This window comes from Streptomyces enissocaesilis, from assembly GCF_039533765.1.
Lineage (GTDB): Bacteria > Actinomycetota > Actinomycetes > Streptomycetales > Streptomycetaceae > Streptomyces > Streptomyces enissocaesilis.
Window position 1 is genome coordinate 1 of sequence record NZ_BAAAUD010000034.1, and the last position, 115,343, is coordinate 115,343.

Annotated in this window: 91 protein-coding genes and 8 pseudogenes (1 of these 99 running past the window's edge); 49 read left to right on the forward strand and 50 right to left on the reverse strand. The window is 72.2% G+C overall.

Annotated features, from left to right (window positions below):
• Window positions 1-118 precede the first annotated feature (118 nt).
• The 4 genes from ABD374_RS15230 to ABD374_RS15245 all read left to right on the forward strand — a co-directional run bounded on the left by ABD374_RS15230 (window position 119) and on the right by ABD374_RS15245 (window position 4,449).
• Window positions 119-1,372, forward strand: a complete 1,254-nt coding sequence (locus ABD374_RS15230; RefSeq protein WP_425577246.1) for an IS701 family transposase — start codon at window positions 119-121, stop codon at window positions 1,370-1,372.
• Between the two features lie 696 nt (window positions 1,373-2,068).
• Window positions 2,069-2,791, forward strand: coding sequence for an alanyl-tRNA editing protein (locus tag ABD374_RS15235; protein ID WP_344495419.1), 723 nt, complete (start codon window positions 2,069-2,071; stop codon window positions 2,789-2,791).
• Window positions 2,791-3,369, forward strand: coding sequence for a helix-turn-helix domain-containing protein (locus tag ABD374_RS15240; RefSeq protein WP_344495421.1), 579 nt, complete (start codon window positions 2,791-2,793; stop codon window positions 3,367-3,369). Before ABD374_RS15235 ends, ABD374_RS15240 begins: the two co-directional genes overlap by 1 nt.
• 18 nt (window positions 3,370-3,387) lie before the next feature.
• Window positions 3,388-4,449: a threonine aldolase family protein gene (locus ABD374_RS15245; protein WP_344495423.1), complete on the forward strand. Its 1,062-nt coding sequence runs from the start codon at window positions 3,388-3,390 to the stop codon at window positions 4,447-4,449.
• Between the two features lie 70 nt (window positions 4,450-4,519).
• Here ABD374_RS15245 and ABD374_RS34630 read toward each other — a convergent pair.
• The 16 genes and pseudogenes from ABD374_RS34630 to ABD374_RS15320 all read right to left on the reverse strand — a co-directional run.
• A pseudogene (locus tag ABD374_RS34630) lies at window positions 4,520-5,677 on the reverse strand (transposase); the annotation flags it as partial.
• Complete coding sequence (locus ABD374_RS34635; protein WP_425577247.1) at window positions 5,659-6,561, reverse strand: DUF4158 domain-containing protein; 903 nt, start codon at window positions 6,559-6,561, stop codon at window positions 5,659-5,661. The pseudogene ABD374_RS34630 and the gene ABD374_RS34635, both read right to left, overlap by 19 nt.
• A 662-nt stretch (window positions 6,562-7,223) precedes the next feature.
• Window positions 7,224-8,489 (reverse strand): MFS transporter, encoded by a 1,266-nt coding sequence (locus tag ABD374_RS15255; RefSeq protein WP_344495425.1) that lies wholly within the window; start codon window positions 8,487-8,489, stop codon window positions 7,224-7,226.
• Between the two features lie 87 nt (window positions 8,490-8,576).
• Window positions 8,577-8,774, reverse strand: coding sequence for an MbtH family protein (locus tag ABD374_RS15260; protein ID WP_344495427.1), 198 nt, complete (start codon window positions 8,772-8,774; stop codon window positions 8,577-8,579).
• 3 nt (window positions 8,775-8,777) lie between these two features.
• A complete protein-coding gene (locus ABD374_RS15265) occupies window positions 8,778-9,506 on the reverse strand; it encodes a DUF6875 domain-containing protein (RefSeq protein WP_344495429.1) in 729 nt (242 codons plus the stop codon).
• On the reverse strand, window positions 9,503-9,781 hold the full coding sequence (locus tag ABD374_RS15270; protein ID WP_344495431.1) for an acyl carrier protein: 279 nt from the start codon (window positions 9,779-9,781) through the stop codon (window positions 9,503-9,505). The genes ABD374_RS15265 and ABD374_RS15270 overlap by 4 nt, the downstream gene beginning before the upstream one ends.
• The gene (locus ABD374_RS15275; protein ID WP_344495858.1) at window positions 9,778-11,115 is read right to left on the reverse strand and encodes a cytochrome P450; all 1,338 of its coding nucleotides are present in this window, start codon (window positions 11,113-11,115) and stop codon (window positions 9,778-9,780) included. The genes ABD374_RS15270 and ABD374_RS15275 overlap by 4 nt, the downstream gene beginning before the upstream one ends.
• Before the next feature lies 1 nt (window position 11,116).
• Complete coding sequence (locus ABD374_RS15280) at window positions 11,117-12,007, reverse strand: phytanoyl-CoA dioxygenase family protein (protein WP_344495433.1); 891 nt, start codon at window positions 12,005-12,007, stop codon at window positions 11,117-11,119.
• A gap of 8 nt (window positions 12,008-12,015) precedes the next feature.
• Window positions 12,016-16,476, reverse strand: coding sequence for a non-ribosomal peptide synthetase (locus ABD374_RS15285; protein ID WP_344495435.1), 4,461 nt, complete (start codon window positions 16,474-16,476; stop codon window positions 12,016-12,018).
• Window positions 16,473-19,472 carry a type I polyketide synthase gene (locus ABD374_RS15290; RefSeq protein WP_344495437.1) on the reverse strand — a complete coding sequence of 1,000 codons (3,000 nt, stop codon included), beginning with the start codon at window positions 19,470-19,472 and terminating at the stop codon, window positions 16,473-16,475. The genes ABD374_RS15285 and ABD374_RS15290 overlap by 4 nt, the downstream gene beginning before the upstream one ends.
• A complete protein-coding gene (locus ABD374_RS15295; RefSeq protein WP_344495439.1) occupies window positions 19,469-25,795 on the reverse strand; it encodes an amino acid adenylation domain-containing protein in 6,327 nt (2,108 codons plus the stop codon). The genes ABD374_RS15290 and ABD374_RS15295 overlap by 4 nt, the downstream gene beginning before the upstream one ends.
• A gap of 11 nt (window positions 25,796-25,806) precedes the next feature.
• A complete protein-coding gene (locus ABD374_RS15300; RefSeq protein ID WP_344495441.1) occupies window positions 25,807-26,619 on the reverse strand; it encodes a thioesterase II family protein in 813 nt (270 codons plus the stop codon).
• A 79-nt stretch (window positions 26,620-26,698) separates the two neighbouring features.
• Window positions 26,699-28,267 (reverse strand): amino acid adenylation domain-containing protein, encoded by a 1,569-nt coding sequence (locus ABD374_RS15305; RefSeq protein WP_344495443.1) that lies wholly within the window; start codon window positions 28,265-28,267, stop codon window positions 26,699-26,701.
• Between the two features lie 23 nt (window positions 28,268-28,290).
• Complete coding sequence (locus tag ABD374_RS15310; protein WP_344495445.1) at window positions 28,291-29,631, reverse strand: ATP-grasp domain-containing protein; 1,341 nt, start codon at window positions 29,629-29,631, stop codon at window positions 28,291-28,293.
• Window positions 29,628-29,897 carry a phosphopantetheine-binding protein gene (locus ABD374_RS15315; RefSeq protein ID WP_344495446.1) on the reverse strand — a complete coding sequence of 90 codons (270 nt, stop codon included), beginning with the start codon at window positions 29,895-29,897 and terminating at the stop codon, window positions 29,628-29,630. The genes ABD374_RS15310 and ABD374_RS15315 overlap by 4 nt, the downstream gene beginning before the upstream one ends.
• Before the next feature lie 9 nt (window positions 29,898-29,906).
• Window positions 29,907-30,644 carry a thioesterase II family protein gene (locus ABD374_RS15320; RefSeq protein ID WP_344495448.1) on the reverse strand — a complete coding sequence of 246 codons (738 nt, stop codon included), beginning with the start codon at window positions 30,642-30,644 and terminating at the stop codon, window positions 29,907-29,909.
• Window positions 30,645-31,035: 391 nt separating this feature from the next.
• On the opposite strand from ABD374_RS15320, the gene ABD374_RS15325 reads away from it, so the two are divergent.
• From ABD374_RS15325 to ABD374_RS15350, 6 genes and pseudogenes are all read left to right on the forward strand, one after another.
• A complete protein-coding gene (locus ABD374_RS15325; RefSeq protein ID WP_344495450.1) occupies window positions 31,036-31,248 on the forward strand; it encodes an acyl carrier protein in 213 nt (70 codons plus the stop codon).
• 2 nt (window positions 31,249-31,250) lie between these two features.
• Window positions 31,251-32,822, forward strand: a complete 1,572-nt coding sequence (locus tag ABD374_RS15330) for an amino acid adenylation domain-containing protein (RefSeq protein WP_344495452.1) — start codon at window positions 31,251-31,253, stop codon at window positions 32,820-32,822.
• The gene (locus ABD374_RS15335; RefSeq protein WP_344495454.1) at window positions 32,819-37,159 is read left to right on the forward strand and encodes a non-ribosomal peptide synthetase; all 4,341 of its coding nucleotides are present in this window, start codon (window positions 32,819-32,821) and stop codon (window positions 37,157-37,159) included. Before ABD374_RS15330 ends, ABD374_RS15335 begins: the two co-directional genes overlap by 4 nt.
• A gap of 650 nt (window positions 37,160-37,809) precedes the next feature.
• Window positions 37,810-38,013: a cold-shock protein gene (locus ABD374_RS15340; RefSeq protein ID WP_023586116.1), complete on the forward strand. Its 204-nt coding sequence runs from the start codon at window positions 37,810-37,812 to the stop codon at window positions 38,011-38,013.
• A gap of 337 nt (window positions 38,014-38,350) precedes the next feature.
• A pseudogene (locus ABD374_RS15345) lies at window positions 38,351-39,502 on the forward strand (DEAD/DEAH box helicase); the annotation flags it as partial.
• Between the two features lie 86 nt (window positions 39,503-39,588).
• Window positions 39,589-39,897 (forward strand): SCO5918 family protein, encoded by a 309-nt coding sequence (locus ABD374_RS15350; RefSeq protein ID WP_344495456.1) that lies wholly within the window; start codon window positions 39,589-39,591, stop codon window positions 39,895-39,897.
• A 102-nt stretch (window positions 39,898-39,999) separates the two neighbouring features.
• Here ABD374_RS15350 and ABD374_RS15355 read toward each other — a convergent pair whose 3' ends face one another.
• Entirely contained in the window at window positions 40,000-40,359 is a 360-nt protein-coding gene (locus ABD374_RS15355; protein WP_344495458.1) for a hypothetical protein, read from the reverse strand.
• A 949-nt stretch (window positions 40,360-41,308) separates the two neighbouring features.
• On the opposite strand from ABD374_RS15355, the gene ABD374_RS15360 reads away from it, so the two are divergent.
• Entirely contained in the window at window positions 41,309-41,647 is a 339-nt protein-coding gene (locus ABD374_RS15360; protein WP_344495460.1) for a helix-turn-helix domain-containing protein, read from the forward strand.
• A 1-nt stretch (window position 41,648) separates the two neighbouring features.
• Entirely contained in the window at window positions 41,649-41,813 is a 165-nt protein-coding gene (locus ABD374_RS15365; RefSeq protein WP_344495462.1) for a hypothetical protein, read from the forward strand.
• 288 nt (window positions 41,814-42,101) lie between these two features.
• Here ABD374_RS15365 and ABD374_RS15370 read toward each other — a convergent pair whose 3' ends face one another.
• Together ABD374_RS15370 and ABD374_RS15375 are read right to left on the reverse strand one after the other, a co-directional pair.
• Entirely contained in the window at window positions 42,102-42,662 is a 561-nt protein-coding gene (locus ABD374_RS15370; RefSeq protein WP_344495464.1) for a hypothetical protein, read from the reverse strand.
• Window positions 42,663-43,474: 812 nt separating this feature from the next.
• Window positions 43,475-44,713: a PP2C family protein-serine/threonine phosphatase gene (locus ABD374_RS15375; RefSeq protein WP_344495466.1), complete on the reverse strand. Its 1,239-nt coding sequence runs from the start codon at window positions 44,711-44,713 to the stop codon at window positions 43,475-43,477.
• 476 nt (window positions 44,714-45,189) lie between these two features.
• Here ABD374_RS15375 and ABD374_RS15380 point away from each other — a divergent pair, with 476 nt between their 5' ends.
• Window positions 45,190-45,519 carry an NIPSNAP family protein gene (locus ABD374_RS15380; RefSeq protein WP_344495468.1) on the forward strand — a complete coding sequence of 110 codons (330 nt, stop codon included), beginning with the start codon at window positions 45,190-45,192 and terminating at the stop codon, window positions 45,517-45,519.
• Window positions 45,520-45,717: 198 nt separating this feature from the next.
• Window positions 45,718-45,930, forward strand: a complete 213-nt coding sequence (locus ABD374_RS15385) for a DUF4287 domain-containing protein (protein ID WP_344495470.1) — start codon at window positions 45,718-45,720, stop codon at window positions 45,928-45,930.
• A 484-nt stretch (window positions 45,931-46,414) separates the two neighbouring features.
• Here the strand turns inward: ABD374_RS15385 and ABD374_RS15390 are convergent, their stop codons facing one another.
• Together ABD374_RS15390 and ABD374_RS15395 are read right to left on the reverse strand one after the other, a co-directional pair.
• Window positions 46,415-47,260: an isocitrate lyase/PEP mutase family protein gene (locus tag ABD374_RS15390; protein ID WP_344495472.1), complete on the reverse strand. Its 846-nt coding sequence runs from the start codon at window positions 47,258-47,260 to the stop codon at window positions 46,415-46,417.
• Between the two features lie 172 nt (window positions 47,261-47,432).
• Window positions 47,433-47,654, reverse strand: coding sequence for a hypothetical protein (locus ABD374_RS15395; protein WP_344495474.1), 222 nt, complete (start codon window positions 47,652-47,654; stop codon window positions 47,433-47,435).
• A gap of 129 nt (window positions 47,655-47,783) precedes the next feature.
• Between ABD374_RS15395 and ABD374_RS15400 the strand changes: the two genes are divergently transcribed.
• Complete coding sequence (locus ABD374_RS15400) at window positions 47,784-48,653, forward strand: YhjD/YihY/BrkB family envelope integrity protein (RefSeq protein WP_344495476.1); 870 nt, start codon at window positions 47,784-47,786, stop codon at window positions 48,651-48,653.
• Window positions 48,654-48,808: 155 nt separating this feature from the next.
• Here ABD374_RS15400 and ABD374_RS15405 read toward each other — a convergent pair whose 3' ends face one another.
• From ABD374_RS15405 to ABD374_RS15435, 7 genes are all read right to left on the reverse strand, one after another.
• The gene (locus tag ABD374_RS15405; RefSeq protein ID WP_344495478.1) at window positions 48,809-49,852 is read right to left on the reverse strand and encodes a phosphatidylinositol-specific phospholipase C domain-containing protein; all 1,044 of its coding nucleotides are present in this window, start codon (window positions 49,850-49,852) and stop codon (window positions 48,809-48,811) included.
• Between the two features lie 924 nt (window positions 49,853-50,776).
• Window positions 50,777-51,136: a hypothetical protein gene (locus ABD374_RS15410; protein WP_344495479.1), complete on the reverse strand. Its 360-nt coding sequence runs from the start codon at window positions 51,134-51,136 to the stop codon at window positions 50,777-50,779.
• An 87-nt stretch (window positions 51,137-51,223) separates the two neighbouring features.
• Window positions 51,224-51,466 (reverse strand): DUF3072 domain-containing protein, encoded by a 243-nt coding sequence (locus ABD374_RS15415; protein ID WP_344495481.1) that lies wholly within the window; start codon window positions 51,464-51,466, stop codon window positions 51,224-51,226.
• Window positions 51,467-51,734: 268 nt separating this feature from the next.
• Complete coding sequence (locus tag ABD374_RS15420) at window positions 51,735-53,387, reverse strand: bifunctional aspartate transaminase/aspartate 4-decarboxylase (RefSeq protein ID WP_344495483.1); 1,653 nt, start codon at window positions 53,385-53,387, stop codon at window positions 51,735-51,737.
• Window positions 53,388-53,447: 60 nt separating this feature from the next.
• Entirely contained in the window at window positions 53,448-55,151 is a 1,704-nt protein-coding gene (gene aspT / locus ABD374_RS15425) for an aspartate-alanine antiporter (protein ID WP_344495485.1), read from the reverse strand.
• 13 nt (window positions 55,152-55,164) lie between these two features.
• A complete protein-coding gene (gene aspT, locus ABD374_RS15430; protein ID WP_344495487.1) occupies window positions 55,165-56,844 on the reverse strand; it encodes an aspartate-alanine antiporter in 1,680 nt (559 codons plus the stop codon).
• Between the two features lie 190 nt (window positions 56,845-57,034).
• Window positions 57,035-58,009: a helix-turn-helix domain-containing protein gene (locus ABD374_RS15435; protein ID WP_344495489.1), complete on the reverse strand. Its 975-nt coding sequence runs from the start codon at window positions 58,007-58,009 to the stop codon at window positions 57,035-57,037.
• A 90-nt stretch (window positions 58,010-58,099) separates the two neighbouring features.
• On the opposite strand from ABD374_RS15435, the gene ABD374_RS15440 reads away from it, so the two are divergent.
• Complete coding sequence (locus ABD374_RS15440; RefSeq protein ID WP_344495491.1) at window positions 58,100-59,620, forward strand: alpha/beta fold hydrolase; 1,521 nt, start codon at window positions 58,100-58,102, stop codon at window positions 59,618-59,620.
• Window positions 59,621-59,904: 284 nt separating this feature from the next.
• Here ABD374_RS15440 and ABD374_RS15445 read toward each other — a convergent pair whose 3' ends face one another.
• The 3 genes from ABD374_RS15445 to ABD374_RS15455 all read right to left on the reverse strand — a co-directional run bounded on the left by ABD374_RS15445 (window position 59,905) and on the right by ABD374_RS15455 (window position 62,153).
• Complete coding sequence (locus tag ABD374_RS15445; RefSeq protein ID WP_344495493.1) at window positions 59,905-60,675, reverse strand: alpha/beta hydrolase; 771 nt, start codon at window positions 60,673-60,675, stop codon at window positions 59,905-59,907.
• Window positions 60,676-60,871: 196 nt separating this feature from the next.
• Complete coding sequence (locus tag ABD374_RS15450) at window positions 60,872-61,345, reverse strand: ATP-binding protein (protein ID WP_344495495.1); 474 nt, start codon at window positions 61,343-61,345, stop codon at window positions 60,872-60,874.
• A 151-nt stretch (window positions 61,346-61,496) separates the two neighbouring features.
• Window positions 61,497-62,153: a fasciclin domain-containing protein gene (locus ABD374_RS15455; protein WP_344495497.1), complete on the reverse strand. Its 657-nt coding sequence runs from the start codon at window positions 62,151-62,153 to the stop codon at window positions 61,497-61,499.
• A 373-nt stretch (window positions 62,154-62,526) separates the two neighbouring features.
• Between ABD374_RS15455 and ABD374_RS15460 the strand changes: the two genes are divergently transcribed.
• The gene (locus ABD374_RS15460) at window positions 62,527-63,051 is read left to right on the forward strand and encodes a sigma-70 family RNA polymerase sigma factor (protein WP_344495499.1); all 525 of its coding nucleotides are present in this window, start codon (window positions 62,527-62,529) and stop codon (window positions 63,049-63,051) included.
• Window positions 63,048-63,788, forward strand: coding sequence for an anti-sigma factor (locus tag ABD374_RS15465; protein ID WP_344495501.1), 741 nt, complete (start codon window positions 63,048-63,050; stop codon window positions 63,786-63,788). Before ABD374_RS15460 ends, ABD374_RS15465 begins: the two co-directional genes overlap by 4 nt.
• 336 nt (window positions 63,789-64,124) lie before the next feature.
• Here ABD374_RS15465 and ABD374_RS15470 read toward each other — a convergent pair whose 3' ends face one another.
• Entirely contained in the window at window positions 64,125-64,292 is a 168-nt protein-coding gene (locus ABD374_RS15470) for a hypothetical protein (RefSeq protein WP_344495503.1), read from the reverse strand.
• A 266-nt stretch (window positions 64,293-64,558) separates the two neighbouring features.
• On the opposite strand from ABD374_RS15470, the gene ABD374_RS15475 reads away from it, so the two are divergent.
• From ABD374_RS15475 to ABD374_RS15485, 3 genes are all read left to right on the forward strand, one after another.
• The gene (locus tag ABD374_RS15475) at window positions 64,559-66,082 is read left to right on the forward strand and encodes a CocE/NonD family hydrolase (RefSeq protein WP_344495505.1); all 1,524 of its coding nucleotides are present in this window, start codon (window positions 64,559-64,561) and stop codon (window positions 66,080-66,082) included.
• 136 nt (window positions 66,083-66,218) lie between these two features.
• A complete protein-coding gene (locus ABD374_RS15480) occupies window positions 66,219-67,415 on the forward strand; it encodes a macrolide family glycosyltransferase (RefSeq protein ID WP_344495507.1) in 1,197 nt (398 codons plus the stop codon).
• 160 nt (window positions 67,416-67,575) lie between these two features.
• Entirely contained in the window at window positions 67,576-67,980 is a 405-nt protein-coding gene (locus ABD374_RS15485) for a thioesterase family protein (RefSeq protein WP_344495509.1), read from the forward strand.
• 377 nt (window positions 67,981-68,357) lie between these two features.
• Here the strand turns inward: ABD374_RS15485 and ABD374_RS15490 are convergent, their stop codons facing one another.
• Window positions 68,358-69,812: a glyceraldehyde-3-phosphate dehydrogenase gene (locus tag ABD374_RS15490; protein WP_344495511.1), complete on the reverse strand. Its 1,455-nt coding sequence runs from the start codon at window positions 69,810-69,812 to the stop codon at window positions 68,358-68,360.
• Window positions 69,813-69,998: 186 nt separating this feature from the next.
• Here ABD374_RS15490 and ABD374_RS15495 point away from each other — a divergent pair, with 186 nt between their 5' ends.
• Together ABD374_RS15495 and ABD374_RS15500 are read left to right on the forward strand one after the other, a co-directional pair.
• Window positions 69,999-70,430 (forward strand): DUF6153 family protein, encoded by a 432-nt coding sequence (locus ABD374_RS15495; protein ID WP_344495513.1) that lies wholly within the window; start codon window positions 69,999-70,001, stop codon window positions 70,428-70,430.
• 84 nt (window positions 70,431-70,514) lie between these two features.
• Window positions 70,515-71,147: a DUF305 domain-containing protein gene (locus ABD374_RS15500; protein ID WP_344495515.1), complete on the forward strand. Its 633-nt coding sequence runs from the start codon at window positions 70,515-70,517 to the stop codon at window positions 71,145-71,147.
• A gap of 99 nt (window positions 71,148-71,246) precedes the next feature.
• Here ABD374_RS15500 and ABD374_RS15505 read toward each other — a convergent pair whose 3' ends face one another.
• The 5 genes and pseudogenes from ABD374_RS15505 to ABD374_RS15525 all read right to left on the reverse strand — a co-directional run bounded on the left by ABD374_RS15505 (window position 71,247) and on the right by ABD374_RS15525 (window position 75,137).
• Window positions 71,247-71,750 carry a hypothetical protein gene (locus ABD374_RS15505; RefSeq protein WP_344495517.1) on the reverse strand — a complete coding sequence of 168 codons (504 nt, stop codon included), beginning with the start codon at window positions 71,748-71,750 and terminating at the stop codon, window positions 71,247-71,249.
• Between the two features lie 192 nt (window positions 71,751-71,942).
• Window positions 71,943-72,122 (reverse strand): hypothetical protein, encoded by a 180-nt coding sequence (locus ABD374_RS15510; protein WP_344495519.1) that lies wholly within the window; start codon window positions 72,120-72,122, stop codon window positions 71,943-71,945.
• A gap of 259 nt (window positions 72,123-72,381) precedes the next feature.
• The gene (locus ABD374_RS15515; RefSeq protein ID WP_344495521.1) at window positions 72,382-72,825 is read right to left on the reverse strand and encodes an ATP-binding protein; all 444 of its coding nucleotides are present in this window, start codon (window positions 72,823-72,825) and stop codon (window positions 72,382-72,384) included.
• A gap of 152 nt (window positions 72,826-72,977) precedes the next feature.
• Window positions 72,978-73,423, reverse strand: a pseudogene (locus ABD374_RS15520) (flavin reductase family protein).
• A gap of 154 nt (window positions 73,424-73,577) precedes the next feature.
• The gene (locus ABD374_RS15525) at window positions 73,578-75,137 is read right to left on the reverse strand and encodes an MFS transporter (protein WP_344495523.1); all 1,560 of its coding nucleotides are present in this window, start codon (window positions 75,135-75,137) and stop codon (window positions 73,578-73,580) included.
• A gap of 220 nt (window positions 75,138-75,357) precedes the next feature.
• On the opposite strand from ABD374_RS15525, the gene ABD374_RS15530 reads away from it, so the two are divergent.
• Window positions 75,358-76,077, forward strand: coding sequence for a leucine-rich repeat domain-containing protein (locus ABD374_RS15530; RefSeq protein WP_344495525.1), 720 nt, complete (start codon window positions 75,358-75,360; stop codon window positions 76,075-76,077).
• Between the two features lie 232 nt (window positions 76,078-76,309).
• Here the strand turns inward: ABD374_RS15530 and ABD374_RS15535 are convergent, their stop codons facing one another.
• Complete coding sequence (locus ABD374_RS15535) at window positions 76,310-77,290, reverse strand: EamA family transporter (RefSeq protein WP_425577248.1); 981 nt, start codon at window positions 77,288-77,290, stop codon at window positions 76,310-76,312.
• 97 nt (window positions 77,291-77,387) lie between these two features.
• On the opposite strand from ABD374_RS15535, the gene ABD374_RS15540 reads away from it, so the two are divergent.
• Window positions 77,388-78,263 carry a LysR family transcriptional regulator gene (locus tag ABD374_RS15540; protein ID WP_344495527.1) on the forward strand — a complete coding sequence of 292 codons (876 nt, stop codon included), beginning with the start codon at window positions 77,388-77,390 and terminating at the stop codon, window positions 78,261-78,263.
• Window positions 78,264-78,425: 162 nt separating this feature from the next.
• On the forward strand, window positions 78,426-81,293 hold the full coding sequence (locus tag ABD374_RS15545; RefSeq protein ID WP_344495529.1) for a beta-L-arabinofuranosidase domain-containing protein: 2,868 nt from the start codon (window positions 78,426-78,428) through the stop codon (window positions 81,291-81,293).
• Here the strand turns inward: ABD374_RS15545 and ABD374_RS15550 are convergent.
• The 3 genes from ABD374_RS15550 to ABD374_RS15560 form a co-directional block, all read right to left on the reverse strand.
• Window positions 81,272-81,928, reverse strand: a complete 657-nt coding sequence (locus tag ABD374_RS15550; protein WP_344495531.1) for a class III lanthionine synthetase LanKC N-terminal domain-containing protein — start codon at window positions 81,926-81,928, stop codon at window positions 81,272-81,274. The two genes, ABD374_RS15545 and ABD374_RS15550, sit on opposite strands and share 22 nt — an antisense overlap.
• A gap of 263 nt (window positions 81,929-82,191) precedes the next feature.
• The gene (locus tag ABD374_RS15555; protein WP_344495533.1) at window positions 82,192-83,574 is read right to left on the reverse strand and encodes a glycoside hydrolase family 10 protein; all 1,383 of its coding nucleotides are present in this window, start codon (window positions 83,572-83,574) and stop codon (window positions 82,192-82,194) included.
• 485 nt (window positions 83,575-84,059) lie between these two features.
• Window positions 84,060-85,085, reverse strand: coding sequence for a LacI family DNA-binding transcriptional regulator (locus ABD374_RS15560; protein ID WP_344495535.1), 1,026 nt, complete (start codon window positions 85,083-85,085; stop codon window positions 84,060-84,062).
• 140 nt (window positions 85,086-85,225) lie between these two features.
• Here ABD374_RS15560 and ABD374_RS15565 point away from each other — a divergent pair, with 140 nt between their 5' ends.
• The 5 genes from ABD374_RS15565 (at window position 85,226) to ABD374_RS15585 (ending at window position 92,218) form a co-directional block, all read left to right on the forward strand.
• A complete protein-coding gene (locus tag ABD374_RS15565) occupies window positions 85,226-86,530 on the forward strand; it encodes an ABC transporter substrate-binding protein (RefSeq protein WP_344495537.1) in 1,305 nt (434 codons plus the stop codon).
• Between the two features lie 7 nt (window positions 86,531-86,537).
• Window positions 86,538-87,500, forward strand: coding sequence for a carbohydrate ABC transporter permease (locus tag ABD374_RS15570; protein WP_344495539.1), 963 nt, complete (start codon window positions 86,538-86,540; stop codon window positions 87,498-87,500).
• The gene (locus ABD374_RS15575) at window positions 87,500-88,318 is read left to right on the forward strand and encodes a carbohydrate ABC transporter permease (protein WP_344495541.1); all 819 of its coding nucleotides are present in this window, start codon (window positions 87,500-87,502) and stop codon (window positions 88,316-88,318) included. The genes ABD374_RS15570 and ABD374_RS15575 overlap by 1 nt, the downstream gene beginning before the upstream one ends.
• Window positions 88,315-90,696, forward strand: a complete 2,382-nt coding sequence (locus ABD374_RS15580; protein ID WP_344495543.1) for a beta-xylosidase/alpha-l-arabinosidase — start codon at window positions 88,315-88,317, stop codon at window positions 90,694-90,696. Before ABD374_RS15575 ends, ABD374_RS15580 begins: the two co-directional genes overlap by 4 nt.
• 724 nt (window positions 90,697-91,420) lie before the next feature.
• Window positions 91,421-92,218: an SDR family NAD(P)-dependent oxidoreductase gene (locus tag ABD374_RS15585; RefSeq protein WP_344495545.1), complete on the forward strand. Its 798-nt coding sequence runs from the start codon at window positions 91,421-91,423 to the stop codon at window positions 92,216-92,218.
• A 53-nt stretch (window positions 92,219-92,271) separates the two neighbouring features.
• Here ABD374_RS15585 and ABD374_RS15590 read toward each other — a convergent pair whose 3' ends face one another.
• Window positions 92,272-93,162 carry an SDR family oxidoreductase gene (locus ABD374_RS15590; RefSeq protein ID WP_344495547.1) on the reverse strand — a complete coding sequence of 297 codons (891 nt, stop codon included), beginning with the start codon at window positions 93,160-93,162 and terminating at the stop codon, window positions 92,272-92,274.
• 599 nt (window positions 93,163-93,761) lie between these two features.
• On the opposite strand from ABD374_RS15590, the pseudogene ABD374_RS34640 reads away from it, so the two are divergent.
• A pseudogene (locus ABD374_RS34640) lies at window positions 93,762-93,857 on the forward strand (hypothetical protein); the annotation flags it as partial.
• Between the two features lie 237 nt (window positions 93,858-94,094).
• Here the strand turns inward: ABD374_RS34640 and ABD374_RS15600 are convergent.
• Window positions 94,095-95,240, reverse strand: a complete 1,146-nt coding sequence (locus ABD374_RS15600) for a glycoside hydrolase family 12 protein (protein ID WP_344495551.1) — start codon at window positions 95,238-95,240, stop codon at window positions 94,095-94,097.
• Between the two features lie 593 nt (window positions 95,241-95,833).
• The gene (locus ABD374_RS15605; protein ID WP_425577249.1) at window positions 95,834-96,859 is read right to left on the reverse strand and encodes a LacI family DNA-binding transcriptional regulator; all 1,026 of its coding nucleotides are present in this window, start codon (window positions 96,857-96,859) and stop codon (window positions 95,834-95,836) included.
• Between the two features lie 236 nt (window positions 96,860-97,095).
• On the opposite strand from ABD374_RS15605, the gene ABD374_RS15610 reads away from it, so the two are divergent.
• Window positions 97,096-99,318: an NADP-dependent isocitrate dehydrogenase gene (locus ABD374_RS15610; protein ID WP_344495553.1), complete on the forward strand. Its 2,223-nt coding sequence runs from the start codon at window positions 97,096-97,098 to the stop codon at window positions 99,316-99,318.
• 109 nt (window positions 99,319-99,427) lie between these two features.
• On the opposite strand, the gene ABD374_RS15615 is transcribed toward ABD374_RS15610, so the two are convergent.
• Window positions 99,428-100,408: a TIGR03557 family F420-dependent LLM class oxidoreductase gene (locus ABD374_RS15615; RefSeq protein ID WP_344495555.1), complete on the reverse strand. Its 981-nt coding sequence runs from the start codon at window positions 100,406-100,408 to the stop codon at window positions 99,428-99,430.
• Between the two features lie 432 nt (window positions 100,409-100,840).
• Between ABD374_RS15615 and ABD374_RS15620 the strand changes: the two genes are divergently transcribed.
• Together ABD374_RS15620 and ABD374_RS15625 are read left to right on the forward strand one after the other, a co-directional pair.
• Window positions 100,841-101,257: a CBS domain-containing protein gene (locus ABD374_RS15620; protein ID WP_344495557.1), complete on the forward strand. Its 417-nt coding sequence runs from the start codon at window positions 100,841-100,843 to the stop codon at window positions 101,255-101,257.
• Between the two features lie 79 nt (window positions 101,258-101,336).
• Window positions 101,337-102,163 (forward strand): annotated as a pseudogene (locus ABD374_RS15625) (PhzF family phenazine biosynthesis protein); the annotation flags it as partial.
• A 78-nt stretch (window positions 102,164-102,241) separates the two neighbouring features.
• Here ABD374_RS15625 and ABD374_RS15630 read toward each other — a convergent pair.
• A complete protein-coding gene (locus ABD374_RS15630; protein WP_344495559.1) occupies window positions 102,242-102,805 on the reverse strand; it encodes a hemerythrin domain-containing protein in 564 nt (187 codons plus the stop codon).
• A gap of 171 nt (window positions 102,806-102,976) precedes the next feature.
• On the opposite strand from ABD374_RS15630, the gene ABD374_RS15635 reads away from it, so the two are divergent.
• Window positions 102,977-103,504: a hypothetical protein gene (locus ABD374_RS15635; RefSeq protein ID WP_344495561.1), complete on the forward strand. Its 528-nt coding sequence runs from the start codon at window positions 102,977-102,979 to the stop codon at window positions 103,502-103,504.
• 73 nt (window positions 103,505-103,577) lie between these two features.
• Here ABD374_RS15635 and ABD374_RS15640 read toward each other — a convergent pair whose 3' ends face one another.
• Complete coding sequence (locus tag ABD374_RS15640) at window positions 103,578-103,769, reverse strand: DUF2795 domain-containing protein (protein WP_344495563.1); 192 nt, start codon at window positions 103,767-103,769, stop codon at window positions 103,578-103,580.
• Between the two features lie 82 nt (window positions 103,770-103,851).
• Complete coding sequence (locus tag ABD374_RS15645; protein ID WP_344495565.1) at window positions 103,852-104,298, reverse strand: DUF6098 family protein; 447 nt, start codon at window positions 104,296-104,298, stop codon at window positions 103,852-103,854.
• 86 nt (window positions 104,299-104,384) lie between these two features.
• Between ABD374_RS15645 and ABD374_RS15650 the strand changes: the two genes are divergently transcribed.
• The 10 genes and pseudogenes from ABD374_RS15650 (at window position 104,385) to ABD374_RS15690 (ending at window position 111,266) form a co-directional block, all read left to right on the forward strand.
• Window positions 104,385-104,690 (forward strand): hypothetical protein, encoded by a 306-nt coding sequence (locus ABD374_RS15650; RefSeq protein ID WP_344495567.1) that lies wholly within the window; start codon window positions 104,385-104,387, stop codon window positions 104,688-104,690.
• A 215-nt stretch (window positions 104,691-104,905) separates the two neighbouring features.
• Window positions 104,906-105,628: pseudogene (locus tag ABD374_RS15655) on the forward strand (carbamoyltransferase C-terminal domain-containing protein); the annotation flags it as partial.
• Window positions 105,625-106,716, forward strand: coding sequence for a glycosyltransferase family 2 protein (locus tag ABD374_RS15660; RefSeq protein ID WP_344495569.1), 1,092 nt, complete (start codon window positions 105,625-105,627; stop codon window positions 106,714-106,716). The pseudogene ABD374_RS15655 and the gene ABD374_RS15660, both read left to right, overlap by 4 nt.
• A gap of 176 nt (window positions 106,717-106,892) precedes the next feature.
• Window positions 106,893-107,195, forward strand: a pseudogene (locus tag ABD374_RS34645) (HAD-IIIA family hydrolase); the annotation flags it as partial.
• Window positions 107,196-107,289: 94 nt separating this feature from the next.
• Window positions 107,290-107,424 carry a hypothetical protein gene (locus tag ABD374_RS34650; protein WP_425577250.1) on the forward strand — a complete coding sequence of 45 codons (135 nt, stop codon included), beginning with the start codon at window positions 107,290-107,292 and terminating at the stop codon, window positions 107,422-107,424.
• Between the two features lie 435 nt (window positions 107,425-107,859).
• Window positions 107,860-108,825 (forward strand): glycosyltransferase, encoded by a 966-nt coding sequence (locus ABD374_RS15670; RefSeq protein ID WP_344495571.1) that lies wholly within the window; start codon window positions 107,860-107,862, stop codon window positions 108,823-108,825.
• Window positions 108,826-108,863: 38 nt separating this feature from the next.
• A pseudogene (locus tag ABD374_RS15675) lies at window positions 108,864-109,223 on the forward strand (glycosyltransferase); the annotation flags it as partial.
• 233 nt (window positions 109,224-109,456) lie between these two features.
• Window positions 109,457-110,119 (forward strand): D-sedoheptulose-7-phosphate isomerase, encoded by a 663-nt coding sequence (locus tag ABD374_RS15680; RefSeq protein ID WP_344495573.1) that lies wholly within the window; start codon window positions 109,457-109,459, stop codon window positions 110,117-110,119.
• Window positions 110,116-110,367 carry an SDR family oxidoreductase gene (locus ABD374_RS15685; RefSeq protein ID WP_344495575.1) on the forward strand — a complete coding sequence of 84 codons (252 nt, stop codon included), beginning with the start codon at window positions 110,116-110,118 and terminating at the stop codon, window positions 110,365-110,367. Before ABD374_RS15680 ends, ABD374_RS15685 begins: the two co-directional genes overlap by 4 nt.
• Window positions 110,368-110,456: 89 nt before the next feature.
• Window positions 110,457-111,266, forward strand: coding sequence for an SDR family oxidoreductase (locus ABD374_RS15690; protein WP_344495577.1), 810 nt, complete (start codon window positions 110,457-110,459; stop codon window positions 111,264-111,266).
• A gap of 54 nt (window positions 111,267-111,320) precedes the next feature.
• On the opposite strand, the gene ABD374_RS15695 is transcribed toward ABD374_RS15690, so the two are convergent.
• Window positions 111,321-111,548, reverse strand: a complete 228-nt coding sequence (locus ABD374_RS15695) for a DUF6480 family protein (RefSeq protein ID WP_344495579.1) — start codon at window positions 111,546-111,548, stop codon at window positions 111,321-111,323.
• A 774-nt stretch (window positions 111,549-112,322) separates the two neighbouring features.
• Between ABD374_RS15695 and ABD374_RS15700 the strand changes: the two genes are divergently transcribed.
• The 3 genes from ABD374_RS15700 to ABD374_RS15710 all read left to right on the forward strand — a co-directional run.
• Window positions 112,323-112,742, forward strand: coding sequence for a CBS domain-containing protein (locus tag ABD374_RS15700; protein WP_344495581.1), 420 nt, complete (start codon window positions 112,323-112,325; stop codon window positions 112,740-112,742).
• A gap of 79 nt (window positions 112,743-112,821) precedes the next feature.
• Window positions 112,822-113,670, forward strand: a complete 849-nt coding sequence (locus ABD374_RS15705) for an FMN-binding negative transcriptional regulator (protein ID WP_425577251.1) — start codon at window positions 112,822-112,824, stop codon at window positions 113,668-113,670.
• Window positions 113,619-115,343: the 5' portion of a glycoside hydrolase family 3 C-terminal domain-containing protein gene (locus ABD374_RS15710; RefSeq protein WP_344495864.1), read on the forward strand. It continues 837 nt past the right edge of the window; only the first 1,725 of its 2,562 coding nucleotides appear in the window; it begins with the start codon at window positions 113,619-113,621; its stop codon lies beyond the right edge, outside the window. The genes ABD374_RS15705 and ABD374_RS15710 overlap by 52 nt, the downstream gene beginning before the upstream one ends.

The following is a 115,343-nucleotide window of genomic DNA, read 5'->3' on the forward strand; positions in this document are numbered from 1 at the left end:
ATGCCGGGCGGCTGGAGTGTAGCGGGACGGTGGCTGGTCAGGGGCGGTCTCTTCGAGACCGCCCCTCGATCGTGCGACAGCGTCGCTGGTAGTGGCAGCGGCGGGGCAGCCTCCCTACGTGATCACTGAGCATGCTGCCGAGCAATGGGACCTGGAACTGAACGACCTCTTCGTGACCATCGGCCATCGCTTCGGCCGAGTCGAACTCCGTCGCCGCATGCGCGACTACGTACGCGGCCTGCTCGTTCCAGTAGCCCGGAAGAACAGCTGGCAGCTGGCCGAACAGGCAGGCCACCCCACTCCCGACGGCCTGCAGCATCTGCTCGCCGGTGCGAAGTGGGAGCCCGACGACATCCGCGACGACCTGCAGGAATACGTTGCCGACAAGCTCGGCGAGCACGACGGGGTCCTCATCATCGACGACACTGGGTTCATCAAGAAGGGCACCACCTCCGCCGGGGTCCAGCGCCAGTACTCCGGGACCGCAGGCCGCACCGAGAACTGCCAGATCGGCGTCTTCGCCGCCTACGCCACCACCCGCGGCCGGGCCCTGGTCGACCGCGAGCTCTACCTGCCCAAGTCCTGGACCGATGACCGGACACGCTGCCGCGCGGCCAGAGTCCCCGACGACCGGGAGTTCGCCACCAAGGGCGAACTGGCCCGGCGCATGGTGCTGCGGTCCCTTGCCTCGCCACTGCCCATCGCCTGGGTGACCGCGGATTCCGCCTACGGACAGGAGAGCCGCTTCCGCCGGCTGCTGGAACAGTCGGGCGTCGGCTACGTGCTGGCCGTGCCCAAGTCTCAGTTCACCGTGGGCTGTCCTCGCATTGAGGGCCTGTTCGCGCAGGCCCCCGACGAAGCATGGGAGAAGATCTCATGCGGTGACGGCGCGAAGGGCCCTCGTGTCTATCACTGGGCGGCGGTGCGGCTTCCGGCCGTCGCCGAGTTCGACTACCAGGACGAGGTCCCTCACCGGATGCGGTGGGCGCTGGCCCGGCGCAGCATCCGCAAGCCCGACGAGATCGCCTACTACCTCGCTTACGCCCCCTTGGAGACCGCCGTTCAGGAACTGGTGCGGATCGCAGGGACGCGCTGGGCGATTGAGGAGTGTTTCCAGGCCGCAAAGAACGAATGCGGTCTGGACCAGTACGAAGTCCGTCGCTACGTGGGCTGGTACCGGCACATCACTCTGGCCATGCTCGCGCACGCCTTCCTGGCGGCCACGGCACACCAGCCCCAGGAAAAGGGGGCGGGACCGGTGAGACAGCCGGGACCATCGAGCTCTCAGTGGCGGAGGTTCGGCGACTCCTGGCAGCTTGTCTTCCCCGGCCCCCGCACCTGCGCGGACACCGAGGCCGGCGCCACGCGGTGAGTTGGTCGAACTGGCGCCGACGACGCCAAGCAGTCGCCCGCCGCTGCCACTACCAGCGACGCTGTCGCACGATCGAGGGGCGGTCTCGAAGAGACCGCCCCTGACCAGCCACCGTCCCGCTACACTCCAGCCGCCCGGCATCGTCCCAGCTCAGACACCAAAGTCCTGCTGGAGTACTAGAGGTGCCCGCCTCCTCCTCGAACGGGATCGGGTCCTCGATCCCGGCCTCGTCCAGGACGAGGTTCTGCCGGGCGGTCGACTGCTGGTCGGTCGAGACGCGCTTGTGGACCAGGTTCGCCACCGAGGGCCCCTTCCGGACGGAGGATCGGACCCTATCTGTCGTCAAACCCTGTCAGCAATCACCATCGGATCTGATTGGATTCGAGCCGCCGTGAACCCCCGGATTGCACGGGTTCATTGGGCGCGTCGGCGACCTGTCGTCAAACGATCGTTTGACGACAGCAATGAAGTAGCAGCGCCCGCCCTGCTTTGCAGCGAGTGGGCGGGGCGGCTGTCTTCCCGAAGCTGCGGCGAGGTGACGAGTAGCTCTCTGTAGCGGATTCCGGCTGGATCGTTGACCGTGGGTGAGTGTCGGGCCGGGGAGAGTCCAGTCAAGGGTGAGGAGCGGTGCCGGGGCGGTCGTTCGTTTTACTGAACGCGATGTTCACCCACTCGTTCGTTCGTTATGGTGAACATATGGTTCATTTGAGCGAGACGCTTCGGGAAGCTGTCCAGGTCGCCACGTACCTGGATGACACGTATCTGGATCAGGCCGACACGCGGGTGATCGCCGTGGGTGAGCGGGACGGTGTGCCGTGGGCTGCCGTCGAGCACTGCCTGTTCCACCCGCAGGGCGGCGGTCAGCCTGCCGACCGGGGGTGGCTGGACGATGTGGAGGTCGTCCCGGTCCGGGACCGGGAGTCGGGGCTGGTCGCGGCGGTGGCGCCCGAGGGCGGCAAGCTGCCGTCCCTCGCGGTGGGGCAGGAGGTGCGGGCGCGGATCGATGTGCAGGCCCGGATGACGCACGCCGCGCTGCACACGGCCGGGCACCTGGTCGAGGCGGTCGGACGCCTTCAGGGGTGGGAGATGCTCAGCAACAACCACTTCCCCGGTCAGGCCCGCATCGAGTTCCAGGCGCCGCAGCCGGACGCCCGGCTGGCCGATGCGGAGGGGCGGGAGGAGGCCACCGCCGCGCTGCGGGACGCGGTGGCCGCCGCGGTCGCCGACGATCTGCCGGTCTTCGCGCGGTACGAGGGTGAGGGCCGGCGGGTGGTGCACCTGGACGCCCTGCACTGCGCGCCGTGCGGGGGCACCCATGTGCGCAGCCTCGGCGATCTGGGCGAGGTGGTCCTGCCGACGCTGAAGGTGAAGAAGGGCCGTATCAAGGTGTCCTACTCCACCACCCACCGGAGCCTCTGATGGCCGCGCCGTCTGGGTCCGGCCGGCAGCCGGTGAGCAGTACCGCGGCCGCGGTCGGCGCGAAGGTCCGTCTGCGCCGCCAGCAGCGCGGCATGAGCGCCGCGGAGATGGCCCGGCGCGCCGGGCTGAGCAAGGCCACGCTGTCGCAGCTGGAGGCCGGCAACGGTAATCCGACGATCGACACCCTGGACGCGATCGCCGTCGCGCTGCGCATCCCGATCGCGGACCTGCTGGCGCGCGACGCCGCCACCGGGCCGGTCTACCGGCCGGGCACGCCCGCCGAACCGGGCGAGGTCGCCCGGGAGCTGCTGCGCCGCATCAGCAGCGGCAACAGCCTGGAGATCTGGCGGCTGCGCATCCCGCCCGAGACGGAGCTGGCCGGCGTCCCCCACGCCACCGGCACGATCGAGCACCTGCTCATCGCCTCCGGGCACGTGACCGCCGGGCCGGTCGATGCCCCGCAGGACCTGGGCCCCGGCGACATGCTCGCCTTCGCCGGCGACGCCCCGCACTTCTACCGCACCGCTGCCGAGGCGGTGGACATCACCGTCGTCTTCGCCTCCCCCATCAGCACCTGAGCCAAGGAAGACCCACCCATGAGCACCACCACCGACGTCATCGGCTCCAACCGGGCCTTCATCAGCGACAACATGGCGGGCGCTTCGCCCGAGATAGCGCGGGCCGTCGCCGCGGCGGCGGCCGGGCACGCCCTGCCGTACGGCAACGACCCCTTCACCGGCAGCGCCCGCCACCGGCTGAGCGAAATCTTCGAACGTGACGTCGAGGTCTTCCCGGTCTCCACCGGAACCGCCGCGAACTGCCTGGGCCTGGCCGCCCTGGCCCCGCCCTGGGGCAGCGTGCTGTGCCACCCCGACAGCCACATCAACAACGACGAGTGCGGCGCGCCGGAGTTCTTCACGAACGGCGCCAAACTCGTCACGGTTCCCGGCGACGACAGCAAGATCGACCCCGACGCGCTCCGCGAGGCGGTGCGCCGCAAGGCCGGTGACGTGCACAGCGTGCAGCCATCGGTGGTCAGCATCAGCCAGGCCACGGAGAGCGGCAGCGTCTACACCCTCGACGAGATACGCCGCCTGGCCACCATCGCCAAGGACGCGGGGCTGCGCGTCCACATGGACGGCGCCCGCTTCGCCAACGCCCTGGAACACCTCGGCGCCACCCCGGCCGAGATGACCTGGAAGACCGGCATCGACGTCCTGTCCTTCGGCGCCACCAAGAACGGCGCGATGACCGCCGACGCCATCGTCTCCTTCGACCCCGCACTGGCCACCGAACTCGCCTTCCGTACCAAGCGCGCCGGCCAGCTCGCCTCCAAGATGCGCTTCCACACCGCCCAGCTCGACGCCTACCTCACCGACGGCCTGTGGCTGCGCAACGCCCGCCAGGCCAACACGATGGCCACCCGGCTCGGCGACGGTCTCAAGGCCCTCCCCGGCACCGAACTCCTGGGCAGCCCGCAGGCCAACATCCTCTTCTGCCGCCTGCCCCAGCAGACAACCGAAGGGCTCCTCGCCGAGGGCTACACCTTCTACCACGACCGCTGGACACCGGGCATCGTCCGGCTCGTCACCTCCTTCTCCCACACCCCCGAAGACATCGACCAGCTCCTGGACGCGGTCCGCCGCCATACCCGCTGACCACCGGGCCCGACCCGGCCAGGCGGCTTGGGAGAACAAGGCCTCAGCAGCAAGATCTGCCGGACGGGGCTTACTCCCGTCCGTCACCGTCGTCGTCCTCGTCCAGTTCCGGTGCGTCCGGGTCGCGCAGCGGACGCAGGGCGCCGGCGGCCGGGACGCTGGCGGTGAAGCTGTAGCGGCCGAGCAGGTTCAGATTGCGGTGCTTGAGCGGGGAGAGCCGGGCGATGTCCTCGTCCCGGATCTTGTGGCCCTCCGCCTGGAGCTGGGCGACGGCGGCGTCGATGTACTTCGTCGTCCAGAGCACGATGGCGTTGAGGACCAGGCCGAGCGCGCCGAGCTGGTCCTCCATCCCATCGCGGTACGCCTGGTGGATGGTGCCGCGCTTGTCGTGGCACACGTCCCGGGCCAGCTTGTGGCGGGACTCCTGCACGGTGAGCTGCCGGTTCATCTGCCGCCGGTAGGTGTCGTCGACCGGGTCGACCACGCGCAGCAGGTGTTCGGTCTTGGCGATCCGCCCATACTCCGCGAACGCCGACCCGAGCGGGGTCGGGCGCCCGTCGCGTCCGAACATGCGCAGCAGGTCGTAGGCGCGGACCTGGTTGGTGACCAGGGAACCGGCGACCTTCAGCATGTCCGGCCAGTGCGTGATCACCTTGCTCAGGTTCACGCGGTTGCGGGCCAGGTCTTCCAGGGCGCCGTAGCTGCCGGTCTCGACGCCGGGCATCGTGGCCCGCCAGAACCGCTGGTCGTCCAGGTCGCGAAAGCGCGGGCTGAAGTTGTAACCGAGGATCTTGAACAGGCCGAACACCATGTCGGAGTACGAGGCGTTGTCGGTGGCCACCATCTCCGGCTTCACGCCGCCGTCCAGGTTCAGCAGCGCGTCCAGGATGTGCAGGGAGTCGCGCGGGGTGCCGGGCACGACCATCTGCCCGGTGCCCGCGACCTGATCGTTGACGGCGTCGAGCCAGGTGATGCCGCGCTTAAACCCGAAGTACTTCGGCGACGGCGCCGCGCTGACCGTGCGGACGGGGACGACGAACCGCAGCCCGTCCACCGAGGCGAGCAGCCCCTCGCCCCAGAACTTCACGATGGGCACGGCGGCCTGGGCGGCGATCAGCCGCGCGTTCGCCGCGGCGATGGTGTCGGCGCGCAGGTAGTACTGGTCGACGTGCACGAGTCGGGCCCGGGTCAGCGCCTCGTAGCCCGGGTTCACCACCGGACGATCGCCTTCGCCTCCAGGTGCCGCATCACCGCGGTGAGCATCGCCGTGCGCTTGGGCTCCGCCGCCCGCTCCAGCAGCGGCGCCTTCGACCCCAGCGCGTACCGGGCCAAAGCAGCCATCCGGTTCGACGGGATCTGCGACAGCTTCAGCCGACCGAGCTGGTACGCGCCGATCTCGTCCACCCGCTCCAGCGCACGGGCGAACGCCGTCCCGGTCGTCCGCGTCGGCGGCCGGCGCAGCCGCTCCAGCTCCGAAAACCGCGAACCCTCCGGCGTCTTCAGCGTCGCCACCAGGTCACTGGGCAGCGCCGGGTCCACGCGGCGTGCGGCGCCCGCGACGGTGGCGTGCAGCCGCTTCTCCGCGACCTTCCGCGCCTCCGACACCTGCCGGGCCAGTACCGAAACCCCGGGCAGCAGTACCCGGTGGCGGCGCAGCCAGCCCACCGCGTGGTCGAACAGCGCCTTCGGGCCCTCGGCATGCGTCCACGCCCGCCCGTGCAGGAACGTACGGAACCGCCTGCCCCACTCGGCATCCTCGTAGGGGTGGTAGCCGTAGGCGTCCCGGATCTCCCACGCGTGGTCGTACAGCGTCTGACGCCGTTCGGTGTACTGCTTGACCACCGACGGGTCCTCGATGCCGAGCTGCGCGGCCAGGTGCTCGACCACCGGCCACGGCACCGCGAGCGGGTCCTCCAGGAACAGGCCGACGTACCGCACCGTGCACATCTGGAGCGCGAAGCCGAGCTGGTGGTGCTTCGTCCGCCGCAGGGCGATCAGGTCCCGGTCCACGTCGTCTAGGAAGAAGAACCGCTCCAGCTCGGGCCTCGTCGGCTCCTCGGCGAACGTCCCGTACGCCTCAGCTTGTTCATCGCTCAGAAATTCCACCGGCACGAGCCGGACCGTAGCCAGCTCCGGAGCAGGCCCGAAGGCGTTTCACCGAATCCCAGTGGCGAAGTGGATCACTGTGCTAGACGACCATGATCATTCTCACCGATAACCGCTGTACCGATGTTCCCCGAGGCCGTCCCCGCACTCCTGGCGGCCCTTTGCTGACCTGGCCGGCGGGTAACCAGATCACTGTCCTCACGCAGATGTGTCCTGGGAGTTCGGCCCAACGGGGCGCTCCAGTCTGCTCGTAGTCCTGAGGCGGGTTCCGAAGCGCTTCGGAACCACGCAGGAGAGCGGGAAGACCGCGGTGGGGGAGGGCCGAGGGCCCGCGAGCGGCAGCGGGTACGTGCCCGGCCGCGCCAGGTCGTGGACGAGAACCCGCAGACGCTGGAAGCGGCCGACCCGCTGGACTCACCGACGAGACCGGCTGCCGCCACCTGCCGGGGCATCGCCGGCCTCGTCTCCGAGCGCACCGCAAACGGCTGAACCGCAGCTCCCGGCGGGGCGGCGCACCCTCGCTCACTGTCACGCACCACCTGGCAAGCCGGCTCCTCGCCCGCGTCGCCGCCGGTCTCGTGGTCCGCGATCCGCGGAGGGGGAGGACGCCGAGGGCACGGGCGGTGCGGCACCGCACCGTGGACGGGAGCCGCACCGGCCGGAGGCGCTCAGACGGCCCCCGGGCCGGCCGCGGGGGCCGCCTGGGGCTCCTCGGTGGCGGTGGTGAGGCCGCGGGCGCCGCTGTCGAAGGCCAGGCGGATCCCGACCGCCAGGACCGGGACGGCGGCCACCGCGAAGGCCACGCGCAGGTCGCCCGTGACCAGGAGCCCCATGACCGCCAGGGAGATCGGTTCGAGGACGACCCGGGGCAGGTACATGACGCTGTTGATGCGGCCCAGGACCTCCTCGGGGGTCCGGGTCTGGATGAAGGTGGGCAGGGCCACGTCGCTGGAGTACGCCACGCCCACCCCGAGCAGGGCCAGGGTGGCGGCGGCCAGCCAGACGTTCGGGAGGACGCCGAGGAGCATGAAGGCCACGCCCTCCGTGAGCGTCATGCCGATGATCAGGATGCCCCAGCGCCGCGGCAGGCCGGTGAACACCGCCGCGATCGTCCCGGTCAGCTGGCCGAGTCCCCAGGCGGACAGGAGCAGGCCCAGGGCCATGGAGTCCTGGGAGAAGGACTTCGCCAGCGCCGGGAGGGCCACCGCGAAGAGGCCGCTGTAGCTCAGCGCCGCCGCACCGATGATCATGAGGACGGTACGGGCCTCACGGTTTTTCCGGGTGTAGCGGAGGCCCTCGACGATCTCGCTGCCGATGACCGAGAGCGGCTTGGACTCCTCGGCGTCGGACCGGCGCCTCGGCGCGGCGAGGACGGTCCAGGCGGCCACGAAGAAGGTGCCGCTGTTGAGCAGGATCGCGGCCGGGGTCCCCACCATGGCCACCAGGGAGGCGCCGAGCAGCGGTCCGAGGAACCGGGCGCCCTGCTCGCCGAATCCGACCAGCGCGTTCCCGCGCGGGATCTGCTCGGTGGGCAGCAGGGACGGCAGGATGCTGTCCTGGGCCGGCATGAAGAAGGCCTCCGCCACACCCGCGACGGCCCCCAGGGCGTACAGGTGCCACACCTGTACGTCGTCCATCACGGCCAGCAGGCCGAGCATCCCCACCGCGGTGCCTCTGACCAGGTGGGAGCAGAGCATGACCGTACGGGGCGACACCCGGTCGGTCACCGCGCCCCCGACCAGCAGCAGCACCCCGCGCGGCACCGTCTGCACCAGCAGCACCGCCGCCAGTGCCCCGGCCGATCCGGTCTCCTGGAACACCAGCCAGACGAATGCCACTTCGAAGCTGTAGTCGCCCAGCATCGACAGCGTCTCACCGCACCACACCGTCCGGAACGCGCGGTGGCGTAGCGGCAGTCGAACTTGTTCCAGCATCATTCCCTCTGCGATTTCCTGGTATGTGCAACCGTTGCATCACGGCGCGGCGACGGTGGACGGCTCCGGCGGCCCGGCCTCAGCCGGTCAGCCGGCCGGGGCCGCTTCGCGCAGCGACTTCGGCGTCATGTCCGTCCACAGCTCCTCGATCCTCCGCAGGCAGTCCTCCCGCGGCGAGGGCTCCCCGACGGTCCGCCAGCCCTGGGGAACGTCGTGATAGGTGGGCCAGACCGAGTACTGGTCCTCGTGGTTGACGACCACGTGGAAGAGATCCTGGTGCATCATTCCTCATTCCTCCTTCTCGTGTTCCTGGACAACGACGGGGGGCAGCCCGTGGCGGCCCACCCCCGCGCGGTGGAGCCGGCGCAGCAGCGGGTCCCTGATCCGCCCACGCTGGTAGTAGGACCGGAACAACCGGTCGTAGATGCCGAACCAGTTCCGGCGATCGTGCAGGAAGAGCACGTCGTGCGGTGCCATCCGGCGTATCGCGAGTACTCCCAGCGGAGCCACGGAGACCCTGAACGCCGGGTTGCGCACGGCCCGTTCGTCGCAGTGGGGGTGGAACTGACCGATCATCAGGCCGCTGTCCACCGCCTTGTTCTTCAGGGCCTCGTACTCCTGGTCCAGGGTGCGCCACCCCTCGGGCCCGGTGTCGGGGAGGGCCACCACCCGGCTCTCCAGCGAGGTGCCGGAGTGCGGGACCGGCCTCGCCACCCGGACGAAGTCCCGTATCTCGGCCTCCAGAGTCCGGTGCAGCAGTGCGCCGTCGAGGCCGTCGATCTCGTACCGGAGGCTGAACTGCACCGCGTGGTCGCTGAGGGCGGGAGGGACGAACGGGCAGACCGGACCGCGGCGCCCGAGCTCCGGATGGACGCTGCCCACGTAGCTGCGCAGCCAGTCGTCGATCCGGGCGAGGTCCCGGTCCACCCGCTTCCGGGGCTGGGGCGGTGACACCCGCACCCACGGGCCGTCCGTACCCGCCGGTGCCCGGCCCCCGGACGGCAGGGAGGCCGTCATGCCGAGCCCCGGAGCGAGGTCCGGCCGGGGCTGTCGGTCGCGGCGCGCTGGGCGCCGATCAGCCCGCACAGCTCCGCGTAGGTCTCCACGGCGTAGACGTCTGCGAACTCCAGGGCCACGCCCAGGCCGTCCCCGATGTCCTGGACCAGCCGGATCATGCCGACGGAGGTGCCGCCGTCGGCGAAGAAGTTGGAGTCCGCCGCGGGCGGCATCCCGGTGTGACGCTCCCAGGATCCGGCGACGATCTCCTCCGCCGCGGCGCGGGTGTCGCTCACCTGGCCCCTCCCCGGGCGGTGTCGGCGGTGTGCGGGAGGAACCGGGCCCGGGGGTGGGGGTGGGGGGCCAGTGCGATGGTCGGGCGGAGTCCGGTGCCCTCCGGGGGGACGTCCACGTCAAGGGTGCCGTGGCTGAGAATGGTCGCACTGGCCACCTGGGCTTCCAGCAGCGAGAACTGGCGGCCCAGGCACTGGTGCGGGCCCGCCCCGAAGGGGAAGTACTGCTGGGCGGGCGGGCGTTCGCCCAGGAACCGCTCGGGACGGAACTCCTGTGGTGCGTCCCAGAGTTCGGGGGAACGATGGATGGCCCATGTGCTGGACATGACGACGTCGTCGACTTCCAGCCGGATGCCCGCCGCTTCGAGCGGCGCGTCGATCCGGCGGAAGAGCGCCCAGGCCGGCGGGTGGAGCCGCAGCGACTCCTCGACCACGGCCCGGGTGTACGGAAGGGTCCCGGACGGCAGGGAGGGCAGGTCGGACAGCTGCCGCAGGTCCTCGGCGAGGACTTCCCGGAGCGCGCGGTCCCGGGTCTCGGGATGCGCCGCCATGTTGTGGAAGATCCAGGTCAGCAGGGTGCCCATGGTTTCCACCCCGGCGACGAACACGGAGAGCAGCTCCTCCCGCAGCGCCTGCCCGGTGTCCGCCTCCTGTCCGTCCTCGCGCAGTGCGGCGACGAGGTCGGCGAGCAGCCCGCGGCCGGTGACCGGGCAGGTGTGGCGCGCGGCGCGCTCGTCGATGAAGTCCTCCAGGACCGCGCGGTCGGCGGCGAACCTGTCGTGGTCGGTCTCCTCGACCTTCTCCGGGGCGAACAGCCGGGTGTCGAGATAGCCGACCGCGGCGTGCAGGGCGGAGGTCAGCTCGGCCAGTTCGGGTCCCGTGAGTTCCGGTTCGACGAGCCGGAGGATGATCTCGATGCTCAGCTGCTGGAATGTTTCGGCAAGATCGATGGACTGCGCCGCGGAAGGCAGCAGCTGCCGCTGTACGAAGTCCTCGGTGGCCTCGATCACCAGGCCGTGCAGCTCGGCCACCGCGCGGGCGGCGAACATCGGGCGCAGCAGGCCCCGGCGGCGGCGCCACTGTTCGCCCGAGGTGACCACGAACAGGCCGGAGCCGACCAGCTGCCGGAGCAGCTCGCGGTGGTTGCGGGAGCCGTGGGCCAGGGCCGCCGCGGCGAGTTCCGGTTCGGAGGTGACGATGAGGCGGTGCTTCTCCCCGGACCGGATGACGCAGACGGTTCCCTCCTCGTGCAGCCGCGTCATCATGTCGAGGGGGCTGGTCCTGATCTGGTGGTTGAAGCCCTCGGTGTCCAGGGAGCTGAGCGTGATGGCCGCCATCTCAGTCACGCTCCGATCCGGTGTCCTCGTTCACGGCGAAGATCTGGCCGGAGTGGTCGTCCATGACCCAGCCCTCTTCGGTGCGCACCGAGGTGCGGGACTTCTCGGCGTAGCCGACCTCGTCGTGCTGGAAGTGCCAGGCGTAAGGCGGGCGGAGCAGCCGCTGCTCCACGGGCGTCCACTCCTCGCCCGGCAGGTCGGACGGTACCGGGGCCGGTGAGCTGTGCTGCACCATGCCCGCGGTGTAGCGGCAGAAGACGACCCGCCGTTCGAAGTCGGCCACCCAGGGCCAGCTGCCATGGGTCGTGGTGTCGGCGAAGAGCACGACCGTGCCGGCCTCGACGGGCACGCGGCTCACCCAGTCCCCGGTCTTCGCCCAGGTCTGGAAGTCCTCCGGCGGCGGGAAGCTGGACTTGTGGCTGCCGGGGACCACCGCGAAGCCGCCCTGGTCGGCCAGGGCGTCGGTGAGACAGAAGGCCGCGATCATGTGGCCCCCGTAGATGCGCCCGTCCCGTACCTGGTAGGTCAGCGGCGGGTACTCCCACGGGGTGTTGCCGTTGTGCAGGATCAAGGCGCCCGCGCCCTTGCGCGCGTAGAGGACCTGCCCCTCGTCGTACCGGAGGTCGGGGCCGAGGAGCTCCTCCAGGCAGGGCAGCACCGCCGGGTGGCTGATCAGGTTCCGTACCGGCCGCGGGGTGGTGTGCAGCGGGCCGGCGTTGGCGATGAACGGGTTGTACCGCTTGAGCAGCTGGTAGCCGAGCTTGTTCTCGCCCTCCCACAGACCGTGGTTGTCGAGGGCCGCGTTGATGTCCGCGACCTCGTCCTGGCCGAGCGCGTCCGGCAGGACCAGATAGCCGCGGAGGTCGAAGAGGTACTTCTCTTCCTCGTTCATGTCATTCCTCAATCTTCGGTGAAAGGTTGAGCCGGAACGGTCCAGTCCTCGATCTCCGCGGCGAGCGCGGACAGTTCGGTACGGAGATCAGCCAGGTCGAACATCCGCACGCAGCCGGACAGCACCAGACGGAAGCCCCCGGAGGGCCGCGGATGCACATGGAGCACGAGGTCGAGATCCGACCAGTGCTCGGGAACGGACTCGCCGGGCGGGGTGTCGTCGACCACCGGGGCGTCCCCGGGGCCCTCGTGGACGATCAGGCCGGCGGAGCAGACCGGGGGCCGCACCGCGGCATCGACGGGATCCGCGAGTTCGGCGATCCGGAGCAGCGGCAGGTCGGCGTGGTCCAGCGCGGTCAGGAGCGCGCGGTGCGCCCCGGCCGGGTCGCCGACCGGTACGACCACGGGGAGCAGGTCCACGGCGCGCCCGACCAGGCGGGCTTCGCTGAGCACCGACCGGTGGGAGACCGGCAGGCCGATCACGGCGGTGCGCCGCTCGGCCGCGGCGCGGGCCACGGGCCGGGCCAGGGCGGCCAGGTACACGGCGGTGGGGGTCGTCCCCGCCTCCCGGCAGAATTCCGCCAGCCTCGTCCGGGAGGCCGCCGGGACCTCCAGCTGGGCGCCGTGGTTGCGGAACTCGCGCCCTGCGGGGCGGCGGCGGGCGAACGGATCGGCCGTCGCACCGGCCAGGACATCCGCCCAGTAGTGTTCCAGTTCGGCGTTCCGGGCCCGTCGGCGCTCCCGCCGGGATCCGACGTAGCCGCTGTACCGGGGGGCGGGTTCCGGCAGGGGCTCGCCGGCCAGCAGGCCGAGGAACTCCTCGCCGAGGATGCCGACGGAGGCACCGTCCCCCCGGTTGCGGGCCAGGCGCAGCAGCAGGTGGCGGACCGTGCCGTCCGCGCCCGTCAGCAGGGTTGCCTGCAGGGCCGGGACGCCGTTCGGCACGCTCCGGTCGGACACCCCGGGCTGCCAGTGCACGAGCTCCGGCGGGTCCGGGAGGGGCTCCGTGACACAGGGCTGCCAGTCCTCCTCCACCGGCGCCCCGGGGAGCGGGGCCAACGCCTCGTGCCGGTCCACCAGCAGCCGTACGGCCTTCTCGGCCTCCTCCGGGCCGACCGGACGGGGCAGCGCCAGCAGGGAGGAGACCGGCGGGGTGAGGCGGCCGAGCACCCGCTCCTGCCGGAGCACGTGGAGCTGCTCGGTGCCGAGCCCGTCCTCGGGCCGGGGGCCCGGGTCCCCGGGGGCGGCGGCCGGTGCGGGCGGGTGCAGCAGCCGGGTCACGGCCGCGGCGAGGTCCGAGGCCCTGGGGTTGCCGAGCACGGTGCGCACCGGGACCTCGACCCGGAGCCGCCGGGTCAGTTCGGCCGCGATGCGGGCCCCTCCCAGGGACGCTCCGCCCAGTTCGTACAGGTGGTCCTCGGGCGCGGCGGCGGGCAGGTCCAGCGCGGCGGCGAAGGCCTCCAGCACGGCGGTGACCACCGGGTCCGCCGGCGCCGGGCCGGGCCGCGGACCCGCCCGCCGTTCCAGCGCGAGTTCCGCCAGGGCCCGGCGGTCCGCCTTGCCGTTCGGCGTGAGCGGCAGGGCCGGCAGGACCCGTACCTCGGCGGGGACCATGTGCGCCGGCAGGTGCTCCGCGAGGTGGTTCCGGACCGCTTCCGGCTCGGGCCCGGGACCGGCCCCGCTCGTGACGAAGCCGACCAGCCGGTTGACGCGTACGCCGACCACGACGGCGGCGGCCTCCCGCACCCGGTCGGCGGAGCGCAGCCACCGGTCGACCTCTTCGAGCTCCACCCGGTGACCGCGCACCTTCACCTGGTGGTCCACCCGGCCGAGGAAGGTCAGGCTGCCACCGGTGTTCCAGCGCACCCGGTCACCGGTCCGGTACATCCGCGCCCCGGGCGGGCCGTCCGGCTCGGGCAGGAACCGGTCCGCGGTCTCCGCCGGGCGTCCGGCGTACCCGCGGGCGACTCCGGCGCCGCCGACGTACAGCTCGCCCGGCGACCCGGTGGGCACCGGGCGCAGGGCGTCGTCGAGAACGTGCAGCCGGACGCCGGAGAGGGGACGGCCCAGCGGAACGGTGCCGCGCCCGGCACCCGCGGCGCGGCAGGCGTGGGAGGCCGCGTCGATGCAGGCCTCCGACGGGCCGTACTGGTTGTGCAGTTCGCCCTGCCCGAGCCGCAGGTAGCGCTCCGCCTGCGCCGTGGGCAGCGCCTCCCCGCCGCAGAAGACCACGCGCGCCGGAAGCCGGCGGAGGTCGTCGTCGGTCAGGGCGGCCAGCAGCGAGGGCACCAGGTCCACCACGGTCGCGGAGTGGGCCAGGGCCGCGTCCACGAGGTCGCCCGGACGGGCCCCCGGGTCGATGTCCGGGAAGACCACGGCGGCTCCCGCCGCGAGCGGGCCGAAGCACTGCCAGAAGGAGGGGTCGAAGGCGAGCGGAATGGTCTGGAGCACCCGGTCGGGCGCCCCGAGTCCGAAGGTGTCCCGCCGCCAGGCGAGCTCGTTCGCCAGGGCCCCGTGGGACACCTGCACGCACTTCGGCGCGCCCGTCGTACCGGAGGTGAACACCGCGTACGCGAGATCCCCCCCGCGGACCGCCGGGGCAGGGGGCACCGGCGCGGCGGCGGCCCCGGTGACCTCCCGCAGCGGTAGCGCCGTCAGGCCGGGCAGGTCCGGCACGCTGCCCGCGCCCTCGTACACCAGGAACCGGACGTCCGCGCCGAGCAGCGCCTCCAGCAGCCGCGCCGGAGGGTCCTCGGCGCGCACCGGCAGGGTCCAGCCGCCGAGCCGCCACACAGCCAGGGTCAGGGCCAGGTAGTCGGCGCCCGGCCGCGTCCGGAGGGCCACGGAGGTCCCGGGGCGCACCCCCGACGCGTACAGGGCGGCGGCGTGCCGCTCCGCGCGGTCCGCCAGCTCCCGGTAGCCGGTCTCCCGCCCCGCCGCGTCCACGACGGCGACGGCGCCCGGACTCCTTCCGGCCCACCGGGCGAAGGCTGCGTACGGCAGCGGGGCGGCGGGGGCCGGGGCGGTGGCCCGGACGACCGAGGCCGCGAACGCGCGGTCCGCGTCCTCCCTCAGATCGACGGCGGCCAGCGGGCCGTCGGGGGCGGCGAGCACGGCCCGCAGGCACCGCCGGTAGGCCCGGGCGAGGCGGGCGAGGCCCTCGCCGGTGTACCGTTCCGACGATCCGGTGAGCCGGCCCGTCATCCGGCCGCCCCGTACTTCGAGCTGGACCGTCAGGTCGCCCTGGCTGCCCTGGACCCGGACCGGCACCTGTGCCACAGCGAGCGGCCCGCACGCACCCGGGGGGTCGATCTCGCCGGTGAAGACGAACGTGACGGCGGGCATGTCCGCGCCCGACCCGGGGGCCAGGGCGGGGACGGGGTGGGCGGACCCCTCCAGCAGGGCCTCCGTGGTCCGCTCCGCCAACTCGCCGAAGGTCTGCCCCGGGCCGACGTGCAGCACCAGCGGCATCGTCGAGACGAAGGCTCCGAACGCGCGGTCGAAACGCTCGATCGTCCGGTTGGCGGTGGGCACGCCCACCGGAACGGCGCGGACCCCGGTGAGCAGGTGCCAGCTCGCGGCGAACGCGGCGAGCCACACGGCGTGCGGAGTGCTCCCCGTGCGCCGGGCCAGGGCATGGACGGCCCGCGGGAGCCCCTCCGGCAGGTCCAGCTCCGCGCAGGGCGCGGCTTCCCCGGCCGCCGGGGCGGTGTACCGGGCGAAGGGCAGCTCGGGCCGGTCGGTCAGGTGGGCGTGCCGACGTTCCCAGTAGGCGGCGTACCGGGCGAGTTCGGCCGCGCCTTCGGCGCTCTGCTCCCAGTGGACGTAGTCCAGGTGCCGCACCTGGGCCGCCGGCCCGGGGAGCGCCGGTGCGCCCTCGGCCCGGTAGGCGTCCAGGAGTTCACCGATCAGGATGTTGAGCGACCACCCGTCGCACACCACGTGGTGCAGCGTGAGGACGAGGACGTGTTCCCCGGGTGCGACGACGAGGAGCAGGGCCCGGACGTAAGGCGGGTGTTCGAAGGGGAAGGGCCGCCCGGCCTCCCGGGCGAGGGCCTCGTCGAGCCCGGCGGCTCCACCGGCCAACGGCCGGATCTCCAGCGGGATGCGGGCGGGACCGTCGAAGCGCTGCCGCGGCGCTCCGCCCTCCTGGACGATCCGGGCGCGCAGCGCCAGGTGCCGTTCGGCGAGCAGCCGCAGACAGGCCCGCAGCCGTTCGGTGTCCAGCGGTCCGGTGAACCTCAGGGCGAGGGGCACGGTGTACGCCGGCGAACCGGCCGGTGCGGACTGTTCCGCCAGCCACATGCGGTACTGGGTCAGCGACAGCGCATGGCTGCCGGAGGGGGCGGCCCGCGGCGGTTCCGGGGCCGCGGGCGGTTCCGGGGCCCGGCCGGCCCGCCGCCCGGCGAGGCGGGCCGCGAGCGCGGCGCGTTGGGCCGGGGTGAGCCGGTCCAGAGGGGAGGCGGTCATCGGTTCTCCTGGGACTCGCCGAGGATCTGCTCGACCAGCAGGCGTTCGGCCAGGGCGATGTGGGAGTCGAGGGTCCGTGCCGTCAGCAGATCGCGTACGGACACCTCGATGTCGAAGGCGCGGCCCATGGCTCGGGCGAGCCGGGCCGTGGAGAGGGAGTCCCCTCCGAGGTCGAAGAAGTCGGCATCGCCGGACAGCGGCACCTCGCCGAGCTGTCCGTACCAGAGTTCCCGGACCACATCGGCGGGCTCGGCCGGCTCCTCCGGTGCCCGGTCGCCGGGTTCGGGTGTGACATACGGGGCCACTGCCTGCGGGGCCGCGGCCTGCGGGGCCGCGGGGTGCGTGCCGGCCGGGCGCGGCCACCGCGGGCCGCGGAACGGGTAGCCGGGCAGCCGGACATGGCGGCCGCGCGGCAGGACCCGGGCGAGGTCCACGGGCAGGCCCGCACCCCAGAGCTCCCCGAGGGCGGCGAGCACCGGGCCTCCGCCGGGATCGGCGGAGCCGGCCGGGCAGAGCGGCACGGAGGGAATGCCGGCCGCTTCGGCGAACGCGCTGAGCACCCGGCCGGGTCCCACTTCCACCGCCCGGGCGCCGGGGAATCCGGCCCGTACGGCCGCCAGGGCCTGGGCGAAACGCACGGGGCCACGGGCGGAGTCCGCGAAATACCCCGCGTCCACCGAGGAACCCGCGGGCACCGGCGCCCCGTCCGCGCCCCGGACCCACACGAGGTCCGCCGGGCCGGTCGCCACCTGTGCGAGCGCGGTGCGCAGACCGGTGACGGCCGGTTCCACGAGTGCGCTGTGGAACGCCCGGTCGGTGCGCAGCACGCGGGCCGGCACCTGGCCGGCGATCCGCTCGTGGAAGGCGTGCACGGCCTCGGCCCGGCCCGCGAGGACGGTGTCGTTCCAGGTGTTGACCGCCGCCACGCTCAACTCGGCGGAGTGCGCGGAGACCAGCCGCGCGGCTTCCGCCTCCGAGCACGCCAGCGAGATCATGGCTCCCGCTCCGCACTCCTGCATCAGGGCGCCCCGGCGCTCCACGATCCGGGCCGCCGCGTCGAGAGCCAGCGTGCCCGCCAGACAGGCGGCGCCGAGCTCGCCGAGGCTGTGGCCCAGGAGGACGGACGGGGCGAGTCCGGTCTGCCGGAGCGCGGCCGCGGCGGCGTACTCGACGGCGAACAGCGCCGGCTGGGCCAGCCGGGTCTCCGCCAGCCGCTCACGGGGGAACCCCGGATCGCGCAGCGCCCGTTCCACCTCCTTCGCCGTGTCCTCGGAGAACCTGTCCAGACAGGTCTCCAGGGCCTGGCCGAATCCGGGCAGCGCCGCCTCGAAGGGCAGGGCCATCCCGGGGACCTGGGTGCCCTGGCCGGGGAGGAGGAAGACCAGCGGGGTGGCCTTCGGGGCCGCTGTGGTGTGCGGTGCGGCGGGGTCCCGCAGCCGGGCGGCGATCTCGGCCCGGGTCGCGCCCACCGCCGTGAAGCGGTGCGCGAGGGCCGCCCGGCCGGCCAGCGTGCCGCTGATGTCGGCGAGCGCGGCCGGCTCCGCGCCCGGGGTGCCGTGGGAGACGGCCGTCAGATGGTCCGCGAGCCGTGCCCGCATCCGTACGAGAGCGTCCTCGTCGGCGGCCGACAGCGCCACCAGATGCCGGCCCGGCCGGTTGCCGTCGGGTGCCCGGTCCGCCCGTTCGGCCGCTGCGGGCCGCGGCGCCTGCTCGACGACGACATGGGCGTTGGTGCCGCCGACGCCGAAGGAGCTCACGGCGGCCCGCCTGGGCTCCGGCCTCCGCCACGGCTCGGCGGACGGCGGCAGCCGAAGCGGGGAACTCTCCTGCTCCAGCAGGGGGTTGGGCTCGACGAGGCCCGGAACGGCGGGCACCCGGCCGTGCTGGAGCACGAGCAGCGCCTTGACCAGGCCCGCCAGGCCCGCGGCGGTGTCGAGGTGGCCGGTCGCGCCCTTGAGCGCGCCGACCGCGATCGACCCCGGGGCGGCGCCGAGGGAGCGGTAGGCGGCCGAGGCGGCCGACCATTCGATGGGGTCGCCGATCAGGGTCCCGGTGCCGTGGGCCTCCAGGTAGCCGATGGACGACGCGTCGACGCCGGCCGAGGCCACGGCCGAGCGGATCACCTGCTCCTGGCCCCGGGCCGAGGGGGCGAGGAACCCCGCCTTGGCGTTCCCGTCGTTGTTCACCGCGGAGCCGAGGATCACTCCGTGCATGGGGAGGTGTCCGTCCGCCGCTTCCTCGTAGCGCCGCAGCACGACCGCGACGGCCCCCGAACCGCTCAGCGTGCCGTCGGCGGCCGAGTCGAAGGGGCGGCACCGGCCCGCGGCGGACATCACGCCCCCCGGCAGGTGCAGATGGCCGGTCTGCGGCCCGTTCGCGGACGCGGCCAGGACCAGGGCCTGGTCGCACTCGCCGTTGTTGAGCGCCTGGGCGGCGAGGTGGACCGCCACCAGGGAGGAGGAGCACGCGGTCAGCACGCTCAGCGCGGGTCCGGTGAGGCCCAGCCGGTAGGAGACGCGGGTGGCCAGGAAGTCGCGCTCGTTGGCGAGGACGGCCTCCTCCAGCTCCGGGGGCTCCAGGTGCTCCGTCGCGAGCAGGTCGCGCAGGTGGTCGCTGCGGCCGGCCGAGGCGTACACGCCGGTGCGCAGCGGGTCGCCCTTGCCGAAGGGGTGGCCGGCGTCCTCCAGGGCCGTCCACGCGCACTCCAGCAGCAGGCGCTGCTGCGGGTCGAGCAGTCGCGCCTCGCGGGGGCTGATTCCGAAGAAGGCGTGGTCGAAGCGGTCGGAGTCGTGCAGCCGCCCGTACACGGGCACGTAGTGGGGGTCGTCGGCCCGGTGCGCGGGGACACCCGCGTCCAGGAGTTCCTCCCGCCGGAACCGGCGGGTGAGGACGCGGTCGGCGGTGAGGGCCTCCCAGAGCTCCGCGATGTCCGCGGCTCCCGGGAACCGGCCCGACATGCCGGTGACGGCGATGTCCAGCGAGCGGTCACGGCTCATCGGCCTGCCTCCTCGGTACGGCGCTCACGGAGCCGGCGGGCGGCCGCGGCCCTGTGCGCGCGGCGGTCGGCGGCGTCCAGGGTCGGTGCGGACCCGGCCACCGCCGCGGGTTCGGCCCGGGCTTCTGCCCCGGCCCCGGCCGTACGGTCTGCCAGCCGGGCGGCGGTGTCCGCGACGGTGCCGTGGCGGAACAGGTCGAGGAGGGGGATCCGGACGCCGGTCCGCCGGTGGAGTGCCTCCTGGAGGGCGGGGACCAGCAGCGAATGGCCGCCGAGGTCGAAGAAGTTCACGTCCTCCGGCACGTCGGTGACGTCGAGCACCTCGCTCCAGGCGGCGGCGACCTCCGCGTGCCGGGACCGCCCGGGACGGCTCCCGGCGGCCGCCGGAGCGGCCCGGTCCGGAGCGGCCCGGTCCGGAGCGGACACCGGTGCGGCCGCCCGCTCTTCCAGGGCGCGGCGGTCGATCTTCCCGTTGGCGGTGCGGGGCAGCCGGTCCACGAGGTGGACGACACCCGGGACCATGAAGGTCGGCAGGGTCGCGGCGACCGTCCGGCGGACCTGGCCGGGCGACGCCGGACGGCCGGTCAGGAAGGCCACCAGCGTGGCCGCGTCACGCGCCACGACGGCCGCGTCCTCGACCCCGTCGACCGCGCGGAGCGCCTCCTCGACCTCCCCGGGCTGGATCCGGTGGCCGCGCACCTTGATCTGGTCGTCCGTCCGGCCGAGGAAGACCAGCGTGCCGTCCTCGCCCCGCCGGACGCGGTCGCCGGTGCGGTACATCCTCGCCCCCGGCTCCCCTGCGAAGGGGTCGGGCAGGAAGACCGCGGCCGTGGCCGCGGGCCGGCCGAGATAGCCCCGGCCCACGCCCGGCCCCCCGACGTGGAGTTCGCCCTGGGCGCCCGGCGGGGCCGGTCGCAGCGCGTGGTCGAGGACGTAGAGGCGGTAGCCGGGGACGGGACCGCCGATGCCGATCGGCCCCGGCTCGTGGTAGCGGCGGAAACTGGACCACACCGAGGCCTCGGTGGGCCCGTACTCGTTGACCAGCGGCACCTGGGGGAGCAGGCCGAAATGCCGGTGCGGGAGCTGCTCCGGCAGCGGCTCGCCCGCCACGACCACCTCGCGGAGGGTGCGGAGCGCCCCGGCGCCGACGCGTTCGGCCGTACGCAGCAGCACGCTGTGCAGGGAGGGGACGCACAGCAGGTGGGTCACCCGGTGCCGCTCGACGAGTCCGATCAGCCGCTCGGGGTCGCGTACCTCGTCCTCGTCGGCCACGACCAGCCGGCCCCCGGCGGTGAGGGTTCCCCACAGGCCCGCCGCCGACGAGTCGAAGGCGAGCGGCGACACCAGCAGGAACACGGGGCGGCCCGGATAGACCTCGCGGCGGGCTGCGGTCGAGGCGGCGAGGGAACCGTGTTCGATCACCACGCCCTTGGGTTCGCCGGTCGAACCGGAGGTGTAGATGACATAGGCCTGGTCCTGTTCGCGCAGGGCCGCGGGGGCGTGCCGGCCACCGTGGCCGGCCCGTTCCGGGTCGACCACCGCGGCCCCCAGTCGGCGGGCCCGGGCCGCGCAGTCACCGGTGGCGAGGACGGCGGTGGCCCCGCTGTCCCGCAGCGCCTTCGCGAGCCGCGCGTCCGGGTGTCCGGGGTCGAGCGGTACGTAGGCGGCTCCGGCGAAGACCGCGCCGAGCACGGCCACCGCCATGGACGTGGAACGCCGGGCCAGCACCGCCACCCGGTCGCCGCGTCGCACTCCCTCCTCGGCGAGGCGCGCCGCCGCGGCGAGGGCGGCGGACCGCAGCGCGCCGTAGGTGAGCGCGTCCTCGCCGGACACGACGGCGATCCGCTCCGGTTCCCGGAGCGCGACCTCGGCCACCAGGTCACCGACGAGCCTGCTCCGTCCGGACGGCCGTGTTCCGTGCCCCTCCCGCGGGCCCCGGGGACCGGTGACAGCCGCGAGGGGCGGTGCGGCGGGCAGGGCCGAGTCCGAGGCGAGCCGCAGCAGTGCCTCGTACACCTGGTCGGCGACCTGGGCCGCCTGTCCCCGCTGCCAGCGGTCGGTCCGGTAGTTGATGCCGAGGTGGGCGCCGTCGGCGGTCCGGCGCAGCATGACCTCCAGGTCGTACTTGGCCACCGCTGCGGGGATGTCCACCGGCGTCCAGCCGCGGCCGGGGGTGGCGGTGCCGCCGGCCGGGGGCAGCGGCTCGTAGTCGACGAGGACCTGGAAGAGGGGGGCGCCGCCGGGTTCGGAGCGCAGCTTCAGGTGCCGGACCAGTTCGTTGAACGGCAGCCGGCGGTGTTCGTGGGCCCGCAGCAGCGCCTCGTGGGTGGCGGCGATCAACGCGTCGCCGGTGAGGGAGGGGCCGAAGCGCAGCCGTACCGGCACCGGGTTGACGAACAGCCCCACGACGTCGTCGAAGCCGGGCGGCCGGACGTCCATGGTGGTCCCGACGAGCACGTCCCCCGCGGCCCCGTAACGGTCGGCGGTCAGCGCGAAGGCGGCCATGGCCAGCACCAGCGGAGTGGTCCGCCGGGCGCGGGCCGTCTCCTGGAGGAGCTTCCAGGCGGCCCCGTCCAGGGCGCGGCCCGCACTGGCGCCCCGCCGGTCGCGCAGCGTCGGTTCCGGGGTGCCGAAGTCGATCGGCGGTGCCGTCGACACCTGCGCGAGTTCGGCGGCCCAGAACTCCCGCGACCGGTCCGCCTCGGCGGCGGCCGGCTCGCGGACCTCGGTGTACCGGTGACCGGGCACGGGGAGCGCGCGTCCGGCGAGGTGGGAGGCGAGCCGCTCGTTGATCAGCTGGATGGAGTGCCGGTCGAGGACGAGGTGGTGCGCGGTGAACAGCAGTACGTGTTCGCCCTCGGGCAGGCTCAGTGCCTCCAGCCGGATCAGCGGTTCCCCGAAGGGGTCGAAGGCGCGGTGGGCCGCCTCGCCGAGCACGCCGGCCAGCTCCTCCGGCCCGAGGGCCCGCCGGTGTACGGGGAACCGCGCCGCGGGCCACTCGGCGCGTACCGGGTTCCCACCGGTTTCCGTGACGCGGAGGCGCAGTTCGTCGTGTGCCGTCACGACCTCCAGCCAGGCCCGGTCCAGGGCCTCCGCGGCCGGCTCGGCCGCCGGGCGGAGCGCCCAGAAGACGGTGAACTCGTTGCTCGACGGAGCGGCCCGGTGCAGCAGCAGCAGGCGTCGCTGCGCGTCGGAGAGCCGGGGCGGGCCGGCCTCGCCGGCGGGGGCCGGGGCGGCGGCTTCCGCGCCTGATTCCGGTCCGGCTTCCCGCGCCGCCGTGTTGCGCAGCTGGTGCCGCAGGCCGAACGGGGTGGGGTCGCGGAGGAAGGAGGCGAGGTCGATCTCCGCCGCGCAGAGGCGGTTGAGGGCGGCGACCGCACGCGCCGCGTCCAGGGAACTCCCGCCGCATTCGAAGAAGTTGTCGTCCTCGGACTCCGGAGGGAGGCCGGTCGTCTCCTGCCACAGCCGGGTGACCGGATCGGCCCCGGGCCCGGCCGGCCGCTCCGCGGCGGGCTGCGGCAGGGCCTGTTCGTCCAGTTTGCCGTTGGGGGTCATCGGGAACGCCGCGACCACGGTGATGTGCGTGGGTACGGCCGCCGGCGGCAGGTGCTCGGCCGCGAGGGCACGGATCCGCCGGGGGGCGGGCGGGGTCCGGGGGTCCGCGGGGACGACGTACGCCCGCAGGCCGGAGGCGTGCGTGGCCGCACCGCGCGCGACGTAGGCGTCGCGTACCCCGGAGGCCCGCCTCAGGACCTCCTCCACCTCGTAGGGGTCCACCCGCTGGCCGCGCACCTTCAGCTGGTGGTCCACGCGCTGAAGGTAGTCCAGCCGGCCCTCGGCGGTGAGCCGCACCCGGTCACCGGTGCGGTACATGCGGCCGCCGGGCTCGGAGGTGAAGGGATCGGGCAGGAACCGGTCCGCGGTCAGGCCGGGCTTGCCGATGTAGCCGCGGCTGACCTGCGGCCCGCCGATGTAGAGCTCGCCGGCGACCCCGGGCGGGACCGGACGCAGGGTGGGCCCCAGCACATAGGCCGAGGTCCCCTCGACGGGACGGCCGATGCTCGGGCTGTCCTGCTCCTCGAAGTCGCAGGCGGTGACGACGATGGTCTCGGTCGGCCCGTAGGAGTTGGTGGTCCGCACGCCGAGTTCGCGCAGCAGTCCCCAGGTGGCCTGGTCGACCGCCTCGCCGGCCAGTTCGATCTCGACCCCGCCCCGGCCGAGGGTCTGCTCGAAGCCGAACTGCCGCATCGCGCCGAGCATCGACGGGGTGATGCTGAGGAACTCCACGCCGTGGCGCTCGGTCCAGGACACGAGGGCCTGCGGGTCGCGGTAGACCGCGTCCTCCGCCACCACCAGGCAGCTCCCGCGGAACAGGTACAGCAGTTGGTGGAAGAAGACGTCGAAGGAGACCGCGCAGGTCAGGCCGGCCCGGGAGATCCGCAGACCGGCCGGCTGGGCCTCGAACATGGTGGCGAGCACACCCTGGTCGACCATGACCCCCTTGGGCCGCCCGGTGGTTCCGGAGGTGTGGATGACGTAGGCCAGGGCGCGGGGATGGTGGACCGCGGCACCGGTGGGCAGCTCCTCGCCGGGAGCCGGCGGCCGGGTGTCCGCATCGGGGGCCAGGTCCACCACTTCGGGATGGCCGGGCAGCCGGTGCCGCAGAGCGGGGCTGCGCAGCAGCAGGCGCGTCCGGGTGTCGGCGACCACGTGGGCCAGGCGGGAGTCGGGGTGCAGGGGGTCCAGCAGGACGACGTGGCCGCCGAGTTGCCAGACGGCCAGTACCGAGGCGACCAGGGGGATGCCCCGCTCGGCCAGGACGGCGACGGGGGTTCCGGGGGCTGCCCCGTGGTCGCGCAGGGTGGCGGCCAGCCGGGCCACGGCGTTGCCGAGTTCGCCGAAGCCGGCCGTCGTGGACCGGTGGGCGACGGCCGGACGGTCGGGTGAGGTCCGGACCAGGTCCGCGAACCGTTCCATGAGAGGCCGGGCCGGGCCGTTCCGCGGGGGCGCGAGCAGCAGGGAGACCTCCGGCTCGCCGTCCTTCGCCGTGCCCGTGTCCGCGTCGGCCGGGGCGAGAGTGAGCTCGGGGTCGCGGGCGATCCGCAGGAGGATCCGCCGGTACGTGTCCAGGAGCCGGGCGGCGCCCTCGCCCGTGGTGCTGCCGGAGGTGCGGCGGGTGAGGACGACGGCACCCGCGTCCGGCCGCAGATGCAGATCGAATTCCAGGTCGAACCGGGCGAGCCGGCTGTCGTCGTCGTCCAGGGCGAGGACGTCGACGCCGGGCAGTTCGGGGTCCGGCAGGCGGCCGTGGGCCTGGAAGCAGACGGTGGTTCCGGAGGTCGCGGGGTCGAAGAGCCCGGAAACCTCCCGGATCGGCTCCGCCGAGTGGGCCAGCGCCTCCGACACCGTCCGGCGGACGGCCTCGACCAGTTCGCCGCCCGAGGACCCGGGGGCCCAGCGCTGGCGCAGTGGCACCATCCGGGCCAGGCAGGCGACCAGGTCCATGTTCGCGGGGGTTCTGGCGGCGAACGGGGTGGCGACCATGGCATCGCAGGGGCTGCCGTGGACGGCGAGCGTCGCGTAGAGCGCGGCCAGACCGATCAGGTGCGGGGTGGCCCGCAGCCTGCGCGCCGCGCCGCGGATCAGTGCGGTCTCGTCCGGGCCGAGCGGCAGGCGGAGGGTGTGGGCCCGGCAGGTTCGCGGTCCGGCTCCGGGCGGCAGGGCGTCGGGCCAGCGCGCGTCGGCCAGTTGTTCCGGCCAGTAACCGGTCGAAGGGGCGGCCTCCGCCGCGACCGGCAGCGGTTCCGGGACCGCCGGGCCGGGGGCCGCGGACGGCATGGCGCCGCCTTCCGCCACGTGGGCGTAACGGGCGCTGATTTCGCGGATCAGGGTTTCCAGGGCCACGCCGTCGCACGCCACATGGTGCACGAGCAGGGAGAGCAGGTGGTGCCGGGGGCCGCGGCGCAGCAGGCTCACGCGGACCGGACAGTCGCGGGACAGATCGAACCGGTGGGCGCCGGCCCGCCGCTGCCACCCGGCCGTGCCGGCGTCCTCCGCGTCCCCGGTCTCCTCGTCGAAGCTCCAGGCGGGGACGGCCTCGCCGACGTTCCATGACGGTATGTCACCTTCCGTCAGGCGGCGGGCGAAGACCGGATGGCGGCGTACCACGTCCTCCACGGCACGGCGCAGAGAGCGCACGTCGAGCTCCCCGTGCAGCTCCCACAGCCGGTGGAGGTTGAAGGCCTCGGACTCCTTCTTGCTGATGAGCCAGATGCCGAACTCGGGCAGGGTGAGCGGGATGCGGGCCGCGTCGGCCTCGGGCATGGATCGTCCTTTCATACGGGCCGGGCGCGGTCAGGGCGGTGTCCGGTGGCCTGCGCCTCGCGACGCCATTCGGCAAGGAGTTCCGGATAGTGCGGATCGAGGAAGAAATGGCCGCCTGGGAGCACCCGGACCGAGGTTCCGCTGGTGCCGAGTTCCGTCCAGCCGGCCGCGGCCGGAGCGCCGACGAGCGGGTCCTCCCGCCCCAGCAGCACGGTGAGGGGGACGTCGATCTTCGCGCCGGCGAACCGGTAGCGCCGGATCATCCGCAGATCGGCCTGCAGTGTGGTGGCCGCGATGCGCAGCAACTCCGGGTGGTCGAAGACCTCTTGGTCTGCCCCTCGCAGCTCGCGCAGTACGCCGACGGGGTCCGCGGTGTCCAGGCGGTGGCCGGCGGCGCCGGACGGGGCCTCGCTCCCGGCCACCACGAGCCGCATCGGGCGCGGTTCCCCAGCCGCGACGAGGCGGGCCGTCACCTCGTAGGCGAACAGCCCTCCCATGCTGTGGCCGAGCATGACGTAGGGGGCCCGGGTTTCCCGCAGGCGGACCGGGAGGGCCTCGGCGATGTGGTCGGCGATCCGGTCCGGGTCCCACGGCTCCTGTTCGGCGATACGGGACTCCCGGCCGGGCAGCAGGACGCAGGTGCAGAGGGTCGCCGGGCCGACGGCCCGGCGCAGGGCGGAGAAGGAGCCGGAGGCACCGCCGGCCGGGGGGAAGCACACCACGTGGAGCTCGGGCACCGGGTGGGCCGAAACGGTGGTCCGCAGCCAGGTGCCGGCGGTGGAGGCCGGGGACGCGGCCGGGTAGCCGTGGGGTGACGCGGGCATGCGGTGACCGCCTTCCTGGTGTGAGCGGGTGTTCCGGCACGACGCGCGGACCGCGCGGCCGGTGCGGTCGGACGGGAGGTCAGCGGGCCGGCGCCGCGGCCCGCCCCGCGACGACGGCTGCCGCGGCCGCCCTCCGGATTCCGGCGTGGTCGAGCTTTCCGTTGCCCCCGAGGGGCAGCGCGGCGAGCCAGAGGCAGGCTGTCGGCACCATGTACTCCGGCAGGAGGGTCCTGAGGTGCTCCACGATCACCGGCTCCGGCTGCTCGGTACCGGTCACTACGGCGGCCAGACAGGGTGAGCCGTCGCGGTCCACCACCACGGCCACGGCTTCGAGCACGGCCGGGTGCCGGCGCAGGGCCGCCTCGATCTCGCCCAGTTCGATCCGGTAGCCGCTCAGCTTGATCTGCCGGTCGAGCCGGCCGAGGTGGACCAGGCGGCCGTGCTCCAGCCGTACCCGGTCGCCCGTCCGGTACCAGTGCTCGGCGGCGGGCACTCTCCCCGTGAAGGGGGTGGCGGCCCCTGTGGTGAAGTCCAGGAAGCGGCCGCTGTTGTCCGCGGGGTCCAGATAACCGCCGAAGCGCTGTACGCCGCGGAGGCAGAGCTCGCCGTCCTCGGCCGGGTGTCCGTCCTCGTCGAGGACGAGGTGCTCCAGCGCGGGGTAGACCTCTCCGATGGGCACGGTGCCGTTGCTCGGCTCCGGCCACTCCCGCTCGTCCTCGGGGAGCCGGTACTCGGCGCAGGCGACGGTGACCTCCGTCGGGCCGTACACGTTGTCGATGACGCTGTACGGCGCCGCCTCCCGCCAGGCGCGTGCCTGTTCGAGGGTGAACTGTTCCCCGATGAACTGGCTGTGCCGCAGGCCGGGCATCGAACCCGCCGGCATCGCCCCGATGCGCTGGGCGAGGGAGACCACGGAGGGCACCGAGAACCAGTGGGTGATGCGGTGCCGGTCGACGTAGCGGGCCGGCAGGAGCAGTTCGCGCCCTTCGGGCACCACCAGCGCGGCGCCCGCGCCCCAGGCGCAGAAGAGGTCGAAGACCGACGGGTCGAAGGTGAGCTCGAAGGTGTGGGAGAGCCGGCTGTCCGCTGTCACCCGGTGGCGCGCGACGGCGTGGCGTACATAGGCGAGGGCACTGCGGTGCGTGATCGGGACACCCTTGGGCTGTCCGGTCGAGCCCGAGGTGAAGAGCAGGTAGGCATCCCTGTCCGGGCCCGCCGCGCCCGGCAGGGGCCGCACCGGTTCCACCGGCTCGGGCAGGTCCAGCAGGTCGGCGCAGGGGGTGCCGTGCCCGGCCCACTCCGGCGGCGGTGAGACGGCGAGTGCCAGGGGGACCGAGGCCGAGGCCATGATGGCGGCCGCGCGGAACGCCGGGGTCGCCGGGCCGATGGGGACGACGACGCAGCCGGCCCGCAGGATGCCGAGGTAGGCGGCGTAGGTCTGAAGGTGCCGGACCGCGTACAGGGCCACGCGCTGCCCCGGCCGGACACCGCGCCGGAGAAGTTCGGAGGCGACCGCATCGGCCCGTGCCGCGAGTTCCCGGTACGTCAGCGACATCCGGCCCTGCTCGATGGCCACCCGGTCCGGGTACTGCCCGGCGGACTCGGTGAAGAGCCCCGCGAGGTCGTCTGTCCCGTCGGCTGCTGTCATGTTTCCCTGCCCCCCGACGGCTTTCATTGGCACCGCCGGCTCGGCGCGAAGCGCTGGAGCCAGGGATCGCTCTCCAGGCCGTCGGCGGCGAACAGCCCGGCAATGCCCCGCACGACCTGCGCGACCGTCGCGTCCATCTCCTCCGCCGTCCCGGAGCGCACGGTGACGTTGGCCGCGCGGAATCCCGTGTCGCCGCGGGCCGCGCCGAATTCGGCCACCTCGTCCACGCCGACGACTCCCGGCAGCGCGCGCAGGTCGGCGCGGGTCACGCGAGAGGCGACGGTGCCCCCCTGGTGCGGGAACGGGACGAACAGCCCCATCATGAACCCGTCCCGGCCGAGCTCCGTGTGCTGTTCCACCAGCCGGTCGGCGGGCCCCTCCCCGAGGGCCAGGGCCAGGGCGGCACGCACCAGGTCCGGACCGCCCAAGGGGCGGAGCAGGCGGGTCAGATGCCCTCCCACCCGGCCGTTGACCTCGATCACCTCGACGTCCGCGGGCGTGACCCGGAGTTCGGTGTGGGTGACGCGGTACCGGGTGCCGAGGGCGTCGAGCGCCTCACCGGTCCGCTTGAGGACCAGGCCGCGGACCTCCGCGGGCAGTCTGCTGGGCACGATGTCGCCGGTGACCCGCACGGTGTCCGACCCCTCGGCCCCGGCCCGGCTCCGGATGTTCACCGGTGCCTTGTCGAAGACCGCGCAGTGCAGCCTGCGGGTCGACGTGCTGATGGTCTCGACGGAGACGAAGTCGGCCAGCCAGGGGACACCGGAGGGATGCACGGACGGTGGGATCAGGCCCTCCAGCAGCAGTCCCTCCCAGGAGGTCCGGTGCGCGAGCACGTGGTGCACATCGCCCGGGTCGCGGACGAAGGTCACGCCCTGTCCGCCGACCGCCCGCCGGGGTTTGAGCACGGCGGGCAGGCGGACCTCCCGCAGCGCCCGGCGGAATCCGTCCCTGGAGTCGACCGGCGCGAACCGCAGCGAGGAGAGCCCGGCCCGCTCGAAGGCGTGCCGTTGGCCGAGTTTGTCCCAGGGCCGGTCGGTGGCCGGCGCACCCGGCAGGTCCAGCGCGGTGAGCAGGTGGTCCGTGAAATCGAGCTCGTCGTCGTGGAAGGTGGTCAGTCCGCCCAGCCCGAGGCCCGTGACCGGCGCGACCGGACCACCCTCGGGGAGGATGTGCACCGGGAACATCACCCCGGCCAGGCGCACGAGTTCCGGGTGCTCCTCGGCGACCGGGCGGCGAAACAGCAGGACCGGGCGGCAGACGCCCTGGGCCGCCCGGTAGATCTCCCGGAGACCCGCGGCTCCGTACGGCCGGTGCACCACCCCCACCAGCGGCAGAGAGGCGTCGCCCGCCGGCGCGGTCACCGCGCCGCCCCGGACTCCGGACGGGCGGCCGGGGCCGATGTGCCGCAGGCGGTGACCACGGCCTGCAGGGTCCCTTCGATGAACAGGGCCTCAAGCGGGAATTCAATGCCCAGCCGATTTTCCAGACGTTTGACCAGCCGGGCCGCCTGCATGGAATTCCCCCCGAGCTCGAAGAAATCGTCTTCCGGTTCGGACCGGTGAATGTCGAGCACTGTGCACCATTCCTGGCGGACGGCTCTTTCGAGATCATCGCGATCGGAGCTCATGTCATCCCTTCAATGCACTCCGGAATCGGATCTGTCCGAATGGGCCGCTTCGAACACGGAATGTGCGAACGGCCCCCAGGCAGGGCCGGGAAGCAATTGCGACCCCTCGACGGAATGGACGCGCACCGGCCCTGTCGTGACGGCGGACCATGCCTCGGCCGCTGCCCGGTCGAGTACCGGATCCGCGGTGGCGAAGAACGCGTCGACCCGCAGGGGCAGGGGCTCGCGCCGCGGAAGGCGGGCAGCGGTGTCCGCCAGCCGCAGATCGGCCGCGATGGCCGGTTCGAGCATGGGGAAGACGACCGGATCGTCCAGTACGTCGTCCGGCATGACACCGGTCCGCCGCATCTCGGCGCGCACATCGGTGACGGCCGGGCCCTGGTCGCCGTAGCCGGGCGGCTCGCCGGCCACCAGCAGCCCGACGGGGCCTTCCCGGCCGTCCCGCCGGAGCCGGTGGGCCACTTCGAGAGCGAGCAGCGCCCCGAAGCAATGGCCGAAGAAGACATGGGGCCGACCGGTGTCCAGCTCGGCGGCGATGTCCTCGACCAGTGGGTCCAGCTCTTCCGGCGGAGGTTCCCGCATCCGGTCCTCACGGCCCGCGAGCCGCACCGCTTCGAGCGCCAGGCCGCCCGGCGCCGTTCGGGACCAGGCGCGGAACGGAACCGCGCCGGCGCCGGCCCATGGGAAACAGACCAAAGTGAGAAGAGGATCTCCTGCCGCCTTGAGGCGTACCACGTTACGTCCCACGAGCAGACTTTCCTCTCAACCTTGAGTCGGCGTTTACGGGTTCTCCGGGACGACGACGAACGGTTCTGAACTTGAATCCAAGCGGCGGTCTGCGGCGCAAGCCGTGTCAGATTTTCACAGCACCCGGATATTGCGCAACCCCTTGACGGACCGGCTCGCAGCTTCGTCAAATCCGCCAACCCCGGTCCCTCGGGCCCTCTTTGTGGTGGACGTTCGGATTCCGCTCGGGGCCGATCACCGCCCCTGGTCGAATACACACCGTCAAATCGGCCATCAACAAGCAAGATTCAGTCATTCGAACGCGCTCGGCGGCCGGATTCGGCCCCTCACGCCCAGCCGGTGCGACAGTGGCACGGCATCGCGCGAGGCTTTCGGACCAGGAGCGCAGACCGTGAACGAGCAACACCTCCTCCGTATCGTCGCCGACGTGTTGAAGGCGCCGCACGTCACGATGGCGGACAGCTTCCACGACCTCGGCGGCACCTCGCTGCAGGCCATGCGGATCTGCGCCCGGATCGGGACGGAACTGGGTGTCCGGATCGCCCCGGAGCGCCTGTTCGAGAGCGACACCCTGGCCGAGGCCCTGTCCGCGGGCGGGGCCTGACCGTGCGCCGCCCCGTCACCGCCGATCCGCGGCTCATTCACGAAGCGGTCGCCGGACGGGCGCGGTTGCACCCGTCCGCCGTCGCGGTCGTCCACCGGGGCGAGCGCCTCGACTACGCCGCGCTCGACGCCACCGCGGAGCTCTACGCCCGTTCCCTGCGTGCGGCGGGTGTGGGACCCGGCGCCACTGTGCCCGTCCTGCTCCCTCGCTCCGCCCGGCTGGTGGCCGTCCTGCTCGCCGTGCTCAAGTGCGGTGCCGCGTACGCCGCCCTGGACCACCGGTGGCCGCCGGAACGCATCAACCGCATCACCGCCGTGCTGCGGTCCCCGGTCATGGCGGCCGAGACGGGAGCACCGGGGAACCTGCCCGGCTGGACCGTTCCCGAGGAGTCGCCCGCGCCGACCGGGCGGCGCCGCGGGACCACGCCATCGGCCGGCCCGCCCCTGCCGGCCGGATCCTCCCGGGCCGCCACCGTCTTCTTCACGTCCGGCAGTTCCGGCGACCCCAAGAAGGTCCTCTCCCCGCACCGTGCGACCACTCGCCTCTTCCGGGGAGCCGGATGGGCGGACTTCGGGCCCGGCCGGGTGGTGCTCCAGGCCGCGCCCGTCTCCTGGGACGCCTTCAGCCTGGAGCTCTGGGGCCCGCTGACCACAGGCGGCACCACGGTCATCGCCGACACGGACTACCTCCTCCCCGACACCCTCGCCGAACTCGTCGCCGCCGCCGGGGTGGACACGGTCTGGCTGACCTCCTCGCTGTTCAACCTCCTCGTCGACGAGGAGGATCCGCGCAGACCCTGCTTCACCGGTCTGCGCCAGGTCCTGACCGGCGGTGAACGGCTCTCGCCCGACCACGTGGCCCGTTTCCTGGCCCGGTATCCGGAGATCACCCTGATCAACGGGTACGGGCCGGTGGAGAACTGCGTGTTCGCCACCACGCACCGGGTCACCCCGGCGGACTGCGCCGCCCCGGGAGGCATCCCCATAGGCCTCCCGGTCCCCGGCACCTCGGTGCACGTCCTGGCCGGCGACCAGGCCCTCCCCCCGGGCACCGTGGGCGAGATATGCCTGGCCGGTGAGGGGCTGGCAGCCGGCTACCTCGGTGACGCCGACGCCACGGCGGCCGCCTTCCCCACCATCGTCCTCGACGGGGCACCGGTGCGCGTGTACCGGACGGGAGACCTGGGCCTGCTGGACCCCGGTGGCGTCCTGCACTTCCGCGGCCGCACCGACCTCCAGGTCAAGATCTCCGGACACCGCGTCGAACCGGGCGAGATCGAGAGCGCCGCCCGCCGTCTCCCCGGTGTCCGGGAAGCCGCCGTGGTGGCCGTTCCCGCTCCGGGCGGCGGACACGACCGGCTCGCCATGTTCTACACCGCGGACGCCCCCACCGCCCCCGCTCCTCCGTCGGTACGCCGCGCCCTTGCCGACCGGCTGCCCCGCTACCTCGTGCCGCACAGCGTCCACCGGCGTGCGGTCCTGCCGATCACGGCCACCGGCAAGCTCGACCGCGGCAGCCTGCTCGCCTCCCTGGGCCCCGTCCCGCCGCCTATCCGGAAGGCCCCCTCCCGTTGACACCCGCCCCGGATCCGGCCGGCGTGCCGGCCCCCGACTACCCGATGTCGTTCGAGCAGGAGTCGATCTGGCTCAACGACCAGTTCCAGGACGGTCCGTCCCGATACGTCGAATCCTGGGCCTACCGGTTGCGCGGTGCCCGCGTCGACCCCGCTGCCGTCCAGCGGGCCCTCACCGGGATCGTGACCCGGCACGAGGCCCTGCGCAGCCGCCTGGCCCTCGTCGGCGGCGAGCCGCGCCAGACGGTGCTGCCGCCGCCGGCCCGGGTGGACCTGGACATCCGCTGGGTGGACCCGCCGGAGCTGGACGCCGCCGCGGTGGCGGCGGCCCGGCCGGCGCCCCCGGACCACGGCCCGCTGCCGCGGGCCACCCTGCTGCGACTCGCCGAGGACGACGCCGTCCTCGTGGTGGCGCTCCACCACGCGGTGATCGACGGCTGGTGCTTCAGCCTGCTGGACACCGAGTTCAGCGCCCACTACCGTGCCGCGCTGGACGGGACGGATCCCGGCCTGCCGGACCTTCCGCTGCAGTTCGGCCCGTACGCCCTGGAGCAGCGCCGGACGTACGGCGAGACCCGCGCGGACTGCCTGGCGTACTGGCGGGAGGCCCTGCGCGGCGCCCCGCCGGAGTCCTCCCTCCCCGCGGACCGGCCCCGGCCCCCGGTGCTCGGCACGGCCGGTGACCGGATCGAGTTCACGCTGGACGCCGCGATCGGGGCCGGGGTCCGCGACCTCGCCCGCAGGACGCGGAGCACTTCGTTCACGGTCCTGGCCGCGGCACTGACCGCGCTGGTCTCCCGGCTCTCCGGGCAGGACGACGTGGTGCTCGGCACCCCCGTCTCCCGCCGGGACGAGAAGGCGCTCGAACCGATGATCGCCTGTCTGACCGACGTCCTGCCGCTGCGTCTGCGGGTACCGGCCGGCCTCTCCTTCGCCGGGCTGGTCACCCGGGCCATGGACCAGGTGTGGGGCGCGGTGCGGCACCGCGGCACCCCCTACTCCCATCTGGTCCGCGAGCTGGGTACGGAGCGCACGCCGAGCCGCTTTCCGCTCTTCCAGGTGGTCTTCGGGCTCGACGACGCCCCGGAGCCCGCGCTGGACCTCCCCGGGATCACCGCCGAGCGGCTGTACCTCCACCCGGGCACCGCCAAGTACGACGTCTTCCTGCACCTGGTGTCCGAGCGGGGCGGGTTCCGCGGATTCCTGGAGTTCTCCACCGACCTGTTCGACCGCGCCACCGCCCGGCGCCTGGCGGAGCGGCTGCGGACCCTGCTGTCCGATGCCCTGGCCCGCCCCGACCAGCCGGTCCAGGAGCTGGACGTACTGCCCGCCGACGAGCGCCGGCTGCTCCTCGGCACCTGGTCGCGGGGGCCGTCCCCGACCGGGCCGCGGCCGTTCGCGCACGAGTCCTTCGCCGCGCAGGCCGCCCGCACGCCCGGCGCGCGGGCGGTGGTGCACGGGGACCGGGTCCTCACCTACGCCGAGTTGGACCGGGCGGCGGAGACGGTGGCGGGGCACCTGGTGGCGCGGGGCACGCCCGGGGCTCCGGTGGGCGTCTGCCTCCCGCGCTGCCCGGAGCTGGCGGTCGCGATGCTGGGCGTGCTCAAGGCGGGCAGCGCTTGTCTGCCCCTCGACCCCGCCCTCCCCGCCGACCGGATCGCCGGCATGGCGGCCGACAGCGGCATCCGGGTCGCGCTGGTCCAGCCGGACCTGGCCCGGCTCCTGCCGCCGGGAGTGGAGACGGTGCCGGTGTCCCCGGACGCGCCCCCGGCGGCGCCGACGGCCCCTCTGCCCGTCGTGGCGCCCGAGGACCCGGCCTACCTGATCTACACCTCCGGCTCGACCGGCCGCCCCAAGGGGGTGGTCATGCCGCACCGGTCCCTGGCCAACCTGCTGGCCTGGCAACGAGAACGCTCCCCGGCGGGTCCGGGCACCCGGACGCTCCAGTTCGCGTCGCCCGGCTTCGACGTCGCCTTCCAGGAGCTGTTCAGCACCTGGGCCTCCGGCGGCACCCTCGTCATGACCGACGACGAGGCCCGTCGCGACCCGGCCCGTCTCCTCGACCTGCTGGCGGCCGAGCGGATCGAGCGGGTGTTCCTGCCGTTCGTGGCGCTCCAGCAGCTCGCCGACTACGCCTGCGCCACCGGGCGTTCGGCCGCGACCCTCCGGGAGGTCATCACCGCGGGCGAGCAGCTGCACGCCACACCCGCCCTCCGGGAGTTCTTCCGTTCGCCGGCTCCCCACGCAGTGCTGGAGAACCAGTACGGGCCGTCCGAGACCCACGTGGTCACCGCGGAACGCCTGGGCCCCGACCCGGCCGCCTGGCCCGGACTGCCTCCCATCGGCCGTCCCGTGCCCGGGACCCGGGTCCTGCTGCTGGACGACCGGCAGCGGCTCTGTCCCGTGGGCACGGCCGGGGAGATCTGCGTCGGGGGCCGGGCCGTGGCCGCCGGGTACGTGGGGGACCCGGAACTGACCGCGCGGAAGTTCGTGCCGGACCCCTTCCACCCGTCCGCGGTCCTCTACCGCACCGGCGACCTGGCCCGGTATCTGCCGGACGGGCGGATCCAGTTCCTGGGCCGGCGCGACGAACAGGTCAAGATCCGCGGACACCGGGTGGAGACCGGGGAGGTGGCCGCTGCGGTCCGGGCCGTACCCGGAGTGGCCGACGCCGTGGTGGTGGCCCGGACCGCCGGCCCTCCGGGCGGGACCCGCCTGGTCGCCTACTACCTGCCGGGCGACGGGGCCGCCCCGGAACCGGAGCTGCTGCGCCGCGCGGTGGCGCGGCGGCTCCCGGACCCCATGGTGCCCGCCGTGTGCGTGCCGCTGGAGCGGTTTCCGCTCACGGCAAGCGGCAAGCTGGACCGGGCCGCGCTGCCGCCGCCCGATGCCCCGGGGGCGGAGCCGGACGGCAGGTTCCGGGCACCGAGGACCCCCTCGGAGCGGCGGATCGCGGAAGTGTGGCAGGAACTGCTCGGGGGCGTCCGGGTGGGGGTGCACGACGACTTCTTCGCCCTGGGCGGGCACTCCTTGCTCGCCACCCGCCTGGTGCTGAGGCTCCGTCAGGAGATGGGCGTGGAGATCCCGCTCGGAGCGCTGGCCCTGACCCCGACCGTGGCGGGGCTCGCGGAGTTCGCCGGCTCCACCGAGCGCGACATCCGGGGCGCGGCCTTCGATCCGGGCGCCGACACCGAGCTGCCCGCCGACATCGTTCCGGCCGCCGAAACGATCCGGGTGGCGGCGGATCCCCAGGAGGTGCTGGTGACCGGAGCCACCGGCTTCCTCGGCGCGTTCACCGTCCGCGCCCTGCTCGACCGCACCCGGGCCCGGGTGCACTGCCTGGTGCGCGGCGCGGACCGGGAACGGGCGGTCGCCCGGCTGCGTTCCGCCATGGCGGGCTACGGCATCTGGGACGAGTCCTGCGAACGGAGGATTTCCGTCATCCCCGGTGATCTGGCGGAGACCCGCCTGGGCCTGTCCGGCGCCGCCTTCGACGAACTGGCCCGCAGGGTGGACTCCGTGTACCACGTCGGGGCGGCGGTGAACCTCGTATCCCCGTACGAGCGGCTCAAGGCGGCCACGGTGGACGGCACGGCGTGGATCCTGCGGCTGGCGGCCCGGCACCGCAGTGTGCCGGTGCACCACGTGTCCACCGTGGGGGTGTTCACGGGCCGGGCCGGCCTGCCGGTCGGCCCCGGGCACCCGACCGGTCCGCCCGGCGCCCTGGAGCACGGCTACACCCGGAGCAAGTGGGTCGCCGAACAGCTCGTCGCGGCCGCCCGGGCCCGGTCCCTGCCGGTCACCCTCCACCGGCCGACCCGGATCGCCGGCCACAGCCGCACGGGCGCCTGCCAGACCGGTGACTACCTGTGGCTGATCCTCAAGGGCTGCGTCCAGGCCCAGGCCGCCCCCGCCCGCGTGGACACCGCCTTCGACCTGGTGCCCGTGGACTACGTCGCCGAAGCCGTCGTCGAGCTGTCCCTGCGGTCCGAGGCCGCGGGCCGGACCTTCCACCTGGCCGCCGGACGGCTGTCGAGGCTGGACACCGCGCTGGACCGGCTGCGCGCCCTGGGCCACCGGCTGCCGGGCGTCGACCCGGACGAGTGGTTGCGCCGGATCGGCGAGGACCCGGACAACGCGGCGTTCCCGCTCCTCGGCACGCTGACCGCGGAGCTCACCGGCGGCGGTTCCGAAGGCCGCCTCTCCTTCGACGGCTCCGCCACCGACGCCGCCCTGGCCGGCTCCGGCGTGGTCCGCCCGGAGGACGACGAGAAGCTGTTCGCCCTCTGCGTCGACCACTTCACCCGTATCCGGTGGCTGCCGGAGCCCGGCGGGTAGGGCGGGACCTGCGGCAGGACGATGCCGGACCTCCGCCCCCGCCCGTGGTCCGGGGTGAAGGGAGGACAAGGAGCGGCAGCGGACGTACGGGAAGCCGGTCGGCCCCGCACCTCCAGGGCTGGTCCCCATGCCCATGCGAAGGCCCTTTCCGTTCATCCCCGCAGCCAGCCAGTGACGGGCTGTCTCCGCGGCTCTTTGACGCCCGGCAGACGCTCGTTGACCACTGCCCCAAGACATCGCCGCCGGCCACGCACGATCCCGGTGAGCGGGTCCTCGAAGAGCGTGCGGCCGCGTACGTCGTCGCGCCCTGGCAGCCCTGGTCGCAGGTGGCGACACCACCCTTCCCGAGAGGTTGCACCCCGGGTGAATCAATATGTGTGCCCGCGAGGTGAGAGTTTGACGGGCCAAGTAGTGAGAGTTTTTGCCGCGACGGGCAAAAGGGAATTATGTGGTGTGCGCAGGACGTTCCAGCGTGCTACTGTCGATCTCAGTTGCAGTTGTGGTTCCCAAAACTTCAAGTGCCCCCATGCGGTTCCGGCCGGTGGGAGCGCTTTTGTATTTCCGGTCTTTTTCCGGGCGGGGTAATCATCGCGGCGACACGGTGTTCGCGCAGTGCGGATTCCGATGTACTGCCCCAAAGGAGATATGACATGGCTGCTGGTACCGTGAAGTGGTTCAACGCGGAAAAGGGCTTCGGCTTCATCGAGCAGGACGGTGGCGGCGCCGACGTGTTCGCCCACTACTCGAACATCGCCGCCCAGGGCTTCCGTGAGCTGCTCGAAGGCCAGAAGGTGACCTTCGACATCGCGCAGGGCCAGAAGGGCCCGACGGCCGAGAACATCGTTCCGGCCTGACGCTGACTCCGTAGCTGGGGCCCGCATCCTTCGGGGTGCGGGCCCCAGCTGCGTGCATTTCCCGCTGCGTTTCAGCCCGCGGGACGACGCGGAGGAATCCGCAGCCCCACCACACGCGGTTCCCCATTCGGGGAGGCAGCCGATCCTGAAGAGCTGCACCGCAGTCGACGCCCGGATTCCACGCCCCCACCGCGTCTTTGTCTCAGCACCTGCGCCCGAGTGGATTTCCGCCGGCCGGATGTGCTTTCTCTTGCCATCGGTCCATACTTGTAATTCTTCATGCCGCTCATCACTGCGGGAATTCCTTGACATGTGCCACATCGAGGAAAGGTTCCCCGTGAACCGCACCCGCACGAACGACCGCTCCGTCCGCACCCGTAATGGCGGTGCCGACGCCGGAAAGGGCGGCAGCCGCTTCGGCTCTCCGGCGCCGCGCCGTTCCGGCGGTTACGGCCGTCGGTCCGCCGCCGTCCAGGGTGAGTTCGCGCTCCCCAGGACGCTCCCCCCCGCGCTGCCCGCCGTCGAGGGCTTCGCCGCTCTCGACATGCCCGAGCAGCTACTGGCCGAACTCGGCAGGCAGGGGGTGACCGCACCGTTCCCGATCCAGGGCGCGACGCTGCCGAACTCCCTGGCGGGCCGTGACGTCCTGAGCCGCGGACGCACCGGTTCCGGCAAGACCCTCGCCTTCGGTCTCGCCCTGCTGGCCCGCACCGCTGGACAGCGTGCTGAGCCCCGCCGGCCACTGGGGCTGATCCTCGTACCGACACGTGAGCCGGCGCGGCAGGTGACCGAAGCGCTCACTCCGTACGCCCGCTCCGTCGGGCTGCGGCTGGCCACGGTGGTGGGCGGGATGTCGATCGGCAGGCAGGCCGGCGCGCTGCGAGACGGGGCCGAGGTCGTCGTCGCGACCCCGGGCCGGCTCGAGGACCTCATCGACCGTGGCGACTGCCGGCTGAACCGGGTGGGCATCACGGTGCCGGACGAGGCCGACCAGATGGCTGACATGGGGTTCATGCCGCAGGTCACCGCGCTGCTCGACCAGGTGCGTCCGGAGGGGCGGCGGATGCTGTTCTCCGCCACCTTGGACCGTAACGTCGACCTGCTGGTGCGCCGCTGTCTGACCGACCCCGTCGTGCATTCGGTCGACCCGTCGGCCGGTGCGGTCACGACGATGGAGCACCATGTCCTGCACGTCCAGGGCGCCGACAAGCACGCCGCCACGACCGAGATCGCCGCCCGTGACGGCCGCGTGATCATGTTCCTGGACACCAGGCACGCCGTCGACCGGCTGACCCAGGACCTGTTCAACAACGGGGTGCGGGCCGCCGCGCCGCACGGTGGCAAGTCGCAGCCGCAGCGCACCCGGACGCTGGCGCAGTTCAAGACGGGGCACGTCAGCAGGCTGGCGGCGACCAATGTCGCGGCGCGCGGCATCCACGTCGACAACCTCGACCTGGTCGTCAACGTCGGCCCGGGGGTCGACGAGCAGGGCTGCGCCCCGGGCGTCCTCGTGCTCTCCCGCTGAACCGCCTCACCCCTGCTCGGACCGTTCTCCCCTTCTCCCTGTGAGGCCGTATGCGCTGCGTCATTGCCCGCTTCCCCTTCGAGCTCACCAAGAGCGGCGTGCTGGAATCGATGAAGGGCGTCAAGCCCGAACCGGGCGTCGGCGAATCCGTGATCATCGGCCGGCGCCACTACCCCCTCAAGCAGGTCGGCCAGGTCATCACCCGCCAGGACCGACGTGATTTCAGCGCCGCCGAAGTCCTCCGGGCCATGACTCAGCTCGGCTTCACCTGCCGCACCCTCCCCACGGCCGCACCCGTACGCATCCTCGGCTCGCTCCAGCGAGCTTCCGCGATGCTCGGCACCCCCGTGTCCGTCTGACCGGGGGAACACACACGAGGCGGCACTTGAACAGCGGTGTGGGCCCGACCGGCGTGCCGGTCGGGCCCACACCGCTGTTCAAGTGCCGGCCGCGGTGGTGGCTCAGCGGTCGGAGTAGCTGAAGTCGCCCACGGTCCAGGCGCTGACGTCCTCGATCGCCACGCGGTACATCCCGCCCGTCTCCGGAATCCCCACCGTGCCCTGAAGGATCCGGGCGACATGGAAGTGAAGATGCGTGGGCGGCCCGTCCTTCTCCGCGGGGGTGTCGAAGACGGCGGAGAACCCTCCCAGGAGGTCCGAATCCGTCAGTACGTCCGACACCCTTTGTCTCCACACTGCTTCGGGGGCCAGCCGACCGGTGACGACAGCACCACCGGTGACCACGGTCAGGGACATCTGATTGCTCTGCCCGGATTCCACCAGGGCGGCGACGTCGACGAGCAGCTCGTCAGGTTTCGACATGAGGAAGATTGTATTCACCGGCCGCCCGGCTGCTCGAGCGGTGGCGCGGGCGAGGCGGTCGACCACGGGTGGCCGAAACCCCCGGTGCCGCCGTACCCGGCGGGCTGCGCGGCTGTGGGCCACTCCGAGCGCCGGATCGGAGCTTCGGGGCCGCTCCGACCGCCCACGGAGCCAGTCGAGGTGGATTACCTCCTCTTCGAGCAGGCAGAAATCTGTGCCCGCCAGGGTAGACATTGAGTAGTGGTGTGGTTATGGTTTCTCTCGTAGTCGAGGTCGAGCAAGGCCCGGCAGAGACGAATTGCCGGGCAGCAGTACCCGTAGTGCGCAAGGCGGTGCGGTGGTGGAGTTCCGAAGCCAGGGTTGTCGCAGGACGGTGACGGGACTGACGACTGGACCGGGTGGCCCGCAGTGATCAGGGGCCGCCGTGAGCAGGACCGCAGCTGACACCGTGGCAGTTCGGCAGCTGCGGTTGTCGGTACCAGCAGCGCGGTGATCAGTGGTTCCCCGGTAAAGGCGCCGGCTGCGGGCGCGCGTACCGGGAAGTCCGGCAGCGGGGTCCCAGGCCGGAGCAGACGCAGGACGGGCGACGGGGCCGGCTGCCGGAGAGTGGCGCTGTGCGAGGCCACCAGCAGTTCGCGGTAACAGCAGTACGAGCAACACGCAGTACCCGTTCGGCACGTGATGGGTTCAGAGGGAAGAACGGAGGGCTTCAGCGCCATCAGGATCGCCCGGGCGGCAGGCTTCGGCCCGGGTACCGCAGGACATCGACAGCTAGGTGGTCTCCGGTCACGCATCCGCGATCCCCGCATCCCCCGCCCTCTCCCGGGTGGGCCTGCGGAACCAACAGGCCGGCGCAGCACTGGGGCCGGCAGATGGTGCAGCAGTTCCTTCGGGGCCCTGGTGCCGGTACGGCACCAGGGCCCCTCCACGCGTTCCACAGAGAGGTGAGATGACAGCAGACGATTCCTTCGGCCGTCTCGACGACGACGACTACCCCGCCTACACCATGGGCCGGGCTGCCGAGATGCTCGGCGCCACCCCCCACTTCCTCCGTGCCATCGGCGAGGCCCGGCTGATCACACCGCTCCGCTCGGAGGGCGGCCACCGCCGCTACTCCCGCTACCAGCTGCGCATCGCGGCCCGTGCCCGGGAGCTCGTCGACCGAGGCACCCCCATCGAGGCCGCCTGCCGCATCGTCATCCTCGAAGACCAGCTCGAAGAAGCCCAGCGCCTCAACGCCGAACACCGCCGCGCCGCCGGATCACCCCTTCCCCCGGCCGCGGCATGAGATGAGCGTGCCCGCCGGCATCGGCGGGCGCCGCCCGCGCGGTTCCGGTGCGCTGGGCGTTTCGCTGGGCTGTGCCGGAGGAACCAGGGCGATCGCCTCTGCTTTCTCCACGGAGTGGGAGGCGTTCATCGACTGGAAGGCAGGACTGGGGCTACGGGAACTGTGAAGTGGTTCCACGCGGAGAAGGACTTCGGCTTCATCGCTCAGGCTCGTGCCGGACACCGGCGGGAACCCGCTGTGCACAGGATCGGGTCCGCGCAGCCATGGCTGCGCGGACCCGATCTGTTGAGGTGGAACCGAGACGGGCGCGACCTCGGCCGGAACCTTCCTGAACCCGGTCGCTCCCAAGCGCTGTCCGGGGGCCGGGGCTCGCTCGGTCGCCGCACCGTACAAACTGCCGATGGGCCGGGTCGGTCGCCGCATGCCCTGCGCGGCTGCCTGGAGAAGCAGACGTTCAGGCGCTCGTCCAGGCGTCGAGGAAGGCTTTCCGTCCAGCCGGATCGTCCGACCTGCGGTCTGCGTGCAGGACGCGCCACGCGGTGAGCTCGAAATCCCGGAGCCACAGTTCTCCGATGACCTGTGTCTTGAGGTCGGGAAAATGGTCGGACTCGGCGAGGGCTTGACCGATCACCTCCCCGGCCGCCACGCGCTGGGGCGGGGTCATCTCATCGACGGCCGAGAGGATCTGCCGGGCCAGGGGAGTTCCTTCTCCTGCCAGGGAACGCAGCACCAGAGCCTTGATGTTGACGGGCAGCAGGTACGCGGTGCCCGAAGACCTCCACAGGTCCGACCAGAAGCGTTCACCTGACGTGGTGGGCGCGGGCAGCGCGGCCAGCAGCCCGAGGAGATGGCCGGTAGCCGCATAGCCGTCGGAGTGGGCAGCTGCGACGACTGCGATGCCGGCGACGCGCTCCACATCGAGAGGGCCGGCTTCGAGACGCGAAGCCAGGCCAAATTGGTGTTCCAGCTGGTCTGCGAGGCGGGCGGATACGTGGGGGTGGACCTCAGGAAGCATCGGTGATCCTTGTGCGTAGGCGAGCGGAGATGCCCGTTCGGAAGCCCTGATCGTTCCCATGACCAGCCGATCTACTCGGCTTCGGCAGGCCCAATCGGCGCCGGTGCCAACGGAGCTGGAGTTCACGCGGTGGTGAACCAGCCCATGCCCGGAGACGTGGGCCCGGGGGTTCGGGTCCGGCCTCCGGTCGTGCTGCCCGGGTGACGTCCCCTGGCAGGACCGCCTGGTTGCCCGCGACGTCGCTGAAGTCCGAGGGGGGCGGGAAGCGGTGTCCCGCGACGTCGCTGAAGCCGGATGTGGTCATATCGCCCCAGCGCGGGGAGAACGCCGTGAAGACGGGCTGCCCTGCGGATCACGGAGTGGCGACGCGGGGGCGAAGGCCCACCCGGTTGCCGCCCTGGTGGAGCGGGCGGCCGGCCTGGCCGGACCGATCAGGCCCAGGCCGCGTGGCCGGCTTCGGGCCGGAATGGCCCCTGTCGCTCTGCTCGCAGCCGTCGTGCCCATCTGTTCGGCCCGTACTCCGCGGGCGGTCCTGACCTGAGCCGTGTGTCCGGCCACCGCCTGGCTGGTGTTCGCAAGGAGCGCCACCCACCACCGCGGCGCCTGCGCCTCCCCGGCCGTGCTCCTCCTCCCGCCGGACCAGTGGTCCGTGCTGCTGTGGACCGTGTGGGCGGGTGCGTCGGCCGGCCTCGCCTTCCGGGTCCTGTGGGCCGCAGCTCCGTGCCGGCTGTGCCCCCGTGTCACCTGGCTTCGGGGTGGGCACGGCGGTGGCCAGGGGCCGGCCGAAGCCGGCTACCGCAGCAGCGCTCAGGTCAGTGTTCAGGAGTGGTCCGCCCCGTCCGTGACGGTGCGGAGGCGTCGGCGAGAGCGGCGCCGGTGTCGGCGTCCCGGCGGGAGTGGCCGATGCCGTGCCAGTCCAGGCACATGACGGTCGCGTCGTCCTGCAGGTGGCCGTCGTTGGCATCGACGATTGCCGCGATGAGGGTGCGGGCGGCCTCGCGGGGATGCAGCTCGCGGGTGCGGACGATCAGGTCCGACAGGTCGAGGCTGTTGGCGTTGCGCTCGAGCATGCCGTCGGTGAGCATCACCAGCCGGTCACCCGGCTGCAGGCCCAGCGACTGGACCCGGTAGGTGTGGGGGATCTGGAAGCCGAACGGCAGATCGATTTCTGGAACGATCTCCTGCACCTGTCCGTCCCGCATGCGCAGTGGCCAGGGGTGTCCGGCGTTGACGAACTCGGCCGTGCCGTCGATCAGACTGATGCGCAGGAGCTGGCCGGTGACGTAGCCCTGGCGGCCGTGATCCTGCATGGCCTGGTCGGCCTGGCGGGCCTGTTCGGCGAGGCCCGCACCGGCTCGCCGTGCCCGGCGCAGGGCGCCCACCAGGAGGGTGGCCAGCAGCGCGGCGTCGACATCGTGGCCCACGGCGTCGGTGACGGAGAGCTGCACGGTGTCCCGGTCGATGACGTAGTCGAAGGTGTCGCCCCCGACGTGGTCGGCCGGCTCCAGCGCCCCGGCCACCGCGAACTGGGCGGCCTCGCACGCCAGCGACGCCGGAAGCAACCGGTGCTGGATCTCCGCGGCCAGGCTCAGCGGTTTGGTCCGGCGGCTCCACTGGTAGACGTCGGTGAAGGACCGGTTCGCGATGACGATGTACGCCAGGGCGTGCGCGGTCTCCCCGATCTCCCTCATCACCTCCGCATCCGGCACCGCGGGCAGAAACAGTTCCAGGAGCCCGATGGCGTCCCCGCGGTTGGTCACCGGGGCGACGATCCTCACCAGGGCGCCCTCGCCCTTGTCCTCCACCTTCGGCCGCTGGGTGCGGATCACGTCGTCGTACAGGGTGCCCCGCAGCGTGATGCGCCGGGCGGGTTCATCGGTATCGACGCTGCCCGCCGCCCCCAGCCGTACGACCGAGCCGCCGGTGAAGTCAGTGATGAGGAACGACACCGACGCGGCCCCGAGACGCTCCTTGAGCATGCATGCGACAACGTCGAGCGACTCCACGGGCGCCGCGGTCTCGGCTGCCGCGAGTGCCCCCGCCAAGGTCATCGCCCTGCCCCGGCCGCCCCCGTTCCCGGGAGCACGAGTGGTCGGCTCACCCTCCCCGTCAGGCCCGCATACGGTCACGGTGACTCCTCGCTCGCTGGTGCTCAGGGCTCCGTCCCAGGTGTACGAGGGACCGGCGTCAAGCCCGGTGCCGGGCAGAAGCCATTGCACCACAGAGCCCCCGAACGGGTGTCGGCCAACCGCTCGCGAACGGCCCGGCGCCGGCGGGCATGCGGGTGCCTCTTCCGCGGCCTCTCAGGCGTCCGAGGCGCGCGTCGGAGGGTCTGTGTCCGGCAGCGGAAGCCTGGGGGAGTCCTCCGGGCGCGACATGGCACAGGTCGTGAGGGCTGTCCAGAGGTGTCCACCAGGCAACCGTTCATCGCTGCGCGAGGTTGATCCGTCTCCCGTCTTCTTCCAGGTGCGCGCCACCGGCACGCAGGCGCCTTCGTGATCGAACCTTCTCGCCGCATCATGTAGGCATGATCACTGTTCATCTGACGTATGAGATCGACGCCGACAAGCTGGAGGACTTCGAGGAGTACGGCCGCCGCTGGGTCGGGCTCGTCAACCGTTTCGGCGGGACGCACCACGGCTACTTCCTGCCGAGTGAGGGCGACAGCGACATCGCCTACGCCCTCTTCTCCTTTTCCGGTCTCGCTGCGTACGAGCAGTACCGGACGGACAGCATGTCTGATCCGGAGTGCCAGGAGGCGTTCGAACTGGCTCGTCGCACGCGCTGCATCAAGCGGTACGAACGCCGCTTTCTCCGGCCGCTCGACGGTGTGTCCCAGCGTGTGGCCGACAGGTGATCACCTGGCCGGTTCGTGGAGCCGGCGGGCCGGGGTCTTCGACCAGCTGCACCGGACCCTGCTCGCCGAGCTGAACGCGGCCGGTGGACGCCCGGGCCGTCCCCGTGCGCGGGGAAGGGGGAGAGCCAACTGCTCGGCACGAGCGTGGTCCTGCGGGGAAGCGGCCTCGTCTTTGTACGCCGGTGTCGAACTGTGCGTATGAGCGATTCCGTGAAGGGCCCCGCCAGTTACCTTCCATCGGTCGAGCAGAAGTACGGTCGTCCGATCGCAGCGTGGAAGGACCTCATTCGCGCGTCGCCGCTGACCAAGCACATGGAACTGGTGGCCTGGCTCAAGTCCGAGCACGGGCTGGGACACGGCCATGCCGACGCGCTTGTCGCGCACACCCCCGCGGAGGACAGCGGCAAGTGAGTAGTCGTCATCCGGTACGGCAGGAATCCTGACGCGGCCGGTGCGCCGGTGGGTTCCCTGCGCGCCGGCGCGCCGGCGCAACGCCGGGGGAGTTTTTCAGCTCGTCGTTCGACCCCACGTCTGAACCGGCGACGACTCGGGCCGCAGTGCTGGTGAGCAGGTCGGTCGGGCGAACTCGGACCACTCATCGCGCCGGGCTGTCGGACAACCGTAGAGCCCATCGCGGAAGCGCGACGTTTCCGCGCACGTTTCCCGCCGGACCCCGGTTTGCAGAGGGTTCTCTCCGCGCTGCCCTGCCCAGCCTTGGACGGGGGAGCAGCCATGGTGAGGCTTCGATGCCGTGACGGGCTTACGCCGGAACCCCCGGCCATGGAGTGCACCGCCACCCGTCACCTGCTCCCACGCATGCGGATGCGGACGTGAGAACTCGTTTTCCCGGGCCCGTGAGACGAATCGGGGGGCATGCTCATCCGGCGCGGAGCCTTCAACGCATGCTGTGGCGGTGGAGGTTCTCGGTCAGCATCATCGTGGCATCGCCGACACCGATGCTGCCACCGTCCTCCGCGGCGGGCAGACGCCCGTCGGCGGATTTCAGTCCGGTCATCGCCTCTTCCATCGCGCGGTGCGCGGCGAACAGGCACGGCGTGCTGTAGACCGCCACGTCGACCCCGAGCGCGGCCAGTTCGGTGAGGGACAGGCGCGGTGACTTGCCGCCCGCGATCTGGTTGAAGAGCAGCGGTTTGCCGCCGACGACGCCACGGATCCGGCGGATCGCCTCGACGCTGCGCACCCCGTCGACCAGCACCACGTCCGCGTCGGTCGCCGCCAGGGCTTTGGCGCGGATCAGGATGTCCCCCTCGTCGGTGGCATCGGTCCGCGCCACGACCAGCAGGTCGGTCCGGCTCGCCAGTACCTGGTCGAGCTTCTCGAGGTACTCGTCGAGCGGCAGTACCTGCTTTCCGTCGGCGTGGCCGCAGCGGCGCGGGCGCTTCTGGTCCTCCAGCACCACCCCCGAGAGGCCCGCCCGCTCCAGGCGCCGCACCACGTGGCAGGCCAGTTCGGGGTCACCGTAACCGTCGTCGATGTCCACGAGCAGGTGGTGCCGCGGGAACGCGCCGCGCAGGCGTTCCGCGAACGCCACCATGTCCGGCCAGGCGATGAACCCGATGTCGGGAAGCCCGTAGTGCGAGGCGGCGAAGCCGAAACCGGACACGAAGAGACCGTCGTAGTGCCGGGCCGCCAGGGACGCGGAGTACATGTCGTGCACACCGATGAGGGGAGTGGTCCCGGCGGAGGCGATCCGGTCGCGCAAGGCTTTTCCGTACAGCATGGCTGGTTCCTGACAGTCGCGGGGGAGACCCGGGGGCGGGCGTACGTCGATCACGCGGGCTGATCAACGCCGGGTACGCACGCCGGTTGCGGCAGATCACCCCAAAGGTGCCCCGGCACCACTCCTGCTTCTCCTGGCCCGGCCCCGCCGACGGCTGGGGCCGGCCGCTCCGCTAGCCGTCGAGGTCGTTCGCTCCCGGATCGATCACCTCGTCCAGCACCTTCCGCACCGCCTCGTACGCGGCGGCGAAGACCTCTGCCGCCGGAGCATCCCGGGGGCCGCTCTTCCCGCCGGCGTCCGACCGGGCCCGCCAGTGCTGCTCCTGCTGCCCGGCCCAGTCACGAGCCCTGCGCACACGGCGCAGGATTTCATCCGCGTCCACGACATCGGTCATGAGCGGAACCTACCCGCCCAGCCTCCTCCCAGCACCGATGTTCTTCGGCCACCCGGGCGGACGCGCGGGTGACACCCGTTCGGGGGCATGCCGGAGGCGGCGCGGGCACTTACGGGTACTCGACCGGGCATGCCCCCGAAACCCGGTGCGCCGCACGACGGCCGCCCCGCGCAGCACGGCCACTGGCTCCCGCGACTCCAACAGCGGCTGCGGGCCTCGGCCCTCGCGCTCACCTGGGACCGTGGGCGCGAGGTGGAGCTCATGCACCGTGCCATGGGTTTCGCGGCGCTGAGTTTCCTCACTCTGGTGCCGCTGCTGATCGTCGTCGCCGCGGCCGACCTCGCGAGCGGTCGCGGCTTCGCCCGGTGGCTCGTGGCGGGGCTCGGCGTGTCCGAGAGGTCCCAGGAAGAGGTCACGCAACTGTTCGGCCGGCCGGGCCAGGCGCTGCAGCAGACAACGGCGCTCGGTCTCGCCGCACTGGCCGCTTTCGGGGTGACGTTCGGATCCGCTGTGCAGACCGGGTACGAGCGCGTGTGGGATCTGCCGACGGCGCGATGGCACACGATGTGGCGCCATGTCGTCTGGCTGGCCGTGCTGGTGGCCGCCCTGCTGCTCTTCGTCAAGGCGCCCGCCCCCGACGAGTCGCCCGCCGTCGCGACGGTACTGGTCGCCGGCGGTGACCTCATCGGCTTGTTCGTCTTCTTCTGGTGGTCGCAGCGATTCCTGCTCTGCGGCCGGATCCGCTGGCGCGCGCTCGCGCCGGGGGCCGTGACGACGGCAGTGGGGCTGCTGGGGCTGCGGATCTTCAGCCAGTTCGTCTTCTCACCGCTGATCGCGTCGAACGCGGTGACGTACGGCCCGATCGGGACCGTGCTGGTCCTGCAGTCCTGGCTGGTGGGGGTGGGATTCGTCGTGTACGGCGGGGCGATGGTCGGGCGGCTGGTCCACGAGTGGCGAGTACGGCGTACGTCGGCCCCGGGGCCGGGAGGGCCGGACTGATGGCCCGTACCTCGCGTATCTCGCGTACCTGGCGCGCCTCCTGTGCGAGGCACACGGTGAGGTGACCCGCCTGCGAGCCGCCCGGCCGGCCTCCCGGCCCATGGCGGTGGGCGGGAAACCGGACCGGGCCGGACCACCGGCCGGAGCGCCGCCCGTCAGCCGGACGCCCGCGCCACGACGGCCGACAGGACCCGGGGCAGGGCCCGCCAGTCGGCGGAGACGACACTCGCGTGCCGTCCGGCCAGCAGGGAAAGACGCGCGAGCGCCTCGGCCTCGGTCGGGTTCGTACCGTCGATCGCCGGGGGCACCCTGTGGGCGTCCGTCATGACCAGGAGGTACCGGTTGCGGGCGTACCAGCCCGTGTCCGTGCCACCGCCGGCGTACATGGCGGCGTCGCCGTCGAAGACCACGAACCAGGGACGGACGGTCGCGTCCGCGTAGCGCGTTCGCGGGTCGCCGCCCTCGGCTCCGTGCACGGCGGGGAAGGCGGACGCCTCCCGGAGCCGGCCGGCCGCCGCCAGGTCGCGAAGGTGGCCGGCGTACTCGCGGTCGGTCCACAGGGTGTCGGCGGGGTTGTCTTCCTCGACCGTTCCCGGGATGAGCTCCACGACGAACCGGCCCGCGAGCGCGGAGCGCGCGGGCCAGCCGTCGGCGCGTACGGCGGCGTCGAGCGTGCCGTGCCCGCCGGCCAGGTCCGCCGGCCGGTAGAGCGCGTCGCCGAGCTTCTCGGTGAGCAGGGCGTCGAACTGGGCGGGACCGCGCCCGTTCCTGCCCAGGAAGCCGTCCTTGAGCTCGACCTTCAGCACGACCGGCCGGTGGCCCGGGTGCGCGTCGTGCCACGCTCTGATGTCCGCGAGGCAGCCGCCCAGATTCTGATTGCGGGGCTTGGCACGCAGCTCGTTCGCGTTCGCCGCGTTCACGCAGTTGTTGTCGTTGCCGACGGGGTTGCTGTGCGAGACCCGCCAGGAGCTGCCGAAGGCGTTGGTCCACACGTCCAGCTCCAGCATGGCGGCGCCGGAGTCCAGTGCGTCGGCGAAGTACGGGAAGGCGTTCTTCTCGTACGCGTTGTGCACGCCGACGCCCGTGGTGGCGGAGTAGGCCGGCTGAGGACCGGCCGCCACGGCGTCGGCCGGGGTCGCGCCCACGCCGAGGAGTGCCATGGCCAGAGCCGTCGCCGATCGACGCCATATCGCTTTCATGTGTCCTGCCTTCGTGGAAGTCGGTGGGGCAACTGCGCGGCAAGATACGGGAGTTGCCCGAACAGCAGGAGTCCTCGAGCCGACTTCTGCGCCGCCTGCGCCGAACATCCGCGACTCGGCGCACCACCGCGTTGGACACCGGGCGCGGGCGCCATGGATCGTCGAGCGGCACAACAGGCGCGGCACAACAGGCGTGGGACAGCGCCCGCACGTGGGGCAGGGACGACACGACCGGCGAGGGCGGGGAGCAGGCACGGGCGCGGGCGGTGGTCGGAACGCTGAAGGCGCTGGCGCAGCAGCGGCCCGACGCCGTCACACTGCTCGACGGCTTCCCGGACGCCGCACTCGACACGTGGCCGGCTCCGGTACCCGAAGCGGTACGCGTCGTCCTGCGCGAGACCGGCGGCCTGGAGGCCGACGGCATCCCGTACGCATTCGGCCCGCGCGGCACCCCCCACGGCCGCCGGCCCTTCGCGGACGGCCACTGGACGCTGGGTGAACCGCACTGGGGCCAGGGCTCGCTCACCGTCGGTCCGGGTGGCGGGTGGCGGGCGGACTGGTCCCGGTCGCGGCCGTCCGGGCGTACGACGAACCGGAAGCCACCGTCGAGGCCGCGACGTTCACCGGCCGGCTCCTCGCCCTCGCCGAACGGCTCGCCGACGCTGGCACGGTGGAGGAACGGCCCCTGCCCACGGTCTTCGTCGAGTCCGTCCGTCGGTCGAGACCGCCGAGAGCGAGGAGACGGACGCCGAGCCGGCGGCACTGGTCGGCCGGGGTGATTCGCTCACCGACGTGGTCGGCCTGGGCTCGCTTCCCGCCCACCCGTGCGGCGCCGGTTGGCAGCCGTACCACTCGGCCGACCGCAACACCGCCGACACCGGCAGTAGCGAAGTCGAGTTCCGGCTGGCCGGAGACGGCAGAGCGCTACTCATCCGCTCCGTGGCCAGCGGCGACTTCCTGCGCGAAGGAGTCCGGCGGCACCGGGAGCCCGACGACGCCGCCGGACGCGCCGTGGCCGAGCTGCGCGCGCCGGCCGCCGAACTCCCCGGGCTCGTCACCCTCCACGACGGCTGCACCGACCCGGAGATGGACGCCTGGCCGGTGTCCGTCCCCGCCGGCATCCGCGCCGTACTGCGGGAGACCGGCGGCGTACGCATGGCCGGCCTGCCCGAGCTGTTGCTGCTGCCCGGCACGCCCGAGCACACCGTCGGCCCCGAGGTGCACCGCATGATGGGCGGCGACGGCACGTACTGGCCCGTCGCCCGGGTCGTGTACGGCCGTCACACCGCCCTCGCGCAGATCCGCGTCGAGCCGGACACCGGTGAGTGGGGTTGCCGCCGTGCCGTCAGTGACCGCCTCGGGCTTCCTCGTTCACACGCCGTCGTCCTTGTTCCCGCCCGGTCCGGCCGTTCGCGGCGACGCGCGCTGCAAGCGCTCGATCATCCGCGACGCCTCGGCCTTCGTGAGGTTCTGCGGAACGTCCTCGTGCGCCTCGCGGGCCAGGGTGCGCAGGTAGCTCAGCTGCGCACCGGTGGCCGGCTCGTCACCGGTCACCCACTCCTCGACGTCCTTCTCCGGATCCTGTTCGCTCATGTCCGGTCCCCTACCCGGCATCCCCTGCCGGGCTCCCGCCCCGGGCAGCTCCTGCTCCGTACGGCGCAACGCGGATGACCCGTTCGGCGCAGGCCTGCCGCCGGGCAACCGGCCGGCCTGATGACGGAGCAGCCGACGGAACCTTCGGCGAAAGCGAAAGTGAAAGCGCCCGCAACGGAACTCCCGGTGCCGCCTGCCGCGGCGGGCGGAGGCAGGCGGCTTCAGGGGGGTTCTCTTCGCGCAGCAGCCGGCTGCTCCGCGACCACGACGCACAGCACAGGCCGGCGGATTACGCCGTGGACGCCTGCCATTCGGCCGCGTAGTCGTTGAAGATCGCTCGCAGATGGTGGCCGATCTTCAGGTAGTCGAGGTCGTCCAGGTTGGCGAGCGAGACGCGGACCGACCACTCGGGGCCGTCGAACCCGCCACCGTTGAGGAGGACCACATGGGTCTGTTCGGCCAGGCGGAAGAGAGCGTCGACGGGTTCGTACTCCTTCTTCAGGAAGGCCGCGAAGTCCTTGCCGTGCACCCGCTCGGCCTCGGCCAGCAGGTCGAGTTCGACGTAGTAGGCCGCGCGCCCGGGGTCGTCCGCGATCCGCATCCGGGCGCCTTCGAGCAGCAGGTCGAGCCGCTGCCGCACGATGGCACGGACCTTGTGCTTGTAAGCCCGGCCCTCGTCCACCATGGCGAAGAGGGAGAACACGACCATCATCACCTGTTGGGGCAGGGAGAGCCCCGCCGTGTGGTTCAGGGCGACCTGACGGGAGTCCGCGACCAGGCGGTCGATGAACCTGATCTTCCCGGGCTCCAGGCTGAGGGTGCCGTACCGCTTGTCGAGGCGGTCCTTCGTCTCCTGCGGGAGCCGGGCGATCATCTCGTCGACGACGTTGTCGTCGTGCAGGCCGATGACACCGAGCCGCCAGCCGGTCGCGCCGTAGTGCTTGGAGTACGAGTAGACGAGCAGGGTGTTGCGGGGCAGGTCCGCGGCGAGGGAGCGGAAGCCCTCGACGAAGGTGCCGTACACGTCGTCGGTGACGATCATCAGGTTCGGGTTCTTCGTCGCGACGATGTCCCTCATCTGGCCCGCGACCCGGTCACTGAGCGCCAGCGACGGCGGATTGGAGGGGTTGACCAGGCAGACGAGTTTGACCGAGGGGTCTTCGAGCTTGGCGACCTCCTCGGCGGGGTAGCGCCACTCGCGCACGCCTGCTTCGGTGAACAGGTCGGCTTTGATCTGCACGACGTCGAACTCGTACGTGTCGAGCTCGGGGATCTCGATGTACGGCGTGAACACGGGGACCATCAGCGCGATCCGGTCGCCCTTCTCCAGCAGCCCGTTCTTCGTCAGCGAGTCGAAGACGTAGCACATCGCCGCCGTGCCGCCCTCGGTCGCGAACAGGCTCAGCCGGTTGTTCCCGGGCGGCCGCCCGTCGAACAGCTCGTCGGCGATGTACGCCCGGACGACCTCCTCGGCGTGCGTCAGCATCCGGTCCGGTACCGGGTAGTTGTCCGCGGTGACGGAGTCCGTGAGCTCGTGGACGAAGGCGTCCCGGTCGAAGCCGAACCGTTCGATCCCGTACCGCACGCACTTGTCCAGCAGCTCGACGCCGGGCAGGCCCGGGTGCTGCCGTACGAAGGCGTCGAAGCGGGCGCCCGCTCCCCGCCTCTCCGGCATGCCGCCCAGGTTGTCCGCCGTCCAGACCCTGCGCGACTCCGACAGGGCGAAGTAACCGAGCGCGTAGAACGCCTCGCGCGGTCCGGTCGCCACCCAGTTGGGGTTGCCGCGGCCGGCGTTGAGCAGCTGGACGCCGGACTTGTCCTTCTGCCCGGGCTTGTCCTCCTGGGTGACCTGGGCGAGCTGGATGAACCTGTCCTTCAGCTCGAAGGGCGAGAGCCGCGCGAGGGACTGGATCTCCTCGCGCGAGAAGCTGGTCTTGGGCATGGGCTTTCCTCTGTGGCTCGTACGCGGGACACGGGTCGGTCGGGACAGGGGGGGACAGGGTCAGTGCCGGAGAAGGACGATGACGGCGCCCCAGATGGTCAGCAGGACGTTGCCGACGGCGTACGGGACGGTGTAGCCGAGCGTCGGGATCTGGGACCGGGACGCCTCGTTGACGGCGCCGATCGCGGCCGTGGTGGTCTGGCCGCCGGCCAGGACGCCCATCAGGACCGGGAAGCGGATCTTCTGGATGTGGTGCCCCACCAGGAAGCCGACGAGCAGCGGGACGACGGTCGCGACGGCGCCGAAGAGCAGCAGTCCCCAGCCGGCCTCCGCCAGACCCGAGGTGAAGCCGGGCCCGGCGTTGACACCGACCACGGCGACGAACAGGCAGAGACCGAAGGTGTCCATGAACCACTGGGCGCCCGGCGGAACATTGCCGTACGTCGGGTACTTGCCCCGGATCCAGCCGAAGACCAGGCCCATGATGAGCGCGCCGCCGGAGGTGGAGAGGCTGATCGGGACCCCGGAGACGGTCAGGGCGGGGATGCCGACGCAGCCGCCGAGGAAGATGCCGAGACCGACCCAGGTCATGTCGGTCGCGAAGCTGGTCGGAACCGGCTTGCCGATCTCCTTCGCGGCGGGGTCGACGAGGCGCTTCGGGCCGGTGAGGACGACCGTGTCGCCACGCTCCAGCGCGGTGGACGGGCGGTGGGGGAACTCGGAGCCGGACCGGTAGAGCCGGTCGACGAAGACACCGGCCATGAACGGCTCGCGGCGCAGCGCGGCGATCGTCCTGCCGAGGTGCGCCTTCTCGGACACGACGACATGCAGGGATTCGGTCCGGTAGCCGAGAAGTTCCACGTCGTCGGTCTCTTCGCCGATGTGCGTACGGGGGCCGAACTCCACGAGATCGTGGCGCAGGGCCGACACGGCGACCACGTCGCCCTCGCGCAGGGTGGTCTGCTGGGTGTGGTCGATGATCGCGCCGTCCCGCCTGACCCGTGTGAGGTAGATCCGGCGGTCGAGTTCCCGCTGCTGGTCCTCGAAGTCTTCGATGGTGCGCCCCGCCAGGTCCGGGCGCTGGACGGTGTGGGCGCGCAGCACCACTTCGTAGTACCCCTCGCCGAGGTCGGGGTTCTCGTCGGGGGAGTCGAGCTCCTCGGCGAGCGCGGCGGACTCGGCGGCGAGATCCCGGCGGTAGAGGCGGGGCAGGACATCGGCGAGCAGAACGGCGCACAGGACGGTGCCGAGCGGATACGTCACCGCGTAGCCGACCGGGACCAGGTTCTCCTCGGTCTTCAGCCGGTCCGGGGTGAAGCCGGGCAGGGAGCCGATGGCGTCCTGGGCGACACCGATGACGGCGGACTGGGTGAGCGCGCCGCCGAGCAGGCCGGCGGAGAGCCCGGGCCCGTAGCCGAGCATCACCGCGAAGCCCCAGCAGACGAGCAGACCCGTCACGCAGACCACGATCGCGTTGATCACCTGGGGCAGGCCGTCCTTCTTCAGGCCGCGGAAGAACTGCGGGCCGACCCGGTAGCCGAGGGCGAACAGGAACATGATGAAGAAGAGGCTCTTCACCGTGTCGTCGATCTCGACCTTGAACCGGGCGCCGAGCACCAGGCCCGCGACCAGGCAGCCGGTGACCGTGCCCAGCGCGACGGCCTTGTAGCGGATCTTCCCGAGGAGGAAGCCGAAGGCGACGGTGATGAAGGCCAGCAGTTCGGGGTGGGGCTGGAAGATGTTCCGGTCGAGGAATTCGGTCACGTCGAGGCCCTTCCTAGGCGCCGAGAATGCCGACCAGGACGGGACCGGTCAGCGGCAGCAGGAAGTTGGAGAGGGTGTAGGTGATCGTGTAGCCGAGGAGCGGCACCGTGCTCTGGGCCGTCTGGCTGATCGCGGTGATGGCCGGGGTCGAGCACTGCTGGCCCGCGATGGCCCCGATGAGCAGCGGTTTCTCGATCTTCAGCAGCTTCAGGCCGACGACCAGCGAGAGGGTGGCGGGGATCAGGACCATCGCCACGCCCGCGAACGGGAGCAGGGCCCCGTACTCCTTCAGCAGCGGAGCGGCCTGGGGGCCGGAGGCGAGCCCCGTGCAGGCGATGAAGACGGCCAGTCCCATGTCCTTGAGGGTGGTCGCCGCCTGGGGCGGGAAGGCGCCGAAGGTCTGCCGGCGGGAGCGGAACCAGCCGAAGACCAGTCCGGAGATGAGGCAGCCGCCGCCGGTGCCGAGGGAGAGCGGGATGTCGCCGAGATGGACGACGATCTGGCCGAGGAGGGAGCCGGCGACGATGCCCAGGCCGAGGTAGACGAAGTCGGTGGCGTCGTTGTTGACGACCGCCCCGATCTTCTTCACCAGCCGGTCCAGTCCGGAGCGGGCGCCCACCAGGCTGAGTACGTCGCCGCGGCGCAGCACGGTGTCCCCGGACGCCGGCAGGTGCTGGTCGTTGCGCAGCACCTCGGTGACGTACACACCGGACTGCCCGAACTCGGGATGCCGGCGGCGCGCCGCGTCGATGGTGAGGCCGTCCGTCGCCTTCTCGGTGACGGCCACCTGCCGGGTGGCGAGCGGGGCGTCCAGGCCGGGGATGCCGGGGGTCTCCGGGCCCAGCTGCCGGCCCGCCGCGATGACCTCGCGCCGGCGGCCGACGAGCAGGACCAGGTCGGACAGGGAGAGTTCGAGGCCGGGCTCGGGGGTGAGCGCCCTGCTGCCGCGTTTGACCGCCTCGACGGTGACCAGGCCGTCCCGGGCGGACTGCAGCTCCCCGACCGTCATGCCGTCGCCGGCCGTCACCACGTACGTACGGCCGACCATGCCCGGCAGCGCTTCCCGCTCGTCCTCCTCCAGCGAGCCCTCGCCGCCCCGCATCTTCTCCCACAGCTCACGGGACGCCTCGCGCAGGTCGATCCGCAGCATCATCGGCATGATCTGGCTGGAGTACAGCACGATCGTGATCAGACCGAAGAGGTAGCAGACGGTGTACGCGGTGGCCACGTTGCCCTGGTACTCGGTGACCTGGGCCGGGGTCAGGCCCGCCAGCTTGCCGATGGCCTCGGTCGCCGTACCGACCACGGCGGACTCGGTGGCGGCGCCGGCGAGGATGCCGGACGCCGTACCGACGTCCAGGTCGAACGCCTCCGCGAGGAAGAGCGCGATCGAGACCACGCACACCAGCTCGATCAGGCACAGCACGCCGAACCTGAGCCCCTTGCGATTGAGGTTGGCGAAGAACTGGGGCCCGCCCATGTAGCCGAGGGAGAAGATGAACAGCGCGAAGAACACCGTCTTCACGTCGTCGGCCACCCTCACCTCGGACCAGGCGCCCACCAGGAGCGCCACGATCAGCGTCCCGGCGATGCCGCCCAGCGTGATCGGGCCGACGCGCAGTCTGCCGACGAGGTATCCGGCCGCGAGGCAGAGGAAGAGGGCGAGTTCCGGATGAGCGCGCAATACACCCATGGCACTCCGATATTTGTATGAGGCAGTCAAAGTAAGACAATTCAGGAATGTAGCCGCCCCCCGCGGACTCCGCTCGCCGGGGAGCGGGCATGCCTCCGTTCGGCCCTGACGGGGAGACCTGCCAGGGCCCTCCGTCCGGCCGTCCGGGGCGGAGAGAGCTTTCCGGGCGGTGCGGACCGCGGTGGGCTTGTTACGTGGCCGTCCGCGCCACCCGCGTCGGCTGTTCCGTCCGGGCCGTCTGCGCGTCCAGGGCCGCGAGCAGCCAGTCGTGCGCGACCCCGGGGGTCGGCTCCGGCCGCCCGCCCGGCGGGGTGGCGACCTCGGCAGCCAGCTCCCAGTACCGGTCGATCCGGGGGTCGGAGGCGAGCTGTCCGGCCAGCAGGCGGCGGAACTCCGCGGTGTCCCGGGTGCCGTGGACACGCGCGTACACGGCGACGAAGCAGTCCAGCGCCTCGCCCGGGGCCGGGGGCCGGTTCCACCGCAGCTGCCCGCCCGCGAGCTCGTACGCCTCGGCCAGGCCCGCGTACAGCACGGCCGCCCCGCGGCCCCCCGCGGCCCTGTGCGCCTCCGGCCGGCAGTGCTCCGGGCTCCCGCACGGGCGCGACGTCAGCGCGTGCAGCCGGGCGAAGGCCAGCACCTGCGCCGGGGACGGGTCCTCGGGCGGCTGCACCACCGCCACCTCCAGGAACGCGGCGGTGGCCCGGGCCGGCATCCGCGGCGGCAGCCAGGCGCGCCAGAACCGGGCCGGCGCCTCGGTGTTCGGCGGGCTGGTCACGGCGCCGATCAGCCGCAGCCGGTCGGCCCGCTCCCCGGGCGGGCACTCCTGCACCAGCCGCAGCCCCGCCTCCCGCCACCGCAGGGCCCTGAGCTCGGAGCCGAGCGCGCGCAACTGCCCGGCGACGGCGTCCTCCAGGACCCGGCCCGCCGCGTCCTCCTCGTCGAGGATCCGGCGCACCTCGGGAACCGGCAGGTCGAGGGTGCGCAGCGAACGGATCAGGCGCAGCCGGTCGAGCGCCTCCGGGCCGTAGCGGCGGTGTCCCCCCGCGCTGCGGGAAGCCTCCGGCAGCAGACCGCGGTCGGAGTAGAACCGGACGGTCTTGACGGTGACGCCCGCGTGCCCGGCGAGTTCGCCGATGCTGCACAGACCGTCGCGCGACGTGAACACTTGAACCTCCCTCAGGGGGAGTTCCTACCGTACCGGCGAGCGCGGACGGCGATCGGGCCGGACCGCGGACGGCGTACTGAGGAGAGGGTCATGACCGCATTCATCCTGGTGCCGGGCGTGTTCACCGGCGCACACGTGTGGGAGGACACGGCCGCGCGACTGGCCGCGGCGGGGGCCGAGGTGCACACGCCGGACCTCACCGGACTCGGCGCGGGGCGTGGCCCCGCGCGTCCCGGCACGGACCTGGAGACGCACATCGCGGACGTGCTGGCGGCGATCGACTCCGTCGACGCCGCGGCCGGGCGGGAGATCGTACTGGTCGGCCACGACTACGGCATCCACCCGGTACTGGGCGCCGCCGACCGGCGCGCGGAGCGCGTCTCCCGGATCGTCCACCTGGACGCGGGTATGCCCCAGGACGGAGTCCCGGCCCTGGCGGCGGTGCCCGACCAGGCCCTGCGCGAGCAGCTGGCCGAGCGCGCGGCACGGGGCGCGGCGGTCGGCGAGCTGCCGCCCCCGGCCCGCGACGGGTGGCAGCGCTGGGGCAGCACCGCCGGCGTCCCGGAGGAGGCGCTGGACCGCCTCGCCGCCCGCGCCGCGCCGCAGCCGCTGGGCACTCTGCTCCAGCCTCTCCGACTGACCGGCGCGGTGGCCGCGGTGCCCGCCACCGGGGTGCTGTGCACCGGAAACGGCGCGGGCATCGAGATGCTCCAGATGCGGGTGGGCTTCGGCGACCCCGCCTTCGAAGCCCTGACCGACCCCCGCGTGACGTTCTTCGAAATCCCCACCGGACACTGGCCGATGCTGTCCTGTCCCGCGGAGCTGGCGGAGGTCCTGCTGCGCGCCGCGGCAGGGGAGGGCCACCGGCTGAAGCCGGCCGGGACCACCGGACCGCCGCCCCACCTGCGGCCGTTCCTGCTGGATCTGCCCGAACCCGCCCGCGAGCGGACCGGGAACGTCGACCTGTACCTGCCCGCGGCCGAGGGCCCGCGGCCGGCGGTGGTGTTCGTGCACGGCGGCCCGGTGCCCGCCGAGGCGCGCCCGACCCCGCGGGAGTGGCCGGCCATGACGGGGTACGCCCGGTACGCGGCCGGGCAGGGCGCGGTGGGCGTGACCTTCGACCACCGCCTCCACGACGTCACCGACTACGAACGCGCCGCCGCGGACGTGGCCGCCGCGGTGGAGCTGGTCCGGGCCGACCCCCGGGTCGACCCGGACCGGGTGGCACTGTGGTTCTTCTCGGGCGGCGGTCCGATGGCGGCGGACTGGCTGGGGGCGCCCCCTGCGTGGCTGCGCTGCCTGGCGGCCAGCTACCCGATCCTGGCGCCGCTGCCCAACTGGGGGGCGGCCGAGGGGCGGTTCCGCCCGGCGGCCGCGGTGGCGGACGCGGGCGGCCTGCCTCTCGTACTGACCCGGGTGGGGCGCGAGGTGCCCGAGATCGCCGCCACCGTCGCGGAGTTCCTGGCCGCGGCCGAGGACTGCGGAGCCGGCGTCGAGGTGATCGACGTGCCGAACGGCCACCACAACTTCGAGGCGCTGGACCCGACCGACGAGTCGCGCGAGGCCGTGCACCGCGCGATGCGCTCGGTGCTGGCACACCTGACGGGCTGAGCCGGGCCGCCCCCCCGGCCGGGTCCCGCACGTTCCCCACCCCCAGGGCCCGGACGGGTGCCGGCGGGTTCGCCCGCGAACGCCCGCAGCGCCCGGGCGTCCTGCTGGTCTTCGCGTCGTTCGCCCTCGTCCGGGACGGCCCGCGCCGATCGTGCCGGGTACGCGGCGATCGTGGCCGGTCCACTGGCGTCGGCCCCCGTGGTGTACGCGTACGCGGGCGGGCCGTGCCGTGCCCGGCGACGCCTCATCGCACCGCACCGCACCGCCCCGGCGGACGCCGTCCGTCACGCCGGCCGGCGGCCTCTGCGGGGGAGCTCCCGGAGCACGTGGTGAGCGCTGACCACGCGCTCGCCGTCGCCGGCCTGCGCCGCCCGTACGACGGCAGGTATCGGCTCTTCGCCGAGGACGCCCGCGGTCAGGAAAGCCGTGAGCCGGTGCCAGACACCGGCGTCGCGCAGCATCGCGTGCCCGCCCCGGGGCATCACGATGCCGCAGGCCCGCGCCCCGGCGTGCCCAGCCCTCCGTACGAGGTCCCAGGAGTCATGGGCATGCGTGACGCGGTCCTGTTCGTCGTGGAGGACGATCACCTGCTTGTCCCTGAGGTGCGCCACCGGTTCGCCCGGCGGACACCACGGGGCGAGGGCGACGACCCCGCTCACGTGCGGGTGTCCGGCCACGCGCAGTGCTGCCCGCGCCCCCATGGAGTGTCCGACGAGGACGACGGATCCGAGCGGGACGAGCGGCTTCAGTTCACCGAGCGCCTCTCGCGCGTCGTGTACGGGGTCGCTGCGCGATCCGTTCCATCCGCGGTGGCGATAGCGCGCCGACGCCAGCAGCACATGGTGTTTCCGCGCGGCCTTCAGGATCGCGCTGCCGAACGGCCGCATGCGCGCGCCCGGCAGATTGAGCAGTGGCGGTGGCGTCAGGGCCTCCGAGCGGCCGCCGTGCAGGAGGAGGACCGCTCCCGCGGGCGCGGGCGGGTGGGTCCGCAGCCGAAGCGAACGATGGCCGGTACGGTCCCGCTCGTCCTGGTGCGCCCTGGGGTCGGTCATCATGTGCCTCACTGTTCGTGTCCGGTGGCGTGCCGGGGCGGCCGGGGGAGAGAAGCCGCTTGTGCGTGCCGTGTGCATGGCGTACCCCGGACGTCCGCCATGTGATTCTCCAGGAGCCGCGTCGCGTACCTGTCACGCGAACCGGTCGGCAGCTGTTCGAAGCGCGGAGCCGACCGGACGGGCCGGCCGCGGGATGGGCTCAGCCGCCGGGGCGCCGGCAGCCGGAGGCGCGACGGGGCCTGCCCTCCAGTTCCGCCCACACGGTGTGCCCGTGGCCGGAGGGGGCGTCGCCCCAGGAGGAGGCGAGAGTGTCGACGATGAACAGGCCGCGTCCACCGTTCATCAAGGAGCCGGAGGGGTGGCGCCAGCGTGCGCGCAGCCGGTCGATGTCGATACCGGCCCCGGCGTCGTGGACTTCCAGGCGTACGTACCGCCGTCCGCTGTCCTCGCACACCAGCCACATGCGCACATCCCACGGCGGCGTGCCGTAGCGGACGGCGTTGGTCAGCAGCTCCGTCACTACGAGCAGGGCGTCGTCGGTGAGGGCCTCCAGCTTCCAGCGCGCCAGACAGTGCCTGATCACCGCTCTGGCCCCGGCAGCGGCGCCCGCCGCTGCCGCGACCGGGTCACGGCCGGGCCGGGAGGGGGACACGACGGGCACGACGACTCTCATGCCCCTTATTCGTCGCCGCGGGGTTCCCGGATGGGTCCCGCCGTGGCGTCGCCGTCCTGCTGGGCCCCGGCTTCCGCACGGCGAGGCCGCTGCGGTCGCCCCGGGTGGGGTGGCGCAGCGGCCTCGCGGCGGTGTGCGTGCGGGGTTCGGGTTACTTGGGCATCAGGACGGTGTCGATGATGTGGACGGTGGCGTTGGCGGTGGGGACGTTGCCGCAGACGACGTTCGCGGTGTCGTTGACCTTGTAGGACTCGCCGGAGCCGGAAGTCGTCAGCTTGCTCTTCTGGAGCGTGTCGTAGGAGCCGTTCTCGAGCTGCTGGGGGGTGAGCTTCTCGCCCACGACGTGGTAGGTCAGGATCTTGGTGAGGGTGGCCTTGTCGTTGAGGACCTTGTCGAGGTCGGCCTTCGGGATCTTCGCGAAGGCGTCGTTGGTCGGCGCGAACACCGTGATGTTCTCGGCGTTGTTGAGCGTGTCGACCAGACCGGCCTTCTTGACCGCGGTCACCAGTGTCGACAGTGCCGGGTTGTTCGACGCGGCGGTCGCCACCGGGTCCTTGGCCATGCCGTCGAAGCTGCCCGCGCCGTCCTTCGGGACCGAAGCACACCCCGGACCGAACGGGCCCGACGCCTGCGCGGCCCGCCCGGTGTCGTCCTGGCCCGCGCTGTCCTTCTCCTTCGCGGCCGAGGAGTCCGAGGACTTGTCGCTCCTGCCGCCTTCGTCGTCCATGCCGCACGCCGTGAGAACGAGCGGAAGGGCGGCCGTGGCGGCGAGGACGGCAACGGTGCGACGCGAGCGGGTGCTGAACATGAACAGGTCTCCTTGAGGCGGTCGGCGCACCGGCGGGCGGTGCTCAGGGATGAGGGGTGCCAAGTGGGTACGGCCCCGCAGTCCGCTTCTTGCTGCTTCGGGGCCGCACCGCTTCCCTCACGTCGTCTATTCGGTGCCGGGGCCGCTGCGGATTGGTGGCGGGGCGAACGAGTTCCGGCGGGTACACAAAGTCGGCCGGCGAACCCATCCGCGAGAGCGGCGGCTACGAATCAGGCGAAAGAGCGAGAACCGCCCGGAAACCGCTGAGGGCCGGGCCTTTCTCACCCGCATCGCTTGGATTGGAAAGGTCCCGCATGGGCGACCATGACCCCGCACTCCGCCGAATCGGCCCGGTTCCCACGGGAGATGTGCGGTGAGGGAGATCGCGCGCATCGGACGCACCGCGCAGCGTGGACCCGAGCCGGCCGATGTCGTCGCTCGCGTCGCCGGCGGCGACCAGGACGCCTTCGCCGCCCGCTGCGACGAGATCTCCCTTCCCGTCCACGGGCCGGTGCTCAAGGCGCCGCGGGATCCGTCCCGGTCCGAGGAGGGGGCGCGGGAGGCCCTGGTCGAGGTGTGGCGTACCGCGGCCCGCCTCCGTTCCGGCCGGGGCAGCGTCATGACAGGGATGATGACGACGGCTCACCGTCGTGCGGTGGACCGTGCCCGCTCCGAGCAGGTCGGTGAAGAGGCGAGGGTCCGGCCGCAGGGCGAACACGTACGACGCTGCCGGAGGATCCTGACCGAGCTCCAGCGTCGGGCCGTCACGCTCGCCTCCTACCAGGGCTGCCCGCACCGGGAGGTCGCCGCCGCACCGACGGCGCCCCTGGGGACGGTCGGGACACGTCTGCGCGACGGTCTGATCCGGCTTCCGGACCGCAGGGGGGTGAACGCGTGAGCGAGGAACGCATGCACGCCCTCACCGGCGCCTACGCCCTGAACGCGGTGGCGGACGGCGAGCGCGAGATGGTCGAGCGGCACGTGCGGGACTGCCCGGAGTGCACCCAGGAAGTAAGGGAGCTGACCGCGACCGCGGCCCGTCTGGGAACGGCCGTCGCCGCCGCGCCGCCACCTCGGATGAAGCACCAGGTCATCACCTCGATCCAGGCCGTACGCCAGATGCCCCCGCAGGTGACGGCCGCTGAGGTCGTACGCCGTCCGGTCCGCGCACGCCGGATGTCCCGGCTGCTCCTGGCGGCCTGTGTGGCCGCGGCCACCGCGTTCCCAGGGGCAGCGGTCTGGCAGTTCGAGGAGGCACGGCAGGCCGGGCAGCACGCACAGCGGGTCAGGGCGCAGAGCGGCGATCTGGCACGGGTGCTGGCCGCTCCGGACGCCCGTACGGTCGTCGCCACCGTCAAGGGCGGCGGACGGGCCACGGTGATCGTCTCCCGTGGCCGAGGCCGCGCGGCCTTCCTCGCCTCCGGCCTGGCACGGCTGCCCGAGGACAGGACGTATCAGCTCTGGTTCGACGACGACGGCCGGATGAGGCCGGCCGGCCTCATCCGGCGCGACGGCGGTGTCGTGGTGGAGGGAGACATCGGAAAGGCGACCGGCATGGGCGTCACGGTGGAGCCCGCCGGCGGTTCGCCCCGGCCCACCACCACTCCGTTGGCCCTCATGACGCTCCCGGCCTGAGGCCTACGCCCGCGGTCACCGGCGGGCCGTGACGACGGGAGGGCAGCGGTACGCGCGGACGGCGACACCCCGGCCGGCCATCGCGTGAGGGAACGCCTCCGCCCGCTCGCCAGGCGCCACGGTGCCGAGATCCAGCAGCAGCACAACGCCTCCCCGTCCCGCGACCGGAACCTTCTCGTCCGCCCCGCGCTCGGAACCCTTGTCCCGATGGGGGTGGGCGTCGCGGCGGACAAGTGGACGTGTACGGGCGGGCGGTGGGCTGCGGGGGAGCGACCGGCAGCCGGCCGGAACTGGCGCTGCCGGATCCGGAGGAGTGCGGGCTTGGGACGGACCCGGTCAGGCAGGCGGAGGCGGGAGGTAGAGGGTGCGTTCCGGGGCGAGAACGACTAGGGCGTCTGCGAGGCCGTTCCGGACGCGGCCGTGACCGTTGTAACGGGGAGTCAGGTAGGACCAGGCGAGGTTGCCGGCGATCATTTCCTCCAGGGCGTCCAGGGAGGCGAGCATCCCGACGTCTGTCCGGCCGGCGCCGTAGCGCAGTGGTCCTTGCACCCGCTGTCTGGCGGGCACAAGGCGTGACAGATCGGGCCAAGCGTCGTTGAGGTCCTGGGAGAGGTGCTGCGTGCGCGGTCCTTCGTAGTACGCCGTCTCCTCCGACGGACAGAAGGACGGTACGCCGTGGTAACTCCATGAGCGGTAGGCAGAAATCGGCTGCGCGGCGAGGCGCGGTCTCCGTGGCGTTGTTCGCTTCGGTTGTGGCTGGCCAGGGAACCGTGGTCTCGGCTGCGGAATCCGGTGGCGGGCAAGCAGTGGGCAACGTCTCGCAGGACGGCGGCACGCCCTCGGCGTCGGGCACGACGGTCGTCATGCGTGACGGCACGCGTATCGCCGCTACTGTCCACGTTCCGGCCGAGGCGGGACCTCATCCGCTGATTGTCATGCCGGGCGCGTGGGTGAGCATGCCGCAGGATGTGCTGCTCGACGGCAAGAAGCAGTTGGCGGAAGCCGGCTATGTGGTCGTTGCCTACGACCCTCGCGGGTTCCGCCGCTCTGGTGGTGCGGTCGACATGGCAGGGCCCCGGGACGTGGCGGACGTCTCCGACGTCATCTCGTGGGCACTGGCGCACACGCCGGCAGACGGGCGCAGGGTCGGGCTGTACGCCTCCTCCTACGGCGCGGCCGTGAGCCTGAACGCGGCCGCACACGACGCCCGGGTCACGGCGGTAGCTGCCCTGTGCCCGTGGACCGACCTCTTCGACGCGTTCGTGCCCGGCGGCACCCGCGCCGCGCCGATCACCGCTTACCAGCAGGCCGTCGGCATGCTCGACGGGCGGATGAGCCCTGAGACGCGCCGAGCCTTCGAGAACATCGCCAGCGGGAGGGACCTGGCCGAGGTGCGGGCCTGGGCGCGCGCACGCTCCGCCCACACCTTCACGGCCGCGCTCAACACCCGCCGCACGCCGGTGTTCATGGCGGGGGAATGGAACGATCCGCTGGTGCCAGCCGGGCAGACAGGCAGGCTGCTGGATGAGCTCAGCGGCCCCCGGCAACTCTGGATGAACCCCGGCGGCCACGGCGATTCGAGCTCCCGCGAGGCATCCCTACTGCATCCGGAGACCACCGTCCGCGCACATGCCACACGGTGGCTCGACCACTTCCTTCTCGGCCGCCCCAACGGCGCGGACCGTCTCGCACCGCTCCTGCTGCGATCGCGCAACTCCACCGCGCTGGAGACATACCCGAGCTGGAAGGCGATGGAGGGCACGCCCGCGGCCGTACGGGTGCGGACGCTTCGAGAAGGGCGGGACCCGCGCCTGCTCGCCGGCCTGGACTCGGCCGCGGATTCCGGCCCGTTTCCGGTCGCGGGCCTGGCCGACTCCCTCGGCCTGCCTCCCACCACCGCCCTGCCCCTGCTCACCCCGCCCCTGGCGGCCATCTGGCACAGCGACCCCCTCGCTTCCCAGTGGTCACTGCGCGGATCACCCCGGGTACGGACCCGCGTGACCTCCACCGCGTCCCGAGGCACCTTCGTGGCCTATCTGTATGACGTGGACGCCCTGGGTGTGGCCCGGTTGGTGAGCCACGCCCCCTACACGTTCACCGGCACGCGCCCGGGAACCGCGATCGATGTCGACCTGCGGATGCCCGCCTCCGCCTGGGACGTGGTGCAGGGGCACCGTCTCGCCCTCGTCATCGACGGCGGCGACCACCGCTACACCGGTGTCAGTCCCCTGGGCGCCTCGATGACGTTCTCGGCGGCGGACACCCGCCTGAGTGTCCACACCCGCACCGGGTGACAGGGGCAGCGGCCCTTGGCCGCGCAGAGACAAAAAGGGACTGCGACCGCCGTGTCCGCCGGTACGGCTACGACGTTGGGAGGACGACACATCGATTTTCCCGCGGCACGGTGCCGCGGAGTCTGGAGTCATGCTCATGCAGGACGTTGTGGTCGGCGGCAAAGGGCTCGCACGGCACGTGGCGGTTTTCAACGTGCCGATGCACGGTCATGTGATCCCCACCCTCGCCGTCGTACGGGAACTGGTCGATCGCGGTCACCGGGTGAGCTACGCGGTGACCGCCGAGTTCGCCGACGGCGTCCGCGCGGCGGGCGCGACGCCCGTGCTCTATGACGTGCCCCCGGCGGAAGAGGCCCCCGAGGACATGGCCAAGGGGGTCACCCTGGCTGTGGGCGTCAATGTGATGGCGCTGCCGCAACTGGAGGAGGCGTTCGCCGATGACGTGCCCGATGTGGTGCTAGCCGACGTGTACGCGTGGGCGGGGCCGCTGCTGGCGGCGCGCTGGAAGGTGCCGGCCATCCAGCTGGCACCGACACACATCCCCTACGAGGGAGTGGTCCAGGAGTTCTTCGGCCTCGGGGACATCGCGCAGATCCCCGGCTTCTCCGAACTCTCAGGCGCGTTGGCGCATTTCGGGGTCCCTGGCGGCGTCCACTCCCTGACTCTGGCCCCGCCGCGCACCGTCGCCTTCTTCCCCCGCTCCTTCCAGCGGCGGCCGGAGACGGTGCGGGCGGGCGAGGCGCACTGGGTGGGTCCGGCCCTCTCCGAGCGTTCCTTCCAGGGCCGCTGGCACAGGCCGCAGAGCGACAAGCCGGTGGTGTACGTGTCGTTGGGCTCCCAGTTCAACCGGCGCCCGGAGTTCTACCGGGCCTGCATCGAGGCGTTCGACGGCCTGGGCTGGCAGGTGGTGATGAGCGTGGGCGCCGAGGTGGCGGCAGCCGGACTCGGCAAGGCAGGAGACGGGTTCGAGGTGCACGCGAGCGTGCCTCAGCTCGATGTTCTGGCCTCAGCCTCGGCCTTCGTCACGCATGGAGGTATGGGCAGCCTGATGGAAGCCTTCTCTCTGGGGGTGCCCGTCGTAGTGGTGCCGCAGATGGCCGAGCAGAAGGTCAACGCCGGCCAGGTCGAAGAACTCGGCGTCGGACGTCACCTCCCGCGGGACCAGGCCACCGCCGAAGCCCTGCGCGACGCGGTCCAGACGGTCATGGACGACCCGCACATCGCCACCGCGGTGACCAGGCTCCGCCAGGACATCAGCGCAGCCGGTGGAGCCGCAGCCGCGGCCGACATCGTGGAGAAGGCACTGGCGGACACGCCCATGACCACACGCTGATCCGGCCGCCGCATCTGCACCTCGACCCCGTCCGGCAGCCCAAGGCCACCACGCCCTCATCTCCGGCCGACGGCACGTTCACAACCGTCTCGATCCCTCTGCAAGACCTTCCCGGAGCAGGACACCAATGGAATCTTTCACCACCCGTCGGCACATCAGGATGAGCGACGCCGACATCTACGGCAATGTGCACAACCTGTCGATGATCCGGTACGCCGAGGACACCGCCGTCGAACTGGCACAGATGCTTCAGCAAAAGCACGGCGTCGAGAGCTACTGGGGTGTCGCGGAGATCCAGGCCAGTTTCACCATGCCGCTGCCCTGGACGACAGCCGAAGTCGAGCTGTCTCTGCAAGCCGAGAAGGTCGGCCGGGCCAGCCTGACGCTCCTCACCGCTGTCACCTCCGAACACGGCACCCACGCCACGGTGCGATCGCGCGTCATCCGTTTCGACTCCACCGGCAACCGCGCCGCCATCAGCCCTGAAGAATGCGCCCAGTACTCTCGCTACCTGACATCCGGGAACCAACCCACAGGCAGGGTCCTTGCCCAGTCCCGAGCCTGAACGGACGATGAAGCCGAGGACGAGCGGCGCAGTCCGAGTAGTGCGCCATCCCGTGCACGGAACGAACCCGGCGCCACGGGTTTGACCCGTCGAAGTCCCCCAACCGCAAGGGGTTGAAAGGGACTTCACGGGTCGACCCGTCGACGTACCGAATCGACGCGGCAGGGGAGTCGGGTCGGCTACGGCTCTTCCGTGGGAGCTGTTCGGCCATACTGGAATGGCGCGAAGCGGGCACACCACCCAAACCGGAAGGTCATTAACAGTCGATAACCGACCGCTGCTGAACGTTGCCGCTGTCCATGATCACGTGGAAATGCTCGAACGGTGCTCATGATCACGCGGAAGTGCCACGGAACCGCGGAACCTACACGCCGAGGTCAGACCGCCGGGGCCGGGTAGGTCGGGTACTCGACGCCGGACACGTGCTGGACGACCCGGATGACCTGGCAGGAGTAGCCGAACTCGTTGTCGTACCACAGGTAGAGGATCGCGTTGTCGCCGTCGACCTTGGTGGCGCCGGCGTCGACGATCGAGGCGTGGCGCGAGCCGATGAAGTCGCTCGACACCGCGTCGGGAGCGGTGGTGAAGTCGATCTGGCGCTTGAGCGGCGAGGTCAGCGACACGTTGCGGAGGTAGTCGAGGACCTCCTCGCGGGTGGTCTCGCGTTCGAGCCGCAGGCTGAGGATCGCGATCGAGACGTCGGGCACCGGTACGCGGATCGAGCTGCCGGTGATCGGCGCCTTGAGGTCGGGCAGCGCCTTGGCGACGGCGGAGGCGGCACCGGTCTCGGTGATCACCATGTTGAGCGGCGCCGAGCGGCCGCGGCGGTCGGCCTTGTGGTAGTTGTCCAGCAGGTTCTGGTCGTTGGTGAACGAGTGGACGGTCTCCACGTGGCCGCGCAGGACGCCGTACTCGTCGGCCATCGCCTTCAGCGGCGGGACGATCGCGTTGGTGGTGCAGGAGGCGCAGGACAGGATCTGGTCGTCGGGCTTGATCGTGTCGTGGTTGACGCCGTGCACGATGTTGGGGACGTCGCCCTTGCCCGGCGCGGTCAGGACGACCTTGTCGATGCCGGGGCGCAGGTGGGTCGACAGGCCCTCGCGGTCGCGCCACTTGCCGGTGTTGTCGATGAGGATGGCGTCCTTGATGCCGTACGCCGTGTAGTCGACCTCCGACGGGTCGCCGGCGTAGATCACCTTGATCTCGTTGCCGTTGGCGACGATCGTGCTGTTCGCCTCGTCGACGGTGATCGTGCCCTGGAACTGGCCGTGGATGGAGTCGCGGCGCAGCAGCGAGGCGCGCTTGACGAGATCCTCGGCGGCCCGGCCGCCGCTCGGGCGGACGACGATGGCGCGCAGTCGCAGGCCGTTGCCGGAGCCGGCCTTCTCGATGAGCAGGCGGGCGACGAGGCGCCCGATGCGGCCGAAGCCGTAGAGGACGACGTCGCGTCCCTCGCTGCGCTCGATCTTGTTGGCACCCGTGGCGCCGGCGACGGCCTCGGCGGTGAACTCCTCGACCGGGAGACCGCGGTCGTCGGCCTTGTACGTCGCGGCGAGCATGCCGATGTCGATCTGGGAAGGGCCGAGATCGAGCGTGGTGAGAGCCTGCAGGAACGGCAGCGTCTCGGTGACCGAGAGTTCCCCGCCGGCGATCTGCCGGGCGAAACGGTGGGTCTTGAGGATGCTCACCACTGACTTGTTCACCAAGGAGCGGCTGTGGAGCAGGATCGTGACATCACGCTCCCGGTGTAGCTTCCCGATGATGGGGATCATCGACTCCGCGATCTCCTCGCGGTTCTTCCAGTTGGTGAACGAGTCGTCATTGACAGTCACAGGTTTATCTTTCGAGCTAGGCGGCGCTCATATGCTAACCCCACCGGTGTTTTGATCATCCAGGTGGGGCCGCCTGGGCGGGATGCCGTGCTCGGGTCCGTGGCCCGACCGGGGCGGGGAATGCCTTGCCGGTGGCACAGAGGGGCTTCAACCGGCGGGATTCGGGCCGCCGATTATGATGCGGGTATGAGACGGCAGGTGTGGCGCGAGGCCCGGCCCGGTGGGCCGCGGGTGTACGTGCTGCTGGTGCTGGCCGTGTTGGCGGGTGTGGTGGCCATGCACGGCCTGGGGCCTGCTGTCCCTCCGGCCTCGTCCTCCGCCGTGCCGGAGGTCCGCCACGCGGTCGTGGCCGCGGCCTGGTCGCACTCCGGCGCGGCCGGGTGCGAGGACTGCGTCCACGCCGGGCATGACGACGGTGGTGCCGGCGGACATGTTGAGCACGCCGACGACCTGTGCGCTGCCAGTGGTACGGGTGGAGCGCCCGTACTGCCGACGCCTGCTCCGGCCGGGGCCGCTGCGGGGTGTCCGACTGCGGACGTCCCCGCCCCCGCCTCTGCGGCGACGCCGGGTGGACGGGCCCCGCCCTCGTTGAGCGAACTGCAACTCCTGCGCATATAGGCCGGCCCGCCGCGCCCGCCCCTTCGGGCGGTGCCGCCGTCAAGAGCCATGCCCATCGAGCACACACGCAGGAGTCGCACCACCATGACCGCACACCGTTCCCTGATCCGCCGTGCCGCCGCCGTGGCGACCGCGGCCACCGCCGCCGTGGCACTCGCCGCCTGCGGCGGAGGAAATGACGGCTCCGCCGGCCACGACGGCCACGGCAGGACCTCCTCGCCCAGCACGTCGGCCTCTGCCGGGCAGGGTGAGCACAACGGAGCCGACGTCGCCTTCGCGAAAGGAATGATCCCGCACCACCGTCAGGCGGTCGAGATGGCCGATCTGGCGCAGAGCCGGGCGCGGTCCGCCGAGGTCAGGAAACTGGCCGCGGAGATCGAGAAGGCGCAGGACCCGGAGATCAGGACCCTGTCCGGGTGGCTCGCTTCCTGGGGCGAGGAGGTCCCCGAGGAGGGCCGGAGCGCCGGGCACGGCGAGCACTCCATGTCCGGGATGATGACGCCCGAGGAGATGGACGAGCTGGAGAAGGCTTCCGGCACGGCGTTCGACACCGCCTTCATGCAGATGATGATCAAGCACCACGAAGGTGCGGTCGAGATGGCCAGGACCGAGCAGGCCGACGGTGCCTACCAGCCCGCCAAGGACATGGCCGACGCCATCGTCACCTCGCAGAGCGCCGAGATCACCCGCATGAACGAGCTGCTCGGCAACAACTGACCTCGCGGGCCGGCTGCGGGGGCGGCCACCAGCCGCCCCCGCTCCCTCCGCGCCCCGAGGGCTCGGCCGGCCGCGCTCCGGGCGGCCCGCCGCGCGGGCTCACAGCCGGCAGGCGACGTCCAGCAGCTTGATGGGCTTCTCCGCGTCCAGGTCGACGTACGCGGTGAAGCGCTGCTTGTCGTTCGCGCCCCAGTGGGTGGTGACCGTCGCCCAGCCGACCCGCGCCGACTGCGCGGTGGTCACCTTGCCGATCGAGATGTTCCGCGGCTCGTTCTGGGCGCACAGCAGCAGGTCGTAGTCGGGGATGCCGGCCGCCCGTTCCTTCAGGCCGGGCGCCACCTGGTGCTCGCGCTCCCAGGGGGACGGGCCGTGCTTGCCGTAGAAACCGGCCAGGAAGCGGTGGATCTCCGCGGCGGTCCAGCGCTTGTCCGGGGCGGGCTCGGCCGTCGGAGTGGTCCGCACGGCCGGGGTGTGGTGGGCGGTCGCGGCGGTCCGGTCCGGCTGGACGGCGGCCGGAGAGGTGGCGGCGATGGTCAGGGTGAGGCCGGCCGCGGCGGCGCACGCGGTGACGACAGTGGTGGCACGCGAAGCGGTACGGGGCATCAGATGTCCTCGACTTCCGTTTTTATGCGCATTATCCGGTCTTGCTTACTGAGACATCCGGATGCACCCGATGGTTGCGGCCCTCCACCCCCGAATCCCACCGACGGCTTCTTCGTCGAGGAGAGCCGAGGGGAGTCGAGGAGAAGGGCGTCCCGGCCGGACGCGAAGCCCCCGGCCGGGACGCCGGCCCGCCTACCGGGAGGCGCCGCCGAAGAGCGAGCCGAGCACCTGCCCGGTGAAGTCCAGACCTGCCTGTTCGCGCGGGGTCAGGGTGGTGGGGGTGTCGTCGACGGGCACCGCGGCGGCGGTCCCGGAGGCAAGCAGGACGGCTGCGAGGGAAGCGGTGAGGGCGAGGGTGAAACGACGGCGCATGGTTCTGTCCCTTCGGCGCGTACGAGGATTCGTCTCATCTTCACCGTGCGCCGGGTGTGCTTGCGCGTACCCGGCCCCGGACCGCTTGATTTCCCCGGGCACGTCACCCGATCCGGTCAGGTCCTTCACCCGTCGGGGGCCGCCGTGCCGGTGAGCGCGGGTTCACGGGAGTCCGGCACAGGCCCGGTGAGGCCGCGACGGTCGCGCCACCCGGCACCGTACCCGCCCGGCACCGTCCCCCGGCTCCTGCCCGGCCGGGTCAGGAGCGCCGGGGCGCTGTTGACCGCGGCGTCGCGGACGACGGCTCGGGGTGAGGGGGCTTGAAGCAGGCGGTGACCGTCTTGCCGTGCTGCTGCGCATGGGTCTGCCAGCTGTCGGCGAGGGCCTGCACGATGCTGACGCCCCTTCCCGAAACGGCCTCCGGGCCCGGGTCCCTGGGCTTGGGCACGGCGGCGGCCTCGTCGTGGACGCTCACGTGCAGGCAGGTGCTGTCCCAGGTCAGCACCAGTTGGGCGTCGCTGTGGGCGTGCAGGTGTGCGTTGGTGAGGAGTTCGGAGACCGCCAGTACGATCTCGTCCACGGTATCGGGCGCATCGGCGGCCCAGGGGAGGGCCTCCAGCTGATGGCGCGTCCACTCCCGCCCATCGCGTACGCCCTTGCCCGCGGGGAACGTGCGGGCCCACCCGGTCGCTTTGACGGCCATGGCATTCTCTCCGGAGTTCTCGTCCAGCAACGACGCAGAACGCCTACCCGCTGCGGCCCGGATCACCTCGCCGGAGATCCGAGTACGCCCTGACCCGGTGTGCGCCGTCCTCGGTGCCGACCCGCCGTGGACGAGCGGCGCCCCGCTTCGGATCAGGCGGGGTGGCCCGGCGACAGGTCGGCGACGTCGGTGAAGCCGAGCAGCTGGGCGCGGCCGGGCGGGCATGGGGACTCGGCCACCGGTGCCAGCAGGAAACCCACGTGGTCCCCCCCCCGGCGAAGAGATCCAGAACACGTCCGACGAACCAGGCACACGCATCGGTCAGCACCGGCGTGCCGCCGTCCTGCGACTGCCATGCGACGCGCTCGAACGTGTCGACACGGTCACCGGTCTCGCCGCCGAACAGTTCGGCCAGTGCTCTGTCCTCACGACGCAGCAGGTGCACGCCCAGATGCGACGCCCGACGCGCCACGCGGCAGGTGTGATGGGCGGTGGACAGCCGCACCATGAACCGGGGCGGATGGATCGAGCACTGGGAGGCGAACCCCACCAGGCATCCCGACCGCTCTCCTGCGGCCGCGGCCGTCACGACGTACATCGGGTAGTTGAGCAGATCGATGAACGTGTCGAGCTTCACGAGGCGACCGTACCCGGCCGGTGGCCCCGCGGGGCGCGTCGGCGACCGCGAGGCCGTGAGGGCGTTCCCCGCGGATCCGGCGGCCGGACAGCCGCCCATGGCGGGGAAGGGAGGGTCAACCGGTGAAGGTGCCGGAAGGACTTTCCCTGCTGTCCTCGTCCCCGTCCCGGTTCCCGTTCCCGTTCCCGCTCGTCCGTCCGTCCGGCACTCCGCCACCCGCCGGTGTGCTGACGGACAGCGGAGTCGCGATGTCCTCGAGGGACTTGCCCTCCGCCGCGACGGCGAAGAACACCGCCACCACACCTGCGGCCACCATCAGCGACGCGCCGACGCAGAACGCGAGTACGGCGTCCCCCACCACTCCGCTCTGAGTGAGCTCCGCGAACAGCAGCGGCCCGGAGATACCGCCGGCCGCTGTGCCGATGGCGTAGAAGAAGGCGATCGCCATCGCGCGGGTCTCCATCGGGAAGATCTCACTGACCGTGAGATAGGCGGAACTCGCGCCCGCCGAGGCGAAGAAGAGGACGACGGCCCAGCACAGGGTCATGGTCGTCGCGTCGAGCCAGCCGCTGTTGAAGAACCACGCGGTGACGAAGAGCAGCAGTCCCGAGAGGATGTAGGTGCCGGCGATCATCGGCTTGCGGCCCACCGTGTCGAACAGCCGCCCCAGCAGCAGCGGCCCGAGGAAGTTGCCGAAGGCGATGGCCGCGAAGAAGTACCCCGTCGACCCGCTGGGCACGTCGAAGAACTTCACCAGGATCGAGCCGAATCCGAAGGTGATGGCGTTGTACAGGAACGCCTGCCCGATGAAGAGCGCGAAGCCGAGGATCGCGCGCTTGGGGTAGGAGCGGAACAGGGTCCGGGCGATCTCGACGAATCCGATACCGCGCCGCTGCTCGATGGTGATGGCCGTAGCGGGTTCGGGCAGGCGCTTCCCGGTCTCTTCCTCGATCTCGCGTTCCACCCTGGTGACGAGTTCGTCCGCGCCTTCCGAGCGCCCGTGGATGAACATCCAGCGCGGACTCTCCGGCACGTGGCGGCGGACCAGCAGGATGACCAGGCCGAGGACGACACCGAGGGCGAAGGTGAGCCGCCAGCCGATGTCCTTGGGGAAGATGTCGGTGTTGAGGGCCAGGACCGACAGCAGGGCGCCGCCCATCGCACCGAGCCAGTAGCTGCCGTTGATGATGAGGTCCACGCGTCCCCGGTACTTGCTGGGGATCAGCTCGTCGATGGCCGAGTTGATGGCCGCGTACTCGCCGCCGATGCCGAAGCCGGTGAGGAAGCGGAAGAGGAAGAACCACCACGAGGAGTAGGACAGGGCGGTCATCGCGGTCGCCGCCAGGTAGACCGCCAGGGTGATGAGGAACAGTTTCTTGCGGCCGTACCGGTCGGTGAGCCAGCCGAAGAACAGGGCCCCGGAACAGGCGCCGGCCACATAGAGGGCGGCGGCGACCCCGGTGACTTGCGCGTCGGTGATGGGCAGTCCGCTGCCCTCCTCCGAGAGGCGGCTCGCGACAGTGCCGACGACGGTCACTTCGAGACCGTCGAGGATCCACACGGTGCCGAGCCCGATCACGATCATCCAGTGCCACCTCGACCACGGGAGGCGGTCGAGTCTGGCCGGGATTTTGGTGGTGATGGTTCCGGTTGCCGCGCGTTCGCTCTGACTCATCGTGCGCTTCCTCCTGACAGCGACTCCATCGGCGCCCAAGGGGCCGCATCCGAATACCCTTGATGAAACTGGGCAAACCGCTCGGTCGCCGCCACCAGGTCCGTCCGGCTGCCACCCTGTCCGTTCAGGGGAGGGCGGATCAGGGGAGGGTGGACCGGGTGGCGACCGGGCGGGGGAGACCCCGCCCTCCGGGGCCGGCTGTGACGGAAGGGGCGAGGCCGTGGAGCACGTACTGAACCTGTGGCGCCAGGACCTCGGAGAGGTGCCCCCGTCGGTCTGGCGGCAGACCGGTCTCCGCGTGCTGATCCTCGCGGACAACGGCCTCACGGCCCTCCCGCCGGAGATCGGCCGGCTGCGCCGGCTGAACACCCTGGACCTGGGCCACAACGCGCTCACGTCGGTGCCCGACGAGCTGGGCGAACTGGCCGGACTCGGCGACTGTCTCTACCTGCACGACAATCACCTGTCGCACCTTCCGGACTCCCTGGGGAACCTGACGCGACTGCGCTACCTCAACGTCGGCGAGAACCTCCTCGGCGTCCTGCCCGAGTCCATCGGCGACATGACCGGTCTCGTCGAACTCGGAGCACAGCACAACCGGCTGACCACGCTGCCCGACTCGATCGGCCGGCTCCACAGCCTTCGTGACCTCCGGTTGCGCGGGAACAGGATCGAACAGCTGCCGTCATCGGTCGCCGGATTGCACCAGCTGCGTCACCTGGACCTTCGGGAGAACGCGGTGACCGAGCTGCCGGAGTCGCTGGCCGGCCTCCCGCGACTGCGCCGGATCGACCTGCGGAGCAACCGCGTCGGCCGGCTGCCGGACTGGCTCGCCCGGATGCCGTCGTTGGAGAAGCTGGATCTGCGATGGAACGGGGTCGATCCCTCCTTGCCGCTGCTGGCGGAGCTGGAACGGCAGGGCTGTTTCGTCCTCGCGTGAACCGGATGGCGCGCGCTGTCGCACCGTCAGGCCGGCGGGGACCCGGGCGCGTCGGCGGCCGGCCGCGTGAAGGGCGGCGAGAGCTCTGTCCTGCGGGGCCGCAACGGCCCGCGTATCCGAAGCGTGACCGGGCGACTGCCCTGGTGCGGGACCTCGACGGCACCGAGGGTGATCCGACGGCGCGACACTGTTGCGCGCTGTCGCGACAGCGCGGGGGCGTTCTCCGTTGTGCCTACGCCCCCGTCGGGACCCTTCCGGCCGCCTGCGTCCGCACCGCCCCCATGCTCGCCGCGACGACCAGCACGATCGCCAGCCCCTCCGCGGGCGAAAGGGCCTGACGCAGTACGAGGAAACCGGCCGTGGCGGCGATCGCCGGCTCCAGGCTCATCAGCACCGCGAACGTCGCCGCGGGCAGCCTGCGCAGTGCCAGCAGCTCCAGCGTGTACGGCAGGACCGACGACATCAGCGCCACCGCGAGTCCCAGCCCCAGCGTCGAGGGAACGAACAGCCGCGTCCCCGCCTCCATGAGCCCGAACGGCAGGCTCAGCAGCGCGCCGACCCCCATCGCCAGCGCCAGCCCGTCCGCCTGCGGGAAGCGCCGCCCGGTACGGGCGCTGAAGACGATGTACGCCGCCCACATGCCGCCCGCCGCCAGGGCGAACGCCGCACCGGCCGGATCGAGCCGGTCGAAGCCCCCTCCGCCGAGCAGCACCACACCGCCGAGGGCGAGCCCCGCCCACAGCAGGTTCACCAGCCTCCGCGAGGCGAACACCGACAGGGCGAGCGGACCCAGTACCTCCAGGGTGACCGCCGCGCCCAGCGGAATACGGTCCACGGCCTGGTAGAAGAGCATGTTCATCCCGCCCATGGCGGCGCCGAAGGCGAGGACGGTGGCCCAGTCGGCGCGGGAGTGCCCGCGCAGCCGGGGCCGGCAGACGGCGAGCAGCACCAGGGCGGCGAGCACCAGCCGCAGCGTGACGACGCCGAGCGCGCCGGCCCGCGGCATCAGCAGCACGGCGACGGCCGCCCCGAACTGCACCGAAAGACCGCCCGCGACGACGAGTGCCACCGGCCCCAGGGAACGCCGGGCGCCGGAGGGCGGCGCGGCCGCGCCCTCGGGCACCGCCGCCGCGGCGACCGCCGCCTCCGTCCGTACGCCCGCCGCGCCCGCCTGCGCGCCGCTGCCCGCGTTCGCGGACCGCGCGTCCTTCACACCAGCCTCCCCGGTTGCTTCGTCCCGTCCTCCCCACGCTACGGACCCGGGCGTCGCGCGTGAAATGCCGTTCTCGCTGCGGTTATGCTCCACACGCATGAGCATCGAGCTGCGCCATCTCCGCTGCTTCCTCGCCATCGCGGAGGAGTCCAACGTGACCAGGGCCGCGGCCCGGCTGGGCCTCACCCAGCCCAGTGTCTCCCGCACGCTCGCCTCGCTCGAGAAGCGCATGGGCGTGCGGCTGGTGGACCGCTCCACACACCACCTCGCCCTCACGGCGGAGGGCCGGGCCTTCCGTGACAAGGCCGCCGCCGCCGTCGCCGCCTTCGACGAGGCGCTCGACACCGGGCGGCTGCGGCGCCGGCCCCTGCGGCTCGGGCACGCCTGGTCGGCCCTCGGCCCGTACACCACCCCGCTGCTGCGCCGCTGGCAGCGCGAACACCCGGACACCCCGCTCGAACTGCTGAGGATCGACGACCGTACGGCAGGGCTCGCCCGCGGCGAGGTCGACGCCGCCGTACTGCGCGGCCCGGTGGACACGCCCGGCCTGGTCACCGAGTTGCTGTTCACGGAGCCCAGGGTCGCGGCCGTACCGTCGGACGACCCGCTCGCGGCGCGGGCCTCGCTGACGCTGGCGGACCTCGGGGCCGGCCCGGTCGTCCTGAACACGGTCTCGGGCCTGACGACACCGGACCTGTGGCCCGAGGAGATCCGGCCCACGGCGACGGTCACGGTGGCCAACACGGACGACTGGCTCACCGCGATCGCCGCGGGCCGCGGCGCGGGGGCGTCGGTGGCCTCCACCGCCCAGATGCACGCGCACCGCGGTGTCACGTACCGGCCGTTGTCCGACGCCCCGAGCGCCCCCGTCTTCCTGGCCTGGCGCAGCGCGTCCCCGCATCCGGCCGTCCGTCAGCTGGTGGCCCTGGCCCGGGCGGTGGCCGGTTCGACCGGTCCGGCCGGACCGCGCTGACGCGCTTTCGCGGCGGCGGGTCCGGCGCGGCGGCGACCCTGCTCCCCGGTGCTTCCTGTCGCCTTCTGTCGCTGCGGAGGTGTTGACGTGTCTTCGTCATGGACCTACCGTCCGATCGACAGGTCAGACCGCGTTCGATATCTCGAACGAAATGAGGAGTTCATGCCGTCCCTGGACAGACGACGCTTTCTCCGCGGTGCGACGCTCGTCGCGGCGGTGCCCCTGGTGTCGTTCCTGCCCGGGACCCCGGCCACCGCGGCGCCCCGGACCCCGCCCCGCGCCGCACCCGGCAGCGGCGCCGGTGCGGCCCGCGCCGCTCTGCCGGCTCCGTCCGCCTGGACGGTCCGGCCCTTCCCGCTCGAGGACGTGACTCTCGGCGGCAACGGAGTCTTCGCCGCCAAGCGCGACCTGATGCTGGATCACGGCCGTGGCTACGACGTGGACCGGCTGTTGCAGGTCTTCCGCGCCAACGCCGGGCTCTCCACCCGCGGCGCGGTCGCCCCCGGCGGCTGGGAGGGTCTCGACGGCGAGGCGAACGGAAACCTCCGCGGCCATTACACGGGCCACTTCCTCACCATGCTCTCCCAGGCCTACGGGAGCACCGGGGAGACGGCCCACTCCGACAGGATCCGCTACATGGTCGGAGCCCTGACCGAGGTCCGCGAGGCACTGCGCCGCGATCCGGCCGTGCTCAGTGTCCCCGGGAGGTCCGGCACGGCCGCCGAGAACGTGCGAGGCTCCCACCAGTACGTCGACCTGCCCGCCGGAGTCCTCGGCGACTCGTCCTCCCTCACCCTCTCCGCCTGGGTGAAGCCCACGCACGACGCCGACTGGGCCCGCGTCCTCGACTTCGGCGACGACACCACCCGCTACCTCTACCTGGCCGCCCGCAACGCGAACGGCCACCCCCGCTTCGCCCTCACCACCAGCGGCCCCGGCGGCGAGCAGGGCGTCGACGGCACCGCCCCGCTGCCGCTGAACCGGTGGAGCCACCTCGCGGTGACGCTCACCGGCACCACCGCCACGCTCTACGTCAACGGCGCCGCCGTCGGCCGGAACGCCACGACCCTCGGCCCGGCCGCGCTCGGGTCCCTCGCCCACCACTGGCTCGGCCGGTCGCACTTCCCCGCCGACCCCGTCTTCGCCGGTGCCTTCGACCGGGTCGACATCTGGTCACGGGCACTGACCGGCGCCGAGATCGCCGGGCTCCAGGAAGCGCCCGCCGACCGGTCCGCCGCGGCCGCCGGCGACCTGGCCTCGTACCGCTTCGACGAGACGAGCGGCTCCACCTTCGCCGACTCCTCCGGCCGCGGGCTCCACGCCACCCTGCGCCGCACCTGGGACGCGCCGAGCCACCCCGGTTTCCTCGCGGCGTACCCGGAGACGCAGTTCATCACCCTGGAGTCGATGACGGCCGGCAACTACACCGTGGTGTGGGCGCCGTACTACACCGCCCACAAGATCCTGCGCGGACTCCTCGACGCGTACCTGGCCACCGGCGACGCCCGGGCGCTCGACCTCGCCGAGGGCATGTGCGGCTGGATGTACTCCCGGCTGTCCCGGCTGCCCGCCACCACCCTGCAGCGCATGTGGGGGGTCTTCTCCAGCGGCGAGTTCGGCGGCATCGTCGAAGCGATCTGCGATCTGTACGCGGTCACCGGGAAGCGCGAACACCTGGCGCTGGCCCGGCTCTTCGACCTCGACCGGCTCATCGACGCCTGCGCCGCGGGCGAGGACGTCCTGGACGGCATGCACGCCAACCAGCACATCCCCGTCTTCACCGGGCTGGTCCGGCTGTACGACGAGACCGGCGAGCAGCGGTACCTCACCGCGGCGAAGAACTTCTGGGGCATGGTCGTCCCGGCCCGGATGTACGGCATCGGCGGCACCAGCACCGCGGAGTTCTGGAAGGCGCCCGGGGCCGTCGCCGCGACCCTCGGCGACACCAATGCCGAGACCTGCTGCGCGTACAACCTGCTCAAGCTGAGCCGGACGCTGTTCTTCCACGAGCAGGACCCGGCGTACATGGACTACTACGAGCGGACGCTCTTCAACCAGGTCCTCGGCTCCAGACAGGACCGGCCGGACGCGGAGAAGCCGCTCGTCACCTACTTCGTCGGACTGCGCCCCGGACACGTGCGCGACTACACGCCCAAGGCGGGTACGACGTGCTGCGAGGGCACCGGCATGGAGAGCCACACCAAGTACCAGGACTCGGTGTACTTCGCGCGGCCCGACGGCACCGCCCTCTACGTCAACCTCTACAGCCCCACCACGCTCACCTGGGCGGAGAAGGGTGTGACCGTCACCCAGACGACCGACTACCCGAGGGAGCAGGGGTCCACGATCACCGTCCGGGGCCGCGGGCCCGCCGCCTTCGACCTGCTGCTGAGGGTGCCGGCCTGGGCGCGGGACGGTTTCCGGGTGACCGTCAACGGCAGAACGGTGAAGGGGAGTCCGCTCCCCGGCAGCTACTTCACGGTGTCCCGCACCTGGCGCGACGGAGACACCGTGCGCGTGAGTGTTCCCTTCCGGCTGCGGGTGGAGAAGGCCCTGGACGACCCGGCCGTGCAGACCCTGTTCTACGGCCCGGTCAACCTCGTGGCCCGGGACGCCCGCACGGACTACCTCCGCCTCGGGCTCTACCGCAACGCCGCTCTCTCCGGCGATCTGCTGCCCAGCCTCACCCCCGTGGACGGCGAACCGCTGCACTACACCCTCGACGGCGTCGAGTTCGCGCCCTTCTTCGAGGGGACCGAGGACCCCACCCACGCCTACTTCCGGCGCGCCGAGCCGCGGGTCGTCTTCGGCGCCACGGAGTCCGGCGTCGCCAACCCGGCCCGGCCCGACGGCACCACGCTCCTCGACGAGATCTGGGCCGCCGCCCCCTTCAGGAACAAGCAGGCCCTGGTGCGGCACGTGGAATCCACGGTGGACACCTGGGTGGGCGCGGGACTGCTCGGCGCGGCCGACGGCCGGAAGGCGGTGAGCACGGCCAAGAGGGCGTCCTACGCGGGCAGGTGGCGGTGACACAGGACGCGGGATCGTGGCCCCGGAGCCCGACGAACGGTATTTAAGGGCGCGAGCGGGGGCAATTCGCCGTGAGGCAGGTCCGACAGCAGGGAGCGCCAGTGATCCGTGTCCTTCTCGTCGAGGAAAACGGACTCCTGCGCGGAGCGCTCGACGCTCTCCTGACGCGCGAGGAGGACATGGAGGTCGTCGCGGATGCCGGGGAAGACGGGCAGTTCGTCGCACGAGCGCTGTCGTACCGCCCCGATGTGGTCGTCATCGACGTCGACTCCCGTCAGGACGAGGTGCTCGCCACGGCGGGCGAGCTGTGCAGGCGTCTCCCCGAGTGCCGGACGCTGCTGGTGGCGGGGGCGCCGACACTGGAGAGGCTCCGCAGGGTGCTGGCCCTGCGGCCACCCGGGCTCATCGGGAAGGACGGGCCCTCGGACCGGCTCGTCGAGGGCCTTCCAGCCCTGGAGGGGAAGCGCGACGCCGTCGGGGCGGAGCACGACCCAGGTGTCCGTCTCGGAGCGGGTCCAGGAGGCGGGAGTCGGGCGCCGGGCCCGGGCGAACGCGGTGTTCCCACCGCGGGCGCGAGCCGGCGTGTCGTAGAAGTGGGCGTCCATGAGGCAGTAGGCCTCGTAGCGCTTGTCCACCGGGTCCCTCCCGTTCGGAGTCCCGTTCAGCTCCTGGGGCGGCGCATGCCGCGCGTACGGACACGCGTACGGAGCCGGAGCGATGAGAGGTCCGCTCCGATACCACTGGAGCAACGTCTACGTTTGACGATCGCAGAGTTGCCCGGCGCGGAACACCACCGGCTGTCACGCGATGGCCGTGAAAAAAGCACGGCCGCACCGTGCGGAGTGCCACGCCCCGGGCCGCTTCCGCCGCTGTGGCCCGGGGGCGGCGCTGCCGGTGGTCAGGAGACGGTGCAGGAGCCGATGACGGGGGCCGAAGTGGTGCCGTTCGTCATGACGGTGAAACCGAAGCTCGTCGACGCCCCGGCCGCCAGGTTTCCGTTGCCGTTGGGCTTCATGGTCATGACATTTCCGCCGCTGTTCCAGCTGGGTGTGCCGTTCCAGGTCGTGGAGATCCGCTGCGGAGGTGTCACGGTGACGGTCACGGTCCAGTTGCTGATCGCGGAGGCGCCCGCGGTCACGGTCACCCTGCCGTTGAAACGGTCGCCCCACTCCTCGGCCTTGCTGTAGGACGCGGTGCAGCCGGCGCTTCCGCCGCCCCCGCCGGCGGAGCCGCCGAGTGCGGACAGTACGGCATGGTAGGCGGGCTTCTTGTGGTAGTTGCCGTCGAACAGCAGGGGGGTGCCGCCGCTGCGCCAGGAGTACTTGTCGGTGACGCCCCAGACCGTGATGCCGGTGCAGCGGGCGACGGCCAGGCAGGCGTTCACCGCGGTGCCGTAGCTGGTGGCCTGGGAGCTGCCGGAGCCTTCGATGTCCAGCTCGGTGATCTGGACGTCCACGCCGAGATCGGCGAAGCGCTGCAGGTTCGCCCGGTAGTCACCGGGAACCGGCGACGCGCTGTTGAAGTGGGACTGGAAACCCACGCAGTCGATCGGCACGCCGCGCGCCTTGAAGTCCTTCACCATGGCGTAGACGGCATTGCTCTTCGCGTTGACGCCGTCGGTGTTGTAGTCGTTGTAGCAGAGCTTGGCGCCGGGGTCGGCGGCGCGGGCGGTACGGAACGCCTCCTCGATGAAGCCGTTGCCGAGCTTGTCCTGGAAGGGCGAGCTGCGCCGGGCGCCGCTGCCGCCGTCCTGGAAGGCCTCGTTGACCACGTCCCAGGAGTGGATCTTGCCCTTGTAGTGCTGCATGACCTGGGTGATGTGGTGGTTCATCGCCGACCTCAGGTCGGCGGCGCCGAGGCCCCCGACCCAGCCGGGCAGCTGGGAGTGCCACACCAGGGTGTGTCCGCGGACCTTCATGCCCCTGCTCTGGGCGTGGCTGACGATCCGGTCGGCGGAACCGAAGCTGAACGAGTTCCTGGTGCCTTCGAGGGCGTCCCACTTCATCTCGTTCTCGGGCGTCACCGAGTCGAACTCCGTGTTCAGCGTGGAGACGTAGGCGGATTCGCCCAGGTGGCTGGCGGCGACGGCGGTGCCGAAGTAGCGCCCCTTGCCGGCCGCCGCGGAGGCGAGGGTGGTGCCCGCGGCCTCGGCCGTGCCGGACAAGGCCGTCGTGCCCGTCGCGGCGAGGAGGCACGCCGCGGCGAGGGCGAGGGTGTGTCGGGCGCGGGAACGCCGGCGCGGACGGGTCCGCCCGCGTTCGGTGGAAGTACTCGTGACCATCTTCATCCTCTTCTGGCGGGACGGAGGCGCGCGTCCGCCGCATCGCGGCACGACGCCCCCGTCGAACGGCGGGTGCGTGTCGGGCAGGTGAGGGGTCGGGCGGTCGAGCGGTACCGAGACGGTCGGGACGTACCTGGCGAACGCTGTCGCCGCCGGTCGGGCCGCACGAGCGCGTGGGACGAGGTGGAGCCGGCAGGCCATTCGAAAGTTTCGAAAAATTCTCCGAATGGCTGCGGAGACCTTACGGCTGGTCCCCTGGGGGGTCAACCACTTGCGCAGAGGTCCGTCCGGAACGGCTCGTGCGCACCGGGACGCCATTGTGGCGAGCGTTCCGCCGGAGCGTGGGATCCGGGGCAACGGCCGTCTCTGCGGCGGTGGTTGACGCCGGGATCGACGGCTTCAGGCGTGACGAGACGTCTTTCGAAATCTCACAGAAAGTTTCGGAAAAGGTACCCGCGTGCGAGGGGAGGGAGAGGCGCGGCCCGTCAGGCGTCGCCGGGCGGCGGTGCGGTGCTCTGCCGCACCACCAGCGTGGTGGCGAGCTCGATGCGCAGGGCCGCCGTGTCCGGGTCGTGCGGCCGCAGCAGCATCTGCGCCGCCTCCTGGGCCATCTGCCGCAGTGGCTGGTGGACGGTCGTCAGGGCCGGGCTCGACCACTGGGCGAGCGGGACGTCGTCGTACCCCACCACCGACAGGTCCCGCGGGACGCTCAGCCCCTTGCGGCGCGCCGCCTCCAGGACCCCGAGCGCCTGCAGGTCGCTGCCGGCGAAGACGGCGGTGGGCCGGTCCGGTGCCTCGAGCAGCTCCATGGCGTGCGAGAAGCCGCCCTGGACGTGGAAGTCTCCGTACCGTACGAGACGGGGATCGGGCTCGAGGCCCGCCATGGCCATGGCGGAGCGGTAGCCGTCGAGCCGCGCCAGGGAACACATCATGTCCTCGGGCCCGGTGATGATGGCGATGCGCTCGTGCCCGCGGTCGATGAGGTGGCGGGTGGCCGCCATGCCTCCGGACCAGTTGGCCGAGCCGACGGAGGGCACGTCCGGCTCGGGATCGCCCGCCGGGTCGATGATGACGAACGGGATGGCCCGGGACCTGAGTTGCCTCTTCACCCGGTCGGGCAGGGTGGAGAAGACGAGGACCACGCCGAGCGGGCGGCGCCGCAGGACCCCCTCGACCCAGTCCGGTCCGGGTGCGTGACGGGTGCCGCTCTCGGTGAGCACCACGCTGGCGTTGTTCTCCTTCGCGACGTTCTCGACGCCGCGGATGAGCTCCATCGCCCAGACGCTCTCCAGCTCGTGGAAGACCAGCTCGATGAGGGGTGCCTGGGGCGTTCCGTGCGCACGGCGGCGGTAGCCGTGGGTCTCCAGCAGCCGCTCGACCTTGGTGCGGGTCGGGCGGGAGACATCGGAACGGCCGTTGAGGACTTTCGAAACTGTCGAGAGGGAGACACCGGCCTGCGTCGCCACCTCGGCCAGGGTCACCCGGCCCTCCACGTCGTCGTCTTCGCGCATGCCCGAAGGATAGGGCACGGCTTTCCGGTAACGGTTTGGTCGCGCCGCCGCACGCCCGTTGACCCCTCACGAGACCTCGCCCTACTGTCCGGGACTGCGAGAACTTTCGGCAGAGCTATCGAAACTTTCGAGAGGCAGAGATGAAGATACGTGCGCGGTATGCCCGCATGCTCGCCGGCGGCGTGACACTGGCCCTGGCTCTGGGCCTGTCCGCCTGCGGGGGCGAGGGGGACGGGGCGTCGTCCGGCGAGGGCGAGTTCCACGTCCTCGTCTACGGAGACGCCACCAACAAGGTCGAGAAGCAGCTCGTCGCCACCTTCAACAAGACGTCGAAGGTCAAAGCCGTCCTGGACACCATTCCCGGCGCCGACTACCAGCAGAAGCTCCAGACGATCATCAGCACCCCGCAGGCCCCGGACGTCTTCTTCAACTGGGGCGGCGGCAGCATCCAGCCCTACGTCGAGGCCGGCCTCCTGATGCCGCTGGACGACTTCATCAAGGACGACCCCGGCCTGAAGTCCAACTTCCTGCCGTCGGTCTTCGACACCGCCGTCATCGACGGCAAGTCCTACGGCGTCCCGATGCGCGGCACGCAGCCGATCCTGCTGTTCCACAACAAGAAGGTGCTGGCCGACGCGGGTGTGGCCGCGCCCACCACCTGGACGGAGCTGCTCGACGCGGTCAAGGCCCTCAAGGCCGGGGGCAGGACGCCGATCGCCCTCGGCGGCGGCGACAAGTGGCCGACGCTGATGTGGTTCGAGTACCTCTACGACCGCGTCGCGGGGCCGGAGCTCTTCCGGAAGGCGCTCGAAGGCGACAAGAGCGCCTGGGAGAGCGCGGACAGCAGGAAGGCCCTCGGCATGATCGAGGAGCTCGTCGACGCCGGCGCCTTCGGCACCAACTTCGACTCGGTGAAGTTCACCGACGGCGGTTCTCCCGCGCTCCTGGCCGGTGGCAGGGCGGGCTTCGAGCTGATGGGCTCGTGGGCCTACGCCACGCAGCAGGACGCCGACCCGGAGTTCGCCGCGAAGGACCTCGGCTACACCGCCTTCCCGGGCGTCGAGGGCGGCAAGGGCGACCGGGCCAACCTCGTCGGCAACACCAACAACTTCTACTCGGTGCTGAAGAAGACGAAGCACCCGGAAGCCGTCGCGGAGTTCCTGAAGCTCATGTACTCCGACGAGTTCGTCGAGAAGCAGCTGGCCATCGGAAACCTGCCCACCACGACGAACACCGAGAAGCTCCTCGACACCGCGGCGAACCCCGCGTACTCCGGCTATCAGTTCGCCCTGGTCAAGAAGGCCCCCTCGTTCCAGTTGTCGTGGGACCAGGCCTATCCGCCGGCCGCCATCACCCCCATCCACCAGGCCGTCCAGCAGTTCTTCGACGGACAGACCGACGCGGACGGCTTCATCAAGGCCATGCAGGCCCTCCCCACCGCCTGACCCGGCCATGACCACACAGACGACAAGCCTCCGTCCCTCCACCACGACCGGCGGGCCCCGGTCCCGGTCCCGGTCGCGGAGTGCGCGCGCCGCCGCCGCTCAGGTGGGCCGCCCGGGATTCGCCTGGGCGATCCCCGCCACGGTGTTCTTCGCGCTCTTCGCGATCGTCCCGCTGCTCATGGTCGCCGTCCTGTCCTTCACGAGCTGGAGCGGTCTCGGATCGCCCGAGTTCGTCGGTCTGGACAACTGGACCAGGATCCTCGACGACCCCGTCATGGCCAAAAGCATCTGGCTGAGCCTCCTGATCACCGTGCTCGGTGTGGCGGTCCAGACGCCGCTGAGCATCCTGCTCGGCGTCTGGGCGGCGGGGCAGCAGCGCAACCGCGCGGTGCTGTCGGCCATTTACTTCATCCCGCTCCTGCTCTCCTCCACCGCGGTGTCCGTACTGTGGCGGGCCCTGCTCGACCCGAACTTCGGTGTGCCGTCCGAGGCCACGTGGCTGTTCGGCGACGGCAACCTGTTCGGCGGCCAGGCCACCGCCATCGGCGTGCTGGCCTTCGTGAGCACCTGGCAGTTCACGCCGTTCCACACGCTGCTCTACCAGGGAGCAGCGCGGGCCGTTCCCCAGGTGCTCTACCAGGCCGCGGAGATCGACGGCGCCGGCCGGTACCGCCAGTTCTTCCACATCACCCTGCCGCAGCTGCGCAACACCGTCATCACCTCGATGATCCTGATGGTCGTCGGCGGGCTCACCACCTTCGAGACGGTCCTCATCCTGACCCAGGGAGGCCCGGGGACCGACACCACGATCAGCGCGTACTACATGTACCAAAAGGCGTTCAAGAGCTTCGACTTCGGAGCCGGCGCGGCCGTCGCCCTCGTCCTGGTCGTCGCCGCGACGGTCATCTCGCTGATCGTGGTGCGCGTGTCCGGCTACGACAAGATGCGCAGCGCCATGGAAGGTCTGTGATGAGGCGACGTCCCAATTACCCGGCCGGCGCGGGCTCACTCGTCTGGCTCCTCCTCGTCGGCCTGCCGCTGTACGTGATGCTCGCCGCGACCGTGCAGACCAGGCCCGAGTACGCCCGCAACGGACCGCTGGCCCTTCCCGGGGACTTCACCTTCGACAACTACACCGGGGCCTTCTCCAGCGGGTTCGGGCAGTACCTGGTCAACACGTTCGTCGTCACCGCGAGCGTGATCGCGCTGGTGCTGCTGCTGGTGCCGCCACTGGCGTTCGCCATCGTACGCAGCCGTTCCAGGATCACCTCGGGAATCTTCCGGCTCTTCCTGCTGGGCCTGGCCATTCCGGCCCAGGCCGTGATCGTCCCGATGTTCTACCTCATCAGCAAGGCGGGTCTGTACGACAACCTCATCGGCGTCGTCCTGCCCACCGCCGCCTTCTGCCTGCCGATCTCCGCGCTGATCCTCAGCGGCGCCATGCGCGACATCTCCCCCGAGCTCTACGAGGCCATGGCCATCGACGGTGCCCCGCCGCGGCAGATCTTCTTCCGGCTCGTCCTCCCGCTCTCGAAGGGCGGGCTGTCGACGATCGTGGTGTTCTCCGCGCTCCAGGCGTGGAACGGCTTCCTGTTCCCCCTCGTCCTGACCCAGTCCGAATCCACCAAGCTGATCACGCTGGGTCTCTACAACTTCCAAACCGAGTACGGCATCAACATCCCCGGGCTGCTGGCCGCCGTGGTGCTGTCGACGGTTCCCGTCCTGCTCGTCTACCTGTTCGCCCGTCGTGCCCTGGTCCAGGGCCTCATGGGCGTCGGAGGAAAGTGACCGCCAACGTGGCAGTTGAGACAATCCCCGTCACTCCCATCTGGAACGATCCCGCTCACGACACCGACACACGGGTCCGTGCCCTGATCGCCGCCATGACCCTCGAAGAGAAGGTCGCCCAGCTCTTCGGCGTCTGGGTCGGCGCGTCGGACGAGGGCGGCGAAGTGGCTCCCTACCAGCACGACATGGAGGAGTCCGCCGACCTCGACGCCCTCCTGCCGAGCGGCCTCGGACAGCTGACGCGCCCGTTCGGCACCGCCCCCGTCGACCCCGCCCTGGGCGCCCTCTCCCTCCTGCGTACGCAGGCGCGGATCATCGCCGCGAACCGCTTCTCCCTCCCCGCCCTGGCCCACGAGGAGTGCCTCGCCGGCTTCGCCGCCTGGAAAGCGACCGCGTACCCCGTACCGCTGTCCTGGGGAGCCACCTTCAATCCCTCCCTGATACGCCGCATGGCCGCGGCCATCGGTGCGGACATGCGGTCCGTCGGCGTGCACCAGGGCCTCGCCCCCGTCCTGGACGTGGTGCGGGACGCCCGCTGGGGCCGCGTAGAGGAGACCATCGGCGAGGACCCCTACCTCGTCGGCACCGTGGCCACCGCGTACATCCAGGGCCTGGAGTCCGCCGGGATCGTCGCGACCCTCAAGCACTTCGTGGGCTACTCCGCCTCCCGCGCCGGACGCAATCTCGCCCCCGTCTCCCTGGGGACCCGGGAGCGCGCCGACGTCCTGCTCGCGCCGTTCGAGATGGCGGTGCGCGAGAGCGGGGCCCGATCGGTCATGGCCGCCTACACCGACGCCGACGGCGTCCCCGCCACGGCCGACGAACACCTGCTGACCGGACTGCTCCGCGACACCTGGGGCTTCACGGGCACGGTCGTCGCCGACTACTTCGGCATCGCCTTCCTCACGACGCTGCACGGGGTCACGGGCGACTGGGCCGAGGCCGCGGGCGCCGCACTGCGCGCCGGCGTCGACGTCGAACTGCCCACCGTGAAGACGTTCGGGGAACCGCTGCTGGAGGCCGTCTCCACCGGACGGGTCCCCGAAGCCCTCGTCGACCGGGCCCTGTACCGGGTGCTCGCCCAGAAGGCCCAGCTCGGGCTGCTCGACGCCGGGTGGAGCCCCGTGCCCCCGGCGCTGGCCGGGGCCGGCCTCGACGACACGGCGGCGCTGCGCGGCACGGTCGACCTGGACTCGTACGCGAACAGGGAACTGGCGCGGGAGGTCGCCCAGCAGGCGATGGTGCTGCTCAGCAACGACGGCACGCTGCCCCTCGAACGGCCGCGCAGGATCGCGCTCGTGGGCCCCAACGCCGACGAACCGACGGCCGTCCTCGGCTGCTACTCCTTCCCGGTCCACGTCGGCGTCCTCCACCCGGAGATCCCGGCCGGGATCAGCCTGCCGACCCTGCGCGAGACCCTGCGGCTGGAGTTTCCCGGTACGGAGATCGTCACCTCGCGCGGCGCGGAGGTCGACGGCGACGACACGTCCGGCTTCGCCGAGGCCGTCCGGCTCGCACGGGGCGCCGACGTCGTCGTCGCGGCGCTGGGGGACCGGGCCGGGCTCTTCGGCCGCGGCACCAGCGGCGAAGGGTGCGACGCCGACTCCCTCGCGCTGCCCGGCGTGCAGCAGGCGCTGCTCGACGCGTTGCTCGACACCGGCACACCGGTCGTGACCACCCTGTTCGCCGGGCGGCCGTACACGCTCGGCCGCGCCGTGGACGAGGCGGCCGCGATCGTGCAGTCCTTCTTCCCCGGTGCGGAGGGCGCCACGGCCATGGCGCAGGTGCTCAGCGGGCGGACGAACCCGTCCGGCCGGCTGCCCGTCAGCGTGCCACGCGGCCCCGGCGCACAGCCCTCCACCTATCTGGCGCCCCGGCTGGGCCAGGCCACCGAGGTCTCCAGCATCGACCCGACCGCTGCCTTCGCCTTCGGACACGGCCTGTCGTACACCGCCTTCACCTGGAGCGCTCTCACCGTCGAGAACGGGGAGAGCGGTACGGACGGCTCCTTCGCCCTCGCCCTCTCGGTACGCAACACCGGTGACCGGGAAGGCACCGAAGTCGTGCAGCTGTACCTGCACGACCCGGTGGCCTCGGTCGTGCAGCCGGTGCAGCGCCTCATCGGCTACACACGGGTGCGGCTGGGGCCGGGCGAGTCGTGCCGGCTGACGGTGACGGTCCCGGCCGACGTCGCCTCGTTCACCGGCCGCGACGGACGACGCGTCGTCGAGCCGGGAGAGCTGGAACTGCGCCTCGCCGCGTCCAGCACCGACCCCCGCCTCACCACGACGGTCCTGCTCACCGGCGCCCCCCGGTACGTGGACCACACCCGGCAGCTCCACGCGCGCTTCTGCCGGGCCGCCGGGCCCGGCGCCTGAGGACCGGCGGCGGAGCGGCTCGCCCGGGGGCAGAGCCGCTCCGCTCTCAGACGCCCTCACACGTCTTGACGAGTACGCCGTGCACCGTGACCTCCGGGTCGGCTCCACGCAGGCGGGTACCGGTCAGCGGTAAACCGGGTGATCCGAACGGAGAGAGCCGGGCCGCCGGGCCGGATCGTCCACTGCCACCACGGCCGGCCGGCCACGGCATCGGCGAGCCGGCCGCCCACCGCCGGCTCGCCGGGGCCGGGAGCAGTGCCGGGGCTGGCGTCGGGGAGCAGCGCGCGTACCGGCCGGCGGTAGGCCGAAGTGAGCTGCCCGGCCGAAGCGGCCGGCTCCACGCCGAGCGCCGCGCAGTGGTCGCGCTGACCGCCGGATGCCTTCCGCCCTGCCGCTGCGCTCATCTAACAACCGCTCTGACCTGCGGATATGGAGGAAAACTCTTCAAGAATCCGAAGAGAACGCGCCGACCAGAATGTCAAGGAGTCCCGGTTCCGGCAACGACGTGTTCCGGACCCGCGTGGTCACTCCTGGGTGCCGTGTCCTGGCCGCCGCCACCGGCCTGGTACTGGCATTGGTACTGGCACCGGGCGGGCCCGGGCACGCTCGCGGTCACGCCACCCGCGTCAGCCGCCGGCGTGTGCGCGACGCACGCCGTGCCGGTCTCGCGTAAGGCAGAAGAGGCATATCGATACGGTGATCCGCGGAGGGGTACCCGCCCCGCATGAACGAGACCAGACCTCTGGCCGTCGTCACCGGTGCCTCCAGCGGAATCGGTTTCGAGCTGGCCAAGCAATTCGCCGAAAACGGGTTCGACCTCGTGCTGGCCGCCGAAGACCTCGGACTGGGCATCGCCGCGGACGAAGTACGGGCCCATGGGGCCGGCGTGCACACCGTGCGGACCGATCTGACCGCACCGGACGGGGTCGAACGGCTGCTGGACGCCGTCGCGGCGACCGGGCGTCCCGTCGCCGCCGCCGCGCTCAACGCCGGCGTCGGGCAGGGCGGGGCCTTCCTCGACACGGAACTCGCCGGCGAGCTGCGCGTCATCGACCTGAACATCACCTCCACCGTGCGGCTGGCGAAGGGGCTGCTGCCGGACATGGTCGCTCGCGGCGAGGGGAGGCTCCTGTTCATGTCGTCCGTCGCCGCGACGGTGCCCGGCCCGTTCCAGGCCGTGTACAACGCCTCCAAGTCCTTCGTCCAGTCGTTCGCCCAGGCACTGCGGAACGAACTCGAAGACACCGGAGTGACGGTCACGTCGGTCATGCCCGGCGTCACGGAGACGCGCTTCTTCCACCGGGCCGGCCTGCAGGACACCCGGATCGGGCGGCAGAAGAAGGACGACCCCGAACAGGTGGCGAGGCAGGGCTTCGAGGCGCTGATGGCCGGCAGGAGGAAGGCCGTGGCGGGCTCGGCGAAGACCAAGGCGCAAGCCGTCGTGAGCAGGGTCGTCCCCGACAGCGTCAAGGCGGCCGCACACCGGAAGGCGGCGGAACCCGGATCCGGCGAAGGGAAGTGAGCGCCGCGACGTGGCTCACGGGTGCGGTTCGCGGGCGCCGTCGCGGCACGCGGTTACGGCAGGGGCGTGCCTCCGGTGGCGTTGACGATCTCGGCCGTGATGTAGCTCGCCTGCGGGGAGGCGAGGAACACGTAGGCCGGGGCCATTTCGGCCGGCTGCGCCGGGCGGCCCAGGGGTGACTGCTTCCCGAACTCCGTGGTGTCCGGCATGGTCGCCGGGATCAGCGGTGTCCAGACCGGGCCGGGGGCGACGGCGTTGACGCGGATGCCGCTGGACGCCAGCATCTGCGCCATTCCCTGGGTGAAGGCGACGATGGCCGACTTCGTCATGGCGTAGTCGAGCAGATGGGGGCTGGGCTTGTACGCCTGGACGGAGGCGGAGTTGATGATGGAGCCGCCCTCGGGGATGTGGGGGAGGGCCATCTTCGACAGCCAGAACATGCCGTAGAGATTGGTCTTCATGACCCGGTCGAACTGCTCGGTGGTGATGGAGCCGATCCCGTCCGGCTGGGACATCTGGTAGGCGGCGTTGTTCACCAGGATGTCGATCCGGCCGAATTCCGCGACCGCCCGGTCGACGAGCGCACGGCACTGCTCCTCGTCCCGGATGTCGCAGCTCACCGCGACGGCCCTGCGGCCCGCTTTCTCGACGAGCCGTGAGGTGGTCGCGGCCTCCTGCTCCTCCTCCGGGAGGTGCGTGAACAGGACGTCGGCGCCCTCACGCGCGAAGGCCAGGCACACCGCCCGCCCGATCCCCGAGTCTCCGCCGGTCACCACTGCCGCCATGCCCTCCAGGTGCCCGCTTCCCCGGTAGGAGTCCTCGCCGTGGTCGGGCGGGGGGTCCATCGGGCCCGTCCAGCCGGGATGCGCCTGCTCCTGGTCCGGGAGCTTCGGCTGGGGATGCTTCGTGACGGGGTTTTCGGTCTCGCGGCTCTCTTCACTCATGACGTTCTCCCGGTGGGGGTGGGTTTTGACCATCCTCGCGTTCCCCGAAGCAGGATTTTCGAACCTGGGGGCATGGAACTGATCGGCTTGGCATGTGCATTGACCTGGGCGTTACCCGCTGCTTCCTTGATGCCGCACCGTGGCTGGGAGCGCGCCCGTCCGCCACCCCGCCCTCTGCCGACAGGGAGACCGCACATGACGCACCAGAGCCGGAGAAGGAAACGAAGAGGGCCGGCGGCCAGGGCCGCGACCACCGCCACCGCCGTGCTGCCCGGCGCGGCGGGCCTCTCCGGCACCACGCCACCGACGTCGTCGGCCGGCGCCGGGCGTGACGACCGGGGCCGGAGGCGGCGACCCCTCGGGCGCGCTGAAGATCCGGTACAAGAACAACGGCGGGTCCGCCACGGACAACTCCGTCCGGGCGGGTCTGCAGGTGGTCAGCACCGGCTTCTTTGCGCTCGGCCTGGGCAAGGTCTCGGCGCGCTGCTCCTTCATCCGCGACGGCGGATCCGCCTCGGTCGGCGCGTTCTGCGACTGCGCGGCGCCGGACTGCTCACAGGTGAAGCCGCGGGTCGCCGCACCGACCACCCCGGTCGCCGGTGCGGACGGACCACGCCTCTCTGCCGGACGACCGGCGCGTCGGCACGGCGTGGAACGGCAGGCTCGACGGCAGTGGCACCACGATCACCGTCTCCAGCGCCGCCTGGAACGGCTTCCTCCCGCCCGGAGCCACCACGCCGTACGGCTTCACGGTGCCCGGCGGGGCCCCGCCGGGCATCCCGCGGACCAGTCGCATGGTGCGCCACCGGCCGGAGGAGGAGCCGGGACGGACAGCCGGTATGAGCAGCCGGTACGAAGAGGCCGCTCCGCCCACTCGGCGGGCGGAGCGGCTTTCGTGGGTCGTTCCGTCTCCCTGTCCTTGTCCCAGCCGGTCAGGCCACGGTGCACGCGGTTCCGTTGAGGCTGAACTGCGTCGGCTTGGTGAAGGTCCCCGTGTAGGTGCCCTGGAAGCCGAAGGACTGGCTGCCGCCCGCCGTGATCAGTGCGTTGGAGCCGGTGTTCGTCGCGGTCACCGTCCCGGAGGACGGGGTGATGGCGGCGTTCCAGGTCTGGGTGACGCTCTGGCCGGCGGGGAGGCCGAAGGTCACCTTCCAGCCGTTGACGGGCGCCGCACTCGTGTTGGTGACGGTCACCTCGGCGGTGAAGCCGCCCGGCCACACGTTGGTGCCGTAGGCGACCCGGCAGGCGCCCGGGGTTCCGGGACCGCCCGGGCCGCCCGGACCACTGCCACCGCCGTTCACGGTGGAGGAGAAGGACTGGACCTTCAGGCCGGCCCCGTTCTCCCAGGGCTCGAATCCGGCCTGCACGCTGGTGATGTACCACGACGGCTGGGCCATCCCACGGGCGACGGTCTCATCGACGAAGTCCATCACGTCGAAGCTCCAGCCGGCGATCGCCGAGGGCGCCACGAACGAGATGACGTCGTTGGAGCCGTTGCTGCCGGTCCAGACTTCCCAGGTGCGGCCGCCCACGGTGGCCGTGCCGGTCCTGGAACCGATCGGCTGGATCGGACCCACCCGGTTGAACCAGATCATGATCTCGGTCCGGCTCACGCCGTCCTTCCTGGGCGTCGGGTCGAGCCAGATGTCGTACGACGCGTTGTAGACCGCGTTGCTGACGTACCCGTAGGAGATGCTGCTCGGCGCGCTGCTGATCGAGCTCACCTGCATCGGCAGGCTGGTCCCGGGGGAGCAGTTCGTGTAGTGGCAGCCGTTGTAGACGGACGGGTACGACTTGGGCGCCCCGTTGGTCGGGACGGACCCGTCGGCGCGGGTGAGCTCGAACCCGGTCGCGGTCGCGTTGACGCACTGGGTGGCGGTGGTGCCCCAGCGGTTGTTCTGGACCACGTAGCGGCCCTGGATGGTGGTGGAACCGTACTGGTCGCATATCAGGGTGTCGGCCTGGGCGGGCCCTGCCGTCGTCACGAGAGCGGCCAGTGACGCCAAGGCCACCAGCATCGTCATGAGGGCGACGCGGGCGGACCGGACGGACCGGACACAGCGCTGTAGCGGTCTCATGGGGACCTTTCGGTGGGGAGGGGCGGCGGTGGGGGAGTTGGGAGCGCTCCCACCATCTGTTCCGGGCTGGACTGTAGGGACCTTCCGGGGCGCTGGCAAGACGGTACGGGAGGTCCCGCCGGACCGGCGCACCGTCGGGGCCGGCCGGCGGGGCGGAGGCACCTCGGGCGCCCTGCGCAGGGTGTCCGAGGGCGGCGGACGGCACGTGGCACCGCCCCGCGCGCAGCCGGGCCCCTGCGCGGACGGGCCCGGCGAAGCGGTCGCCGCGCTGCCCGCCGAGGCGAATGCCCACGCCAGGAGGCGACCGGCCGGGCGCAGGGCGCTTCCTCGGCCGGCGCGCAGGCCGAGCCCGCAGGGCTTCACCCCGTACGGGCCCGTCCCCCCGCCTTCCTCGGTCGGAGCCCGGACGTCGCTCCCGTACCAGGGCCCGCCCCACCCCGTGCCTTGCCCGGGGCGAGGGGGCGCCGGGTCCGTGCCCCCGTCTCCGTAGCGCTCATGTACGCGTCGAGCCCAGCGGTCATGACGTCTCCCCACCGGTCGTCCCCCGGCCGGACATCGTGCCCCGCGGCTCCGGCATCGCCGCGGGCTCCCGCTCAGGCCGAGGCGCGCCGCACCAGCTTGGTGCGCAGGATGACGTGACGCCAGGCCGCGCTCGGCGCCTCGATGTCCTCCAGCAGCACCCGTGCCATGGCGCGGCCCATCTCCTCCACCGGCTGGCGCACGGTGGTCAGTTGCGGATCGGTGTGCTGGGCGAGGGGGGAGTCGTCGAACCCCACGACGGCCACGTCCTCGGGCACCCGGCGGCCCGCCGCGCGCAGGGTGTGCAGGGCGCCCGCGGCCATGATGTCGGAGGCGGCGAACACCGCGTCGAGGTCCGGATGGCGGTGCAGGAGCTCGGCCATGGCCCGGCGTCCGCTCTCCTCGGTGAAGTCGCCCTGCGCGATCCACGACGGGTCCGCCTCCCCGAAGGACTGCCGTATCGCCTCCTGGTAGCCGCGGAGCCGGCACTGCGCGACGTACATGTCCGGCGGTCCGGTGACCGTCGCGATGGCGCGCCGTCCCGAGTCCGCCAGGTAGCGCACCGCCGACCGGGCGCCGCCGACGTTGTCGGAGTCGACGTACGACACCGACTCGTCGCCGGAGCGCCGGCCGCTGAGCACGGTCGGCAGCTCCAGTTCGGCGAGCATGTCGGGGAGCGGGTCGCTGCCGTGCACGGACACCAGCAGCACCCCGTCCACCCGGCCGGCCCGCGCGTACTGCACGAACCGCTGCCGTTCCTTCTCGGTGCGCACCAGCGTGAGGAGCAACTGGATCTCGGTGTCGGCCAGCCCCGCGCCGACCGCGTGGACGATCTCGGAGAAGAACGGCTCCGCGAAGAAGCGCCGCTCCGTCTCCGTGATCACCAGCGCCACCGCGTCGGTACGGCTCCCGGCCAGCGCACGGGCGGCGTGGTTGGGGACGTAGCCCAGCTCGGCTATCGCCTGTTCGACCACCAGCCGTGTCTCGGTCCTCACGCCGGGCGCGTTGTTGATGACACGGGACACCGTGCCCCGCCCGACGCCCGCGAACGCGGCCACCTCCTCGAGCGTGGGCGGACCCGTGCGTCCTTTCGCCACCATCGCGCGCGACCTCCAGGAGCGATATTCCGGTCCCCGGATCACCTGTTGGCAGGGGGACAGTCACATCGAATCACCGGAAGCGCTCCCTCCCCAACCAGTTGATCGCATTCGTCGGTGCGTTCCTCGCCCGGTGGCGGGTTTCTGCCCCGATGTCGGGGCAGGGCCCTGTCGAGAGGGGGGCGGTCAGGAGATATCTTGATGTCAAGCAATGTTGCAGACGTGGAGCGGAGCACCCGGTGACTGACTCGACCATCATCTACACACACACCGACGAGGCCCCGGCCCTGGCGACGTATTCGTTCTTGCCTGTGGTCGAGGCCTACGCCTCGACGGCCGGGGTCACGGTGGAGAGCCGCGACATCTCGCTGGCGGGGCGCATCATCGCCAGTTTCCCCGAGCACCTCAAGGAGAGCCAGCGCATCGAGGACGCGCTCGCCGAGCTCGGTGAGCTGGCCAAGACGCCCGGCGCGAACATCATCAAGCTTCCGAACATCTCGGCCTCGATCCCGCAGTTGAAGGCCGCTGTCGCCGAGCTCCAGGAGCAGGGCTACGCGCTGCCGGACTACCCGGACGACCCGAAGACCGACGAGGACAGGGACGTCCGCGCGCGGTACGACAAGGTCAAGGGCAGCGCCGTCAACCCCGTGCTGCGCGAGGGCAACTCCGACCGCCGCGCCCCCGCTTCGGTCAAGAACTACGCCAGGAAGCACCCGCACCGCATGGGCGCCTGGACCGCCGACTCGAAGACGAACGTCGCGCACATGGACGCCGACGACTTCCGCTCCACCGAGAAGTCCGCCGTCATCTCCGAGGAGGGCTCCCTGCGCATCGAGCTCGTGGGTGACGACGGCGCCACGACCGTCCTGCGCGAGTCGGTGCCCGTCCAGGCGGGCGAGGTCGTCGACGCGGCCGTCATGCGCGTCGCGGCCCTGCGCGAGTTCTTCACGGCGCAGGTCGCCCGCGCCAAGGCCGAGGGCATCCTGTTCTCCGTGCACCTGAAGGCCACGATGATGAAGGTCTCCGACCCGATCATCTTCGGCCACGTGGTGCGCGCCTTCTTCCCGAAGACCTTCGCGAAGTACGGCGAGGCGCTCGTCGCCGCCGGTCTGTCGCCCAACGACGGCCTCGGCGGCATCCTCAAGGGCCTGGACTCGGTGCCGCACATCGGCGCCGAGATCAAGGCGTCCTTCGAGGCCGAACTCGCCGAGGGTCCGGCCCTCGCCATGGTCGACTCCGACAAGGGCATCACCAACCTGCACGTACCGAGCGACGTCATCGTCGACGCCTCCATGCCGGCGATGATCCGCACCTCCGGCCACATGTGGGGCCCGGACGGCCAGGAGGCCGACACCCTCGCGGTCCTCCCGGACAGCAGTTACGCCGGCATCTACCAGGTCGTCATCGACGACTGCCGCGCGAACGGCGCGTTCGACCCGGCCACGATGGGCTCGGTGCCGAACGTCGGCCTGATGGCCCAGAAGGCCGAGGAGTACGGCAGCCACGACAAGACCTTCGAGATCCCGGCCACGGGCACCGTCCGGGTCGTCGACGCGGCCGGCAACGCCGTGCTGGAGCAGGCCGTCGGCGCGGGCGACATCTTCCGCATGTGCCAGACCAAGGACCTGCCGATCCAGGACTGGGTCAAGCTGGCCGTCACCCGCGCCCGCGCGACCGGCGTCCCGGCCGTCTTCTGGCTCGACGAGACCCGCGCGCACGACGCGCAGCTGATCGCCAAGGTCAGGACGTACCTCGCCGAGCACGACACCGAGGGCCTCCAGATCGAGATCATGTCCCCGGTCGAGGCGACCGCCTTCTCCCTGGAGCGCATCCGCCGCGGCGAGGACACGATCTCGGTCACCGGCAACGTCCTGCGTGACTACCTCACCGACCTGTTCCCGATCCTCGAGCTCGGCACGAGCGCGAAGATGCTGTCGGTCGTCCCGCTCATGAACGGCGGCGGCCTGTTCGAGACCGGCGCCGGCGGCTCCGCGCCCAAGCACGTCCAGCAGCTCGTCAAGGAGAACTACCTGCGCTGGGACAGCCTGGGCGAGTTCCTCGCGCTCGCGGTCAGCTTCGAGCACCTCGCGCAGACCACGGGCAACGCGCGCGCCCAGGTGCTCGCCGACACCCTCGACCGCGCGACGGCGACCTTCCTGGAGGAGGACAAGTCGCCGAGCCGCCGCCTCGGTGGCATCGACAACCGCGGCAGCCACTTCTACCTGTCGCTGTACTGGGCGCAGGAGCTGGCGAAGCAGACCGAGGACGCGCAGCTCGCCGAGGCGTTCGCCGCTCTCGCCGCGACGCTGGCCGAGCAGGAGCGGACCATCGTCGACGAGCTGATCGCGGTGCAGGGCTCGCCGGCCGACATCGGCGGCTACTACCGGCCCGACGCGGCCAAGGCCGAGGCCGTGATGCGTCCGTCGAAGACCTTCAACCAGGCCCTCGCGACCCTCGCCTGACGCGACGGTACCGCTTCGGACCGTTCCTGGTCCTGTTCCGCCCCGGCCGACGTCCCACGTCGGCCGGGGCGGTCCTGTCCGCAGGGGACCCGGGCGGGCTCCGGCGGGCTCAGGCAGGTGAGCCGCTGGGCCTGAGCTGCTGGATACGGCTGCCGAGCTCGCGCTGGTAGAAGTCGATGAAGCCGTCGGGGTCGGGTCCGGCGTTCTGCATGACCAGCCGGTCGAAGCCCGCGTCGACGAACTGCTGCGCCACCTCGACGTACCGGGCGGGGTCCGTGCCGCACGCGAACTTCCCGAGGATGTCCTCCTCGCGCACGGTCGTGGTCGCCGCGTCGAAGTTGACCGGGTTGGGCAGCTCGCTCATGACCTTCCACCCGGTCATGGCCCAGCGCGACGTCTCCAGGGCGGCCTTCGCCGCGGTGCGCTCGTCGGGTGCCCAGGCCATCGGGACCTCCGCGTAGCGCGGGCCGCTGCCGCCCGCGTCCCGGTACCGCTGGACGATCTCCGCCTTGTCCTCGGTGGCGAACAGGCCGTCGCCCAGCTCCGCGGCGAGCCGTGCCGACTTCCGCCCGCTCGCGGCGACCGCGATCAGCGGCAGTTCCTCCGGCAGGTCGAACACCCGGGCGTCCGCGAGCCGCAGGTGCTTTCCGTCGTACGACTGGTAACCGCCGCGCCACAGCAGCCGGATGATCTCCAGGGCCTCCTTGAGCATCTCGTGCCGCGTGCTGACGGCGTCGGGGAAGCCCCGGCCGACGACGTGCTCGTTCAGCCGCTCGCCCGAGCCGACGCCGAGGACGAAGCGGCCGTCCGACACCAGGGCGAGGGTCGCGGCGGCCTGGGCGATGATCGCCGGGTGGTAGCGCACGGTCGGGCACGTCACGCCGGTCGCCAGCCCGATCCGCGACGTCTTCGCCGCGATGCTGCCCAGTACGGTCCAGGCGAACGGCGAGTGGCCCTGGTTGTCGAGCCAGGGGTGGTAGTGGTCGCTGATCTCGACGAAGTCGAAGCCCGCCTGTTCCGCCAGTACGGCCTGCCGCACCAGTTCCGCCGGGCCGAACGCCTCGGCGGTGAGCTTGTAGCCAATTTCCATGTACTCCCTCATTCCCGGAGGTAACCAACCATTTGCCCGCCCAGAGGTACCCCCTCCGTCGGCGGCGTTAACGGTTCCGGCGATATGAGAGGGCCCACCGGGTGTTACGCGTAGCAGGGCGACGAAGGCGACGGTGAACCGGCCGAGTGCGTCCGTGCCGGCCTGGACTGCGCCGGCGTCTGCCAGACCACCGGGGCCGTGTGCGAGGCGTGCGCCGACGCATGCGAAAGCCAGGCCGGCCTGCACGAGCGCGGCCGCGTGACCGAGACCGCCTGGCCGGCGCCGGGAACCGGGCAATCGGATGATGCCGGTGCGGCGACGCCGTGGCGCTTTGGCGGCCGCCCGGGGCGGGCGTAGGAAGTGTGAGGGAGCCGGCCCGGGGTGGCGAAGCCCCGGGCGGCCCCCTTCCCGACGAGGACAGGAAGACGACACGTGACCACCGCCAGAGACATCATGACCGCAGGTACCGAGTGCATCGGCGCGGACGAGACGGTGCTGACCGCGGCCCGGAAGATGACCGAGCTGGGCGTGGGCGCCCTGCCGATCTGCGGGACCGACAACAAGCTCAAGGGCATGCTGACCGACCGCGACATCGTGGTGAAGGTCCTGGGGGCCGGCAAGGACCCCGCCAGGACCAACGCGGGGGAACTCGCGCAGGGGGAGGCGGTGACGATCGGCGCCGACGACGACGCCGGTGAGATCATGCGCACGATGACCTCGCACAAGGTCCGGCGGCTGCCCGTGATCGACGGCCACGACCTCGTCGGCATCGTCGCCCAGGCCGATGTCGCCCGCGCCCTGCCCGACCCGCAGGTCGGCGACCTCCTCGAAGCCCTCTCCACGGACTGACCCCGACGGCCACCAAGAGGGTCCACTTGTACAAGATTGGACTTGGCGGGGCTTCGTTTGGCCTCGCTACGGTTCGGGCATGCGCATATGCGTCGTCGACGCCTTCACCGATCGTCCGTTCGCCGGGAACCCGGCGGGTGTGTGTCTCTCCTGCCCGCCGGGGAGTGGCCCGGGGACGCGTGGATGCGGCAGGTCGCGGCCGAACTGAACCACTCGGAGACCGACTTCGCCCTCCCGCTGCCCGACGGGGCCGAGACCGACTGGGCGATCCGCTGGTTCGCCCCGCTCGCCGAGACCAACCTGTGCGGGCATGCCACATTGGCCACCGCACACGTGCTGCGCACCGAGCGGGGACTGACCGGTACCGTGCGCTTCAGCAGCCGCGAGAGCGGTGTCCTCCTCGCGCACACCGCCGGGGAAGGCGCCATCACGCTGGACTTCCCGGCCGCGCCGGGCTCCGAAGTGCCCGTACCCGAAGGACTGGCGCGGGCGCTGGGGGCCGGGCCCGAGGCCGCTTTCCGTACGGGCGCGCTGGGCGACCTGCTGACCGTACTGCCCGACGAGGCCGCTGTCCGGGCTGTGGCCCCCGACCTGGACGCGGTGGCCGCCCTGACGTGCCACGAGGGCCTGCGGGGCGTCGCCGTCACCGCTCCGGCGGCCGGGGCCGGCCGGGGGTACGACTTCGTCTCCCGCTTCTTCTCACCGGCCGAGGGCATCCTGGAGGACCCCGTCACGGGCAGCGCCCACACCGCGCTCGCCCCGTACTGGTCCGCGCGTCTCGGCCGCGACGGGCTCACCGGCCTGCAGGTCTCCGCGCGCGGCGGCCTGGTCCGTACGGCCGTGCGCGGGAACCGTGTCCATCTGACCGGGAACGCCGTCACGGTGCTGGACGGCGCGCTGCACGCCTGGGCCGGACGCCTCGTCCGCCGGCGTCCGGCCCAGGTGCGGGTGCGGGCGCTTCGGTGGAAGCGCCGGATGCGGTCCTCAGGACTCCTTGCCCCGGCCGGACAGCGCGTCGCGCATCCGGTCCACGAGACCGACCCCGGGGGCGAGCAGCTTGTTCGCCGGCGGCTTGTCGGGAGCGGAGGGGTGCGGACGGGTCGGCGCCGTCTTCTTGGCCTGCCGGACCTTGTCGCCCAGGTCGTTCAGCGCCTCGGCGGAGCAGGCTTCGCGCAGCTGGGGGAAGAGGTTGTTCTCCTCGTCCATGATGTGCGTTCTGATCTCCGTCATCAGCTTGCCGACCAGGATGTCGAACTGCGGGTCTTCCGCCTCGCAGCTCTCCAGGTCCTTCATGGTGCGCTCCGCGGCGGCGTGGTCCTCCAGCTCCCGGTCCGCGACTGCGTCACCGTTCGGAACGTGCTTGCGGACCGCCGGGTAGAGGTACGCCTCCTCCGCGACCGAGTGCCGGACCAGTTCCATGGTGGCCTGGTCGGCGTACGTCTTCCGCCGGCTGTCGCCGGACGGCAGTTCCTCGATATTGGCGAACAGCTCCTCCACTTCCTGATGGTCGGTCATCAATTCCGCGATGACGTCTCCGCCGTGTCCCATGCTGTTGCTCCTCTGTGTGGTTTCCATGGGTTCCGTGGTTATCGGTTTTCCGGAATCCCGTAGTGATGTGGCCCAGGCCACTGCCTCGTCGTGACCCGCATCATTTCCCCGGGGAAATGCGGCCGGTAGCGTTCCGGACTTCTCCCCCTCGCGAATCCGGACGGCCCGGCAGTGCCTGCAGATCTCTCCCCGCTGATAGCGGCGACCGCTCAGTGGCTGACCCGTGCCTATCCGCCGGGCGGCGGAGCGATGGACTCAGCTCTCTGCGAGGCGCAGGCACGGCAGGCCGTGACGGTCGCGGCCTGGCTCCGCTACCCGACGCCGATGGACGCCGCGCTGGTCTCGGTCGCGGGGCCCGGAGGCTCTGCCCGGCTCGACTGGGTCACGGGTGCGGAGGGCGCCGCGGCCGACGATCCGGACGGCTACGCGTGGCGTACGTGGGTCGACGAGGTCGTGGCGAGCTGGGCGGCCTGCCTGCTCAGCGCCCCGGGACTGGCCGGGGCCGCGGTGACCGCGCTTGCCGGCTCCCGGTACACGGAGGGCTCGCCCGTCGAGTTCCGGCGCCTGGTCGCGCCCGGCGTACGGGACCGGCGGGCCGCCGCGCTCCTGCGCCACCCGGATCTCCTCGCGCCCGTGGCCGGGCTCCACCACGGCCTGCTCCTCGACCGTCTGAAGCCGGGGCCGGCCCTGACGGTCTGAAGCCGGCGGGGCCGGCGCGGGCGGCCCGGACCGGCGCCACCGCCTGGGGCCCGGGCCGCACGGGCCGGCGAGGTCAGGATTTCCTGCCGACTTCCCTGTTGACGGCCGCGGGGGAGTCGTACGCCTTCTCCGGCAGGGCGCCGAGCGTTTTCTCGATCTCCGGGCCGGCGCCGCTCTTCTTCGCCGTTGCGACGATGTCCTTCCTGGAGGCGGGACAACTCACGCCACCGAGGGACTTCTGCATTTCGATCGGGTTCACCTTCATGGGCCGATACATGCCCCGGCCCCCGTGTGTGAATACTCCGCGCCGAAGCTGTCACCGCGATGGAGCACAGCACCGGCCTCCGCTAGGCCTCGCGCCGGAGAGGGCCCCAGACGCCCTCCTGCCGGGCGACTTCCGCGGCGGCCTCTTCGATCACGCGTGTATCGATCCAGCCGACCGGCTCGACGTCCCGGACCAGCGGCTCGTTGTCGGGCCCCCGCCCCGTCTCCTTCCCGCGCAGCGCCCAGGGACGTACCCCCGGCCCCTTCTTGCGCGGCAGGTGCGAGTAGTCGAACAGCCGGCGGGCCACCCACAGCCGCACCGGCCGGTCCCCCCACCACGGCTCGACGCCCAGGGAGCTCGCGGACAGTCCCGGCATGAGGACGCCCGTGAGGTCGTCCCGGCTCGACGCCGACTTCAGGTCGGTCGCGGGGCCGCGCGACCAGCGTACGTACAGCCGGTCGTGCCGCCCGACGAGATCGGTCAGCTCGTCGAGCGTGCGCAGAACGGGCAGCTCGTCCGGGGTGTCCATGCCAGCACTCACTCCTCGGCGCGTGTCTTTTGTCATCCATGGAGAACCGTAGGCATTCATGTGCTCAAAGGGGTAACCGGTAATCCATGGCAGCAAGCACGCGATACGCGGTTGCGGCTTCCGGGCAGTGGGTGGACGAGGAGGACGGCCGCAGGCTGCCCGCCGGCGAGGTGCACGCCTGGGAGCACGGCATGAACCAGACCGTGTGCGGCCTCTCCCTCAGCCGCTCGCAGCTGGGGCGCTTCGCACATGTCGTCTGGTCCGACATCCTCCCGGAATCCGGGGGCGCCGCGGACCGCGTCCAGCGGGTGTGTCCGCGCTGCGCGTCCGTCGCCGGGCGGCGGGGGAGCGACGCCCGCCCCCCATGGCACCGGACCAATCCGCGGCCCTGAGGAACCGCCGGCCGCGGCCCCTCGCGGTCCGTACGCCACTCGAATGCCCTACATCACCGCGCCGCTCGCTCCGCCGGGACCGAGTCTGATCGGAGGCCCGATCGCTCAGTCCGGAGGAGATGGAAATGGACACCGCTTTCTCGCGCGGCTGGGAACACGCCGTCGCCACCGGCGGCGCGGGTTTCGGCGGTTCACACCTGTGCGCCGCGCTTCTGGACGCGGGCCCCGCGCCGGGCGGCGCCCTGCTGCCCACCGCGGGCGGCGGGGACGAGCCGGAGCCCATGGCCGGCGCGGACCTCGGCCGGAACTGGTCGGAGGCGGAACTCGGGGCCTGGCTGAAGACGGCGGCCGTGCCGTTCGACCGTCCGGCGGACATCGCCGCGACCGTGGCCCGGGCCCTGGCGGACAACCAGATCGTGGCCTGGTTCCAGGGACGCTCGGAGTACGGACCCAGGGCGCTCGGCCACCGCTCGCTGCTGGCCCACCCCGGACACGCGGGCAACCTGGAACGGCTCAACGACGTCAAGGGCCGCGAGCGGTTCCGGCCGGTCGCGCCCATGGTGCCGGCCGACCGGGCCCCGGAGATCTTCGACGGCCCGATGCCCAGCCCGTACACGCTGTTCGTCCACGAGGTCGCCGAGGCGTGGCGCGGCCGCATCCCGGCCGTCGTCCACGTCGACGGGACCGCCCGCGTCCAGACCGTGGACCCGGCGCGTGAGCCGCTGGTCGCCCGGATGCTCGGCGAGTTCGAGCGGCTCACCGGTCTGCCCGTGGTCGTCAGCACCAGCCTCGACACGGCGGGCCGGCCCATGGTGGACGACGCGCCGGAGTGCTTCGGGTCCTCGCCCGTCGACCTGCTGGCCGTCGGCCCGTACGCGATCCGGCGCGGTGCTTCCTTCCACTCGTCGGGCACCTACGACGACGGGGCGGCGCGATGACGCCCCGCGGACAGGAGACGGCGGCCGGACCGGAGGACGCGGCGCCCGAGTACGCCGTGGTGATCCCGACGCTCGGACGCCCCAGCCTGAACGTGTGCCTGCGGGCGCTGGCCGACGCCGCCGGCCCCCGGCCGGCGCGGGTGGTACTCGTCGACGACCGTCCCGAGCCCGGCGGCACACCCCTCCCGGCCGACGTCCCGGAGGCCCTGCGGCCCGTGACCACCGTGGTGGCCGGCCGCGCGCGGGGACCGGCCGCGGCGCGCAACCGGGGCTGGCGCGAAGCCGGCCCGGTGCCGTGGGCGGTCTTCCTCGGCGACGACGTCGTGCCGGGGCCCACCTGGGCCGACGACCTCGCCATGGACCTCGCCGCGGCGACGTACCGCACCGCCGCCGTCACCGCCCGCGTCGTGGTGCCGCTCCCCGTGGACCGCCGGCCCACGGACTGGGAGCGCAACACCGCCGGACTGGCCACCGCCCGGTGGATCACCGCCGACATGGCGTACCGCCGGGATGCGCTCGAAGCCGTCGGCGGGTTCGACGAGCGGTTCCGCCGCGCCTTCCGGGAGGACGCCGACCTCGCCCTGCGGGTACTGGCGGCGGGCTGGGCGGTGAGCGCCGGAAGCCGTGTCACCACGCACCCGGTACGGCCGGCCGGCCGCTGGATCTCCGTACACCTCCAGGCGGGCAACGCCGACGACGTGCTGATGACCCGGCGCCACGGCCGGGACTGGTGGAACCGGGCGGACGCGCCACGGGGGCGCCTGCCCCGCCACCTCGTGGTGAGCGCGGCCGCGGCGGCGGCCCTGGCCTGCGCCGCTCTGGGGCGGCGCGGGGCGGCCGCGGCCTGCGCCGCCGGGTGGCTGGCGGGCACCGCCGAACTCGCCCGGGCGCGGATCGCGCCGGGACCCCGGACCCGGGACGAGATCGTCTCCATGGCGCTGACCAGCGTGCTCATTCCGCCCGCCGCCACCTGGCACTGGCTGCGCGGCCGGGTCGTCCACCGCCGGGTGCCGCCGTTCGGCCCGTACGAGGCCGCGGCGCCGCCCGGCGCACCGCGCGAGCCGGTCCGGGAGCGGGTGCGGCCGTGACCCGCCGTCCCGCGGCCCGGCCCGTGACGGGCCGCCCTTCGGTCCCCGCGACCGGCCCCCGGCTGTTCGAGGGGGCCGCGGAGGACAGCCGGGACGCGCCGTCGGCACGGAGGGACGCGGGCAGGGCCCTCCCGGAGGCCGTCCTCTTCGACCGCGACGGCACGCTCGTGGCCGACGTGCCCCCCAACGGCGACCCGGCCCGGGTCGAGCTCATGCCGTCGGAGTGGGAAGCCGTCGCCGCCGTACGCTCCCTCGGGATCCCGGTGGGCGTGGTCAGCAACCAGTCGGGTGTGGTGCGCGGCCTGCTGGCGCTGCGTCGGGTCGGGGCCGTGCGGCAACGGATGGAGGACCTGCTCGGCCCGTTCGCGCTCCGGGCGGCCTTCCCGCACGGGCCGGACGACGGCTGCGGCTGCCGCAAACCCGCGCCCGGTCCGGTGCCGGCCGCCTGCGAACGGCTCAAGGTCCGCGCCGCGCGCACCGTCGTCATCGGGGACATCGGGGACATCGGGGACATCGGGAACATCGGGGACATCGGGGCCGAGGTGGAAGCGGCCCGCGCGGCCGGCGCGCGGGGTGCTGGTGCCGACCCCGGTCACCCGGCCCGAGGAGACCGGGGCGGCCGGCGAGACGGCCGCCGGCCTGCTCCAAGCGGTACGGCTGGTGCTGCGCGACGAGGCCGCCGACCGGACGCCGGGAGGCCCGCGATGACTTCTTCCGCTCCCCGCGCGCTCGTCGTCCGCCTGGACAGCGCCGGCGACGTCCTGCCGGCCGGTGTCCTGGCCGGGGCGCGGGTCGCGGTGGTAGGCACCACCGGGTCCGCGCACCTCGCCGCCGCGGTGGGGACGCCGGCCGTCCCGCTGTTCGCCCCGGTGGTGCCGGCCGAACGCCGGGTCCCGTACGGCGTACCGCACGTACTGCTCGGCGACCGGAGCGCGCCCCGCGCCGGAAGCAGGGCCCGGCACTGTCCGCCCCCGGGGCACCCCTGCCTCGACGGGGTCGGCGACGCCGAGGCGATCGCCGCCGTGGCCGCGCTCGGTGACCGTACGGAAGCCGAAGCAGGGGCACGGGAGCCGGGGCGGGGGCCTGCGCGGACCGCCCGGCCGTACCGGCCGGCGGATCCGAAACGGAACGAGGAGCGAGGGCATGAACATCCTGCTGTGGCACGTACACGGCTCCTGGACCACGGCGTTCGTCCAGGGACCTCACACCTGTCTCGTTCCGGTGACATCCGGCCGCGATCCCGACGGGCTCGGCCGGGCCCGTACGTTCTCCTGGCCCGACTCGGTGCGGGAGACGACGCCCGAGGAGCTGCGCGAGACGCAGGTCGACCTCGTCGTCCTCCAACGGCCGCACGAACTCGCACTCGCCGAACGCTGGCTGGGCGGACGCCGGCCCGGCCGGGACGTGCCCGCCGTCTACCTGGAGCACAACGCGCCGGACGGCGACGTCCCGGAGACCCGGCACCCGTTCGCGGACCGCGACGACCTGACGCTCGTCCACGTCACCCACTTCAACCGGCTGTTCTGGGACAGCGGCTCCACCCGCACCGAGGTGATCGAGCACGGCGTCGTCGACCCGGGGCACCAGTACACCGGCTGGCTCCCGCGCGCGGCCGTCGTGGTCAACGATCCGGTCCGGCGCGGCCGTCACACCGGCACGGACCTGCTGCCCGTCCTGTCCGAGGCGGCGCCGCTGGACGTCTTCGGGATGCGCACCGAGGGACTGGCGGAGCACCTGGGCATACCCGACGACCGGTGCCACACCGCCGACCTGCCCCGGAGCGAACTGCACGCCGCCCTGGCCGAGCGCCGGATGTACCTGCACCCGGTGCGCTGGACGTCCCTGGGCCTGTCCCTGCCGGAGGCCATGCACCTGGGCATGCCGGTGGTGGCGCTCGCCACCACCGAAGCGGTCGAGGCGGTCCCGCCCGGTTCCGGAACGCTGTCCACCCGGCCCGACGTACTGGCACGGGCCGCCCGGCGCTACCTGGAGGAGCCGGAGGCCGCCGCCGAGGACGGCGCGCGCGGCCGCCAGGCGGCCCTCGAACGGTACGGGCTCAAACGCTTCCTGAACGACTGGGAGCGCGTGATGACGGAGGCGCGCTCGTGACATCCCTCGGCCCCCTCGGTGTCGGTGACCCCGCCGCCCTGTCGATCGCCCTCGCGTCGGAGCACGCGAGCCCGCTCGCCGCGCTGGGCGGGGTGGACGCGGGCGGGCGGAACGTCCATGCCGCGCGCCGTGCGGGCGCACTCGCCGGCCGCGGTCACAGCGCCACCGTCTGCGCCCGGCGGGACGCGCGCGACCTGCCGGACCGGGTGCCGCTGCGAGCGGGCGTCGAGGTGCACCACGTGCCCGCGGGCCCGCCCGAGCGGCTCCCCGAGGACGAACTCCTGCCGCACATGCTGGCGTTCGGCCGCCACCTGGCCGGGGAGTGGCAGACACGGCCGCCCGGCCTCGCCCACTCGCACTTCCGGATGTCGGGACTCGCCTCGCTCCACGCGACGCGCCGGGCGCGCGGGGAGGGCGGGCGCCGCCGTGTCCTGAGCCGTTACGGCTGGCCGCGGGTCGCGGCGGCCACCGAGTCCGTGTACGCCGAGGTGCCCGCCCCGCGGCCCGCCGCGACGGGGGTGATCTGACGCGCCCGCACCACACCGTTCCCGACCGCCCACCGCGCAGCACCGACGTCCGAAGGAGGTGCGGGTCCGGCCGTCGTCCCCCGGACGCGGTACGCCCGGCCAGCATGAACGAATCCCAGGTACTCGACGCCGCGCACCGGCACTGCCAGTCGCTGCAGGACGCACTCGGCCGGTTCCGCCGGCAGAGCCTCGACCGGCTCGCCGCATGGGGAGGCGAGCTCGCCGACGTACTCCCCGTCGGCGGCCGCCTGCTGGCCGCGGGCAACGGCGGAAGCGCCGCCCAGGCCCAGAACCTGACCGCGGAGCTGGTGGGCCGGTACCGGAAGGACCGGCCCGCCTACTCGGCCATCGCCCTGCACGCGGAGACCTCCAGCGTGACCGCCATCGGCAACGGCTACGGGTTCGACCAGGTGTACGCCCGGCAGGTGTCCGCCCACGGCCGTCCCGGAGACGTCCTCGTCCTCCTGTCCACCTCCGGTCGCAGCGCCAACCTCATCACGGCGGCGGTGACGGGCCGGGCGGCCGGACTGCGCGTATGGGCGCTGACGGGCCCGGGGCCCAACCCGCTGGCCGAGGCGGCCGACGAGGCGCTGTGCGTCGACGCCGCCACCACGGCGACCGTGCAGGAGGTCCACCTCGTCGCCGTGCACCTGCTGTGCGCGTGCTTCGACGCGGCGGGCGGGGCACCGGCTCCCGGCTCTGCTCCTGCCCCTGCTCCGGCCAGGACTGGGACCCGGGCCGTCGCGGCCCGCCGGAGGATGCCATGAGCGTGGGCAAGCCGCTGGTGGTCGTCGGAGACGTCCTGCCGGGACGGTCCGGGGATCGGCATCACCGGAATCATCGCGGGGGCATGGAGACGCCGTTCGTCCTTGAACGGTTTCCGGACGCCGACGTGCCCATGCTGCAGAGCCCGGACATCGTGGCGGATACGGTGCTGTACGCCCTGTCGGTCCCGGCCGGCGGCGCGGTGTCCGAGCTTGTCGTCGTACCGCGCAGGGAGCGGTCCTGGCCCTGAGCCCCTTCCGCCCCTGCCCCCGTCTCCGCCCGCACTTCCGTCCGACCGTCCACTTCCGACCGTCCGTCCGGCACACGAAAAGGATCTCCATGCCCGGCCCTCAGAACGCACACCAGCCAGTCGCCGTCGTCACCGGCGCGGACTCCGGTATCGGGCGCGCCACGGCCGTCCGCCTCGCCGCACAGGGGATGGATGTCGGCATCACCTTCCACAACGACCGGGAAGGCGCCGAGGCCACGGCGGAAGAAGTGCGCGGACACGGCCGCCGCGCGGCCGTCGCGGCCATGGACCTCACCCGGCTGCCCGAAGCCGCCGACGTGGTCGATCAGCTGGCCCAGGACCTGGGCCGTATCGACGTCCTGGTCAACAACGCGGGGATCGGCACGGCGACCCCGTTCCTCGAACTCGATCTCGCCACGGTCCGCCAGGTCGTCGACGTCGACATGATCGGCCCGTTCCTGTGCAGCCAGCGGGCCGCGCGCCGCATGATCCGGCAGGGCGGCGGAGGCCGGATCGTCAACGTCACCTCGGTCCACGAGACCCAGCCCCGCGTCGGCGCCGCGCCGTACTGCGCGGCCAAAGGCGGTCTCGGTCTGCTGACGCAGGTGATGGCCCTCGAACTCGCCGAGTACGGCATCACCGTCAACGCCGTCGCTCCCGGCGAGATCGCCACGCCCATGACCGGCCAGGAGGACCAGGACGTACGGACCGAGGTACGCCGTGGCATCCCCCTGGGGCGTCCCGGCGACGCGCGGGAAGTCGCCTCCGTCATCGCCTTCCTCGCCGGCCCGGACGCGTCCTACGTCACCGGAGCGTCATGGCCGGTCGACGGCGGAATGCTGCGCATGGGCCCCATGGCGGGCTCCCACCTCGACGACGACTCCTGGCGCCGTCCGTGAGGCACCGTCCGTGAGGCACCGCCCGGCCGGGTGCCCGGCCCGGCCGGAGCCCGGCTAGATGAGCACCGCGTACGCCAGGAAGAAGGCGGCGAAAAACAGCACGACCACTCCGATGGCGATCAGCGGACCCATGGCCCAGCCACGGGGAGGGTCGTTGCGCGGGCCGGTCTCCGACCCGGTGCTCGATTCACCGGGAGGGGTTTCACCGGGAGGCACCGAGCCGCCCGGTTCGAGGCCGGTGGTCCGGTCCGGCTCGGGATCGGGGTTCTGTGGTGTGTTCATGCGGAGCGGGTGCCCGAAATGCCCGAATTAACTACAACCGGTCTTCCCGGGTCTTCGCGCGGTTCGCCTTGCGGACGGCCTCCAGCGGATCGGACCTGCCCATCCCCGGGCGCCCCGCGACGCCGACCCGCTCGGCCGGGTCGTACGGATGCCGTTTCGACGCCTGCCCGTCGCTCCTCGCCCCTGCGCCCGCCCCGCTGCCGCGGTCGCGCCGCCTTCGGATCGGACGGGCCCCCGCGCCGGTTCTCCTCGGACCGCTCCAGGGCCGACGGAGGTCCCCGTTCTCCCGGCACGGGGGCTCGCCCCGTCTCCGAATCGAACGAATGCGAGGGAGGCGTGGGTACCTCGCCCGCCTTCCGGAGAAACGGCAGCGTGACCTCGGTGCACTTGGTGCACTCGGTGTACGCGATGCGATGGAAGCAGACCTTCCGGTTACGTCGCTGCCGTCGGGGCACCCAGGAACCGGAAGGGGCGCGAGGGGCACGTGCACCACCGAGGGAGACTTGAACGGAGACATGAACACCGACCGGAGACGGCCCGGCACCTGGGCCGCGGCCTCTGTCCGGCCGTCCGCGAGAAGGCGCTGCGGACGCCGCGGAAGAACAAGGCGCCGGACCAGACCGTCGGCACGGTGGTGAAGCTGTCGGCCGATGGGCGGTTACGGAAACGCCCCGGGCGCCCTCCGCGCGCTTGGGCGCGGTGCCGGCGCCGGGTGAAACGGAACGGGGCGGCCACGCTCGCGCCGCCCGGTCATGGGAGGCATGGGAGAACTCGATGGCTCAGCAAGTACGTGAAATCATGACAAGCGACCTCGTTGCCGTCGGCGCGCTCACCGCGGTCAGCGAGGTCGCGCACCGGATGCGCGAGGAGAACATCGGCGCCGTTCTGGTCACCGAGGGAGACCGGCTGTGCGGTCTGGTCACGGACCGGGACCTCGTGGTGCGCGTGCTCGCCGAAGGCAAGGACCCCGGCGACACGACCGTGCGGGAGGCATGCAGTCCCGACCTCGTCACCGTCACACCCGACGACGAAGTCGACCGCGCCATTCAGCTGATGCGGGAACACTCGCTGCGAAGGCTGCCCGTGGTCGAAGGCGCCACCGCGGTGGGCATCGTCTCCCTGGGCGACCTGGCGATCGAACGTGACCCCGATTCGGCCCTGGGCGACGTGAGCGCCGCCAAGTCCAACCAGTGATCCGTCGGTAATCCGCATCAGTGACCCGCCCGGCGAAGGCGGGACGGGCCTGTGAACCCCAAGCGCCCCCGAAGCGGAGTTGCCGAGCCGGAGCCTCCGGTCACCACCGGAGGCTCCGGCTTGTCCGCAACCCGCAACCCGCAACCCGCAACCCGCAACCCGCGGCCCGCCGGGCGCCGGTACCGGTCCGGGCGCGGACCCTGGAGCCGGCGCGGGTCAGGCGGCGGAGGCGGGGCCGGGCGGCAGGTGGACGGTCGCCTGCCCGGCCGGGCAGGCCGTCGCCGGTCCCACTCATTTCACCAGTGACGGCAACCACCTCCTGATCCACCTCGCCCGCCCCCATCCCGTCCGGGAGGCGGTCGAGCGCGACCCGGACGTCACCTTCACCGTCATCGGCGACTGCGCCTTCATCCCCGGCCCCTGGCGTGCCAAGTCCGGCACCCCGCCCACCGACACCGTCCCCACCAGCTACTACGCGGCCGTCCAGTTCACCTGCCGCGCCCACATCGTCGACGGCCCGGAGGGCAAGGCCGAGCTGCTGCGCCGCCGGCTCGCCCACTTCCAGCCCGACGGCGACCACGCCCCCGTCACCGTCGGCCGGCCGCCCTACGGCCGGATGCTGCCCGGCATCCGCGGCCTGCGCCTTCAGGTCACCGAGGTGCGGGCGAAGTTCAAGTGCGACGACCGCAGCCCCGTCGAACAGCGCGCCCCATCGCCGGCCGCCTCACCGGACGCGGCCAGGGCCTCGATGTGCCCACCGCACGGCAGCAGCACCGCCGCCCGGACCGCATCGGCCCCCGGAAAACCTGCCCCTCACCCCCCGTACGCGCCAAGGAGCGGATTCGGAGCCGTTGACAGGTGCTGGTCGACTTGGCCATGCTCCTGGGAGAGCGCTCTCCCAATGGGCGCCGAGGAGGCGGACAGGTGAAAGAGGAAGAGCTCGCCCGGCTGCTGGACAAGCTGGATCTCCGGCAGAAGGTGCGCATGCTCACCGGTGCCACCACGTGGCGCACGCGTCCCGAACCGGCGGTCGGTCTGGGGCCGATGACGACATCCGACGGGCCCGCCGGTGTGCGGGGCGAAGCCTGGGACGAGCGGGACACCTCCGTGCTGATCCCCTCCGCCTCCGCGCTCGGCGCGATGTGGGACGAGGGGCTCGTCGAGCGGCTCGGCGGCCTGCTCGCGGCCGAGGCCCGCCGCAAGGGAGTCGACGTGGTGCTCGCGCCCACGCTCAACCTGCACCGCTCACCCCTGGGCGGCCGGCACTTCGAGTGCTTCTCCGAGGACCCGGAACTCACCGGCCGCACCGGAGCCGCGCTGATCCGGGGCATCCAGGCGCACGGCGTCGCCGCCACGGCCAAGCACTACGTGGCGAACGACGCGGAGACCGAACGGCTGACCGTCGACGTCCGGGTCGACGAACGTGTCCTGCGGGAGGTCTATCTAGCCCCCTTCGAGGCCGCGGTGGAGGCGGGCGTCCGGCTCGTCATGGCCGGGTACAACGGGGTCAACGGCGCCACCATGACGGAGAGCCCGCTGCTGACCGAGCCGCTGAAGGGGGAGTGGGGCTTCGACGGCGTCGTCATCTCCGACTGGGGCGCGGTGCGCTCCACCGAGGCGTCCGCCCTGTCCGGCCTGGACCTGGTCATGCCGGGGCCCGAGAGCACGTGGGCGGACGCCCTGGTCGCGGCGGTGCGCGCGGGCACGGTCCCGGTGGAAGCCGTGGACGACAAGGTCCGGCGCCTGCTGCGGCTCGCCGCCCGGGTCGGTGCGCTCGATCCGCTCGGCGCACCCCTGCCGCATCCCGCGCCCCCGCCGCACCCCGACGGCGTACGCCCGCTGCTGCGGCGTGCGGTCGCCGCGAGCGCGGTCCTGCTCCGCAACGACGGCCTGTTGCCGCTGGACCCCGACGCCGTGCGCACGGTCGCGGTGATCGGCGCGCACGCTGCCGGACCGAGGACACAGGGCGGCGGCAGCGCCGGTGTCTTCCCCGACACCGTCACGACGCCCCTGGAGGGCATCCGGGCGGCCCTCGCCGGCCGCGCGCGCGTCGTCCACGCGCCCGGCCCCGCCCTCGGGGAGCCGCCACCGCTCGGGGCCGCCGCGGAGTGCCGCGACCCCCGCAGCGGGCTGCCCGGGGTGCTGCTGCGTACGCTCGACGCGCAGGGACGCGAGCTCTACGCCGAACACCGCCTCTCGGGACGGCAGTTGGAGCCGCGCGTGGACGCGGAAGCGCACACCGTCGAGATCAGCGCCCTGCTGCTGCCCGCCACCGGGGGCGAGTGGACGCTCGGTGTCGGCGGATTCGGCCGCATGACCCTGACCGTGGACGACCGGGTCCTGGTCGACGGCGTGTTCCCGCGCGAGAGCGACGACCCGGCCGTCGTCCACGTCAACCCGCCGTGCCACTACGGGAGCGTGCGGATGGCGGCCGGGCACGCGGTGCGCGTCGTGGCGCGGCGGGAACTCGTGCCCGGCAGCGGCCGCGCCACCCTGGTGACCGCGGGGCCGCCCGCGCCGGACCCCGCCTCGGCCGTCGCCGAAGCGGCACGGGCGGCGCGCGGCGCGGACACGGCTGTCGTGTTCGTCGGCACCACCGAG

Excerpts from the sequence above, each read along its gene's own strand:
- ABD374_RS15235 (WP_344495419.1), top strand. The coding sequence starts at position 2,069 with ATGGTTCATTTGAGCGAGACGCTTCGGGAAGCTGTCCAGGTCGCCACG.
- ABD374_RS15240 (WP_344495421.1), top strand. The coding sequence starts at position 2,791 with ATGGCCGCGCCGTCTGGGTCCGGCCGGCAGCCGGTGAGCAGTACCGCG.
- ABD374_RS15245 (WP_344495423.1), top strand. The coding sequence starts at position 3,388 with ATGAGCACCACCACCGACGTCATCGGCTCCAACCGGGCCTTCATCAGC.
- ABD374_RS15255 (WP_344495425.1), bottom strand. The coding sequence starts at position 8,489 with ATGCTGGAACAAGTTCGACTGCCGCTACGCCACCGCGCGTTCCGGACG.
- ABD374_RS15260 (WP_344495427.1), bottom strand. The coding sequence starts at position 8,774 with ATGATGCACCAGGATCTCTTCCACGTGGTCGTCAACCACGAGGACCAG.
- ABD374_RS15265 (WP_344495429.1), bottom strand. The coding sequence starts at position 9,506 with ATGACGGCCTCCCTGCCGTCCGGGGGCCGGGCACCGGCGGGTACGGAC.
- ABD374_RS15275 (WP_344495858.1), bottom strand. The coding sequence starts at position 11,115 with ATGGCGGCCATCACGCTCAGCTCCCTGGACACCGAGGGCTTCAACCAC.
- ABD374_RS15280 (WP_344495433.1), bottom strand. The coding sequence starts at position 12,007 with ATGAACGAGGAAGAGAAGTACCTCTTCGACCTCCGCGGCTATCTGGTC.
- ABD374_RS15285 (WP_344495435.1), bottom strand. The coding sequence starts at position 16,476 with ATGACCGCCTCCCCTCTGGACCGGCTCACCCCGGCCCAACGCGCCGCG.
- ABD374_RS15290 (WP_344495437.1), bottom strand. The coding sequence starts at position 19,472 with ATGAGCCGTGACCGCTCGCTGGACATCGCCGTCACCGGCATGTCGGGC.
- ABD374_RS15295 (WP_344495439.1), bottom strand. The coding sequence starts at position 25,795 with ATGCCCGAGGCCGACGCGGCCCGCATCCCGCTCACCCTGCCCGAGTTC.
- ABD374_RS15300 (WP_344495441.1), bottom strand. The coding sequence starts at position 26,619 with ATGCCCGCGTCACCCCACGGCTACCCGGCCGCGTCCCCGGCCTCCACC.
- ABD374_RS15305 (WP_344495443.1), bottom strand. The coding sequence starts at position 28,267 with ATGACAGCAGCCGACGGGACAGACGACCTCGCGGGGCTCTTCACCGAG.
- ABD374_RS15315 (WP_344495446.1), bottom strand. The coding sequence starts at position 29,897 with ATGAGCTCCGATCGCGATGATCTCGAAAGAGCCGTCCGCCAGGAATGG.
- ABD374_RS15340 (WP_023586116.1), top strand. The coding sequence starts at position 37,810 with ATGGCTGCTGGTACCGTGAAGTGGTTCAACGCGGAAAAGGGCTTCGGC.
- ABD374_RS15350 (WP_344495456.1), top strand. The coding sequence starts at position 39,589 with ATGCGCTGCGTCATTGCCCGCTTCCCCTTCGAGCTCACCAAGAGCGGC.
- ABD374_RS15355 (WP_344495458.1), bottom strand. The coding sequence starts at position 40,359 with ATGTCGAAACCTGACGAGCTGCTCGTCGACGTCGCCGCCCTGGTGGAA.
- ABD374_RS15360 (WP_344495460.1), top strand. The coding sequence starts at position 41,309 with ATGACAGCAGACGATTCCTTCGGCCGTCTCGACGACGACGACTACCCC.
- ABD374_RS15365 (WP_344495462.1), top strand. The coding sequence starts at position 41,649 with ATGAGCGTGCCCGCCGGCATCGGCGGGCGCCGCCCGCGCGGTTCCGGT.
- ABD374_RS15370 (WP_344495464.1), bottom strand. The coding sequence starts at position 42,662 with ATGCTTCCTGAGGTCCACCCCCACGTATCCGCCCGCCTCGCAGACCAG.
- ABD374_RS15375 (WP_344495466.1), bottom strand. The coding sequence starts at position 44,713 with ATGACCTTGGCGGGGGCACTCGCGGCAGCCGAGACCGCGGCGCCCGTG.
- ABD374_RS15380 (WP_344495468.1), top strand. The coding sequence starts at position 45,190 with ATGATCACTGTTCATCTGACGTATGAGATCGACGCCGACAAGCTGGAG.
- ABD374_RS15385 (WP_344495470.1), top strand. The coding sequence starts at position 45,718 with ATGAGCGATTCCGTGAAGGGCCCCGCCAGTTACCTTCCATCGGTCGAG.
- ABD374_RS15390 (WP_344495472.1), bottom strand. The coding sequence starts at position 47,260 with ATGCTGTACGGAAAAGCCTTGCGCGACCGGATCGCCTCCGCCGGGACC.
- ABD374_RS15395 (WP_344495474.1), bottom strand. The coding sequence starts at position 47,654 with ATGACCGATGTCGTGGACGCGGATGAAATCCTGCGCCGTGTGCGCAGG.
- ABD374_RS15400 (WP_344495476.1), top strand. The coding sequence starts at position 47,784 with ATGCCCCCGAAACCCGGTGCGCCGCACGACGGCCGCCCCGCGCAGCAC.
- ABD374_RS15405 (WP_344495478.1), bottom strand. The coding sequence starts at position 49,852 with ATGAAAGCGATATGGCGTCGATCGGCGACGGCTCTGGCCATGGCACTC.
- ABD374_RS15415 (WP_344495481.1), bottom strand. The coding sequence starts at position 51,466 with ATGCCGGGTAGGGGACCGGACATGAGCGAACAGGATCCGGAGAAGGAC.
- ABD374_RS15420 (WP_344495483.1), bottom strand. The coding sequence starts at position 53,387 with ATGCCCAAGACCAGCTTCTCGCGCGAGGAGATCCAGTCCCTCGCGCGG.
- aspT (WP_344495487.1), bottom strand. The coding sequence starts at position 56,844 with ATGGGTGTATTGCGCGCTCATCCGGAACTCGCCCTCTTCCTCTGCCTC.
- ABD374_RS15440 (WP_344495491.1), top strand. The coding sequence starts at position 58,100 with ATGACCGCATTCATCCTGGTGCCGGGCGTGTTCACCGGCGCACACGTG.
- ABD374_RS15445 (WP_344495493.1), bottom strand. The coding sequence starts at position 60,675 with ATGATGACCGACCCCAGGGCGCACCAGGACGAGCGGGACCGTACCGGC.
- ABD374_RS15450 (WP_344495495.1), bottom strand. The coding sequence starts at position 61,345 with ATGAGAGTCGTCGTGCCCGTCGTGTCCCCCTCCCGGCCCGGCCGTGAC.
- ABD374_RS15455 (WP_344495497.1), bottom strand. The coding sequence starts at position 62,153 with ATGTTCAGCACCCGCTCGCGTCGCACCGTTGCCGTCCTCGCCGCCACG.
- ABD374_RS15470 (WP_344495503.1), bottom strand. The coding sequence starts at position 64,292 with ATGCTCGCCTCCCTGGACGCCCTGGAGGAAATGATCGCCGGCAACCTC.
- ABD374_RS15480 (WP_344495507.1), top strand. The coding sequence starts at position 66,219 with ATGCAGGACGTTGTGGTCGGCGGCAAAGGGCTCGCACGGCACGTGGCG.
- ABD374_RS15485 (WP_344495509.1), top strand. The coding sequence starts at position 67,576 with ATGAGCGACGCCGACATCTACGGCAATGTGCACAACCTGTCGATGATC.
- ABD374_RS15495 (WP_344495513.1), top strand. The coding sequence starts at position 69,999 with ATGAGACGGCAGGTGTGGCGCGAGGCCCGGCCCGGTGGGCCGCGGGTG.
- ABD374_RS15500 (WP_344495515.1), top strand. The coding sequence starts at position 70,515 with ATGACCGCACACCGTTCCCTGATCCGCCGTGCCGCCGCCGTGGCGACC.
- ABD374_RS15505 (WP_344495517.1), bottom strand. The coding sequence starts at position 71,750 with ATGCCCCGTACCGCTTCGCGTGCCACCACTGTCGTCACCGCGTGCGCC.
- ABD374_RS15510 (WP_344495519.1), bottom strand. The coding sequence starts at position 72,122 with ATGCGCCGTCGTTTCACCCTCGCCCTCACCGCTTCCCTCGCAGCCGTC.
- ABD374_RS15515 (WP_344495521.1), bottom strand. The coding sequence starts at position 72,825 with ATGGCCGTCAAAGCGACCGGGTGGGCCCGCACGTTCCCCGCGGGCAAG.
- ABD374_RS15525 (WP_344495523.1), bottom strand. The coding sequence starts at position 75,137 with ATGAGTCAGAGCGAACGCGCGGCAACCGGAACCATCACCACCAAAATC.
- ABD374_RS15540 (WP_344495527.1), top strand. The coding sequence starts at position 77,388 with ATGAGCATCGAGCTGCGCCATCTCCGCTGCTTCCTCGCCATCGCGGAG.
- ABD374_RS15545 (WP_344495529.1), top strand. The coding sequence starts at position 78,426 with ATGCCGTCCCTGGACAGACGACGCTTTCTCCGCGGTGCGACGCTCGTC.
- ABD374_RS15555 (WP_344495533.1), bottom strand. The coding sequence starts at position 83,574 with ATGGTCACGAGTACTTCCACCGAACGCGGGCGGACCCGTCCGCGCCGG.
- ABD374_RS15560 (WP_344495535.1), bottom strand. The coding sequence starts at position 85,085 with ATGCGCGAAGACGACGACGTGGAGGGCCGGGTGACCCTGGCCGAGGTG.
- ABD374_RS15565 (WP_344495537.1), top strand. The coding sequence starts at position 85,226 with ATGAAGATACGTGCGCGGTATGCCCGCATGCTCGCCGGCGGCGTGACA.
- ABD374_RS15570 (WP_344495539.1), top strand. The coding sequence starts at position 86,538 with ATGACCACACAGACGACAAGCCTCCGTCCCTCCACCACGACCGGCGGG.
- ABD374_RS15575 (WP_344495541.1), top strand. The coding sequence starts at position 87,500 with ATGAGGCGACGTCCCAATTACCCGGCCGGCGCGGGCTCACTCGTCTGG.
- ABD374_RS15585 (WP_344495545.1), top strand. The coding sequence starts at position 91,421 with ATGAACGAGACCAGACCTCTGGCCGTCGTCACCGGTGCCTCCAGCGGA.
- ABD374_RS15590 (WP_344495547.1), bottom strand. The coding sequence starts at position 93,162 with ATGAGTGAAGAGAGCCGCGAGACCGAAAACCCCGTCACGAAGCATCCC.
- ABD374_RS15600 (WP_344495551.1), bottom strand. The coding sequence starts at position 95,240 with ATGAGACCGCTACAGCGCTGTGTCCGGTCCGTCCGGTCCGCCCGCGTC.
- ABD374_RS15605 (WP_425577249.1), bottom strand. The coding sequence starts at position 96,859 with ATGGTGGCGAAAGGACGCACGGGTCCGCCCACGCTCGAGGAGGTGGCC.
- ABD374_RS15615 (WP_344495555.1), bottom strand. The coding sequence starts at position 100,408 with ATGGAAATTGGCTACAAGCTCACCGCCGAGGCGTTCGGCCCGGCGGAA.
- ABD374_RS15630 (WP_344495559.1), bottom strand. The coding sequence starts at position 102,805 with ATGGGACACGGCGGAGACGTCATCGCGGAATTGATGACCGACCATCAG.
- ABD374_RS15640 (WP_344495563.1), bottom strand. The coding sequence starts at position 103,769 with ATGAAGGTGAACCCGATCGAAATGCAGAAGTCCCTCGGTGGCGTGAGT.
- ABD374_RS15645 (WP_344495565.1), bottom strand. The coding sequence starts at position 104,298 with ATGGACACCCCGGACGAGCTGCCCGTTCTGCGCACGCTCGACGAGCTG.
- ABD374_RS15650 (WP_344495567.1), top strand. The coding sequence starts at position 104,385 with ATGGCAGCAAGCACGCGATACGCGGTTGCGGCTTCCGGGCAGTGGGTG.
- ABD374_RS15660 (WP_344495569.1), top strand. The coding sequence starts at position 105,625 with ATGACGCCCCGCGGACAGGAGACGGCGGCCGGACCGGAGGACGCGGCG.
- ABD374_RS15670 (WP_344495571.1), top strand. The coding sequence starts at position 107,860 with ATGAACATCCTGCTGTGGCACGTACACGGCTCCTGGACCACGGCGTTC.
- ABD374_RS15680 (WP_344495573.1), top strand. The coding sequence starts at position 109,457 with ATGAACGAATCCCAGGTACTCGACGCCGCGCACCGGCACTGCCAGTCG.
- ABD374_RS15685 (WP_344495575.1), top strand. The coding sequence starts at position 110,116 with ATGAGCGTGGGCAAGCCGCTGGTGGTCGTCGGAGACGTCCTGCCGGGA.
- ABD374_RS15690 (WP_344495577.1), top strand. The coding sequence starts at position 110,457 with ATGCCCGGCCCTCAGAACGCACACCAGCCAGTCGCCGTCGTCACCGGC.
- ABD374_RS15695 (WP_344495579.1), bottom strand. The coding sequence starts at position 111,548 with ATGAACACACCACAGAACCCCGATCCCGAGCCGGACCGGACCACCGGC.
- ABD374_RS15700 (WP_344495581.1), top strand. The coding sequence starts at position 112,323 with ATGGCTCAGCAAGTACGTGAAATCATGACAAGCGACCTCGTTGCCGTC.